The organism is Phytopseudomonas daroniae (assembly GCF_004327275.1).
GTDB classification, from domain to species: Bacteria; Pseudomonadota; Gammaproteobacteria; order Pseudomonadales; family Pseudomonadaceae; genus Aquipseudomonas; species Aquipseudomonas daroniae.
Genome location: NZ_QJUJ01000011.1, coordinates 1 through 115,343 on the forward strand (window position 1 = coordinate 1; position 115,343 = coordinate 115,343).

General features: G+C 62.2%; 74 protein-coding genes and 2 pseudogenes (1 of these 76 running past the window's edge). 36 read left to right on the forward strand and 40 right to left on the reverse strand.

Features of this window, described 5'->3' with window-relative positions; translation table 11 throughout:
* Positions 1–181: 181 nt before the first annotated feature.
* Positions 182–1,117 carry a DMT family transporter gene (locus DNK10_RS21500; RefSeq protein ID WP_131192952.1) on the reverse strand — a complete coding sequence of 312 codons (936 nt, stop codon included), beginning with the start codon at positions 1,115–1,117 and terminating at the stop codon, positions 182–184.
* 101 nt (positions 1,118–1,218) lie between these two features.
* Between DNK10_RS21500 and DNK10_RS21505 the strand changes: the two genes are divergently transcribed.
* The 3 genes from DNK10_RS21505 to DNK10_RS21515 all read left to right on the forward strand — a co-directional run bounded on the left by DNK10_RS21505 (position 1,219) and on the right by DNK10_RS21515 (position 3,909).
* Positions 1,219–2,019 (forward strand): AraC family transcriptional regulator, encoded by an 801-nt coding sequence (locus DNK10_RS21505; protein ID WP_131192953.1) that lies wholly within the window; start codon positions 1,219–1,221, stop codon positions 2,017–2,019.
* Positions 2,020–2,127: 108 nt separating this feature from the next.
* Complete coding sequence (locus DNK10_RS21510) at positions 2,128–2,556, forward strand: 3-isopropylmalate dehydratase (RefSeq protein ID WP_131192954.1); 429 nt, start codon at positions 2,128–2,130, stop codon at positions 2,554–2,556.
* A gap of 75 nt (positions 2,557–2,631) precedes the next feature.
* Positions 2,632–3,909, forward strand: a complete 1,278-nt coding sequence (locus tag DNK10_RS21515; RefSeq protein ID WP_131192955.1) for an FAD-dependent oxidoreductase — start codon at positions 2,632–2,634, stop codon at positions 3,907–3,909.
* Here the strand turns inward: DNK10_RS21515 and DNK10_RS21520 are convergent.
* The gene (locus tag DNK10_RS21520; RefSeq protein ID WP_131192956.1) at positions 3,906–5,135 is read right to left on the reverse strand and encodes an MFS transporter; all 1,230 of its coding nucleotides are present in this window, start codon (positions 5,133–5,135) and stop codon (positions 3,906–3,908) included. The genes DNK10_RS21515 and DNK10_RS21520 overlap by 4 nt on opposite strands.
* A gap of 364 nt (positions 5,136–5,499) precedes the next feature.
* Here DNK10_RS21520 and ahpC point away from each other — a divergent pair, with 364 nt between their 5' ends.
* Both ahpC and ahpF read left to right on the forward strand, forming a co-directional pair.
* Entirely contained in the window at positions 5,500–6,063 is a 564-nt protein-coding gene (gene ahpC, locus DNK10_RS21525) for an alkyl hydroperoxide reductase subunit C (RefSeq protein WP_131181292.1), read from the forward strand.
* A gap of 128 nt (positions 6,064–6,191) precedes the next feature.
* A complete protein-coding gene (ahpF, locus tag DNK10_RS21530; protein ID WP_131192957.1) occupies positions 6,192–7,745 on the forward strand; it encodes an alkyl hydroperoxide reductase subunit F in 1,554 nt (517 codons plus the stop codon).
* A gap of 269 nt (positions 7,746–8,014) precedes the next feature.
* Here ahpF and DNK10_RS21535 read toward each other — a convergent pair whose 3' ends face one another.
* A complete protein-coding gene (locus tag DNK10_RS21535; RefSeq protein ID WP_244216298.1) occupies positions 8,015–8,413 on the reverse strand; it encodes a hypothetical protein in 399 nt (132 codons plus the stop codon).
* 140 nt (positions 8,414–8,553) lie between these two features.
* On the opposite strand from DNK10_RS21535, the gene DNK10_RS21540 reads away from it, so the two are divergent.
* A complete protein-coding gene (locus DNK10_RS21540) occupies positions 8,554–9,684 on the forward strand; it encodes a M14 family metallopeptidase (RefSeq protein WP_131192958.1) in 1,131 nt (376 codons plus the stop codon).
* Here DNK10_RS21540 and DNK10_RS21545 read toward each other — a convergent pair whose 3' ends face one another.
* The 3 genes from DNK10_RS21545 to DNK10_RS21555 form a co-directional block, all read right to left on the reverse strand.
* Entirely contained in the window at positions 9,685–10,218 is a 534-nt protein-coding gene (locus DNK10_RS21545) for a hypothetical protein (protein WP_131192959.1), read from the reverse strand.
* A gap of 153 nt (positions 10,219–10,371) precedes the next feature.
* The gene (locus tag DNK10_RS21550; RefSeq protein WP_131192960.1) at positions 10,372–12,741 is read right to left on the reverse strand and encodes an ATP-dependent DNA helicase; all 2,370 of its coding nucleotides are present in this window, start codon (positions 12,739–12,741) and stop codon (positions 10,372–10,374) included.
* Entirely contained in the window at positions 12,738–14,378 is a 1,641-nt protein-coding gene (locus DNK10_RS21555) for a VRR-NUC domain-containing protein (RefSeq protein ID WP_131192961.1), read from the reverse strand. Before DNK10_RS21555 ends, DNK10_RS21550 begins: the two co-directional genes overlap by 4 nt.
* Positions 14,379–14,528: 150 nt before the next feature.
* Between DNK10_RS21555 and DNK10_RS21560 the strand changes: the two genes are divergently transcribed.
* The 6 genes from DNK10_RS21560 to DNK10_RS21585 all read left to right on the forward strand — a co-directional run bounded on the left by DNK10_RS21560 (position 14,529) and on the right by DNK10_RS21585 (position 22,147).
* Positions 14,529–15,689 carry a two-component system sensor histidine kinase NtrB gene (locus DNK10_RS21560; protein WP_131181286.1) on the forward strand — a complete coding sequence of 387 codons (1,161 nt, stop codon included), beginning with the start codon at positions 14,529–14,531 and terminating at the stop codon, positions 15,687–15,689.
* A 159-nt stretch (positions 15,690–15,848) separates the two neighbouring features.
* Positions 15,849–17,291: an ATPase domain-containing protein gene (locus DNK10_RS21565; protein WP_131192962.1), complete on the forward strand. Its 1,443-nt coding sequence runs from the start codon at positions 15,849–15,851 to the stop codon at positions 17,289–17,291.
* Positions 17,292–17,321: 30 nt separating this feature from the next.
* Entirely contained in the window at positions 17,322–17,684 is a 363-nt protein-coding gene (locus DNK10_RS21570; protein ID WP_131181284.1) for a response regulator, read from the forward strand.
* Between the two features lie 848 nt (positions 17,685–18,532).
* Positions 18,533–19,639 carry a nitroreductase family protein gene (locus DNK10_RS21575; protein ID WP_131192963.1) on the forward strand — a complete coding sequence of 369 codons (1,107 nt, stop codon included), beginning with the start codon at positions 18,533–18,535 and terminating at the stop codon, positions 19,637–19,639.
* A 23-nt stretch (positions 19,640–19,662) separates the two neighbouring features.
* Positions 19,663–20,952: a flippase gene (locus DNK10_RS21580; RefSeq protein ID WP_165496022.1), complete on the forward strand. Its 1,290-nt coding sequence runs from the start codon at positions 19,663–19,665 to the stop codon at positions 20,950–20,952.
* Between the two features lies 1 nt (position 20,953).
* Positions 20,954–22,147 carry a polysaccharide pyruvyl transferase family protein gene (locus DNK10_RS21585; protein WP_131192965.1) on the forward strand — a complete coding sequence of 398 codons (1,194 nt, stop codon included), beginning with the start codon at positions 20,954–20,956 and terminating at the stop codon, positions 22,145–22,147.
* A gap of 89 nt (positions 22,148–22,236) precedes the next feature.
* Here DNK10_RS21585 and DNK10_RS21590 read toward each other — a convergent pair whose 3' ends face one another.
* The 17 genes from DNK10_RS21590 to rfaH all read right to left on the reverse strand — a co-directional run bounded on the left by DNK10_RS21590 (position 22,237) and on the right by rfaH (position 42,195).
* The gene (locus DNK10_RS21590) at positions 22,237–23,028 is read right to left on the reverse strand and encodes a WecB/TagA/CpsF family glycosyltransferase (protein ID WP_244216299.1); all 792 of its coding nucleotides are present in this window, start codon (positions 23,026–23,028) and stop codon (positions 22,237–22,239) included.
* An 831-nt stretch (positions 23,029–23,859) separates the two neighbouring features.
* Positions 23,860–25,290, reverse strand: a complete 1,431-nt coding sequence (locus DNK10_RS21595; RefSeq protein ID WP_131181279.1) for a mannose-1-phosphate guanylyltransferase/mannose-6-phosphate isomerase — start codon at positions 25,288–25,290, stop codon at positions 23,860–23,862.
* Positions 25,287–26,039, reverse strand: a complete 753-nt coding sequence (locus DNK10_RS21600; RefSeq protein WP_244216300.1) for a WecB/TagA/CpsF family glycosyltransferase — start codon at positions 26,037–26,039, stop codon at positions 25,287–25,289. The genes DNK10_RS21595 and DNK10_RS21600 overlap by 4 nt, the downstream gene beginning before the upstream one ends.
* Before the next feature lie 62 nt (positions 26,040–26,101).
* Complete coding sequence (locus DNK10_RS21605; protein WP_131192967.1) at positions 26,102–26,866, reverse strand: glycosyltransferase; 765 nt, start codon at positions 26,864–26,866, stop codon at positions 26,102–26,104.
* Complete coding sequence (locus tag DNK10_RS21610) at positions 26,829–28,112, reverse strand: hypothetical protein (protein WP_131192968.1); 1,284 nt, start codon at positions 28,110–28,112, stop codon at positions 26,829–26,831. Before DNK10_RS21610 ends, DNK10_RS21605 begins: the two co-directional genes overlap by 38 nt.
* A gap of 69 nt (positions 28,113–28,181) precedes the next feature.
* Positions 28,182–28,643, reverse strand: coding sequence for a GDP-mannose mannosyl hydrolase (locus DNK10_RS21615; RefSeq protein WP_131192969.1), 462 nt, complete (start codon positions 28,641–28,643; stop codon positions 28,182–28,184).
* Position 28,644: 1 nt separating this feature from the next.
* Positions 28,645–29,622, reverse strand: a complete 978-nt coding sequence (fcl, locus tag DNK10_RS21620; protein WP_131181274.1) for a GDP-L-fucose synthase — start codon at positions 29,620–29,622, stop codon at positions 28,645–28,647.
* A 2-nt stretch (positions 29,623–29,624) separates the two neighbouring features.
* Positions 29,625–30,749, reverse strand: coding sequence for a GDP-mannose 4,6-dehydratase (gene gmd / locus DNK10_RS21625; protein WP_131192970.1), 1,125 nt, complete (start codon positions 30,747–30,749; stop codon positions 29,625–29,627).
* 65 nt (positions 30,750–30,814) lie between these two features.
* Positions 30,815–31,966, reverse strand: coding sequence for a glycosyl transferase family 2 (locus tag DNK10_RS21630; protein WP_131192971.1), 1,152 nt, complete (start codon positions 31,964–31,966; stop codon positions 30,815–30,817).
* Between the two features lie 30 nt (positions 31,967–31,996).
* Positions 31,997–33,346: a lipopolysaccharide biosynthesis protein gene (locus DNK10_RS21635; RefSeq protein WP_244216301.1), complete on the reverse strand. Its 1,350-nt coding sequence runs from the start codon at positions 33,344–33,346 to the stop codon at positions 31,997–31,999.
* Positions 33,347–33,383: 37 nt separating this feature from the next.
* Entirely contained in the window at positions 33,384–34,730 is a 1,347-nt protein-coding gene (locus tag DNK10_RS21640) for a UDP-glucose dehydrogenase family protein (RefSeq protein ID WP_131181270.1), read from the reverse strand.
* Positions 34,731–34,785: 55 nt separating this feature from the next.
* Positions 34,786–36,177 carry an undecaprenyl-phosphate glucose phosphotransferase gene (locus DNK10_RS21645; RefSeq protein WP_131181269.1) on the reverse strand — a complete coding sequence of 464 codons (1,392 nt, stop codon included), beginning with the start codon at positions 36,175–36,177 and terminating at the stop codon, positions 34,786–34,788.
* Between the two features lie 246 nt (positions 36,178–36,423).
* The gene (locus DNK10_RS21650) at positions 36,424–37,149 is read right to left on the reverse strand and encodes a tyrosine-protein phosphatase (RefSeq protein ID WP_131181268.1); all 726 of its coding nucleotides are present in this window, start codon (positions 37,147–37,149) and stop codon (positions 36,424–36,426) included.
* Between the two features lie 46 nt (positions 37,150–37,195).
* Positions 37,196–39,427, reverse strand: a complete 2,232-nt coding sequence (locus DNK10_RS21655; protein ID WP_131192973.1) for a GumC family protein — start codon at positions 39,425–39,427, stop codon at positions 37,196–37,198.
* Positions 39,428–39,429: 2 nt separating this feature from the next.
* Entirely contained in the window at positions 39,430–39,969 is a 540-nt protein-coding gene (locus DNK10_RS21660) for a polysaccharide biosynthesis/export family protein (protein ID WP_131181266.1), read from the reverse strand.
* Between the two features lie 130 nt (positions 39,970–40,099).
* Positions 40,100–41,260, reverse strand: a complete 1,161-nt coding sequence (locus DNK10_RS21665) for an outer membrane beta-barrel protein (RefSeq protein ID WP_131181265.1) — start codon at positions 41,258–41,260, stop codon at positions 40,100–40,102.
* Positions 41,261–41,682: 422 nt separating this feature from the next.
* Positions 41,683–42,195 carry a transcription/translation regulatory transformer protein RfaH gene (gene rfaH / locus DNK10_RS21670; protein ID WP_131192974.1) on the reverse strand — a complete coding sequence of 171 codons (513 nt, stop codon included), beginning with the start codon at positions 42,193–42,195 and terminating at the stop codon, positions 41,683–41,685.
* 404 nt (positions 42,196–42,599) lie between these two features.
* Between rfaH and DNK10_RS21675 the strand changes: the two genes are divergently transcribed.
* Positions 42,600–43,640, forward strand: a complete 1,041-nt coding sequence (locus DNK10_RS21675) for a glycosyltransferase family 2 protein (protein WP_131192975.1) — start codon at positions 42,600–42,602, stop codon at positions 43,638–43,640.
* Here DNK10_RS21675 and rfbC read toward each other — a convergent pair.
* The 5 genes from rfbC to DNK10_RS21700 form a co-directional block, all read right to left on the reverse strand.
* Complete coding sequence (gene rfbC, locus DNK10_RS21680; RefSeq protein WP_131181262.1) at positions 43,634–44,182, reverse strand: dTDP-4-dehydrorhamnose 3,5-epimerase; 549 nt, start codon at positions 44,180–44,182, stop codon at positions 43,634–43,636. The two genes, DNK10_RS21675 and rfbC, sit on opposite strands and share 7 nt — an antisense overlap.
* Complete coding sequence (locus tag DNK10_RS21685; RefSeq protein WP_131192976.1) at positions 44,179–45,540, reverse strand: NAD(P)H-dependent oxidoreductase; 1,362 nt, start codon at positions 45,538–45,540, stop codon at positions 44,179–44,181. Before DNK10_RS21685 ends, rfbC begins: the two co-directional genes overlap by 4 nt.
* 13 nt (positions 45,541–45,553) lie before the next feature.
* Positions 45,554–46,330 carry a glucose-1-phosphate cytidylyltransferase gene (rfbF, locus tag DNK10_RS21690; RefSeq protein ID WP_131181260.1) on the reverse strand — a complete coding sequence of 259 codons (777 nt, stop codon included), beginning with the start codon at positions 46,328–46,330 and terminating at the stop codon, positions 45,554–45,556.
* Positions 46,331–46,401: 71 nt separating this feature from the next.
* Positions 46,402–47,448: an NAD-dependent epimerase/dehydratase family protein gene (locus DNK10_RS21695; RefSeq protein ID WP_131192977.1), complete on the reverse strand. Its 1,047-nt coding sequence runs from the start codon at positions 47,446–47,448 to the stop codon at positions 46,402–46,404.
* 287 nt (positions 47,449–47,735) lie between these two features.
* Complete coding sequence (locus tag DNK10_RS21700; RefSeq protein WP_131192978.1) at positions 47,736–48,710, reverse strand: D-2-hydroxyacid dehydrogenase family protein; 975 nt, start codon at positions 48,708–48,710, stop codon at positions 47,736–47,738.
* A 283-nt stretch (positions 48,711–48,993) separates the two neighbouring features.
* On the opposite strand from DNK10_RS21700, the gene DNK10_RS21705 reads away from it, so the two are divergent.
* From DNK10_RS21705 to bamJ, 11 genes are all read left to right on the forward strand, one after another.
* On the forward strand, positions 48,994–50,157 hold the full coding sequence (locus DNK10_RS21705) for an acetyltransferase domain-containing protein (RefSeq protein WP_131192979.1): 1,164 nt from the start codon (positions 48,994–48,996) through the stop codon (positions 50,155–50,157).
* Positions 50,158–50,270: 113 nt separating this feature from the next.
* Positions 50,271–50,582, forward strand: coding sequence for a YgaP family membrane protein (locus DNK10_RS21710; protein ID WP_131192980.1), 312 nt, complete (start codon positions 50,271–50,273; stop codon positions 50,580–50,582).
* 121 nt (positions 50,583–50,703) lie between these two features.
* Positions 50,704–50,979, forward strand: a complete 276-nt coding sequence (locus DNK10_RS21715) for a thioredoxin family protein (RefSeq protein WP_423228065.1) — start codon at positions 50,704–50,706, stop codon at positions 50,977–50,979.
* 93 nt (positions 50,980–51,072) lie between these two features.
* Positions 51,073–51,510 carry a phosphotransferase system, HPr-related protein gene (locus tag DNK10_RS21720; protein ID WP_131192981.1) on the forward strand — a complete coding sequence of 146 codons (438 nt, stop codon included), beginning with the start codon at positions 51,073–51,075 and terminating at the stop codon, positions 51,508–51,510.
* A gap of 134 nt (positions 51,511–51,644) precedes the next feature.
* Positions 51,645–52,031 (forward strand): MerR family transcriptional regulator, encoded by a 387-nt coding sequence (locus DNK10_RS21725; RefSeq protein ID WP_131192982.1) that lies wholly within the window; start codon positions 51,645–51,647, stop codon positions 52,029–52,031.
* 64 nt (positions 52,032–52,095) lie between these two features.
* Complete coding sequence (locus tag DNK10_RS21730) at positions 52,096–53,274, forward strand: isovaleryl-CoA dehydrogenase (protein ID WP_208738858.1); 1,179 nt, start codon at positions 52,096–52,098, stop codon at positions 53,272–53,274.
* An 82-nt stretch (positions 53,275–53,356) separates the two neighbouring features.
* Positions 53,357–54,964 carry a carboxyl transferase domain-containing protein gene (locus tag DNK10_RS21735; protein WP_131181250.1) on the forward strand — a complete coding sequence of 536 codons (1,608 nt, stop codon included), beginning with the start codon at positions 53,357–53,359 and terminating at the stop codon, positions 54,962–54,964.
* A 101-nt stretch (positions 54,965–55,065) separates the two neighbouring features.
* Positions 55,066–55,854 (forward strand): gamma-carboxygeranoyl-CoA hydratase, encoded by a 789-nt coding sequence (locus tag DNK10_RS21740; RefSeq protein WP_131192984.1) that lies wholly within the window; start codon positions 55,066–55,068, stop codon positions 55,852–55,854.
* A 5-nt stretch (positions 55,855–55,859) separates the two neighbouring features.
* Positions 55,860–57,767, forward strand: a complete 1,908-nt coding sequence (locus DNK10_RS21745) for an acetyl/propionyl/methylcrotonyl-CoA carboxylase subunit alpha (RefSeq protein ID WP_131192985.1) — start codon at positions 55,860–55,862, stop codon at positions 57,765–57,767.
* Positions 57,764–58,666: a hydroxymethylglutaryl-CoA lyase gene (locus DNK10_RS21750; protein WP_131192986.1), complete on the forward strand. Its 903-nt coding sequence runs from the start codon at positions 57,764–57,766 to the stop codon at positions 58,664–58,666. The genes DNK10_RS21745 and DNK10_RS21750 overlap by 4 nt, the downstream gene beginning before the upstream one ends.
* Positions 58,667–58,926: 260 nt before the next feature.
* A complete protein-coding gene (gene bamJ / locus DNK10_RS21755; RefSeq protein WP_131181246.1) occupies positions 58,927–59,667 on the forward strand; it encodes a BamJ family beta-barrel-assembly machinery protein in 741 nt (246 codons plus the stop codon).
* Positions 59,668–59,760: 93 nt separating this feature from the next.
* Here the strand turns inward: bamJ and DNK10_RS21760 are convergent, their stop codons facing one another.
* Entirely contained in the window at positions 59,761–60,003 is a 243-nt protein-coding gene (locus tag DNK10_RS21760) for a hypothetical protein (RefSeq protein ID WP_131192987.1), read from the reverse strand.
* Here DNK10_RS21760 and DNK10_RS21765 point away from each other — a divergent pair.
* A complete protein-coding gene (locus DNK10_RS21765; RefSeq protein ID WP_131181244.1) occupies positions 60,002–60,433 on the forward strand; it encodes a YkvA family protein in 432 nt (143 codons plus the stop codon). The two genes, DNK10_RS21760 and DNK10_RS21765, sit on opposite strands and share 2 nt — an antisense overlap.
* A 51-nt stretch (positions 60,434–60,484) precedes the next feature.
* On the opposite strand, the gene bdcA is transcribed toward DNK10_RS21765, so the two are convergent.
* A complete protein-coding gene (gene bdcA, locus DNK10_RS21770) occupies positions 60,485–61,198 on the reverse strand; it encodes an SDR family oxidoreductase (protein ID WP_131192988.1) in 714 nt (237 codons plus the stop codon).
* A 42-nt stretch (positions 61,199–61,240) separates the two neighbouring features.
* Positions 61,241–62,443: an MFS transporter gene (locus DNK10_RS21775; protein WP_131192989.1), complete on the reverse strand. Its 1,203-nt coding sequence runs from the start codon at positions 62,441–62,443 to the stop codon at positions 61,241–61,243.
* Positions 62,444–62,555: 112 nt separating this feature from the next.
* Here DNK10_RS21775 and DNK10_RS21780 point away from each other — a divergent pair, with 112 nt between their 5' ends.
* Positions 62,556–63,161, forward strand: a complete 606-nt coding sequence (locus DNK10_RS21780; RefSeq protein WP_131192990.1) for a TetR/AcrR family transcriptional regulator — start codon at positions 62,556–62,558, stop codon at positions 63,159–63,161.
* A gap of 84 nt (positions 63,162–63,245) precedes the next feature.
* Here the strand turns inward: DNK10_RS21780 and DNK10_RS21785 are convergent, their stop codons facing one another.
* The 4 genes from DNK10_RS21785 to DNK10_RS21800 form a co-directional block, all read right to left on the reverse strand.
* Positions 63,246–63,539 (reverse strand): hypothetical protein, encoded by a 294-nt coding sequence (locus DNK10_RS21785; RefSeq protein ID WP_131192991.1) that lies wholly within the window; start codon positions 63,537–63,539, stop codon positions 63,246–63,248.
* A gap of 63 nt (positions 63,540–63,602) precedes the next feature.
* Positions 63,603–64,784 (reverse strand): acetyl-CoA C-acetyltransferase, encoded by a 1,182-nt coding sequence (locus DNK10_RS21790; protein WP_131192992.1) that lies wholly within the window; start codon positions 64,782–64,784, stop codon positions 63,603–63,605.
* A 102-nt stretch (positions 64,785–64,886) separates the two neighbouring features.
* On the reverse strand, positions 64,887–65,543 hold the full coding sequence (locus DNK10_RS21795) for a CoA transferase subunit B (protein WP_131192993.1): 657 nt from the start codon (positions 65,541–65,543) through the stop codon (positions 64,887–64,889).
* Between the two features lie 98 nt (positions 65,544–65,641).
* The gene (locus tag DNK10_RS21800; RefSeq protein ID WP_131192994.1) at positions 65,642–66,340 is read right to left on the reverse strand and encodes a CoA transferase subunit A; all 699 of its coding nucleotides are present in this window, start codon (positions 66,338–66,340) and stop codon (positions 65,642–65,644) included.
* A 106-nt stretch (positions 66,341–66,446) separates the two neighbouring features.
* Here DNK10_RS21800 and DNK10_RS21805 point away from each other — a divergent pair, with 106 nt between their 5' ends.
* The 3 genes from DNK10_RS21805 to DNK10_RS21815 all read left to right on the forward strand — a co-directional run bounded on the left by DNK10_RS21805 (position 66,447) and on the right by DNK10_RS21815 (position 69,774).
* Complete coding sequence (locus DNK10_RS21805; protein WP_131192995.1) at positions 66,447–67,319, forward strand: LysR family transcriptional regulator; 873 nt, start codon at positions 66,447–66,449, stop codon at positions 67,317–67,319.
* Positions 67,320–67,626: 307 nt separating this feature from the next.
* A complete protein-coding gene (locus DNK10_RS21810; RefSeq protein WP_131192996.1) occupies positions 67,627–68,547 on the forward strand; it encodes a lipid A biosynthesis lauroyl acyltransferase in 921 nt (306 codons plus the stop codon).
* Between the two features lie 24 nt (positions 68,548–68,571).
* Positions 68,572–69,774, forward strand: a complete 1,203-nt coding sequence (locus tag DNK10_RS21815; RefSeq protein WP_131192997.1) for a patatin-like phospholipase family protein — start codon at positions 68,572–68,574, stop codon at positions 69,772–69,774.
* 307 nt (positions 69,775–70,081) lie between these two features.
* Here the strand turns inward: DNK10_RS21815 and zapE are convergent, their stop codons facing one another.
* The 4 genes and pseudogenes from zapE to DNK10_RS21835 form a co-directional block, all read right to left on the reverse strand.
* On the reverse strand, positions 70,082–71,203 hold the full coding sequence (gene zapE, locus DNK10_RS21820) for a cell division protein ZapE (protein ID WP_131192998.1): 1,122 nt from the start codon (positions 71,201–71,203) through the stop codon (positions 70,082–70,084).
* A 2-nt stretch (positions 71,204–71,205) separates the two neighbouring features.
* A complete protein-coding gene (locus DNK10_RS21825; RefSeq protein ID WP_131192999.1) occupies positions 71,206–71,403 on the reverse strand; it encodes a helix-turn-helix transcriptional regulator in 198 nt (65 codons plus the stop codon).
* Positions 71,400–71,558: pseudogene (locus DNK10_RS21830) on the reverse strand (hypothetical protein); the annotation flags it as partial. The gene DNK10_RS21825 and the pseudogene DNK10_RS21830, both read right to left, overlap by 4 nt.
* 326 nt (positions 71,559–71,884) lie before the next feature.
* Positions 71,885–72,427 carry an RNA polymerase factor sigma-70 gene (locus DNK10_RS21835; RefSeq protein WP_131193001.1) on the reverse strand — a complete coding sequence of 181 codons (543 nt, stop codon included), beginning with the start codon at positions 72,425–72,427 and terminating at the stop codon, positions 71,885–71,887.
* A gap of 415 nt (positions 72,428–72,842) precedes the next feature.
* On the opposite strand from DNK10_RS21835, the gene DNK10_RS21840 reads away from it, so the two are divergent.
* From DNK10_RS21840 to DNK10_RS21855, 4 genes are all read left to right on the forward strand, one after another.
* Positions 72,843–85,727 (forward strand): non-ribosomal peptide synthase/polyketide synthase, encoded by a 12,885-nt coding sequence (locus DNK10_RS21840; RefSeq protein WP_131193002.1) that lies wholly within the window; start codon positions 72,843–72,845, stop codon positions 85,725–85,727.
* 67 nt (positions 85,728–85,794) lie between these two features.
* Positions 85,795–87,195, forward strand: a complete 1,401-nt coding sequence (locus DNK10_RS21845; RefSeq protein WP_131193003.1) for an aspartate aminotransferase family protein — start codon at positions 85,795–85,797, stop codon at positions 87,193–87,195.
* A 221-nt stretch (positions 87,196–87,416) separates the two neighbouring features.
* A complete protein-coding gene (locus DNK10_RS21850) occupies positions 87,417–87,662 on the forward strand; it encodes an MbtH family protein (protein ID WP_131177691.1) in 246 nt (81 codons plus the stop codon).
* A complete protein-coding gene (locus DNK10_RS21855; RefSeq protein WP_131193004.1) occupies positions 87,663–88,427 on the forward strand; it encodes a thioesterase II family protein in 765 nt (254 codons plus the stop codon). It begins immediately after the preceding gene.
* A 235-nt stretch (positions 88,428–88,662) separates the two neighbouring features.
* On the opposite strand, the pseudogene DNK10_RS21860 reads toward DNK10_RS21855, so the two are convergent.
* Positions 88,663–89,475 (reverse strand): annotated as a pseudogene (locus DNK10_RS21860) (siderophore-interacting protein); the annotation flags it as partial.
* Positions 89,476–89,611: 136 nt separating this feature from the next.
* Between DNK10_RS21860 and DNK10_RS21865 the strand changes: the two are divergent.
* From DNK10_RS21865 to DNK10_RS21875, 3 genes are all read left to right on the forward strand, one after another.
* Complete coding sequence (locus tag DNK10_RS21865) at positions 89,612–90,598, forward strand: TauD/TfdA family dioxygenase (RefSeq protein WP_131193006.1); 987 nt, start codon at positions 89,612–89,614, stop codon at positions 90,596–90,598.
* A gap of 151 nt (positions 90,599–90,749) precedes the next feature.
* Positions 90,750–111,053: a non-ribosomal peptide synthase/polyketide synthase gene (locus tag DNK10_RS21870; RefSeq protein ID WP_131193007.1), complete on the forward strand. Its 20,304-nt coding sequence runs from the start codon at positions 90,750–90,752 to the stop codon at positions 111,051–111,053.
* A 16-nt stretch (positions 111,054–111,069) separates the two neighbouring features.
* Positions 111,070–115,343: the 5' portion of a non-ribosomal peptide synthetase gene (locus DNK10_RS21875; protein ID WP_131193008.1), read on the forward strand. It continues 3,553 nt past the right edge of the window; 4,274 of the gene's 7,827 nt are visible here — the first part of the coding sequence; it begins with the start codon at positions 111,070–111,072; its stop codon lies off the right edge, out of view.

Consider the following 115,343-nt stretch of genomic DNA (forward strand, 5'->3'; position numbering starts at 1 on the left):
GGGCGCAGCGCAATCTACGTTGCAAGCTCAAGGCTTAAGGGTGGACACGGCTTGCAGCTCCTCCCCCGATGATCAGTCGGGAACCATAACCTCACTGAAAGGCTGTAGTCGAGATACAAGGGTGGACAACGCTCTTCTTGTCCACCATTGCACTCGACGCCATCCTAAAAAAGCGGCCACTTCACGGCTTCAGCCGCCGTCGTTTCAGCCACTGGCTCAACCATTCGTAGCCGCTGACCATCAGGATACCGCTGAGCACCAGCAGGGCGCCGGCGATGAAGTTGACTTCCAGTGGTTCGTCGAGCAGCCACACGCCGAAGACGATGCCGAACATGGGCGTCATGAACGACAGCACGCCGAGCCGCGAGGCCAGGTAGTTGCGCAACAACCAGAACCAGGCCAGGAAGCTCGCAAAGGATACCAACAGCGCCTGGAATGCCAGACCACCCAGCGCCACCGGCGTGGGGTTGAAGTGCAGTTGATCGGTCAGGGTGCAGACCAGCATCAGCAGCAGAAAACCGCCAAGCAACTGGTACAGCAGCGTTTGCGTGACCGGCGCGGTGGACAGCCGCGAGCAGCGCACCACCACCGTAGTGGCGCCCCAGGCCATGGCGCCGAGCAGGCCGAGGATGTCGCCGAACATCTGCTGGCTGGTGTCTCGCGTCTCGAGGTCGGGTGCGCGCCCGGCGAAGGACACCACTATGCCGACAAAGGCCACGGTGATACCTAGCCACTGCAAGGGTTTCAGGCGCTCGGCAGGCAGTCGCCAATGCAACCCGAGCGCGGCGAAGATCGGCGCTGTGTAGAGGAAGATCACCATATGCGAAGCGCTGGTATGGCGCAGGCCTTCGCCGACCAGCATGAACTCCAGGGCGAACAGAAAACCGACCATCAGGCCTGGGCGCCAGTTGCCTTCGCGCAGTGACAGGCCGTCGCGCCGCCACAACATCAGCAGCGCCACCAGTACGGCGGCAACGCCCGAGCGCAGGGCGAGCATCAGCGTCGGTGAAACGTCATCGGCTGCCGCCTTGAGCACCACCTGCTGCATGCCCCAGATCATGCACAGGATGACCATCATTGCACCGGCCAGTCCGTCGATGTTCTTGCGCGTGTCCATGGTGAAGCCTGGCAGTGGAATGGGTCACCATTATGGTGCTGGCGATTTCTACTGATATAGTTCGAAACCGACAGTGCATAGCGGTTATCCGCCAGTAAGCGATGAAGACCGACTCTCCTCTGCTGCAGATCCCTCCGTTCAACGATGCGCTACCGACGCCGCTGTTCTTTCGCACGGCCAGTGTGCCGGCACACGCCACCTACCCGCGCCATCGCCACGCCTGGGGAGAGTTCGTCTATGCCTTCAGTGGCGTCATGGAAATCGAGGTCGCTGGGCGTCACTACCTGGCGCCGCCACAATACGGCATCTGGTTGCCACCGGATCTTGAACACATCGGTTTCAATCGGCACGAGGCCTGCCATTGCTCCGTATACGTCGCCCCCGAGCACTGCGTCGAATTGCCTGCTGAGCCCTGTGCCCTGAGTTTGAGCCCGCTGGTGCGTGCCTTGCTCGACGACCTGCGCGAGTCGCCGCCCGATGCCACGCGCCAGGCCGAGAACGAGCGACAGTTGCAACTGCTGCTCGACAAGCTGGCGCGGGCGCCCAAGGTCGGCAGCTACCTGCCCAGCTCCAGCGACCCGCTGCTGGAACCGGTGCTGCGACAGTTGACCGCTAACCCCGCCGACCCCCGTTCGCTGGCGCAACTGGCCAGCCTGTCCAATACCACCGAGCGCACCCTGATGCGTCGATGCCAGCGCGACCTGGGCATGTCCTTCGCGCAATGGCGTCAGCGCCTCAGGGTCGTGGCAGCGCTGGCGCAACTGGAGCGCGGGCGTACGGTGGAGGCCATCGCCCTGGATCTGGGCTACAGCAGCGCGTCGGCATTCATCGGCATGTTCCGCCGCCTGATGGGGGTGTCGCCCGATGAATACCGCAAGGGCAACCTGCCGCGGCAGCAGTAGCAGGCCGTCAGCAAATATCCCGGTGAGCGTCGCCAGGATTTATGGCACTGTCATGGCATTGTGCTGGTCATACCCGACACTTCACTGTGATTCCCATGGAGGGAACCCATGCGTTCGATCTTCACCGTGTTGCCCTTGCTGGCTTTGGCCGGCTGCTCTTCGTATCAGGCCGATCCCGATAAGGTCACGGCTGTACCTGCCGAGCGTCTGCTGGCCTATCAGGCACCGGTCAGTGGTGGCGGTGAGGTGGTGGTCAACCGTGATCTGGGCTTGATGGGCGGCGGCTGCTACGTTGCCGTGCTGGTCGATCGCAAGATCGCGGCGCGCATCGCGGTGGGCGAGGAGGCACGCTTTCAGGTGCCCGCCGGTAACCGCATTCTCGGTATCACCGCCGATACCCAGGACGACACCCTGTGTGGCAAGGGGCGCCTGAATCGTGAGGTGGCGGTGAAGGTCGAGGCCGGTGGCAGTACGGATCTGCGTATCGTCAGCCAGAATCGAGGTGGTTTCGATATCAGGCCTGTCCAGCCCAAATAAGCACTGTTCGTCAGTCCGTCCGAGGTCTGAATAGGTAGAATCCGGGGCTTGATTTGTCAGGTAAGGGACAGCCGAGTGAAGGATTCACCCATTGCAATCGTTGGGGCGGGTACTGCCGGGTTGGCGACTGCCACCTTGCTGGCGCGCCAGGGTTGGTCGGTCGAGGTGCTCGAGCGTGTGCCGCAGCTACAGCCGGTGGGTGCCGGTATCTTGTTGCAGCCCTCCGGCCTGGCGGTGCTGCGCGAGCTCGAACTGCTCGATGAGTGCACCGGGTTGGGCGCCCCCGTCGCTCGCCTGTTCGGCACCTCGGCCTGTGCCGAGCGGGTAATTCTCGATACCCGTTATCAACACTGGCAACCCGGTAGCCATGGTTTGGGTATCCACCGTGGCGTGCTGATGACGGCCTTGCTCGAGGCCGCCAGAGGGGCGGGCGTGACGATCCGTACCGGTGTTTCCATTCGGCGTTTCCAGCAATCGCCACAAGGCGTTGCCCTGATCGGCGAAGATGCTCAGGGCGGCGAACAGCCGTACGGCGATTACGCAGCGCTGATCCTGGCCGATGGCACTCGTTCGCAATTGCGCGGGCAGATGCAGGTACGCCAATGGATCAAACCCTACCCCTGGGGAGCGCTGTGGAGCATCGTGCCCACCCCCGAAGCAGCTGACTCCACCGATCTGCGCCAGTGGTACCGCGGGTGCTCGCAGATGTTCGGCATCATGCCGACCGGGCGCACTCATCAGGCACGACAATCCTTGTTGAGCAGCCTGTTCTGGAGCCTGCCGACAGCGGCTTATCCGGCCTGGCGCGATGCCGGATTGCCCGCCTGGAAGGCCAGTGTCGAGCGACTTGCCGGGCCTCAGGTCGAAGCTTTCCTGGCGCCTATCGAAGCCCCCGAACAACTGGCCCTGGCCACTTATGCCGATGTACGCATGCAGAGCTGGCATGATGGCCGGGTATTGGCCATTGGCGATTGCGCCCATGCCATGAGCCCGCAACTGGGGCAGGGCGCGAATATGGCCCTGGTGGATGCGGCAGCCCTGGCCACGGCGCTGAAACCGACTCTGGCCAGCGATGCACCGCCTGACTGGTCGGCGGTGTTCGCCGGCTACGCCGCTACTCGCCACCAGCACCTGCGTTACTACCGCCAGGCCAGTCGCCTGCTGACGCCGCTGTTCCAGTCCGACAGTACCGCCCTGGCTGTGCTGCGTGACAGCGCACTGTTCCTCGCCCGGCATCTGCCCATGGGCCGCAGTCATGCCGTCACTACCCTGGTTGGCGGGCGTACCGGCTGGCTGTTCGGGCGAAGCAGCGATTCCTCGCTGCATGCCTGGCGGCGCGATGACGAGTCTTAGTGACGGGTTTCGCGATGGGCGGGTGACGCGGTGTTTATGTTTACCGTTGGCTGGATCTTCCAGGCCCAGAAGAAGATCAGCAGGCCGATAATTGCGGTTACCGCGCCGATATAACCCGTCGATGTCCAGCCGAATCCGGCGCTGATCGCCAGGCCGCCGAGCCATGGGCCCAGGGCGTTGGCGATATTGAATGCGGCGTGGTTGGAGGCTGCCGCCAGGGTCTGGGCGCCGGTGGCCACGTCCATCAGGTGTGTCTGCAGGGCAGGAGACAGCGCCGCGATGGTACCCAGGGCGAGGATCGCTGGCAGCATCGTCCAGATCGAATGCGTGGCGGCGGGCAGTGCCAGCAGCACCAGTGCGCTCCACAGCAGAATCCAGGCGACCGACTTGAATTGCAGGCGGTCGAACAGCCAGCCGCCTGCCATGTTGCCGAGAATGCAGCCGACGCCGAATACGGCCATGGTGACCGGGATCATGCCCGGACTGACCTGGGTAACTTCCAGCAGGGTCGGCGCCATGTAGCTGAACACACAGAACATCCCCGCGAAACCGATGGAGCCGATACCGAGTGCCAGCCAGATGGGGGCGCGGTTGAAGGCGCGCAGCTCGTTGATCGGGCTGCTGCGTACTTCATTACGATCAATCGGCAGGAAGATGGCGACCATCGCCACGGTCAGCAGGGCGATCACGCTGACCAGAGCGAATGCATAACGCCAGCTGACACTCTGGCCCAGCCAGGTGGCCAGCGGGTTGCCGATCAGAATGGCCACGCTCAGCCCCATCAGCACGCGGCTTACCGCCTTGGCGCGCTTGTGGGGCGGCGCCATGGAGGCGGCGACCAGCATGGCGACACCGAAGTAGGCGCCATGCGGCAGACCGGCGAAGAAGCGGAACACCAGCAGCGAGGAGTAATCGGGTGCCAGGGCGCTGGCGAGGTTGCCAACGGCGAAGACACCCATCAGCAACAGCAGCAGGTTCTTGCGCAACAGGCGTGAGCCGAGCAGGGCCAGAATGGGCGCGCCCACCACCACGCCAAGGGCGTAGCTGCTGATCACATGGCCGACCTGCGGCTCGCTGACGCCCAGATCCTGAGCCACGTTGGGCATCAACCCCATGATCGAAAATTCACTGGTGCCAATGGCGAAACCGCCAAGCGCCAGAGCCAGTTCGATCAGCAGGATCGCCCCGGCGCTCAGACGCGGGGTGTCGTGGGCTGGGCCACTCATGTGTCTACCTCGATAACGTGCGGTGAATCAGGCGGGGCATTATTCACGCAATGTCGGGCTGAGAGAATCGCTTTATGTCGCGGCTTCGCTCAGCCATGCCGGATTTACATGGTGCGAACCAGGCAGGATTGGGTGTGTCCGAAAGAGTAGGTTGTCTGGAGTCGATTCACCGCTGCTGCGGGCGATAAATACCCTCTCAGCGGGTTGCGGGGCGCGAAAATTTCAGATTATTGTTTTAAAAGGCTTTTTATATGGGTCGATTGAATCAGCTTATTGGATTGATGGTTTCAATCAATGGGCTCTTTGATCCATATCGGGCTACTATCCCTTCTGTAAATTTTTCAACCCTCCAAGGAGTTCACTGATGTCTTTGATTAACACTCAAGTTCAGCCTTTCAAAGCCAACGCATTCCACAACGGCGAGTTCATCGAAGTCACCGAAGAAAGCCTGAAGGGCAAGTGGTCGGTACTGATCTTCATGCCGGCTGCCTTTACCTTCAACTGCCCGACCGAAATCGAAGACGCCGCCAACAACTACGAAGCCTTCCAGAAGGCCGGTACCGAGGTGTACATCGTCACCACCGATACCCACTTCTCGCACAAGGTATGGCACGAGACCTCCCCGGCAGTCGGCAAGGCCCAGTTCCCGCTGGTCGGCGACCCGACTCACCAACTGACCAACGCTTTCGGCGTACACATCGCTGAAGAAGGCCTGGCCCTGCGCGGCACCTTCCTGATCAACCCGGAAGGCGTGATCAAGACCGTCGAGATCCACTCCAACGAGATCGCTCGCGACGTTTCCGAGACCCTGCGCAAGCTGAAAGCTGCCCAGTACACCGCCGCTCACCCGGGCGAAGTCTGCCCGGCCAAGTGGAAAGAAGGTGAGAAGACCCTGGCTCCTTCCCTGGATCTGGTCGGCAAGATCTAAATCCGACCCGGAAGCCTCGCTTCCTGAAGGTCAGCAGCGGGGGTGTAACCCATCTCCACTGCTTCGACGCCCGGGCGTAACCCGTCCGGGCGTTTTATTGCCCGAATTTCGTCATTGAGGACATATATATGTTGGACGCCAATCTTAAAACCCAGTTGAAGGCTTACCTGGAAAAGGTCAGCCAGCCGTTCGAGATCGTCGCGTCCCTCGATGACAGCGACAAATCCCAGGAGCTCAAAGGCCTGCTCGACGACATCGTCAGCCTGACCGACAAGATCACCCTGAAGACCGATGGCACCGACGCCCGTGTGCCGTCGTTCGCCCTGAACCGCCCGAACGGCAACATCAGCCTGCGTTTCGCCGGCTTGCCGATGGGCCACGAGTTCACCTCGCTGGTGCTGGCCCTGCTGCAAGTGGGTGGCCACCCGTCGAAGCTGGCTGCCGAAGTGATCGAGCAGATCAGCAGCCTCGAAGGCGAATTCAACTTCGAGACCTACTTCTCGCTGTCCTGCCAGAACTGCCCGGACGTGGTGCAGGCGCTGAACCTGATGGCCGTGCTCAACCCGAACATCCGTCACGTCGCCATCGACGGCGCGCTGTTCCAGGATGAAGTCGAGTCCCGTCAGATCATGTCGGTGCCGAGCATCTACCTGAACGGCGAACTGTTCGGCCAGGGCCGTATGGACGCCGAGCAGATCCTCGCCAAGATCGACACCGGTGCCGCTGCTCGCGATGCTGCCAAGCTGAACGACAAGGATGCCTTCGACGTGCTGGTCATCGGTGGTGGCCCGGCCGGTGCTGCGGCAGCCATCTACGCCGCCCGTAAAGGCATCCGCACCGGTGTCGCGGCCGAGCGCTTCGGTGGTCAGGTGCTGGACACCATGGCCATCGAGAACTTCATCTCGGTACAGGAAACCGAAGGCCCGAAACTGGCCCGCGCCCTGGAAGAGCACGTCAGGCAGTACGACGTCGACATCATGAACCTGCAGCGTGCCAGCGCCCTGGTTCCGGCCAGCAGCGAAGGCGGCCTGCATGAAGTGAAGTTCGAGAGCGGCGCCAGCCTCAAGGCCAAGACCGTGATCCTGTCCACCGGCGCACGCTGGAGAGAGATGAACGTGCCGGGCGAGAAGGAATACCGCAACAAGGGCGTGGCTTACTGCCCGCACTGCGACGGCCCGCTGTTCAAGGGCAAGCGCGTGGCGGTAGTCGGCGGCGGCAACTCCGGTGTGGAAGCGGCCATCGACCTGGCCGGTATCGTCGCCCAGGTCACCCTGCTGGAGTTCGACAGCAAGCTGCGTGCTGACGCAGTGCTGCAGAAGAAACTCTACAGCCTGCCCAACGTCAAGGTAATCACCAGCGCCCTGACCAGCGAAGTGAAGGGCGATGGCCAGAAGGTCACCGGCCTGGTCTACAAGGATCGCAACTCCGACGAGTTCGTCCCGGTAGAGCTGGAAGGCATCTTCGTGCAGATCGGCCTGCTGCCGAACTCCGAATGGCTGAAAGGCTCGGTCGAACTGTCGGATCGCGGCGAAATCATCGTCGACGCCCGTGGCGAAACCTCGCTGCCCGGCATCTTCGCGGCTGGCGATGTGACTACCGTGCCGTACAAGCAGATCGTCATCGCCATGGGCGAGGGCTCGAAAGCGTCACTGAGTGCCTTCGATCACCTGATCCGCAGCTGATGCGCTGAGCCAGAAGCACAAAAGGCGGGCCCTTGTGGCCCGCCTTTTTCATAATTGCCAAGCGCTGCATTTGTAGGAGCCCGCTTGCGGGCGATTGGTGGTTTCGCTGCCGATCACGATGGAGAACCACTATCGCATCGCCGGCAAGCCGGCTCCTACGGGGTGGCAGCCGCACAACGATGGCAGACGCTACATGTGTAGCCGCGGGGGCGCCTAGCCTTGCGGGCGATTCGGCAGGGCGACATTCCCCTGCCGCGGGGTTGAATCACTCAGTCGGTTTGTTCATCGCGGATCAGTACGAAGCTTGAACCCTGTTCATCGTCCAGACGCTCGCAGACGAAGTACATCTCCACCTTGCCATCCCTGGACATGATCGCCAGGTAATCGCCGGCCTGTGGCTTGAAGAAGGCCTTGGAGCCCGGCTTGGCTTCGCAGGCAATCAGCGCGGTGACGAACAGTGCCGGATCGCTGCCATCGAAATAGTCGTCGCGCTCGGCAGCGTCCCATTCCTGGGGCGGCTCGAAGGCGCCGGTGAACAGCACCCTGGCGTCGCCCATATCCTGCTCTTCGGCGTCGGCATCGTCTTCATCCGGGCGGTAGACCGTGCAGTCCTGCGACTCGGCGGCATCCAGCACGCGCTGGCGTTGTTGATCATCGGCTAGGGACACGTTGGCTCCGGGCATCAGCAAAGTAGAGGTCGGCAGTTTGAGCTGCGCCACGATGACCTGCAATCACCTTGCGCATGCATTTCCCCCTGGCGTGGAAACTGCGATGCTGGTGCGACCGTGAAGCAGCGTTGGGAACAATCATGAAGATCAGCTCGGATTTCGATAGCGGTAATATCCTCGTGCAGGATGCCAGCGACCCGCACAAGGTACTGCTGGCCATGCGCAAGGATCTCAACAGTCACCATTTCCAGTGGTTTCATTTCCACGTCGAGGGCCTGACGCCTGGAGCGCGCCACGACTTCAGCATCACCAACGCCGGGCAGTCGGCCTATAGCCACGCCTGGACGGGCTACAACGCCGTTGCCTCGTACGATCAGCGCAACTGGTTTCGAGTGCCGAGCCGTTTCGAGGATGGCGCCCTGCATTTCGGCCTGGAGCCGCGGCAGGCGCAAATCTGGTTCGCCTACTTCGAGCCCTACAGCCGCGAGCGACACAGTGCGTTGATCGCCCAGGCGCTGGCATTGCCGGGTGTCGAGCTGCATGGATGTGGGCGCAGCATCGAGGGGCGAGACATCGAGCTGCTGCGTGTGCATCGCCACGCGCAGGCGAACCGCAAGGTGTGGATCATCGCCCAGCAGCATCCGGGCGAGCATATGGCCGAATGGTTCATGGAAGGCGTGATCCGCCGCTTGCAGGATAGCGGCGACGCCGAGCTGGATGCGCTGCTGCAACAAGCCGACCTCTATCTGGTGCCGAACATGAATCCGGACGGCGCCTTCCGCGGCCACCTGCGTACCAATGCGGCGGGGCAGGATCTCAATCGCGCCTGGCAGTCGGCCAGCATCGAGCGCAGCCCGGAAGTGTTCTTCGTGCAGCAGGCGATGCGCGAGGTGGGCGTGGATCTGTTTCTCGACATCCACGGCGATGAGGAGATTCCCCATGTGTTCACCGCCGGGTGCGAGGGCAATCCCGGATTCTCCGCACGGCTGGAGGCACTTGAAAATGAGTTCCGTACCCGCCTGGTCGAGCGCGGCGCCGAGTTTCAGACTCGCTTCGGCTACCCGCGCAGCGCGCCGGGGCAGGCCAATACGGCGCTGGCCTGCAATTCAGTGGGGCTGGAGTTCGATTGCCTGTCGTTCACCCTGGAAATGCCCTTCAAGGATCACGACGACGCTCCGAATCCGCAAACCGGCTGGAGCGGCGAGCGCTCGATGAAGCTGGCCGGCGATATGCTCGGCGTGGTGGCGGAGATGGTCGACCGGCTGCGCTGATCAGGCATGCTCGTGCAGGGTGCCTTGCTCATCCTGCGCGGCCTGCAATTGCTGCAGGGTCTGCATCTTTTCGGCGATTTCCTTCTCGACCGCAGCGCGCTGCTCAGGTGGCAGACTCTCGAGCTCTTCCTCGGTCATGCCTACTTCCTTGAGAATCTTGTCGCGGATCTTCTCGGCGGGCGTCATCTCCATGTAGGCCATGAACTGCGCAAGGGCGCTATCGGCGGCCGGCTTTTGCTCGGAACTGCCGTCGAGGGCGCTGTCTGACGCCTGCAGCGAATCCTGAACGGGCTGACTGCCAATGCTGTTGAGATTGACCAGCATCCGGGCGAAGGCTTCGTCGTGGGCCTGCTGACTGGAGTAGTCCGCCTGTTCGCTTTTGAAGCCTGTCGACACGCTGCTCGTGTCCCGTGTCTTCTCTTGCTCGGCGAGCAGCGCAGCCTCGCTGCTTTGTCTGAGATCCAGCGCTTCGGCGCGGGTGCGCTGCAGGGGACTGGGCATTCCGTAGTGGGCAAGCGAACCGATGATGTTCATGGTGGGCCTCCTTGACGTGAGAGCCTCCACTGCAGCAAAGCCTGTGCCAGTTCTTTCTATGTTTTCAGCGGATTGATTTAAAAGGATTTTATTGTCTCGTTCAGGCGACGAAGGCAACTCCTTGCCGCCCCATGGCAAGGGCTGGCCGCCTGATCAGGCAGGCGGATCGAACAAGCCTTGCTGGGGTGTTGGTGCTGCAGGACGCATCGGCATGACAGTCGCGGGTAGCGGTTGGCGGGGAGGACGCGATGCTTGCACGTAGGGCACGCGGCTACGTTGTACCTGCCACCAGCCTGGCAACAGGGCACGCACTTCGGGCAGGGTGAAGCGATCATCCATCAGGTGCACCACGCCGCTGTCCTGCGGCGTACGGATCACCCTGCCAGCGGCCTGTACCACCTTCTGCAGCCCAGGGAACAGGTAGGTGTAGTCGTAACCGCTGCCGAACATCTCACTCATGCGCTGCTTGATCTGCTCGTTGACCGGATTGATCTGCGGTAGGCCGAGGGTGGCGATGAACGCGCCGATCAGACGATCGCCAGGTAAGTCGATGCCTTCGCCGAAGGCGCCGCCGAGCACGGCGAAACCAATGCCGCGTCCGTCGGGCTGGAAGCGCTCCAGGAACTGCAGGCGCTCACCTTCATCCATCTGGCGCGCCTGAACCCAGTGTTCAATGCCGGGATGCTCATGCTCGAACAGCTCCAGCACCTGTTGCAGGTAGGCATAGCTGCTGAAGAAAGCCAGGTAATTGCCTGGGCGCTCGGCGAACTGCCGCGCCATCAGGGCAACGATGGGCAGCAGCGAACGCTCGCGGTGCTGATAGCGGGTCGACAGGTTGCTCACGGCATGCACCTGCAACTGCGCGGCCTGGAAGGGCGATTCGACGTTCAGCCAGGGCGTTGCCTCCGGCAGGCCGAGCAGGTCGGCATAGTAATCGGCCGGGCTCAGAGTGGCGGAAAACAGCGTGGTGCTGTGGCTGTTCTCGAAGCGCGGGGCGAGGAAGGGCGCGGGTACGATATTGCGCAGGCACAGGGTCGAATGGCTGCGTCCACGCAGTGGTGGCTGGCGACTGATGTCGAACAGCGAGTGCGGGCCGAAGGCTTCCGCCAGGCGGCAGAACGCCATGGCGTCGAGATAGAACTGCAACAGTTCGCCATCATTGCCGGTGGGCTGATCGGTCAGGTGATCGGTGATAGCGCTGACCGCTTTCTGCAGGGACAGGAGCAGCAAGTCCGGCGGTTGCGGACAGGTCTGGTAGTCCTCGCGTTGTTCCTTGTGCAGTTGCTTCCAGTGTCGGCTGATGCGTGTCAACACGCTGTTCAAGCCTTTGGGCGCATTGCTGCGCATGGCCTCGAAGCGCGCCTGGTCGAGTTCGGCGCTGTACATGCGCCGGGCGCGTTCGATCAGGTTGTGGGCTTCGTCCACCAGCAGGGTCACCCGCCACTCGTTGATCAGCGTCAGGCTGTAGAGCAGGGCGCTGAGATCGAAGTAATAGTTGTAGTCACACACCACCACGTCAGCCCAGCGGGTGAGTTCCTGGCTCAGGTAATAAGGGCAGACGTGGTGCTGGCGGGCGATTTCACGTACCGCGGCCTGATCCAGCCAGATGCACTCGACCGCGGCCTGGCGGGCGGCGGGCAGGCGGTCGTAGAAACCGCGGGCCAGTGGGCAGGATTCGCCATGGCAGGATTTGTCCGGGTGTTCGCAGGCCTTGTCTCGGGCGACGTGCTCCAGCACACGCAGCGGCAGGCCTTCGCCACGCAGCGTTTGCAGGGCGTGCAGGGCCAACTGGCGTCCCGGCGTCTTGGCGGTGAGGAAGAACAGCCGATCCAGACCTTGCTCGGGAAATGCCTTCAATTGCGGAAACAGGGTGCCGAGGGTTTTGCCTATACCGGTAGTGGCCTGCGCCATCAGGCAGTGGCCGTCGCGGGCGGCGCGGTATACGGCCTCGGCCAGTTGTCGCTGGCCAAGACGAAACTCGGCGTGGGGAAAGCGCAGTTCACTCAGGGCTGTGTCACGAAGCTGACGGTGCGCCTGCTCCTGTTCCGCCCAGGTGATGAAGCGGCTGCATAGTGCCTCGAAGAAGTCTTGCAGTTCGGCAGCCGTGCGGGTTTCGCGAAACACGCTTTCCTTCTGGGTCAGTACGTTGAAGTACACCACCGCCAGGTCGAGTTCTGCCAGGTCGCGGCTCTGGCATAGCAGCCATCCATAAACCCGCGCCTGGGCCCAGTGCAGTTGTTGATGGTTGTCGGGAATGCGGCTGATGTCGCCCCGATGGGTCTTTATTTCTTCGAGCAGATTGCTGTGCGGGTCGAAGCCGTCCGCACGGCCGCGTACTTGCAGCGAGCGGAACTCACCCGCCAGTGATACTTCCGCCTCGTAATGCTCGCCGCGGCGGCTGACGACCGTGGCGTGCCCGGCCATGCCTTCCTGGGCGGTGGGCGAAGGCGTGAAACGCAGGTCGAGGTCGCCACATTTGGCGGTGAACTCGCAGAGCGCGCGCACCGCCACGCGGTAACTCACGCCTCGCTCCACTGCACGTAGCAGACGTCCACGGGCATGCCGTGTTCGGCGCAAAACGCCAGCCAGCGGCGCTGGTTGTCCTGCAGTCGGTCGCCTGGGCCTTTTACCTCGATCATGCGGTAGCGTTTTTCCTCAGGCCAGAACTGGATCAGGTCGGGCATGCCGGCGCGATTGGCCTGGATATCGCCGAGCAGACGGCGAAACCAGGCGAGCAGGTGTGCCGCCGGCAGGCAGTCGAGCGCCTGTTCCAGCAGCGCTTCGCTGAGCACGCCCCAGTGCACGAACGGTGACTGGATGCCGAACTTGTCGTGGTAGGTCTGGCGGATGCTGTGGCGATAGCTGTCGTCGTCCAGTTGCGCCAGGCAGGCCGAGAACAGCGCCCGGCGACGCGGGTGGAAGTCCGCAGTCAGCAAGTCTGCCGGGCCATGCTGGAATGGATGGAAGAACGCGCCAGGCACCGCAGCGAAGATCGCCGGCCAGCAGAGCAGGCCGAACAGGCTGCAGATCAGTGTGTTCTCGACGTAATGCACCGGCGCCTCGGTACTGTGCAGGTGCAATTGCACCCGTTGCTCCACCGCCAGCCACGGCAGCTTCGGCAATTGCAGATCGAGGCGTGCAGGTGTGGGTGCCTTGGTGCGTTTCGCTGTGGGCAGGCCCAGCTGCCGACTCAGGCGCGTCAGCGCCCGTTCTGCCAACTGCAGTTCGCCATCGCTGCCCGGCGTCGCGATGGCCTGGCTGGCCAGCTCGAACGCTTCCTGGTACCGGGTGGTGCGCTCCAGAACGCGGATCTGTCGTTGCCGCGCTGCGCCATAGCCGCTGCTGGCATAGACCTGTAGAGCCCGCTCGAACTCCAGGCAGCGTTCCAGATGCTGACCGATACGAAACAGCAGCTTGGCGCGGCGCTCGGCGATATAGGGATTGTCGTAGCGACGCGTATCGATCCGTTCGAGCAGTTCGGCAGTGGCATCTCCGGCTTCGAACGCCTCGCGGCAGCGCTGCAGGTGCAGGTAGTCGTCGACATCCTCGCGGCAGCGCAGTGCCCGGGAGTCAGGCGGGAAGTCGACGCTTTCGTAACGGAAGATACCCAGGTCGGCGAGCACGAATTCCGACCACTCCTGGTGCAGGTTGCCGAAGAACATCAGGCGCAGGCGTTCGCTCAGGTCGTCGATGGTCAGGCTGTAGAGCGTATCGTCGAGCGTCGGGCACCAGGTAGCGAATGCATTCGAGTCACCGAAGTGCGGCGTGAGTTGCTCCAGGAGTTCGCCTTTGCGGGCGCGCCGGTCGCTGAGCCGTTCGGCGAAGCAGTCGATGATCTCGTCCTTGCGCAGCAGCGCCAGCAGTTCATCCAGGCGCAGGCTGGCATCGTCGAGTACCCAGCCGTTGGCGATCAGCGTCACCGCGGCCTGGCGACAGCAGCCAATCTCTTCGTAATTCAGCTTGCTGGCGCGAAAATGCACGCCCTTGCGCATGATCATGCGTACCAGCAGGGCCTGTGCCGTGCCTTCGAGCGCACTGAATGTCTGCAGAAACTCATGCTCACGGGTGCTCAGCAGATCGGCGTGGCGCTCGCCAATCCACGCCAGAGCCTTGTGGAAGTTATGCAGGTAGTAGAAGCGCGGATCGCTGGAAAATGACATGAAATAATGCTGAGTACTGTTTTTATATACAGATATCAGGCCGCCCGTCATCTGGCAACGAGCAGGAGATGGACGGTCCGTACGTCGCGCTGTTGCTTGGCGACGATAGCGGACTACACTGCACCTCCATCGCCGTTTGAATGGGCCATCATGAACAGCCATTTACCCCCACTCTCTCCGGGTACGTTGACCGAGCGTCATTACGAGATGCTGGTTCAGGCTGTGGTCGATTACGCGATCTTCATGCTCAATCCGGATGGCTGCATCGTTTCCTGGAATGCCGGTGCTGCACGCATCAAGGGTTATGACGCGGCAGAGGTGATCGGTCAGCACCTGTCGCTTTTCTACACCGATGATGATCGGCGTAATGGCAAGCCCTGGCAGCTCATCGAGCGGGCGCTGCGCGATGGGCGATCCCAGGACGAAGGCTGGCGCGTGCGCAAGGATGGCACGCGTTTCTGGGCGCTGGTGGCCATCGAGGTGATTCGCGACGAGCAGGGCACGATCATCGGCCTAGCCAAGATCACTCGCGACATCACTGACCGCCACGAGGCGGATTTGCGTTATGACGCCTTGCGCGCCCAACTGTTCCAGGCGCAGAAACTCGAAGCCCTGGGCCAGTTGAGCGGTGGCATGGCCCACGATTTCAACAACCTGCTGACCATCATCCTCAGCGCCACCAAGCTGGCCAGCCGCACCAGCAACCCGGAGCGCCTGGCGAGCCTGCTCGCGAGCATCCAGGATGCCGGCGAGCGCGGCGCGCAGATGACTCGCAACCTGCTGACCTTCGCCCGTCGCGAGCAGATGCCGAGCCGTCTCGTCGACCTCAACGAGTTGCTCGACGCCGCGCATGCCTTCATTGGCCAGGCGTTGCCCAAGACGATGAGCCTGGAAGCGCAGCTCGCCCCTGGGTTGCATCGCGTCGAGCTCGACCCGAGCCAGCTGGAAATGGCGCTGCTCAACCTGATCCTCAATGCACGGGATGCCATGCACGGAGTTGGCGTGGTAAGGCTGCGCGCGGAGAACCGCGTACTTTCAGGGGAGTTGGAGGATCTGCACGGAGAGTTCGTGCTGATCTCGGTCATCGACCAGGGCGTCGGTATCGATCCGGCAATCCACTCGCGGCTGTTCGAGCCTTTTTTCACCACCAAAGACGTAGGCAAGGGAACTGGACTGGGGCTCAGCCAGGTCTATGGTTTTACCCGTCAGGCGGGAGGTGGCCTGCATGTCGAGAGCGTGGCCGGGCAGGGTGCAACCATGATCCTTTGTTTGCCGGCATCCATCGGGAAATCAGCAGATGTTCACGCATGAGCATGTCAGGGTCTGTTGACACGGCAACGCGGCTTGCGCTGCAACAGCAACAGACCCTAGTATCACCAATCGCCTTTTCTATCAGTGGGTTAATGCCTGGGAAAAGGACATTCGAGCCCCGGCTATTTTTGCGTAATTTCGATTGAGGCAGGCCAGAACTTGGAACAGCTACAACGCCTTCAAAGTGGGATCGATGGACTGGACGCGCTGCTCAAGGGCGGTCTGGTAGCTGGCGCATCCTATATCGTTCAAGGGCGCCCCGGCTCGGGCAAGACCATTCTCGCCAATCAGATCGCGTTCAATCATGTGCGCGATGGCGGTCGTGTGTTGGTGGCCACCTTGCTGGCCGAATCCCATGAAAGGCTATTTCAATTCCTCTCCACGATGACCTTCTTCGACCCGGTGAAAGTCGGTGCGGAGATCCAGTTCGTCAGTGCTTTCGATACGCTGGAGAGCGAAGGCCTGGACGAGGTCGTCAAGTTGTTGCGTCGCGAGATCAGCCGCCAGAAAGCCACGCTGCTCATCGTCGACGGCCTGCTGAATGCCCGCTCCAAAGCGGAAAATCAGCTCGATACCAAGAAATTCATTTCCGAGCTGCAGGGGCACGCCGCTTTCGCCGGTTGTACAGTGCTGTTCCTGACCAGCTCCCGCCTGGACGATGGCAGCCCCGAGCACACCATGGTCGATGGCGTGATCGAACTCGGTGAGGAGCTGTTTGGTGCGCGCTCGGTACGCCGTATTCATCTGCGCAAGACCCGTGGCAGCGGTGCGCTGTCCGGGTTGCACGAGTGCGAAATCACCGACGATGGCTTGGTGATCCACCCACGCCTGGAAAGCCTGTACAGCAAGCCGACCCAGGACGATAGCGCCACGCTGGCGCGTATCGCCAGCGGCATCCCAAGCCTGGATAGCCTGATCGGCGGTGGTCTTTCGGAGTCGTCGGTCACCTTGATCATGGGGCCAGCCGGGGTCGGCAAGACTACGCTGGGGCTGAGTTTCCTCGCCCAGTCCACCGCGGAGGCGCCAGGTCTGCACTTTGGCTTCTACGAGACGCCGCAGCGCCTGCGCCTCAAAGCCGAAGCCCTTGGCTTCGACCTGCGTTCGATGGAAGAGGCTGGTGCGCTGCACATCATGTGGCAACCCACCACCGAGGGATTGCTCGACGGCCTCGGCGCACGGGTGATAAAGGCCGTCAGAGAGAAAGGCGTCAAGCGCCTGCATATCGACAGCCTGGGCGGCATGGCGCGTGTGGCCAGCAGCGGCGCGCGGCTGGTCGAGTTCTTCAGCGCCTTGATGAGCCAACTGCGATCCATGGGCGTTACGGTGTTCGCCACCTGGGAGATGCGTGATCTGTTTGCATCGGAGATCAATGCACCAGCTCCGGAGCTATCGAGCATCGTCGACAACCTGGTTCTCATGCGTTTCGTGGAAAAGGAGGGTGAACTAACGCGCCTGCTGTCCATCCTTAAGATGAGGGACAGCTATTACGATTCCTCCCTCCTGGAAGTGGTCATCAGCGATCATGGTATTGAACTCAGCAAGGCATTCAAAACCGCAGCAGGAGCCTTGTCAGGGAATGCCGTGCAGGCGCAAGACGCCTGAGCCATGCGTGCCTGACCGAGCCTACTGACTATGACAACCATTCTGATAGTCGATGATGAATACCTGATTGCGGATATTCTCGGCTATGCCATGGAAGACGAAGGCTACATGGTGGTGAAGGCGAGCAACGGTCGCAAAGGGTTGGAAGTGCTCGACCGCGAACGTCCCGAGCTCGTCATCACGGATTTCATGATGCCGGTCATGGATGGTCTCGAGTTCGCCCGAGCCATTCGGGCGAGACCGGCGTCTGGCGATCTACCGATCATTCTGATGAGCGGTGCGCAGGGTAGTGTCGGCCGCGCCAGTCCCGAACTGTTCGCTGCGGTGTTCGACAAGCCCTTCAATATCAACCAGGTCATCGACAAGGTGAAAGAGCTGATCGGCCCGAGCTGATCATCTTCACTGTGGCTTCAGCGTCCACTGCGCTTCGCTGGTTTGCTTCTTTCCTTTCTATTCCTGAAACACGCTCTCCAGCGTGAATGCCGGACGCTGTCGAAGGCTGTAGTGCGGGCAGCTGTTTATGGCCGATGGGTGGGCGCCACTGATGCGTCCCATCAGCTTGTCGGGCATTACAGGCTCGAAGCGGGCCGAGGTCGCCACGAGCACAGGCCCCGCCTTGCCAGTGCTGCTGATAGTCGCTGAGGCCGGTACCGCGTCGCTTGCCTCGGCACAGAGTCTCAAGATCCTCGGCAAATCCTTCTCCATCCGCGAGCTGAACGAAACCCTCGGCAATCTGCCTCCCGTGAGGTTTCGAAGGCGTCTCCCGGCACCTCACCTGGCGTCGTGTTCAGGTTAACCAAGCTGCTGGCGCGAGCATGTTCTCGGCTGCCAAGGCCGTCGTAGCCGCACTGGCGCTGGGGTTGGCGACCTCTCGGCAACTTTTTCCCTGGAAAGTATCCCGGTGCGGAATCAAAGCGTTGCTCCGTAGTCCTAAACCCTGACAACGAAAAAGCGGTAGCCCATACCGCCACCTCCAGCCTCTCGAAGTGCTGGGTTGGATGTCGATCCGTTTGCAGTATCAATGCCGCTTTCCCCTGAGTGCTCGCGTTGAGCAGGCAGACGGGATCTGGTGATTGCGGTAGGGAAGGGATGCTGCTGTATGCACCAGCCATGACGGCTTCTGGCGGCGTACAGGCGCTTGCGGTTCGGCTGTTGACTGCCTGCGTCCATCAATTCGATGTCGCCGTACCGCTACGGCGATTGTGGGGGAGATATTAACCATTGAACGGTAAGCACAGCCTATGAAAATGTTGAAGGAATCCCTCAAGAAGGTATTGCCCCGGGACAGTATCGATAACCTGAAAGGGTTGCAGAAAAAACTCGCCATGGGCTGGATCCGGGCGCTGTCGCGGTCGGCCACATTGCGCCGCTTCCACTATTCGTTCTTCTCTTCGGCGTTCGATCGTGAAGCCTATGCCGTGGTGGTCGGTCACCTGCAGCACGAGGAGAACCTGTCCGGTGCCGAGCCGGTGAACTACTTCCTGCGCCGTGCCGTGCACCGCATCGAGAAGGGCCTGATCATGCAGCCCAGACGCGAGGTGTTCGCCCTGGACTATATCGGCGATACGGTCGACAGCTACATCGCCTCGCTCAACGGCAATGTGGATCGAGACGAAGTCAGCTGGGCCCACGATGTACTCGCCGAGTATTTCGCCGTGACTGGCGAGCACCCGGTGATCAATCGAGCCCGCGAGAAATTCGCCCGTTTCGAACGCCCGGCCAGTTCGCCCGGCAGCCTGCGTAATCCTGACACCGAGCGCGTGCCTTTCGCCGCTGACGTGAGCACGCCGAGCGTGGATTACACCGCCATGCGCCAGCTGTCGATGAAGCGCCGCTCGGTACGCTGGTACCAGGATCGTCCCGTGCCGCGCGAGGTGATCGACAAGGCCGTGGAAGTCGCCGTGCAGTCGCCGAGTGCCTGTAACCGCCAGCCTTATCGCTTCCTGATCTTCGATGATGCTGCGTCGGTGGCCCAGGCTTCGCGCCTGCCCATGGGCGTTGCCGGTTTCGATCACAACTTCCCGGCGATCGTCGCCGTGGTCGGCCGCCTGCGTGCCTACCCCCATGTGCGTGACCGCCACGTGATCTACATCGACGGTGCGTTGTCCGCCATGTCCTTCATGTTCGCGCTGGAGACCCAGGGCGTGTCGTCCTGCTCGATCAACTGGCCGGACATTCCCGAGCGCGAACAGGCGGCTGCCAAGCTGCTCAAGCTCGACCCGGACGAGCGCATCGTCATGTTCATCTCCCTGGGCTACGCCGCGGACACCGGCCTGGTGCCGTATTCGCAGAAGCTGTCGCTGGATGAAGCCCGCAGCTACGGGCACCTGGAGACGTCCAGTCGATGAGTGCCACGCGTGTCCAGGAGGGCATGAAATACCTCCTTAACTCGGGCTGGATGCTGGCCGAGAAGTTTCTGATGCTGGCCATCGGCCTGGCGACCACCGTGGTACTGGCCCGCTACCTGGGCCCCGAGGACTTCGGTTACCTCAACTACGCGCTGGCGCTGCTGGGCCTGCTCAGCATCGTGGTGCACCTGGGGCTGACCGGCCTGGTGGTCAAGGAGCTGCGCAGCAACCCGGAAAACGAAGACCAGATTCTCTCGACGGTATTCATGATCAAGGTGGGCTGCTCGGTGATCGCCTTCGCGATCATGATGGGCACCTACCTGATCGGCAACGACCAGAATTTCCTGGTGTTGCTGTTTACTGCCCTGGCGTTGTTCTTCACGCCATTCGAAATGCTCATCGACTGGTTCCAGGCGCGGGTACAGGCCAAGTACGCCGCCGTGGCCGGGTTCGTCGGGCAGCTCGGGGGCAACGGCCTGAAGATGATCCTGGCCATCGCCGGCGCAGGGCTGGTGTATATCGCCCTGGCCCACGTGGTGGTGGTGATGGTCACCTCGGCGATCCTGGTCTGCTATGCGGTGATGCTCAAGCGCGAGTTCCGCTTCGACTTTTCCTGGACGCTGGGCAAGAGCCTGCTCAAGAAAAGCCTGCTGATCTTCCTCGGTTCGCTGTCGGCGGTGATCTACCTGAAGGTCGATCAGATCATGCTGCAGTACATGCTCGGCGAATATTCCGTGGGTGTGTATTCGGCGGCCTCGCGTCTGTCGGAAGCCTGGTACCTGATCCCGACCATTCTCATGGCCTCGGTCTTCCCGAAGATGATCGACCTGAGCAAGACCGATACGGCGGGCTACAACCGCTTCATGCAGGTGGCGCTGGATGTGCTGTTCTTCATGGCCTTCGGCCTGGCGGTGGTGGTGTTCTTCCTCTCCGACTGGATCGTGCGGGTGCTGTACGGCGCTCAGTACGCGGACGCCGGGCCGGTACTGGCAATCCATATCTTCGCGGCGACCTTCGTATTCATGCGCGCGCTGTTCAGCAAGTGGATCATCATCGAAGAGGCCTTCATCTTTTCCCTGGTCACCCAGGGCCTCGGCGCCCTGAGCAACATCGTGCTCAATTACTTCCTCATCCGCAGCCACGGCGTCGTCGGTTCCGCCTGGGCGACGCTGATTTCCTATTCCATCGCCGGTTACGTGAGCCTGCTGCTGTCACGCAGGACACGGCCGCTGTTCGTCATGATGACCAAGAGCATTTTTCTGCATGCTTTCATCAGCGTGCCCCAGTTGATTCGTGAATTCAGGAGAGCTTGATATGTACGTCGAGATTCGCAAGGCCGGTTTCGTCAACAAGGGCGCTGCGCTGATGCTGCATGCCGCCCTGCAGCAGGTGCAGCAGAACCTTCCTGCCGCCAAGGTGGTGATGGAGCCTGGTCGGGCCAAGAGTCCCTATCCCTATGTCAACCGCGCGTCCCTGGGGTTGTATCAGAAAGCCTGGTTGTGGCGCGCCGGCATCCCGTTCGGCGACCTGGCAGCCGTGGTGCCGGCTGGTATTCGCGAGCAATACGGTGTGGTGCTGGACAAGGAAGTGGACGTGGTGCTGGATGCTGCCGGCTTCGCCTACAGCGATCAGTGGGGCCCGGATCTGTCCGAAGAGCTGGCGCGCTCCAGCAAGCGCTGGAAGAAGAACGGCAGCAAGGTGATTCTGCTGCCCCAGGCATTCGGCCCGTTCCGCGATCAGAAGAGCAAGGACGCGGTAAAGGCCTTCGTCGACAACTGCGACCTGATTTTCGCCCGTGAGCAGGTGTCCTACGACTATCTCACCGAGATCGTCGGCGAGCGCGATAACATCAAACTGGCACCCGATTTCACCAACCTGATCACCGGCACCTTGCCGGCCTATTTCGATCCTGAAATTCATCAGGTCTGTGTGGTTCCCAACTGCCGCATGCTGGACAAGACCGGTGACAGCGTCGCCAAGGACTATGTGCCGTTCCTGCAGCGCGCCACCAAGATGCTGGTAGAGCGTGGCGCCAAACCGTTCCTGTTGATCCACGAAGGCGAGGGCGATGCACGGGTGGCCGAGCAGGTATCGCAAGCGGTGGGTGGCCTGCCGATTCTGCGCGAGACCGATCCGCTGGCGATCAAGGGCATTCTCGGCGCCTGCCGTGGCACCCTGGGTAGCCGCTTCCATGGCCTGGTCAGTGCGCTGTCGCAAGGTGTGCCGTCGTTGGCTACGGGCTGGAGCCACAAATACCAGATGTTGTTCGCCGACTACGGTTTTTCCGAAGGTGTGCTGGACATCAACCTGACTGACGAGGAATTGGCCCGCTTGCTCGATTACCTCACCGAGCCGGCGCAGATGCAGGAATTAACGAGCCGTTTGCAGGCCCATTCCAGCGAGCTCAAGGAGCGTTCTCGGCTGATGTGGGGCGAGGTATTCGAGCTGATCCACCAGCACCGCAGTTCACACGCGCAAAAGGGCCTGGCGCTGGCTGCAGGGCGCTGAGTTCAAGGCCGCTTGGTGAGCCGGGCGGCGATATGAAAATGCCCCGGTTGAGTGATCAATCGGGGCATTTTTCATGGCTGTGCAAGGGCTCAGGATTTGCGGTTGTAGGCGCCTTGTTCACCGACCCGAACCGCATCGCTGGCACGGCCATTACGCAGAACGAAGTAGAAGAACTGCGGGATGCCAATGATGTACCGCTTGAACAGGCGACGCGGCTCTATCAGCAGTCGGTACGCCCACTCCAGACCGATCTTGCGTAGCGGTAGCGGGGCGCGGCTGAAGCGTTGCGCCGAAAAGTCGATGATGGCGCCGCCGCAGATCATCAGAGCAGGGCCAACCAGCATGCGCTGGAGCCTGGCAGCTACGTCTTCCTGCTTGGGCATACCCATGGCCAGCACGATGACCGGGATCTTTCCGGGTTCCAGGTGCTCGGCTACGAAGTCCGGGTAGAAGCTGACCTCACGGAAGCCGTCGGCGGCGGTGAAGGGTTGACCTTTGAACAGGCGCTCGGCGCCTTCGCTGAGCCAGGGTTCCTGGGTACCGAGGGCAAAGAACTGGAAACGTCCGGTGTCGTAGGAAAGGTGTTCGATGAGCTCGGGAATGAAGTCCGTGCCATTGAGATTGGCTTGCGGATCCCTGCCATTGAATTTGCACGCCATCTTCACGCCAATGCCATCGCGCAAAAGATAGTTCATGCGCATGAAGTTGCGCCGTACGGTTGGATCGTTGTGGGCGATGTTGTAACCATGCTGGTTGAGGAAACCCAGCGTCGTGGGTGATTGAACCTCGCGCAGTTCTGCCAGCAGGGCATCCTGCATATCTTCTTCCACCAGCTTGAGTTTCGATATCAGCGGATCATAGAGCTTGGGGATAAATTTCACGGCAAGAACCTCGATCGTAGCGTTGCAATTAGGTTATTGGGACATCATCACGTTGGTAAGTTCACCGGCACATGATGAAGTTTCAAATAACCCACCTGACAGAGAAAAACGATTTAATGGCAGTTCAGGCAGCGTCCTTGCGTTATACCGCGGTGTAAGTAGGAAAGTCCTTTTACATTGATGGCTTTTTGCAATTGCCGATTATCCGACGGATGGGTGATAGCAATTGGCCTTATTGAGTGCCTCGGTGTAGAGCTGCGATCTAGAGCCTCTACCGTCCAGTTCGATGGCTGAAACCCTAATGCACTGGCGGTGTCAACGGGTCGTCAAAACGCATTAATAAACGAAATAGCGCTGCTGAGCGCAGAGTCGGGGAACTGTGCGGCTATTGCACCACTGTTATTTACAGCGCTTGCCCGCTGTCAGCTGTAAACATACATGGGGTTGTTTTCGATTCAGTGAAGCTGCTGATTGAACGGCCTCATTGTTTACAGCGACTGATGTTGCTGCTCTCCACCAACAGCATAGAAGCGTGTATGGCCTTGTAAACATGCGCCTCATTTACCTGATTGCGGCACGCCTGGTCTTGCTCTTGGAGGTCTGCTGCGACAAGCAGTTTTTGGGCTTTGGCGTGCCTGACGAGCAGACACGCTGAAGCGCCCAGGCGGTGATAACCGCTGGTTACAGAGTGTTTCGATTAGCTATCGATTAGGAGCCTGTTACCCGAACGGGAAGGGCATCCTTGAAGGCGGGGACATGGCAGGGAGGGCGCATGAGTGCCTTGGGGAGACAATCTGCAGCGCCTGTTCAGCTAGGCGCTGCAGAGGGTGGTCAGGCAGCGGAGACCTTGAGTTCCTTTACCCGGCCGTAGTTGTCGGAGAAACGGATGATGTCGTCCTCGCCGAGGTAGGTACCGGACTGCACCTCGATCAACTCCAGCGGAATCATGCCCGGGTTTTCCAGGGCGTGGATCTGGCCGATGGGGATGTAGGTCGACTGGTTCTCGGTGACCATGTAGGTCTCGTCACCATTGGTCACCTGAGCGGTGCCGCTGACCACGATCCAGTGCTCGGCGCGATGGTGGTGCATCTGCACGGAAAGCTTGGCGCCCGGCTTCACGGTGATGCGTTTGACCTGGTAGCGCGAACCATGATCGATCGAGTCGTACATGCCCCACGGGCGATACACCTCGCGGTTGTTGAGGTACTCGCAGCGCTCTTCATGCTTGAGCTGCTCGACGATGCGTTTGACTTCCTGGGCCTTGTCCTTGTGGGCGACCATGATCGTGTCTTTGGTCTCGACGATGATCAGGTTTTCGACGCCCACTGTGGTGACCAGACGGTAGTCGGCATGCACGTAGTTGTTGTGGCTGTCGTGGCTGAGCACATCGCCCTTGTGCACGTTGCCCTGTTCGTCCTTGTCGCTGACATCCCACAGTGCGGACCAGGAGCCGATATCGCTCCAGCCGGCATCCAGAGGTACCATCACCGCGTCTTCGGTCTTTTCCATCACTGCATAGTCGATGGAATCTTCCGGACAAGCGGCGAACGCCTCCTTGCCGATGCGCACGAAGTGCATGTCCTGCTCGCTCTGGGCAGCGGCGCGACGGCAGGCATCGAGGATCTCCGGCTGCCAGCGTTGCAGTTCTTCCAGATAGCGGCTGGCGCGGAACATGAACATGCCGCTGTTCCAGAAGTGCTCGCCAGACGCGAGGTAGCGCTCGGCGGTTTCGCTGTCCGGCTTCTCCACGAACTGTTGTACGGAGAAGCCACCGTCGCCGGCCGATGCACCTTTGTGCACATAACCGTAACCGGTTTCTGCGTGAGTCGGCACGATGCCGAAGGTCACCAGTTTGCCGGCCTGGGCGAAGGGCAGGGCGGTTTCCACCGCGCGGTGGAAGGCGTCCACATCCTTGATCAGGTGGTCGGCAGCCAGTACCAGCAGCACCGGGTCGTGCTCCTTCTCCAGGGCCTTGATGGCCGCCAGGGCCACTGCCGGAGCGGTGTTGCGTCCGACCGGCTCGAGCAGGATGCTGGCGTTTTCGATGCCCAGCGTGCGCAACTGTTCAGCGGCGAGGAAACGGTGCTCCTCGTTGCAGATCAGGCATGGCTGGCTGACTTGCAGGCCGTCGAGACGGCGGATGGTGGCCTGCAGCATGGACAGCGAATCGTCGGCGATGGGCAGGAACTGCTTGGGGTTGAGTTGGCGCGAAAGCGGCCAGAGACGCGAACCGTTACCGCCGGAAAGAATGACAGGAATCATCGTGGAGCTCCTCCCATGAAGAGTGATTGCCGTAGTTTGAATTCCCTGAGCAGGATCGGCAGGATCAGGAACGCATCACGCGCGTAACGTCCTACCAGTCGGCGAGGCTCGGTGAAGGCGCGGTGCAGCCATTCCAGGGAATAACGCTGCATCCACAGCGGGGCGCGCTGGATCTTCCCGGACAGGAAGTTGATCGAGGCACCCACGCACAGGCCGATGCCGACGGCCTGATCGGTTTCGAGGATCTTCCGAGCCAGGATTTCCTGACGCGGGCAACCCACCGACAGCACGACCAGATTGGACGGATGATCGATGACGAAGAGCAGGCACGCCTGGATCGCTTCTTCGCTGTCGATGAAGCCCATCGGCGGGTTGTGATGGTGAAAGGTGATGTGCGGGTAGCGCGCGCGCAGATGCTGGATGTCTTCATCCTCGCAGCCGATCACGGTGACGTTCCAGGCGCGCTGTTCGGCGATGTCGATCAGCTCTTCGGTGAGCGTGCTACCGGGAATGGCGTCTTCCACGGGCACCTTGAGCATGCGCAGCAGGGGCAACAGCACGCGGCTGTCACAGATGCGATGGCGAGCCACTGCGTAGGCGCGCTTGAGGTCGTGGTCGGTTTCCAGCTGCACCACGTGATTCACGTTGGGTGTCACGACATAGCTGTATCTGTCGGTGCTGTGCTCGACCAAGTCCTCGACCAGGCGATCCTTGGAGCCAGCGTAGAACTCGATGTCAAAGGCTTTCATCAACACCTCTTTGCGCCATTGGCGCGGGTTACGGATGGGCAACGGCTGCTGTTGCTGGTGATTCATTTGCCCAGTGCCGCTTTCAATAATTTGCTATGGGTATGCACGTAGTGCAGGACATACAAAGAGATGCTGTGCAGCGGCGATAGTTTCATGACCTCCCGACGGATGCGCATATCTTCCTTCAGCGCATCGAAGCGCCGGCTGGTGGAAACACCCGTGGTGTCGAAAATGCACAGCGGCGAGGCGATCTTCAGCACGTCGCGCTTGTGATCCTGGCCCTGGAGAAACTCGACGATCATGCAGTAGTCCGCCGAGAGCTTGTAATCGTCGCGAAAGCGCACGTTGCGCAGCCTTTCGTTCTCGAAATACATCGCCTGGTGGCTGGACGGCATGCCCAGCACCAGATGCCCGATCTTCTTGGCGCTGGCCGGCGTCAGGCGCCCGGCAGCGTTCTGCAGGTAGTAGTCGCCATAGACGTAACGCGGCTTGCTCGGCGCCTGCTCGATCGCATCGGCAACCTTCTGCAACACGTTTTCGTCGTAGAACGAGTCGCCGCTGTTGAGGAACAGGGTGTAGCCCTCGGTCGCCGAGCCCTTGATCAGGCCCTTGTTCATGGCGTCATAAAGGCCCTTGTCGCGCTCCGAGGTGATCTCGGCGTTGGGGTCGTCGATGGTTGCCAGCCACTCGGCCCCACCATCGTTGGAGGCACCGTCGACGACGATCCAGCGGAAGTTGCGGTAGGTCTGGGCAGCCACACTCTGGTAGGTCTGCTTGAGGCCTTCCAGATTATTCCAGTTGATGGTCACGATACTGAAGGTTGTCATGGCGTGTGCCTCTGATCTCTCGAGTCGGGGATTTTTCCGTTGCGTAGGCGCGGGAGAAGTAAAGGAAGCAGGCGGCGCCGATGCCGAGCACATCGCCGCCGTACATCAGCGAGTTGGACAGGAACATGTTGAGCATCTGGAACCAGAACACCAGCTGGAAGGCATTGAGCAGCGGGCCCTTCTGCGGGCAGCGTTTCATGATGCGCAGGTAGCCGGCGTAGAAGATGAAAGCGATCAGCGGAGTGAGGAATCCGTAGCGGTAATAGACGCCGAAGATGCCCACGTCCGACAGATAGAAGTGCGGGTTGTAGAGCGTCGAGAAACCACCTTTCCATTGCAGCGACAGCGAGCCCATGCCGATGTACCAGTTGTCGGCAACGGCGCCGATGATGATCGCCGTGGTGGTGTCACGCACGCCGGGACCGGTGGTGGCTTCGTCGAGGAGCGCTTCGAACTTGGCGAACTGTTCGTAGTAGAACTCCGGGAAGATGAAGTAGGAAGCGACCAGGATGGTGGTGGCGAGCAGGCCGAGCTTGATCAGCGAGTCGATACGGTCACGGAAGATCCACAGGCCCGCCAGGCACCAGATGATCATGGTCTGGCGGGTCTGCAGCACCAGCCACAGGTAAGAGGCGAAGAACAGCAGGGTGACCACTTTGAACAGCGAGATGCGTTCTTTCATGCTGTACATGAGCATGAAGGCGCAGATGGTCACGTAGCTGGAGCCGATACGGAAACGGTTCGGACGCAGCAGCACTTCGCCGGCGTCCTTGGCATCCACGGTGAACGACACGCCGGAGTTTTCCGGGATGATGCCGAAGTAGTAGCAGTAGCCGACGAAGGTGCAGGCCAGGCCCGAGTAGAGAAAGAAGGTTTCCAGGTGCTTTTGCGTGGGGGCGGTCTTGATCAGCAGGAACAGTGTCGGGAAGAACACCAGATAGGCAAAACTGCGGCGCTCTTCGAGCAGGCCATAGATGAACGGCTGGTCGAAATTGAGTTCCGCCATGATCGCTGAGGTGATCGGCAGCACCAGGCCCATGAAGATGATCCACAGGCTGGTCTTGGACTGGTACACGCGCTTCCAGACCAGGAACAGGGCCGCAGCGCTGCCTACCACGCCGAGCAGATACAGCTCGCGCAGATAGGGGATGCCGGCTTTCTTGTCGTCGGTCAGGAAGAAACAGGCCGAGTTCAGAACGAACAAGATCAGCAGCAGGTTGCGGTATGCCAGGAGTTGCTTGAACAAGCTCGCGTTCCCATATCGAAATTGTCGTGGCTCGCAAGCCGGCGCCGCGTTGAGTGGCTTGCGAGGGCTCTAGTACAGTGCCTGCAGATAGTCCCGCGTATTGCGGTGTATGCACGGTTCATCGCGCATCTGCTCGATCGGCCACCAGCGGTAGCGACCGTGCTGCACGCTTGGCGGTTGCAGGCTTTGCGCAGTGCCAGGCTCCAGCGCGTAGGCGATCACCACGTAGTGGGTGTCCGGTGCTTCGCCAAACACGCTGTCGTCATAAAAGTGCTCGTAGACGCCGAGTAGCCGGCCCTGGTCGCGGCGGAATACCTGGCCCAGTTCTTCCCGGGTCAGGCGTTCGAAAGCGGCATCCAGGGTTTCATTCTTGAGGATGCGCCCGCCTGGAGCGAACCAGCTGCCCTGGGCGGGGCGATTGAGACGCTCACCCAGCAGCAGCTCGCCTTCTGCGTTGCGAACCAGCAGATCGATGGACACCAGCGGTGTGCTGGCGACCACGCTCTTGAAGGTCTCGGTCGGCAGAAACATGTCAGCCCCGCACATCGTCGATGTTATCGACGAACCAGCGATAGGCATCGCGCAGCCCGGTTTCCAGGTCGATGCTCGCCGTCCAGCCAAGCTTGGCCAGGCGCGATACATCCATCAGCTTGCGCGGCGTACCGTCGGGCTTGCTGCTGTCGAACGTCAGGCGACCCTGGAATTCGGTGACCTTGGCGATGGTCTGCGCCAGTTCGGCGATGGTGCAGTCCTGCCCGGTGCCGACGTTGATGTGCGAGAGCATCGGCTGGGTGTGTGCCTGGTAGGTGGCGTCATCCAGGTTCATCACATGCACGCTGGCGGCCGCCATATCGTCGACGTGGAGAAACTCGCGCATCGGCGTGCCGCTGCCCCAGATCACCACCTCGTCGTCGCCCCGCAGGGTCGCCTCATGGAAGCGACGCAGCAGGGCGGGGATGACGTGGCTGTTTTCCGGGTGGTAGTTGTCGTGCGGGCCGTACAGGTTGGTCGGCATCACGCTGCGGTAGTCGCGGCCAAACTGGCGGTTGTAGCTTTCGCACAGCTTGATCCCGGCGATCTTGGCGATCGCGTAGGGCTCGTTGGTCGGCTCCAGCACACCGGTCAGCAGCGCCTCTTCACGCATCGGCTGCTCGGCATGCTTGGGATAGATGCACGAGCTGCCCAGCGACAGCAGCTTGTTCACGCCGGCATTGTGCGCAGCGTTGATGACGTTGGCTTCGATCATCAGGTTCTGATAGATGAAGTCGGCCGGGTACTGGTTGTTGGCGTGGATACCGCCGACCTTGGCAGCGGCCAGGTAAACCTGGTCGATGCGCTGTTCGGCGAAGAAGCGCTGCACGCTGGCGGCGTCGACCAGATCCACGCTTTCACGGGGCGCCGTGACGATGCTTTGGTACCCCAGGCTCTGCAGGTGACGCACGATCGCCGAGCCGACCATACCGCGATGGCCGGCGACGAAGATGCGCTGATCGAGGGAGTTGGCCGTCATGCTCAGTTCTCCACGGATACCGGAAGCTCGTGACCGTGCTCACGGAGCAGGGCATGGCGACGGGCGACCTTGAGGTCTTCGCGAACCATCTCGGCGCACATTTGCTGCACGGTGATTTCCGGTGTCCAGCCGAGGATATTCTTGGCCTTGCTCGGATCGCCCAACAGGGTTTCCACTTCGGCAGGGCGGAAGTAGCGCGGGTCGATACGTACCACCACGTCACCGACTTTCAGGGCCGGAGCCTTGTCGCCTTCGATGCGCTCGACGATGCCCTGCTCGCTCACGCCAGTGCCTTCGAAGCGCAGGTGCACGCCCAGTTCCGCAGCGGACCAGGTGATGAATTCGCGTACCGAATACTGTACGCCGGTGGCGATCACGAAGTCGTCCGGCTTGTCCTGTTGCAGCATCATCCACTGCATCCGTACGTAGTCCTTGGCATGGCCCCAGTCACGCAGCGAATCGATGTTGCCCATGTACAGGCAAGGCTCCAGGCCCTGGGCGATGTTGGCCATGCCGCGGGTGATCTTGCGGGTCACGAAGGTTTCGCCACGACGCGGTGATTCATGGTTGAAGAGGATGCCGTTGCACGCGTACATGCCATAGGCTTCGCGGTAATTGACGGTGATCCAGTAGGCGTACAGCTTGGCGACCGCGTACGGCGAGCGTGGGTAGAAGGGCGTGGTTTCCTTCTGCGGGGTTTCCTGCACCAGGCCGTAGAGTTCGGAAGTGGAGGCCTGGTAGAAACGGGTTTTCTTTTCCAGGCCCAGCAGGCGGATGGCTTCGAGGATGCGCAGGGTGCCCATGGCATCGACGTCGGCGGTGTATTCCGGGGCTTCGAAGCTCACCGCCACGTGGGATTGAGCACCGAGGTTGTAGACCTCGTCAGGTTGCACTTCCTGGATGATGCGCGTCAGGTTGGACGAGTCGTTCAGATCACCGTAGTGCAGGATGAAGTTCTGGTTGTCGACGTGTGGATCCTGGTAGATGTGATCCACGCGCTGGGTGTTGAAGGACGACGCGCGGCGTTTGATGCCATGCACCTGGTAACCTTTCTCCAGCAGGAATTCGGCGAGATAGGAACCGTCCTGGCCTGTGATACCGGTGATGAGCGCTTTTTTCTGTTCCATTGCAATACCTGCGATGTCCAATTGATAGAGGGGCTGTATCTAATCGCTGCGCGCGGTCAGTGGGGTCATGCGCGCTTGAGCAGCAATTGCAGGCGTTCCATGACGCCGAAAAGAATGATCCGTACCGACGGAAACTTGTAAAAGAAACGGTAGATGTCGTATTCCGTTCTGGGCCGCGACAGGCTGGCGCCGTCTATGTCGGCCGAGTCGATCAGGGCTAGGCCCTCACCTTCGATGTTGTGCAGGATGCTCAGTTCCATGGGCTTCATGGAAAGGCTGAAATTGTGCAGCCCGTGGGCGTCCGTGCGGGTCAGCTGCAGCCCGCTGCGGCAGGTCTTGCAGCCATACAGGTTGACCGTGAAATCGTAGGGTTCGAGCAGCGGGTTCTGGCGTTTGACGCAGGCTGGCAGCAGCTCGCAGAAGGCGTCGTAGACCGACACGCTGTCTTCTCGTTTGGCGAACTGGTAGTCGATTGGCTGCTGCTGGATCGGCACCTGGAAGCGTGACGAGGCGATGTTGAAATGCTGACCCGGATCGCCGAAATTGGTGCTCAGCGAGCGGAACGGGTACACGAAGTACAGATCCCGGGAAATGATGTAGGCAGTGAACAGCTTGAGCCACGAGGACTCCGGCCAGCCGCGGATATCCGCCGGGATGCCGTCGATATGGCTGATGTCGGTGCCATGGTTTTCCAGCCACTGGCGGAAGCCCTGCCAGTGGCGACGCGACCAGGCCTGGCCCCAGGAGGCGGCCATCTGGATGAAGTGCACGTCCGAATCGCCATCGTCGATCGGCGTGAAGGGCAGGTTGGCGGTCTGGTTGAACTGCACGCTGTAGAGGCTGATACCGGCCACGCCGGCATCGTCGGCATAGGCCTGCAGCGCCCGTGATGTGTACTCGTAGAAGAACGGTGAGACGAACAGATCGTCTTCGAGGATGATCACATCGCCGTATTGCTCGGTCAGATCACCGCAGCTCAGCACGTGCTGGCGCAGCCCCAGGCGTTCGGGGTGGGCGATGATGCGCTTCTCGCCGTGTGGCCAGTCGAAGGCTTCGGCGACCTGGCGTGGCTGCGGGTTGCCGGAGTTGTCCAGGCTGATCACCAGGCGAACATCGCCTTCGGGATAGCGAGCCTTGATCAGCGAGCCGAGCAGGCGACTGAGGCTCTTCGGCCGGTTGTAGCCGATGACGACGATAGTGGGCAATTGTGCGGTCATAGGATCGAAGCCAGTCTCTGATGAAAGTGTTTAGGGGCGATCACGGCGCGTCTGCCGATCGGCCTTGCCGTGCCAGTTGCGTGCGGCGAGCAGCACGCTGGCGATCAGGCTCAGGTAGATCAGGATGCTGGCCGTGGTGAAGGCCATGACGGTCTGCTCGGCCTGTTCCAGGAACAGGGCGCCGGCCATCAGGGCGGCGATGCGCAGTACGGTGCTGAGCACCTCGAAAACCAGGAAACGACCCTGTAGCGCGAGGGCCGGAACGGCGACCGTGCAGGGGCGGCTGACGAAGATCATGTATTCGGCCAGGGCCAGCCAGCGCGCGTATTCACCGGCCACCGCCCATTGCTCGCCGAACACCAGGGCGAACAGCTGCGGGCCGAAGCAGAACACCAGCGCGAAAGGCAGCAGGCCGACCAATGCCAGCGCTGCAGTGGCCTTGGCCAGCATGGCGGTGATCGGTTCGTGGTTGTGTACCGCGGCGCTGATACGCGGGTAATAGACATCGGCCACGGATTTACCGATCAATTGGGTCGGCACGTTCAGCGCCTGTCTGCACAGCGCGAAGAAACCCGCCGCCACGGGGCCGAAGAATACCGCCAGCACCAGCGTAGGCAGGTTTTGCGACACGGCGTTGATGAGCATCTGCGGCGCGCGGTACAGCGGAAAGTCGTTGTATTGCAAGGCGAGTTCGCGGGTGCTCAACGGCTGCGGCTCGATGGCTGGCTCCTGAGCCTGCGCACTTGCGCTGCGGCGCAGGCCCCAGTTGAGCATCAGGGTATGCAGCAGCGGCCCGACGATGGTGCTCAGCAGCAGGGTAGCGGGGCTCGCGTGCAGCAGCCCGACGGCGATGCGCAGGCCGTTATGGGCGATGGCTTGTTGCACGGCCACACCAGCGGTGAGGCGATAACGCTGTTTGCGAATCAGCCATTGCTGGGTGACTTCGAGCGCTGCACCGGCCAGCAGCACCAGGGGCAGCAGCATCAGAAAGGGGCCGATCTGGGGGACGCCTGCCTGGCTGGCCAATGTTTCGCCGAACAGGGCGATGAACACGGCGGCGAGCAGCGCGAAGCCGCTGGCGATAAGCAGGGAGAGACGAATCAGACCGCGGGCATCGCCATCGTGCTTGGGTAGCACGATGGCGATTGGATAGGTGAGGGCGGCAATCGGGATGAGCATGAACGCCAGGCTCATGAATACCCCGAGCACCCCATAGGCCTCTGGCCCGTAGAGGCGGGTTATGACCGGCATCAAGGCCAGGGTGATGACCTGCGCGCCGGCGGTGCCGCACGCGACGGTGGCGATATTGCGCAGTACGGGGCTGCGCAATGCGGCCCTGCCGGACGCGCCGAGACGCGTCCAGAGGGTGGCGGGGGCCATGACTTTGGGTTCCATGACGTCCATTGTCGGAAGGGTCTCAGCCGTTCACTTGTTTACGGCCGATGCCGTAGTAGTCGAAGCCCTCGCGATCCACCTGGGCGAGGTCGTACTGGTTGCGGCCGTCGATGATCAGCGGCTGCTTGAGCAGCTTTTTCAGCGCCTTGAAGTCCGGACGACGGAATGGCTTCCACTCGGTGACCAGCACCAGTGCGTCGGCATCGATGGCGGCTTCGTACTGACCGTCGACGATCTGCAGGCGACCTTCGCTGAACCAGTGCTCAGGGAATTCGGGGATTGCGGTTTCCCTGGCGATCGGGTCGAAGGCTTTTACCTTGGCGCCGGCGTTGATCAGGCTGTTGATCAATACCACGCTGGGCGCTTCACGCATGTCGTCGGTACCCGGCTTGAACGCCAGGCCCCAGACGGCGAAGGTACGGCCCTTGAGGTCGCCCTCGAAGTGCGCGGCAAGCTTGTTGAACAGCGATTGTTTCTGCTGCTCGTTACGCGCCTCGACGGCTTGCAGCACTTTGGGCTCGAAGTCGTTCTGGTGGGCGATGCTGATCAGTGCCTTGACGTCTTTCGGGAAGCACGAGCCGCCATAGCCGCAGCCGGCGTAGATGAAGTGATAGCCGATGCGCTGGTCGGAGCCGATGCCCAGGCGCACGTTCTCGATGTCCACGTCGAGGCGGTCGCAGAGGCCGGCGATCTCGTTCATGAAGGAGATCTTGGTCGCCAGCATGGCGTTGGCCGCGTACTTGGTCATTTCCGCATCACGTACGCCCATGAACTTGATGCGTGGGTTGTTGCGGATGAAGGGCGCGTACAGCTCGCTCATGGCCTGGCGGGCGCGCTCGCTGTCGGTGCCGATGATGATCCGATCCGGGTGCATGAAGTCATCGACCGCCGCGCCTTCCTTGAGGAATTCCGGGTTGGAGACCACATCGAAACCGATGTCCTTACCACGCAGTTCCAGTTGCTCGAGAATCTCGGCGCGAACCAGATCGGCGGTGCCCACCGGTACCGTGGATTTGTTGATCACGGTGGTGTGGCGGGTCATCAGGCTGCCGATCTGGCGGGCCACTTCCAGTACGTAGCGCAGGTCGGCGGAGCCGTCTTCACCGGGTGGCGTGCCAACGGCGATGAACAGAATGTCCGACTGCTCCATGGCTTCGGACAGGGAGGTGGTGAACAGCAGACGGCCCGCTTCGAAGTTCTCTTCCACCACGGTTTCCAGACCCGGTTCGTAGATCGGCAGGACACCGCGTTTGAGGTTTTCGATCTTCTTCGGATCGACATCCACGCAGACGACCGTGTTGCCCATCTCGGCGATGCAGGCGCCGGTGACGAGGCCGACGTAGCCGGTTCCAACGACAGTGATATTCATGGATAAAAAATTCCTTGAGTGAGCGTTAATCGTTACGTGGCGCCAAGGGCGTCGTTCAATAAATGTCGCGCGAGAACAGGGTGAAGGGCGTCTTCACCAGGATCTTGATGTCCAGCCACAACGACCAGTTGTTGATGTAGGCCAGATCCTGTGCCACGCGCTGCTGCATTTTTTCCAGGGTTTCGGTTTCACCGCGATGACCGGTCACCTGAGCCAGGCCAGTGATGCCCGGCTTGAGGCGATGGCGGGCCATGTAGGCGAGGATCTTGTCGCTGTAATAGTTGTTGTGCGCCACGGCGTGCGGGCGCGGGCCGACCAGGGACATTTCGCCGCGCAGCACGTTGAGCAGTTGTGGCAATTCGTCGATCGAGGTGCGGCGCAGGAAGCGGCCGACCGGCGTGATTCGCGGATCTTCGCGGGTCGCCTGCTTGACCTTCTGGTCGTCGTGCATGCGCATGGAGCGGAATTTCCACACCAGAATCACGCCACCGTTCCAGCCATGGCGCGGTTGCAGGAAGAACACCGGGCCAGGCGAGGACAACTTCACGGCGATGGCCGCGGCGATGAACAGCGGGCTCAGGGCCACCAGGGCGAGGAAGGCCAGGGTGCGATCCATCAGCTCCTTGCTGAATACCGCGGCAGGGTGCGAGCTGATCGGGCTTTCGTTGAGGTAGATGGCCGGCAACTGTTCGATCTGCGAGATCGACTGGTTGAGCAGCGGCATGCTGCCGAAGTCCGGTACCCAGACCACGTCGACGCTCATGTCGAGCAGGTCGATGTAGAGTTTCTCGATATGCGAGATCTCGTCCAGGGTCAGGGCGATGTACACACGGCGTACGCCATGCTGCTCGGTCACTTCACGCAGTTGGTGCAGGGCGCCGAGGATCGGGAAGCGGCCATCCTGGGTGTGCTCGTCGGCGTTCGACGCCAGCAGGCCGATCAGCGGCACGCGGTTGGAGGCCGTCAGGCGTTCGGCCAGTTCGTGAGCCTTCTGTCCGGAGCCGATGATCAGCGAGGCGCGCTCGTTGCGCAGTTTTTCCGAGTGAAGGCTGGCGAAGTAGCGCAGCGGGATGAAGGTGATTGCCTGTGCCAGGAAGCCGAGTAGCGCCCATTCGCGCATGATCTCGAACGAAAACCGCTCCAGACTCTGGCTGAAATAGGCGATGAACAGCAGGCCGGCGAGCAGGGTGAGCCAGCCCGCCAGCAAGTGCAACAGACCGGTCAGGTAGCTGAAGCGCTTGTGGTACACGCGCAGCAGCCCGTAAGCCGGCACCGAGCCGAGTACCGTGAGCACGATCAACAGACGGTACTCGGTGGGCACGTCGCCGTAGCGCTGAATGACCAGGTAGCAGAGCAGCATGCTGACCAGAGTAATGGCACAGGTCCATTGACCCCAGAACGTCAGCCCCCTGCGATTCTCGGCAGGATTGATCCGTTTGGAAATCATTTGCGGCGATCCTCATGCAAATCTTCGATGAAGTGAGATGCCCTCGGAAAACACACGAGAGGCGACCTGTCCCTATGCGATACGTATGGCGATACGCTGGGCGAGCCCGACGCTGCACCGCGCTTTCGCGCCAGTCGGTAGCTGTAGTGCGTCCTGTTGCCGAGCGCTTGACGCATGGTTTTCCAACCTCCAACAAATACGAATCCTGCGGCCTGAACCGACAGGCACGTGTTATCAGGCAGTCAACTAAGCGAAATGCTGGTGTGCGATACGCCAGGGCGTGTCGATGACCAGACGTTCGGCCTCTCTCTCGCCCAGGATCCGGGCGGCTTGCAGGAGGCCTTCTTGTAATTGGGGAGGGCGGTGCTCCAGGTTGTGAGCATCAGTCGCCATAATGCTGACCACGCGATGCTTCAGCAGTTCGTGAGCCAGGTGCATTGCACGTTCACCAAAACGACCAGCGGCAGAAGCGGCCGTCACCTGCAGCAGGCAGCCCTGCTCGATGAAGGGCTTGAGCTTGCTCGGCGTATGCATCAACGCCTTGTTGCGCTCCGGGTGCGCGATGATGGGCACCACACCGTTCTCCAGCAGCCACTGAGTCATGCGTTCGGCGCCGAACGGCATCTCCCCATGGGGAAATTCGAGCAGCAGCGCCTTCTTGCCTTCCCACTGGCCGAGGAAGGGAATGCTGCCGTCCAATACGCGGGTCATCAGTTCGCCTGAGAAACGAACCTCTGCGGCCGCGCCGACCTTCAGGTCGATGCCGGCTTCCTGCAGCGCCTTGTTGAAATTGCTGCAGGCGCTGCGAATGCTGTCGCTGTCGTTCTCGTAGCGGCCAGCATGGATATGCGGCGTGCAGACGCTATGGCTGATGCCGTTGGCCACGGCCATACGGGCCATTTCCAGCGCGGTCGGCAGGTCTGCCGGGCCGTCATCGATGCCCGGCAGCAGGTGGTTATGCAGATCGATCATCAGATACCTCCCGCTGTCATGCGCTGGTTGATCAGAACCCTGTGCATCAGGCCTTGCTGTCGCTGTAGCCGTAGTGGTCGTAGTAGCCGCTGTAATCGCCGGAGCGGGCGGCCTTTTCCACGTCCACCTGGTTGAGCACCACGCCCATCATCGATGCACCGCTCTGCAGCAGGTGGCCCACGCCACGCTGCGCCAGCGGGATAGAAGTGCTCTCGGACTTGATCACATAGATGACCGAGTCGGCGAAGGTCGACAGGAGCGAGGCGTCGCTGACCGCCTGGCTGGGCGGCGAATCGATGATGATGTGGTCGTAGTGCTCCTTGATCATCTCCAGGAACTTGGCGAAACGTGGCGACGCCAGCAGTTCCAGCGGGTTCGGTGGCACCGCGCCGGCCGGCAGCATGTCCAGGTTGTTGCCCATGGTGTGGATGCAGTCCTCGATCTTGGCGCTGCCGGTGATCAGGTTGGCCAGGCCAGGCGTACCGACCGGGAAATCGAAGCTCTTGGCCAGGGTCGGGCGGCGCAGGTCGGCATCGATCAGCAGCACACGCTGCAGCTGGCTGAGGGCGAACGCCATGTTGGCCACCAGGGTGCTCTTGCCTTCGCCAGGCGAGGAGGAAGTGACCACCAGTACCTTCTTCGAGCGGTTGGTATCGGCCAGCATCAGGCTGGTACGAATGGTGCGAATCGCTTCGCAGAAGCGCGCATCCTCGCCATGCTCGAAGAGGTGCGCGGCGGTGTACTTGGTGTTGTTGGAAATCAGCGGCACGATGCCGAGAACCGGCAGGTTCAGCTTGCTCTCGACGTCATCGGCGCGCTTGAAGGTGTTGTTGAGGATGTCGCGAACCACTGCCAGGGCGATGCCGAACACCAGCGCCAGGCCGGCGGCGAGCACGATCAGCAGCTTCTTGTTCGGCGCACTGGCCTGAACCGGAGCGATGGCCTGATCGATGATCCGCGCGTTGCTCGAATTGACGTCCTGGGTGGCTGCGGTTTCGCGCAGGCGAGTCATGAAGGTTTCGTAGAGCGAGCGATTGCTTTCCACGTCGCGGGTCAGCTCGCGAACCTTGAATTCCTTGCGCGAGATGTCCTGGATCTGCTCCTTGTTCTTGTTGAACGAGGCATTCAGGGAGTTCTCGTTGGCGACTGCCAACTGGTAGTTGCGCTCGATGCTCGCCACCACCTGTTCGACCTGAGCACGCAGGCTCGCGGAGGCGGCGCTGAGATCCGACTTGGCTGCTGCCATGGCCGGGTGGCGCTCACCGTAACGGCGTGACAGCTCTTCGACCTTGGCACGGGTACGCGCTTCTTCAGCCTTGAATTGCTGGATCAGCGGGTTGCCCAGTACCGCAGGGACGCTGGACAGGCGGCGCCAGTCGGTCGACCCCATGGACTGGACTTGCCGGTACTGGCTTTCCGCTTCGGCACGCTGGCGGCGGGCGTCGATCATGCGGTCGCCGGTCAACGACAGTTCGTTGTTGCTGATGGTGGCGACGCCGTTTACGTCCACCAGGCCTTCGGCTTCGCGATAGGCCTGCAGACGATTCTCGGCTTCCTGCAGCGAGCTGCGCAGCTCGGTCAGGCGAGTGTTCATCCAGGTGGTAGCGGACAGCGACATTTCCATCTGCGCTTCGAGCTGGCTGTCGATGTAGTTGCTGGCCAGGGAGTTGGCGATCTGCGCTGCGGTCAGGCGATCCGGCAGTTCGACGGAAATGCTGACCAGCTGGCTCTTGCCTTCGACCCAGATACTGGTGCGATCCATCAGCATCTTGGTGACGGCATCCAGCAGCTCGGCTTCGGTCATCGGCGTGGCCGGCTCGGGGGCATCGACCAGCCCGGTGATCGACAGCATGCCTTGCAGGCTGTGCACGAATCCGCCGATGTTGATCAGCGGCTTGGGCTGCTGGCGTGGGTCGAAATCGGGGTGTTCGGTGAGGTTGAGCTCGCGTACCACCTTCTCGGCGACGCCGCGGCTCTTGATCAGGCCAAGCTGGGTCTGCAGGTATTCGTTCACCGCGCCGGTGGTGTCGTAGACCTGCTGGAAGGACACCAGCTGGGTGCCTTTGGTCTCGATCATCACCGTCGATACGGCTCTGTAGACCGGTGTCATGCGGGACACGGCGAAAGCGGTGACCAGGGTGATCACCACCACGAACAGGGCGATGGCCCACTTGCGCATCCAGATGGCGTTCCAGATACGCCGCAGGTCGATGTAATCGCTATCTGCTTCCGACGGCGATGGCTGCCACTGTCGGATCGTGCGTGCAGGACTGTTCATAGTCAGAAGAACCCTTGATCGATGGTGATGGTGTCACCCGGCTTGACCAGGGTGTCGAGCGTGGCCTTTTCCGAAGCTCGGGCTTCGCCTGAACCGCGCGCGATGGTGATGCGTTTGGTCGACGCACGTTCGGTCAGACCACCAGCCAGTGCGATGGCGCGATCCAGGGTCAGGCCGGGTTGATAGGGATAGCCGCCGGGCGACTTCACTTCGCCGCTGATATAGAACTCGCGGTAGGTGGTGACGCTGACGGAGACGCGGGGATCGACCAGGTAGCCATCGGCCTTGAGCTTGTCGGTCAGAATGCGTTCGATGTCGCCGGCGGTCTTGTCGCTGGCTTCGATCGAACCCAGGAAGGGATAGGAGAAGGTGCCTGCGTCGTTGAGGCGGATTTCCTCGAACGACAGATCCGGCTCGCCGAAGACACTGATCTTGATCACGTCGCCAGAGCTCAGCCGATACTGTGGATTGGCCTGGGCAGCTGCTGCGAATGCGAGCATCAGCAGTAGCGAAAAGGCTTTGAACAGATGGTGGACTGACATCCGCTTACTCCTTGTGGTTGATTCGTCTCAGGCGCAGGAAAAAGGGCGCCACCGCTCGACAGTGAAGGCGAACGGGAAAGGTTGATTGGGGTGGTGACGTTGGTCGTCACCCTGTTGAGAAGCCCCGGTGCTAGAGGCTCAAGCTCAACGACAGCTGATAGATGTTCCGGTCATAGGATTTCTCCCGCACGCTCGAATCGTTTTCGGTGTGGCGGTAACCCAGCGATACATCGACCCAGCGATCCGGGGAGTAGGTCACCCCCAGGCCGTAACTGGTGCGCTCATCCTTGCGCTCGATCGCCTTGTAATCGCGATCAGAGAAGCGATAGTCGAGATCCGTACGGATAAAGGCCGACCATTCATGTTCCCAGCTCAGGCGGGTGGTGGTGTCCTGAACCGTGCTCGCACCGTCGTCGCCTTCGTCGAAAGCTCGCCGGGTGTTGAGTTTGACGACAGAGTAGGTTCGCGGTTCCCAGGCCACACCCACTTCCCACATCGGGCTGGTGTAATCCTCACGCGTGCTGCTGTCGAAGTTCTTGCGTTCGGCACCGAGACGCAGGGTGCCGGAGGTCTTGGCGGTAGCGTCCCAGGTTGCACCGAACAGCAGGGCATCGTTGGTGCTGTCGCGGTTGCTGCCGCTACGAACGTAGTCGTGGTCGGTATGGCGCAGTTCGACCAGGGAGCGGGTGCTGCCACCGAGGCGGTGATACCACACGCCGTTGAGGGTCGTGCTGTCACGCTCTTCGTCGGCATTGAGGTCGCCGCTGTTGTGGTAGCGGATCGACTCGACGTTGGCGCCGAAATCCAGTTGGTTGAGACCGCTCAGCGTACCGAAGCTGTACGTCGCGCCTGCGACGGCGCGGCTGTACTTGTCGTTTTCTTCGTTGTCCGGATCGGCCAGGTCGGTGGTTTCCTCGATGCGGTGGTAACCCAGATTCCAGCGCAGGCGATTGCGCGAGTTGAACTCCAGGATGCTGCGAAACCTGAGGTGGTGATTGGTATGGCTGGCGCGATCGTCGGAATGGTAGGTCTGGTCATCGAACTCGTATTCGAGCTGATAACCGCTGTTGCGGGTCTCGGCACTCAGCAGAAAGCTGGGATTGATACTGGTAACCCAGGATGAGCCAGCGCCGTCACGCAGGCCACGGTAGTTGTCGTCATAGCTCTCGGTGACGTCGAGGGTCGGCGTGAACTCGAAACCAGCCAGGTCGATGCTCGCCGGGTCGGTTGCCCAGCTGGCCGTAGACAGCGTACCTGCTAGCGAAGCCGTCAGTATCTTGGTGAGTTTCATGATGCCAAATCCCTTCCCGGGGTTGATCGCTTGATTGGGGTGGCCGAGTGACAAGGCTGTGGGGGAGATCCCGCCAGCCTGATATCCAGTCATCTCTCGCGTTGACTTGCGGCCATTTTTCATGAGTCATTGGTTGTCGGCTCAGAGCAGAAGTTCCCCGAAGGCAGTGAAACTCGTCACAGGCGGTTTGATAAAAAAACAGGGAACTTTATCAATGCGCTCTAATGGTTCATGCCCATTGTCGGTGCTGCAATCAGGGGCAGCATGCTCAGGTGTCAGAAAGCACGCTACCGCCCCAAGGCCATCGTTCTTCAGGGCATTGAAACTATATAAGTGAGGCGTTCGGACGGCGGCGGCTATAAGTTCCGTTCGGATGCTAGCGGCGATGCATTACAGGGATGTTAATAGCGGTTGAGCAATATTCATGCCTGTAAAGCCGAGAGGTGAGAGAGCGGCACTTTTATCTGCTGTTCCCGATTGAGCAAGCGAAGCAGCAGCATCACTCTTTGCTCGCCATCCATGGTCAGAAATATCGCATTCATGTCAGCAAGCGGGCCGGCCTTTATATGTACGTTGTCCCCAGGGCTCAGCATGGGCGCTGGCTCGGTCTGGAGGCTGCGTTTTTTCAATTGCTCAATAATGGCGTCATTTATACGGCAGGGAACTCCGCAAAATCCTACGACCCTGCTAACGCCTCGGGTCGAACGCAGTTTTGCCCAATTATCCTGCGCTTTCATATGCAGGAAGAGGTAGCCGGGAAATAGCGGCTGATAGCTGTATTTGATTTTCCCCGCCCTGATCGTCTGCGTCCGTGTGCGTGGGCAGAAACACTCGAAGCCCTGTCTGCTCAGGTTCTCCCAGGCCTTGTCGTCGTGTCGAGGCTTGCACTGGATCAGGTACCAGGCGATTTCCGAAAGCTTCATGTCGATATTCATAAAGCCCTGCTTTCCATGCTTGCGAAATGCCATCAATGAGTGTTGTGGCAGGCCGTTGATAATAGTGCTTCCTGGGTTCTGTCAGTGCATTTCGACGACGAGCGGCGGGTTAATTTTCAATCCGAAAAATCCGACAGATGGCTATCGGAATTGCGCGGTAATTCGGGTTCTTATTGGCTGGAAACATGCATAGTACGACGCTTGTTCCGGTATTCGGAAAAGTTCAAAACTGTATTGTAAGCATTTTTATGGCGCCTGTTTTTTGTTGTTTTGTCTTGCCTGTTACGCGCCGTTGTATCCCTCGCGTCGAGCGAGTGGTGACGCGTCTGTATAGCGGGTAATTCGAGTGGGGATTGGAGCTGTGGTGGCCAAGAGATATCAACTCTGATTAAGGATGATGAATCATGTCGCACATATACGCAGTGGTTCTTACTTATAACCGTAAGGATTTGCTCAAGCGTTGCCTGGAGGCGGTATACGCGCAAACAAGACCCTGTGACGGCATTATCGTGATCGATAACGCCAGTACCGATGGCACCGAGCAAATGGTGCTGGATCTGGTGTTGCCCAATCTTGAACTGTATGTGCTGTCGGGTAATGTCGGAGCATCTGGTGGTTTCAATGCCGGGTTCCGCATGGCTTACCAGCGCGGCGCCGACTTCATCTGGATGATGGACGACGACGTGATACCCAGCGCTGACGCCCTGCAACGGCTGGTCGAAGCGGACGAGTTGCTCGCGGCGCGGGATATCAAGCGCACCTTTCTGTTGTCGACTGCCTATACGCAGGATGGTCTGGTCAACAATGCGCCGTCGCTGGATCAGCGGCGCAACCGTATCGATTACGAATGCTGGCCGGCCACCGTGGAGCTTGGCGTGGTGCCGGTTTCCCGTGCCACCTTCGTATCCATTCTGGTGCCGCGAGCCACACTGACCGAACACGGTGTGCCGATTTCCTCGATGTTCATCTGGGGTGAGGACACCGAGTTCACCTTGCGCGTCACCCGTAATACACCGGGTTATCTGGTGGGCGCGAGCAAGGTGTTGCATCTGCGTCAGGAGGGCGGTGGGGCGATCAATATCCGCACTGAGAAGAGCCCGGCGCGGATTCGCTATCACCGTCACTTCGTGCGCAACGAGCTGTTCATTACCCGCAAGTACGCCAACCGTCGTCGGCTGTTGACGACCCTGAGTCATCGGCTTTGGGGAATGCTCAGGCTGCTGCGTGGCGGCGAGTTCTACAAGGCCCGCATCGTGTTGCAAGGGTTGCTGGAGGCGCTGGCGTTCTCGCCGCGGGTCGAACCTGCCGATGCACCGCTGGAAAGCCTCCGGGTGCAGGTTCGTCGGGCCGTTCTACCGGCTTTCGAATTGTCAGCGCCAGCGATGTCGGTGGATATCGAACCCGCTGCCTGTTTCCTGCAGCCGGAAATGATGGCGGCTCAGTAGAGGCGCTCGGTGCGGTCGGCGATCAGAGGCCAGGCCGCATCCTTTTCTGAAAGGGTGGTCACGGTCAGTGGCCAGTCGATACTCAAACGCTCATCGTTGTAACGCAGACCGCGCTCGGCACTCGGCGTGTAGGCCGTCGACACCAGGTAGCTGACCTCCACATCATCGCTCAGGGTCTGGAACGAGTGTGCAAAGCCTGGCGGCACGTACAGCTGGCGATGGTTGTCGGCAGTCAGCTCGAAGGCCTCGTGCTGCAGGTAGGTCGAGGACTCCTCGCGCAGATCGACGATCACGTCGATGATCGCGCCACGGGTGCAGCGCACCAGCTTGGCCTCGCCGTAGGGCTGCATCTGGTAGTGCAGGCCGCGCAGGGTGCCGCGGCGTGCCGAGCGCGAGGCGTTCTGCTGCACGAAGTGGCTGATCAATCCATGGCGTTCGAATTCTTCGGCACAGAAGGTTCGCGCGAAATAACCGCGTTCATCACCACGCAGTTCCAGGTCGATCAGCCAGGCATCGTTGAGTGTGGTGGTGTGAAAGATCATGCTGACTCCTGGCTGAGAAAATCACCAAAGCGTTGTGTGCCGGCCGCGTGCGGTGCGAACAGGCATTCCTGTTCGGCGTACAGGCGATCGACGATTCGGCCTCTGGGAAATTGCACGTCGTCGAAGGTCAGCGGGGTGTCCTTGGCCACTGCACGTTTGAGCGTGCAGCCGAGCGCCAGGCCTATCGGCAGCAGGTTTTCATCGCGAATGGCGGCGATGTTCTCGGCCACGCCATAGGTCTCGTACCCGCCGAAATCATCGATGCTATCGCCGGGCCTCAAGTCCTTCTTGGCCACGGCAATCACGCCCACACTGGGGCCGCCGCTCGGGGTCAGCACCGGGTCGCCGAACAACACGGCGCGGGCGACCGAGTTGGGTACTTCGAAGTGGCACAGGTGGTAGGGCGTGTAGAAGCTGTAGTAGGGGCCCTTGCCGAGCTTGTAGAGTTCCAGGTAATGGCGCTGGCGTGGGTTTTCCAGGGTACCGATAACGAATACGCCAGGGCCTGGGCGGGCACCGACCACGTAATCGACCAGGCCTGGTTCGTCTGCGCTCAGGTGTGCTTCGAAGGCGCAAAGGGTGTCCTCGATGGGCACCAGCGGCGCGCCGGGGTTGCCGCCGGAAAAGTCCGGGCCGAGCATGCCGCGGCGCGCGACGCGCATGCCGGTGGCATTGGCGACGATGGCCTGCTCGAAGGATATCTTGGTGCCGTCGGCGAAGGAGGCGACCATCGCCGCTTTCTGCCCCCAGCGACGTGCGAACTCCTGCTGGGTGGTCGGATTGCGATACGGATCGTGCAGGCCTTTGATATTGCCGCACAGTACGGGCTTGATACCGAGGCCGGCGACGAAGCGGTAGAGGTTCATCTGCACACCCGGCTGGTCGCCATCGGAGAAGGTGTAGATGACTCCAGCCTGATCGGCCTTGTGCTTGAGGATCGGGCCGATGGTGCCATCCAGCTCTGCGTTCATCTGCACCACGTGCTTGCCGGCTTCCAGCGCAGCGAGTACGGCACCGGCGGCGTATTCGATGGAACCGGTGACTTCGATGATGGCGTCCAGCCCCTCGGCGCGAGCCAGTGCCAGGGCGTCCTCGGTGACCGCTGGCGTGCCAGCCGCGATGGCGCGTTCCAGCTCGGCCTGGGTATCGCAGCGCAGCGGCTCGATGCCGGCCTGGTCATACACGCCAACGGCGCTGCCGATAGTGCGGTTGGCGACGGCGCACAGGCGCATGCCGGTGGTCGCGGTGAGAATCTGCAGGCCGATGCCGCTGCCCTGGAAACCCGCGCCGATCATGCCCACGCGAATGGGACGGCCTTCGGCTTCGCGTTTGGCCAGTGCGGTGTCAACGATGATCATCGATGCTGCTCCTTCAGTCGTTCCACTGTTTCCAGGGCGCGCCACTGGCCCAGGCGGTTTCCAGGGTGATCTTGTCACGTAGGGAGTCCATGCTTTGCCAGTAGCCTTTGTGGTGGTAGCTGCCGAGCATGTCGCGCTCGACCAGACGATCCATGGGCTCGTTTTCCCAGGTGGTCTGGTCGTCGTCGATCAGCTCGAAGACTTCCGGCTGGCAGACGAAGAAGCCGCCGTTGATCAAGCCACCATCGGCGGCGCCTTTCTCGCGGAAGGCCTCCACGCGGTTGAGATCCTCGTTCAAGCGCAGCGCGCCATAGCGCCCGGGTTGGGTGACGGCAGTGAGGGTGCACCAGCGTCTCGAGGCTTTATGCACCGTGACCAGTTCACGAATGTTCACATCGCTGACACCGTCGCCGTAGGTCAGGCAAAAGGGTTCGTCAGACAGCAGGTGCATGGCACGCTTCAGGCGACCCCCCGTCATCGAATCGGCGCCGGTGTCGAGCACGGTGACGCGCCAGTCTTCGCTGACGCTCTCCAGCCAGTCGATGTTGCCGGTCTTCAGATCGATGGTGTAGTCGGTGCGCTGGGCGCGGTAGTTGAGAAAGTAGTCGCGGATGTAGTCGACCTTGTAGCCGCCGAGCACCACGAAATCGTTGAAACCGTGGTGCGCGTACATCTTCATGATGTGCCAGATGATCGGCCGGCCACCGATCTCGACCATCGGCTTGGGACGAATCGCCGTCTCTTCGCTCAGGCGGGTGCCGAAGCCACCCGCAAAGATTGCAACCTTCATGATGATGCTCCCCCATGGTGAATGGACGCTGTATCAATGGGCCTGATAGCCCGGCAATGCGGCCGCAATCCCTAGCGGGATTGCCAGCGCAGGTCTTCGTCCAGGCGGCCACTGTCGATGTGGCCTTGCAGCACTCGCAGGCGCACGAGCGGCGAGATACGGAACTGGCTGTCGCTGAAGTTCATCCCCTGGAGGCCCTCGATCAATTGGCTGATCGACCTCGATAGCGTCATCTGCGGCTGGTGCCGGGGGGCGAGTCTGGCGAACAGGCTGAAGTCGACCTGGTAGGAGCGGCTGTCGACGGGAGCCTCGGTGTTGATGCTGACCTCGGTGCCGGGCAGGGCATCGGCCACCGCGGCAGCGAGGTCGCGAACCTGGTGATTGCGCGCGTTGCTGCCGGTGTTCACCCGCAGGATGCGACCGCCGTTGTCGGCGCTGCGCTGGATCGCCCAGTCGATGGCCCGGGCCATGTCGGCGACATCGATCAGCGGGCGCCATGGCGAGCCGTCGCTGAGTACGGTGATACGGCCTTCGCTGAGTGCGCCGGCGACGAAATCATTGAGCACCAGATCCAGGCGCAAACGATCGGACATGCCGCAGGCCGTGGCGAAGCGCAGGCTGGTGATCACCATGTCGCCATCGATATCGTCGAGCGCATCTTCGCTGCCGATCTTGGAGCGGGCATAAGCCGTCATGGGGGAGACGGGGTCGCTTTCCGTGCGCGGGCCACCCTGGGCCACGCCGTACACACTGCAGCTGGAAGCGAAGACGAAGTTGCGTACACCCGCACGGGCGGCGGCTTTGGCGATGGCAACGGTGGCATTCTGGTTGATCGCCTCGGTCACGCCGGCGAAGCGGTCACCCATGGGATCGTTGGACACGGCCGCCAATTGCACGACGGCATCGTAGCCTTCCAGCATTTGCGCTGAAAGCTCGCGCACGTCGCCAAAGAACTGCTGAGCCAGCCTCTGCTCGGGCAGGGTGTGAGCGTGGGTAAGGCAGTGGGCGAAATAGGCGTTGTCATAGCCATGCACGATGGCTGAGGGGTGACGGGTCGTCAGTTCGCGAATCACTGCGGGGCCAACGTAGCCCATGTTTCCCAGAACGAGAATTCTCATCATGCCTTCCTTTGCCATGACCGCCCAGGGTTGGGTGGCATCCATCGTTCGGCAGATAGTATTCCTGCGTCAGAAAAATACTTGTTTATCTGATGAGTGGTTTTTGTTGTTATAAGTCATTGTTATTAAATGATTTGTTTATATTGTTATCATGGTTTTTGAGAGGGATTGCTATTTGTGAGACTTCGCGCAGAGTAATCCGGTGCCCCGAAAGGCCCGGAATGTCTCGGGTAAACCGCTCTGGAACAGGGTTTGTGGGGTGCTTCACAAAGTTGGAATTTCCCCCCTCATTGCGTTACCGGACGAACGTCGGGATTGGCCAACGTACAGCTTTCACCGCTGAAAAATGCCTGTACGTTGGCGAAGGCGTCACCGAAATACAGCTCATAACCCTCTCGTTCCACGTAACCGAGGTGCGGTGTACAGAGCACGGCGCGATGGCGAAGCAGCGGATGGTTCGGGTCGAGAATGGGTTCCTGCTCGAACACGTCGAGCGCTGCAGAGCCCGGTCTGCCGAGATTCAGTGCTTCGAGCAGGGCGCCCGGCGCGATCAGTTCGGCACGGCTGGTATTGACCAGTAAGGCGCTCGGCTTCATGACTGCCAAATCTTTGGCGGTTACCAGGTGGCGTGTGCTCTCCGCCAGGCGCAGGTGCAGGCTGAGTACGTCGGATTCGGCGAAGAACGCCAGGCGCGATTCGGCTGCGCGGTGCCCGTCGGCGATGGCCGCCTGGCGGGACGTTTCGCTGCCCCAGACCAGCACGGGCATCTCGAAGGCCTGGGCATAACGCGCCAGACGCTGACCAATCTTGCCGTATCCCCAGATGCCCAGCGTCTGCCCGGCGAGGCGTTGGCCGAGGTTGACCTGCCACTGACCGGCATACAGTCCCTGCATGGCGGGGAACAGTTGGCGCCTGGCATTGATGATCAGCGCCCAGGTCAGCTCCGCTGGCGCGATGGGCGAGCCACGGCCTTCCATGACGGCGACGCCATGACGAGTGCAGGCAGCGACATCGAGGTGGTTGGATACCTTGCCGGTCTGGCTGATCAGTTTGAGTTTCGGCAGGCGCGCGAGCAGTGCTTCGTCGATGCGTGTGCGTTCACGGGTCAGCACCAGTGCGTCGGCATCGGCGAAACGCTCGGCCAGCAGTTCAACGTCATCCACTGCATCGTGATAGAGGCTGACCTGGTGGTCGCCCAGGGTGGCGAAACAATCGAGGGTGCGGATGACGTTCTGGTAGTCATCGGGAATGACGATATGCATGGCAGGCTCCAAGGCGGTTCAGGCTCCGCGCGGAGCCTGATTCGGTGAGGGATCGGCCGACGCTCTGGGCCGCTGCCCTGCGCCGAGCCCGCCAGATACGCCAGATGGGCAAGGCTATCATCAAAGCCACCAGCGCCCATACGCTCAGGGTGATCGAGCTGCCCAGAGAGGTGTCTCCGTCATCGACGCTGAAGGTGGGCTGTTATTGCGAGTTGTTATATCATAACTATTCGTTGTGCCGGGTAGACCCTCTGTCTGTCCGGCTTTCTGTCCTGGATATGCTATGACCACTGCCGCCATCACCAATCCCGCTACCTCACGCTTGACCTCCATCGACGCCCTGCGTGGCCTCGTCATCCTGTTCATGCTGCTCGACCACGTGCGCGAGACCTTTTTCCTGCATCGCCAGGTGCTCGATCCCATGGACGTGAGCAGCACCGAGCCGGCGCTGTTCTTCAGTCGCACCCTGGCTCATCTGTGTGCGCCGGTGTTCATCTTCCTTACCGGCCTGTCGGCATTTCTGTATGGCGAGAAGGCCAGCGGCCGGGCTGCGGTCAGTGCCTTTCTGTTCAAGCGCGGGCTGTTTCTGGTCGTGCTGGAATTCACCCTGGTGAACTTCGCCTGGACGTTCCAGGTGCCGCCGACGGTGATCTACCTGCAGGTGATCTGGGCCATCGGCCTGAGCATGCTGGCGCTGTCGCTGCTGGTGTGGCTGCCGCGTGGGCTGCTGATCGCACTCGGCCTGGTGCTGGTATGCGGTCATAACCTGCTGGATAACCTGCACTTCGCCGCCGATTCGGCGATGCACGTGCCGTGGGCCATCCTGCATGATCGCGGCTGGCTGCAGGTGTCCGAAGATCTGCGTCTGCGCACCTCGTATCCGTTGTTGCCGTGGATTGGCGTGATCGCTCTGGGTTACGCCGCCGGTTCCTGGTTCGCCCGCAGTGCAGACGCCGCAGGGCGGCAGCGGATGCTGCTCGGCTGGGGCCTCGGCTCGCTGCTGGTGTTCGTCGTGGTGCGTGCAGGCAACGGTTATGGCGAGAAGAGCTGGGCCGTGGGCAGCACCTGGCTGGAAACCCTGATGGGTATCCTCAATATCACCAAGTATCCACCGTCGCTGGCCTTCCTGGCGTTGACCCTGGGGCTCGGCCTGCTTCTGCTGCTGGCTTTCGAACGTGGCCAGGACAACCGCTGGCTCAAGGCGCTGACCGTGTATGGCGGCGCGCCGATGTTCTTCTACCTGCTGCACCTGTATGTGCTCAAGCTGATGTACCTGGCGGCGGTGGCCATCTGGGGCACCAATCAGGGTGATTACTTCGGTTTCGACTCGATCGTTTCGGTGTGGCTGTGCTCGATTCTGCTCGCCGTGGCGCTGTTCCCGCCGGTGCGCTGGTTCGCGGCACTCAAGGTTCGTCGTCGCGATCTGACCTGGCTGCGCTATCTCTGAGCCATCGGCAAAGTTTGGATAACCTTTTCCCTTCATCCGCCTGTCGGAGCGGTCGAACATCGGCCGCTTCTGCCCAGTCCGTTGTGAATCACAGACAGACTGGAGCTAGCGATATGTCCACATTCGATAAGCAAGGCGGCAGCAACGTACAGGGCTGGGAGCGTGCGCTTTCCATCGGCAGCGGTATCGCCATGGCCCGCGGCGGTCTGAAGCGCGGTGGTGTACTCGGGCTGGTTCGCGCTGCGTTCGGTGGCATGCTGCTGGCCCGTGGCTTGAGCGGAAAGTGCCGGCTCAAAGGCATCATGGAAGACGCTCGTTCCATGCGCCCGGAGGTGGATCGCATTGCGGAAACCGTCACCCGTCTCGAAGGCGAAATCGCCGAGCGGGTAAAGCCCGTCGCCAGGTATGTTCGCGACAGCGTCTGATACGCTGAGAATCCAGGTCGCCCTGCGCTAGCAGGGTGGTCGCGTTTCGCTGGCAAGCAGAGGAGACAGCATGAGCAACGAGTACAGCAGTACGGCGCCGACGCCCGCCGAGGTGCAGGCGATGCCCGGTATGACCATCATCGAGTTCGGTACGGATTGGTGCGGCTATTGCCAGGCAGCACAGCCTTTGCTGGCCAAGGTGTTGCCGGATTATCCGGAAGTCACGCACCTGAAGATCGAGGACGGCAGCGGCCGACCACTGGGGCGTTCCTTCAAGGTCAAACTGTGGCCGACGCTGGTGTTTCTGCGCGACGGTGTCGAAGTTACCCGCCTGGTTCGCCCAACCAGCGTCAGCCCGCTGGAGGAAGCCTTGGAGCAATTGGTAGGGGAAGGTTGATTGGCGGCACCACCGCTTCATTGCATCCGTCGTTTTCCCTGAATTTCCCGGCATGGGTCGAGTCCACCGAACAGACCCATACTGGAGAACATCATGAGCACACCCAAGCAGCCAGCCACGCCTCAGGAAATCGACGATATCGAGGATCGCATGGGCTCGATCGAGCAACTGGATTTCAGCGAACGCAAGGACGACCGCGAAGGGCGCGTCGGTGATCGCCGGCCGTTGGACGAAGTGCAACAGGAGTATCCGGATGAGCGCGTTCGCGAGGCCGGGCAGAGCGGCGGCGAAACCCTGAAAGAAGGCCAGCACGAAGATGGCGTTAGCCTCGATGACTTGAGCCCGGAAACCCTGATCGACGATACCGGCGCACGCTCGCCTCAAGAGCGCGGGGACGACGAGCCCGCTGACCGCGACCTGAGCATCGTCGGTGAAGAGGAAATCGGTGGCGGTTCCGGGCTGGACGAAGCCGAGCTCGCCAGAAAGCGCCCGCTCGATGGCGAGCCCTGGGACGGTAAACCGCAGTCCTGATGATATTCGCGCAAGGCATGGCCGTTGCGGCCATGCTTTCTGTTCCTTCCAGCCCGAAATTCTTGCCGATTTGACAGCGCTGCGATTGCAGGTTTACGTTTACGTAAAGGTCATCCAGGCGAGCAGCCCGTACCATGAGCCACTCCTACAGCATTTCCGATCTGGCCCACGAACTAGGTGTCACCACCCGCACCATTCGTTTTTACGAAGAGCAGGGCATGCTCGCGCCCGAGCGTAGGGGGCAGGAGCGCATCTACAGCGGTCGCGACCGGGTGACGCTGATGTTGATCCTGCGTGGCAAACGCATCGGTTTTTCCCTGGCCGAGTGCAAACAGCTGATCGATCTGTACGACCCCTTTGGCGGTAACCGCAAACAGCTCGACCACTTCCTGGACAAGATCGCCGAGCGCCGCGAGCACCTTGCCCGGCAGATGCTCGACATTCAGCAGATGCAACGCGAACTGGATACCGCCGAGCAGCGCTGTCTGAGCGCCATGCAGGAGATATCCGCCGCCTCCTGAGACCCGTCTTACCGATCGTTTAACGCATCCGACAACTACAACAATGGAGAGCCGTTACATGAGCATCACCCTGCCAGGTTTGAATTTCTTCCTCGGCGAGGAAATCGACATGCTGCGCGACGCCGTCGCCGGTTTCGCCGCCAAGGAAATCGCCCCGCGTGCTGCGCAGGCCGACCGCAGCGACCAGTTCCCCATGGATTTGTGGCGCAAGTTCGGCGACATGGGCCTGCTTGGCCTGACTGTCAGCGAAGAATACGGTGGCGCTGGCATGGGCTATCTGGCGCATATGGTCGCCATGGAGGAAATATCCCGTGCTGCCGGCGGCATCGGCCTGTCCTACGGCGCCCATTCCAATCTCTGTGTGAACCAGATCAACCGCAACGGCAGCGAGGCGCAGAAGCGCCGTTTCCTGCCGAAGCTGATCAGCGGTGAACACATCGGTGCGCTGGCCATGAGCGAGCCCAACGCCGGCTCCGACGTGGTCTCGATGAGGCTGCGGGCGGACAGGAAGGGTGATCGCTATGTGCTCAACGGCAGCAAGATGTGGATCACCAACGGCCCGGATTGCGATGTGCTGGTGGTCTACGCGAAGACCGACCTGACCGCCGGCGCCAAGGGCATGACGGCATTCATCGTGGAAAAGGGTGCAAAAGGCTTCAGCGTGGCGCAGAAGCTCGACAAGCTCGGCATGCGTGGCTCACACACCGGCGAGTTGGTGTTCCAGGACGTCGAGGTGCCAGAGGAAAACGTACTGGGTGGCGTCGGCGAAGGCGCCAGGGTGCTGATGAGCGGCCTGGACTACGAACGTGCCGTGCTCTCCGGCGGGCCGCTCGGGCTGATGCAGGCGGCGATGGATGTGGTGGTGCCGTACATCCACGACCGCAAGCAGTTCGGCCAGAGCATCGGCGAGTTCCAGCTGATCCAGGGCAAGCTCGCCGACATGTACACCACCCAGCAGGCTTGCCGCGCGTACCTGTACGCCGTGGGCAAGCAGCTCGACTCTCTGGGTAGCGGCCATGTGCGCCAGGTGCGCAAGGACTGCGCCGGGGTCATCCTCTACGCTGCGGAAAAAGCCACCTGGCTGGCCGGCGAGGCGATCCAGATCCTTGGCGGTAACGGCTACATCAACGAGTTTCCGGTCGGGCGCCTGTGGCGCGACGCCAAACTCTACGAGATCGGCGCCGGTACCAGCGAAATTCGCCGCATGCTGATCGGCCGAGAGCTGTTCAACGAAACGAGATAGAGCCGCAAGCCGCAAGCTTCAAGCGGCAAGTGAAGAGCCCTGGGTGCGGGTGCTTGCAGCTCGCGCCTCCCAAGGAGTACGAATGGCCATTGTCCTCACGCAACTGAACACCCGTTCCTCTGAGTACGCCGCCAACCGCGAGGCGATGCTGGCCCAGGTCGATGAGCTGCGCAGCTTGCTTGCCCGCACCCGCGAAGGCGGCGGTGCCAAGGCGCAGGAGCGGCACACATCGCGCGGCAAACTGCTGCCTCGCGAGCGCATCGACCGGCTGCTCGATCCGGGGTCGCCGTTTCTGGAAATAGGCCAGTTGGCCGCCTACCAGGTGTATGACGAAGACGTCGCGGCCGCTGGGGTGATCGCCGGGATTGGCCGCGTCGAAGGCGTCGAATGCATGGTCATCGCCAACGACGCCACGGTGAAGGGCGGCAGCTACTACCCCTTGACCGTGAAGAAGCATCTGCGCGCCCAGGCCATCGCCAGTCAGAACCGGCTGCCGTGCATCTATCTGGTGGACTCCGGCGGTGCCAACCTGCCGCGTCAGGACGAGGTGTTCCCGGATCGCGAGCACTTCGGTCGCATCTTCTTCAACCAGGCCAACATGAGCGCCCAGGGCATCGCGCAGATCGCCGTGGTGATGGGCTCGTGCACCGCCGGCGGCGCCTATGTGCCGGCAATGAGCGACGAGACCATCATGGTGCGCGAGCAGGCGACCATCTTTCTCGCTGGCCCGCCGCTGGTGAAAGCCGCCACCGGCGAAGTAGTCAGCGCCGAGGAGCTCGGTGGTGCCGATGTGCACTGCAAGACCAGTGGCGTGGCCGATCACTACGCGGAGAACGACGAACATGCCCTGGCCCTGGCGCGCCGCTGCATTGCCAACCTCAACTGGCGCAAGCTTGGCGAGTTGCAGACGCGGCAGCCCATCGCGCCGCGTTACGCCGCGGATGAGCTGTACGGCGTCATTCCCGCCGACCCCAAGCAACCTTTCGATGTACGGGAAGTGATCGCACGGATCGTCGATGACTCGCAGCTCGATGAATTCAAGGCGCTGTTCGGCACCACCCTGGTCTGTGGCTTCGCGCACATCAGCGGCTACCCGGTCGCCATTCTGGCCAACAACGGCATCCTCTTCGCCGAGGCTGCGCAGAAAGGTGCGCACTTCATCGAGCTGGCCTGTCAGCGCGGCATCCCGTTGCTGTTCCTGCAGAACATCACCGGCTTTATGGTCGGCAAGAAATACGAAGAGGGCGGTATCGCCAAACATGGCGCCAAGCTGGTCACGGCGGTGGCCTGCGCCCGCGTGCCCAAGTTCACGGTGATCATCGGCGGCAGCTTCGGCGCCGGTAACTACGGCATGTGTGGCCGTGCCTATGATCCGCGTTTTCTGTGGATGTGGCCCAACGCGCGAATCGGCGTGATGGGCGCGCAGCAGGCCGCCGGGGTGCTGGTGCAGGTCAAGCACGAACAGGCGCAACGCGCCGGCCAGGTGTTTTCCGCCGAGGACGAGCAGCGCCTCAAGCAGCCGATCGTCGAGCAGTACGAGCGCCAGGCCCATGCGTATTACTCCAGTGCCCGGCTATGGGATGATGGCGTGATCGACCCTGCGCAGACCCGCGAAGTACTGGCCCTGGCGATTTCCGCCAGCCTGAATGCGCCTGTCGAGCCGACCCGGTTCGGCGTGTTTCGTATGTAAAGCTGCAAGCCTCAAGCCTCAAGCCTCAAGCTGCAAGCGGCAAGCGGCAAGAAAACGCAGAACCGCTTGCGGCTTGTAGCTTGTAGCTCAAGGGAGTTCCTATGACCGATTTCAGCACCATCGAATTGCACACGGATCCACGCGGCGTCGCCACCTTGTGGCTGAACCGTCCGGACAAGCACAACGCCTTCAACGCCGAAATGATCGCCGAGCTGATCCAGGCACTGCGCCAGGTGGCGGCTGACGACAGCCTGCGGTTTCTCGTCCTGCGCGGGCAGGGCAGGCACTTTTGCGCCGGCGCCGATCTGGGCTGGATGCAGGCTTCGGCGCAGCTCGACTACGCCGCCAACCTGCGCGACGCCCACGAGCTCGGCGAGTTGATGAGCCTGCTCTACCATTTGCCATGCCCGACGCTGGCGGTGGTGCAAGGTGCCGCGTTCGGCGGTGCGGTCGGGCTGACGGCCTGCTGCGACATCGCCATCGGTGTCCTTGATGCGTCGTTCAGCCTTTCCGAGGTGCGCATCGGCCTGGTTCCCGCCGTGATCAGCCCCTACGTGGTGCAGGCCATCGGTGAGCGTGCCGCTCGGCGCTATGCGCTCAGTGCCGAACGCTTCAGCGGCGAGCGCGCTCGGGAGCTGGGGCTGCTCGCCGAATGCTATCCCGCTGGCGAGCTGGAGGCGGAGGTCGAGCAGTGGGTCGCCAATCTGTTGCAGAACAGCCCGCAGGCCATGCGTGCCGCCAAGGCGCTGCTCCAGGATGTCGGCAGTGGCGTGCTCGGAGACGCGTTGCGCCAGCGCACCGAGAGCGTGATCGCCGGCATCCGCGTCAGTGAAGAAGGGCAGGAGGGCCTCAACGCCTTCCTGCAGAAACGCAAACCGGCCTGGCAGTGACGACCATGAAAACCACCACGATCACCACGCTTCTGATCGCCAATCGCGGCGAAATCGCCTGTCGGGTGATGCGTACCGCCAAAGCCCTGGGGCTGACCACGGTTGCGGTGCACAGCGATATCGACCGCACCGCCCGACACGTGCGCGAAGCGGATATGGCCATCGGCCTGGGCGGCGCCAAGCCCAGCGAAAGCTACCTGCTGATGGACAGGATCATCGAAGCCGCCCTGGCCAGCGGCGCGCAAGCCATCCACCCCGGCTATGGCTTCCTCTCCGAGAATGCCACCTTCGCGCGCAAGCTCGAGGCGGCCGGGCTGATCTTCCTCGGCCCACCGGCCAGTGCCATCGACGCCATGGGCAGCAAGTCCGCTGCCAAGGCATTGATGGAGGAGGCCGGCGTACCGCTGGTGCCGGGTTACCACGGCGAGGCGCAGGATCTGCAAACGTTCCGCACGGCAGCCGCGCGCATCGGCTACCCCGTGTTGCTCAAGGCGACTGCCGGTGGCGGTGGCAAAGGTATGAAAGTGGTCGAGCGCGAGAGCGATCTGGCCGACGCCCTGGCCTCGGCGCAGCGTGAAGCACAGTCGGCGTTCGGTGATGGGCGCATGCTGGTGGAAAAATACCTGCTCAAACCGCGTCACGTGGAGATTCAGGTATTCGCCGACCAGCAGGGCAACTGCCTGTACCTCTTTGAGCGCGACTGCTCGATTCAGCGACGCCATCAGAAGGTGGTCGAAGAGGCGCCCGCGCCAGGCCTGTCGCCTGAACTGCGTCGGGCCATGGGCGAATCCGCCGTGCGCGCCGCGCAGGCCATCGGCTATGTGGGCGCCGGCACCGTGGAGTTTCTCCTCGATGCGCGCGGCGAGTTCTTCTTCATGGAGATGAACACACGCCTGCAGGTCGAACATCCGGTGACCGAGGCGATCACCGGTCTCGACCTGGTGGCCTGGCAGATTCGTGTGGCGCGCGGTGAACCGCTGCCGATCAGCCAGGAGCAGGTGCCGCTCGACGGCCACGCCATCGAGGTGCGCCTGTATGCCGAAGACCCGGAGGGCGGCTTCCTGCCCGCCAGCGGCCATCTCGACCTGTACCGTGAGCCTGCGGCCGGGCCGGGGCGGCGGGTCGACAGCGGCGTGGAGCAGGGCGACGAGGTGTCGCCGTTCTACGATCCGATGCTGGCCAAGCTGATCGCCTGGGGGGAGAACCGCGAAGAAGCCCGTCAGCGGCTCCTGGCCATGCTGGGTGAAACCGTGATCGGCGGCTTCAAGACCAATCTGGCGTTCCTGCAGCGCATCCTTGCCAATCCTGCGTTCGCTGCAGCGGAGCTGGATACCGGCTTCATCGAACGTCACCAGGCGCAGTTGCTACCGCCGACCAGCGAACTCCCGGAGGCTTTCTGGCAACAGGCTGCTGCGGCGTTTTTGGCCACCGATGCCGAGCGGCAGCGGGCAGACGATCCACACTCGCCCTGGGCGGCCCGCAATACCTGGCGCAGCGGTTTGCCGGCACAGGCGCACATGACCCTGGTGTGCGGCGATGTCAGCCAGCGCGTGGTGTTTCAGTCAGGCGGCGCGGTACGCAAGGCAGATGTAGTGCGTCAGGGCGACACGCTTTATCTGCGCCGGGGCGTCGAGTGGCTGGTCGTGCGCCGTTTCGACCCCATCGCCGCTGTCGAGGCAGGCAATGCTCATCAGGGCGGGCTCACCGCGCCCATGAACGGTAGCATCGTTCGTGTCCTGGTCGAGCCTGGTCAGAGCGTCGAGGCCGGAGCTGCGCTGGTGGTGCTGGAAGCCATGAAGATGGAGCACAGCATTCGTGCGCCGCAGGCGGGGACGATCAAGGCGATCCATTGCACCGAGGGCGAGCTGATCGGCGAAGGAAGGGTACTGGTCGAGCTGGAGGCGCAGCCATGAGCCTGCCCAGCCACGTACGCCTGGTGGAAGTCGGCCCGCGGGACGGTCTGCAGAACGAGAAACAGCCAATCAGCGTGGCTGACAAGGTGCGCCTGGTGGACGACCTGAGCGCAGCGGGGCTCGGCTATATAGAAGTCGGCAGTTTCGTCTCGCCCAAATGGGTGCCGCAAATGGCCGGCAGTGGCGAGGTGTTTGCCACCATCGGTCAGCGACCCGGTGTCACCTACGCGGCGTTGACGCCCAACCTGAAAGGGCTGGAGGCTGCCCTCGACGCCGGCGTGAAGGAAGTCGCCGTATTCGCGGCGGCGTCCGAGTCCTTCTCGCAGCGCAACATCAATTGCTCGATCGCCGAGAGCCTGTTGCGCTTTCAGCCGGTCATGGACATGGCGCAGCAGCACGGCATCCGCGTGCGCGGCTACGTGTCGTGCGTGTTGGGCTGTCCCTACGACGGCGCCATCTCGACCCATCAGGTCGCCGCTGTCGCCTGCGAGTTGCAGGCCATGGGCTGTTATGAAATCTCCCTGGGCGACACCATCGGCGTTGGCACGCCAGGTGGCGTGCGGCATTTGCTCGAGGTGGTAGGGCGTGATGTCCCACGCGAACGATTGGCCGGGCACTTTCACGATACCTACGGCCAGGCGCTGGCCAATATCTACGCCAGCCTGCTGGAAGGCGTCATGGTTTTCGACAGTTCGGTCGCCGGGCTGGGCGGCTGCCCCTACGCCAAGGGCGCTACCGGCAACGTGGCGAGCGAAGACGTGCTCTACCTGTTGCAGGGGCTCGGCATCGAAACCGGCGTCGATCTGTCGCGGTTGATCGACGCGGGGCAGCACATCAGTCATGTGCTGGGGCGGGAGTCCGCTTCACGGGTAGCGAGGGCGCGAGCGAACACCCAGTGATGCCAATTTGCCTTGCCTGCCAGTGAACTTCTCTCGGCAAAAAAACTCATACCGGCTAGTCAGTTACGCCGCTGCTTTGGCAACCGGCACGACGAACTGAACGATCCGGTCAGCTTCCTGCTTCATCTCGCCACTTCCCGCAAGGCATGCGTGATCTGCCTGGACAATTCACAGCAACGCGGCTTGCGTTGAGACACCCACACCCCCTAAGCTCGCGCCTTCACTCGATTGCCCTAGGGCGCAGCGAACAAGGAATCAGCATGAAACAGCATCGTTTGGCAGCAGCGATCGCCCTGGTGGGCCTGGTCCTCGCCGGTTGTGATTCGCAAACCAGCGAAGTGAAACTGGAAAGCCCGGCTCAGAAGGCTTCCTACGGTATTGGCCTGAACATGGGCAAAAGCCTGGCTCAGGAAGGCATGGACGATCTGGATCCGAATGCTGTCGCCCAAGGTATCGAGGATGCCATCGGCAAGAAAGAGCAGCGCCTGAAAGACGAAGAGCTGATCGAAGCCTTCGCTTTCCTGCAAAAGCGTGCCGAAGAACGCATGACCGCCATGAACGAGGAAGCGGCTCAGGCCGGCAAGAAGTTCCTGGAAGAGAACGGCAAGCGTGACGGCGTCACCACCACCGAATCCGGTCTGCAGTACGAAGTGGTCAAGAAGGCCGATGGCCCTCAGCCCAGTGCTGATGACGTGGTTACCGTTCACTACGAAGGCAAGCTCACCGATGGCACCGTGTTCGACAGCTCCGTCGAGCGTGGCACCCCGATCGACCTGCCGGTTGGCGGCGTGATCCCGGGTTGGGTCGAAGGCCTGCAACTGATGCACGTTGGCGAGAAGTACAAACTGTACATCCCTAGCGAACTGGCCTACGGCGCCCAGAGCCCGAGCCCGGCGATTCCGGCCAACTCGGTACTGGTATTCGACCTGGAACTGATCGCCATCAAGGATCAGGCTGCTCAGGAACAAGAAGAGGCTCCTGAGGCCGCTCCAGCTCAGTAAGTTCAGTTGGTTCGAAACAACGCCCCGTTCTACGGGGCGTTGTCGTTTCTGGGGGCTTTTGCCTGTGTGGCGAATGTAATCCCGGCGTTACGGTTATGCACATTGCAACAAGGCTTCTTTTACTCGGTCAGATTTTTTACGAAATCTTTTGATTTTTTCAACTAATTGATTTAACAGGAATTTATTCGCTGGATAAAAAATGTCCGATCTGTGGCAAGGCCGCATGGCAAGGGCGTTTGGTAAGCTAATCTCATAACTGTTCACAAGGTTATCCACAGCTATGGTGGATAACCACAGACAGCCCAGCAGCGATGCGGGCTGACGAGGAGTGGTCATGAAAGCACCGTGGAATTTCGCCCGTTACCTGCCGTTGGCGCAGCGTTTCCTGAAGCGCGGTCGCTTGCCGGCATTACTGTTGGCGGTGACCCGCAAAAGCAGTGGAGGCGGCCGCAGCCTGTCCTCGCTGAGAGGCGAACTGAGCTTGCTGCAGGAGCTCTGCGTGGCCTGGTGGCGGGGCAGCTATCGGGCGATCAATCCGCAGGCGCTGATCGCCGTGGTTGCCGGGCTGCTGTATTTCGTGTCGCCGCTGGATGCCATTCCCGACTTCATTCCCGGCCTTGGCCTGGTGGACGACCTGGCCGTGCTCGCCTGGGTAATGCGTACCTGGGGCAGCGAGCTGGATGCATTCCGTACCTGGCGCGACGCCCAGGATCGCGAAACCCGCGAAGCCATCGCCAAGCTGCCGGTGGCCGAGCGGGTGAGTTGAGCGACCTCGGGCCGCCAGGTCTGGCATAACGTTGCTGCCAGGCCTTGTCGATCAGGCGGCGAAACCGCCGTCGATGGTCAGTGCCGCACCGGTGACCAGCCCGGCTTCGGCACCCGCCAACCAGGCCACCATGCCGGCGATTTCATCGCTGCGGGCATGTCGCTTGATCGCCATGAAACTGTGCATCAGTTCGTTCAGAGGGCCGTCGGCAGGGTTCATGTCGGTGTCGGTCGGGCCAGGCTGCACGACGTTGACGGTGATGCCACGTGCGCCGAAATCCCGCGCCAGCCCCTTGACCATGCCACTCAGTGCGGCCTTGCTGGCACTGTATGCGGCAAGGCCTTGCATCGGCACGCGGTCGGCATTGGTCGAGCCGATGAAGATGATGCGGCCGCCTTCCGGCATCTGCCGCGCCGCGGCGATGGCGGCGTGGTAGGGCGCGTGGATGTTGATGTTGAACAACTGGTCGATGGCGTCGGCATCCAGCCCCAGCGGATCGCCCGCGACCAGTACGCCCGCGTTGACCACCAGTACGTCGATGGGCCCGAGGCTGTCGATCTGGGCGATCAGCGCAGTGCGATCGGCACTGTCCAGTTGCACGGCGCTGCTACCGGTTTCGTCTGCCAGTCGCGTCGCTGGCGCTGCCGAGCTGGCGTAGGTGAAGGTCACGTGAGCGCCATCGCTGGCGAAGCGTCGCACGATGGCGGCACCGATACCGCGACTGCCGCCGAGTACCAGAATCGATTTACCGTTCGAATTGGACATGGTCGTTATCTCCTGCATGGATGGTGAGGGAAGGGAAGCGATTCAATGCCCGGCGACCACGACATCGCTACGTCGTTGCCCGGACGGGAACCCATGGCGGCTGGCGGCTGAGGCGATCCACAGGCCGATGAGCAGCAAGGCCAGCATCACCCAGGGAAACGAGGCGACGCCGAACTGGCCGAGCAGTACGCCGCCGAGCAGACCTGCGCCGGCGATGGCACTGTTCCAGATGACCACGTTCATCGACATCGCCACGTCCGCGCCTGGGCCGGCAGCATCGGCCAGCGCCGTTTGCAGCAATGTGGCGGCGCCACCGAAGGTCAGCCCCCAGACGAAGACACCGATGTACAGCACGGCAACCGACTCGGCGTACAGGCCGAACAACAGGGCGACCAGGGCAAAGGTGGCAAGGCTGGTGAGCACTGCCTGGCGGAGATGACGATCGACCAGGCGGCCGGTTATCCAGATGCCTGCCAGTGCGGCGATACCGAATGCCAGCAAGACCATATCGACCTCGCCGGTCAGGCCTGCGGGTGCGATAAAGGGCGCGATGTAGGTATAGAGGATGTTGTGGGCGAGCATCCAGGTCAGCACCACGGCGAGAACGGGGCGCACGCCCGGCGTCAGGAATACCGAACGCAGGGGAAGACGCTGGGTGTGGGCCTGCCCGGGATAATCCGGCACCTTGGCCAGTACCCAGACGATCAGTGCAATGCTGAGCAGGGACATCAGGCCGAACGCGGTACGCCAGCCCAGCATGCCGCCGAGCCAGGTGCCCAGTGGCACGCCCAGAGACAGGGCGATAGGTGTGCCCACCATGGCCAGCGCCAGGGCTCGACCCTGCTGGTGCGGGGCGACCATGCGCCGGGCGTAACCGGCGATCAGACTCCAGGCCAGTCCCGCCGCCATACCGGCGAAGAAGCGCGCAACCAGGGTCAGCACATAGTTCGACGACCAGGCGGTGATCGAGTTGAACAGCAGAAAGCCGACGATCGACAGCAGCAGTACATTGCGTCGCCGCCAGCCCTGGGTGGCGATGGTCAGCGGAATGGCGGCCAGCAGCGAACCGAGCGCGTAGAGGGTGACCAGCTGACCGGCCAGTGCGGGCGAAACGTCGAGACCCGCGCTGATTTCAGGTAGCAGGCCTGCCGGCAGGGTCTCGGTAAGGATGCAGATGAAGCCCGTCATCGCCAGGGCCAGTAGCGCTGAAACGGGAAGTGAATCGTTTGGTCGGGAGTCGGTCATGGTCTGTTTCTCAATATATGTATCGATCGGTATAAATTTAAATCGCTGACTAGACCGTGGTCAATGACTTTTGTATCGACTAGTATTTATATCGTCAGGCAGGAGGATGGATATGGCACAGATGGGGCGCCCACGCACATTCGATCGGGATGCGGCAATCGTTCAGGCGATGCACCTGTTCTGGGAACACGGCTACGAATCCACATCCCTGAGCCAACTGAAGGCCGGGATCGCTGGCGGTATCTCCGCGCCCAGTTTCTATGCGGCCTTCGGTTCCAAGGAGGCGCTGTTCGGAGAAGTGCTGGAGTGCTACCTGAACACCCATGGGCGGGTTACCGAGAGCCTGTTCGACAGCACGTTGCCGGCACGTGATGCCATCGAGCTGGCGCTGCGCCGCTCGGCCAGGATGCAATGCGAGGCGGGGCATCCACGCGGCTGCATGGTGGCGCTCGGGGTCATTGGCGTGTGCACGCCGGAGCAGGGGCCCACGGCGCTGAGCGAGGTCCGCGACCGCACGCGAAACGGAATACAGACCTGCATCGCGCGGGCAGTCGCTGACGGCGAGCTGGCGAGCGACACAGACGTGCGGGCCCTGACCTCGGCGTTCGACAGCTTCCTGTTGGGGCTTTCTACCCTGGCCCGTGACGGCATCGAGCATGCGATGCTGGATGCCGCAGTCGGGCAGGTCATGAAACTGTGGGACGGCTGCCGCGGATAGAGAGGCCGCTGCGATCTGCCTCTGGGAGAGGCGCCAGCGGCGTCTATGATCCGTACCAGCAAGAAGCCAGAACCTGTATTGGTCTTATTCGATAGTGCGGTCTATACGGGCGATCTCCCGCGCCGACAGCGCTCGCCAGTCATCCTCGGCAATGCCGTGATCCTCCAAAGCGGAGTGCATTGCCTCCTCCAGCGACAGCCAGAGGTGATCACCTTCGAACTGGCCGTTGGCATAGTCGGTGTATCTGATTTCCAGATACACCACGTCGTCATCCTCGCAGAGCAGCGCGAAGAGCACGATGGCCGTGACTTCCGGGCGCTGCGGGCAGGTTTTGCGGCATTCGGCGAACAGGTAGTTGAGGGTTGGGAGATCGTTCATTGCTGTGCTCGATGGGGGGAGCCTGATCGTATCGCAAACGGCCCCTGAAGTGCCTTGCTGCTTTCAATCCCGCTCGAGCAACAGCGCAACTCCCTGGCCGCCGCCGATGCACAGGGTGGCCAGGCCCTTCCTGGCGTCACGCTTGAGCATTTCGTGCAGCAAGGTGACCAGCACCCGGCAACCGGACGCGCCGATGGGGTGGCCGAGGGCGATGGCGCCGCCGTTGACATTCACCCTGGAGGCATCCCAACCCAGCTCCTGGCCGACCGACAGCGCCTGGGCGGCGAAGGCTTCGTTGGCTTCGATCAGGTCGAGTTGATCGAGCGACCAGCCGGCCTTTTCCAGGCTGCGGCGGGTGGCCGATACCGGGCCGATGCCCATGATCGCCGGGTCGACACCGGCGTTGGCGTACGCCTTGATCCTGGCCAGCACCGGCAGGCCCAGCGCTTCGGCCTTGCTGGCGCTCATCAGCAGCACCGCGGCGGCGCCGTCGTTGAGGCTCGAGGCGTTGCCGGCGGTGACGCTGCCGTCTTTCCTGAAGGCGGGTTTGAGCTTGGCCAGCGTGTCGGCGGTGGTGCCGGCGCGGGGTTGTTCGTCGGTGGCGAAGGCGATGGGATCGCCCTTGCGCTGGGGAATCAGGATCGGGGTGATCTCGTCAGCGAAGCGCCCGGACTCGATGGCGGCCACGGCTTTCTGCTGGGAGGCTGCCGCGAAGGCATCCTGGGCTTCACGGCTGATGGCGTACTTATCCACCAGGTTCTCGGCGGTGATACCCATGTGGTAGTCGTTGAAGGCATCCCACAGACCGTCGCTGATCATGCTGTCGATCAGTTGCCCGTGGCCCATGCGCAGCCCGGTGCGCGCCTTGGGCAGCACGTAGGGTGCCAGGCTCATGTTTTCCATGCCGCCGGCGATGATCACTTCGGCGTCGCCACAGCGAATCGCCTGGGCACCGAGGTGCAGGGCCTTGAGCCCGGAGCCGCAGACCTTGTTGAGGGTCAGCGCTGGCACGGCATGGGGCAGACCGGCGCCGATAGCTGCCTGGCGGGCGGTGTTCTGGCCGGCGCCGGCGGTGAGCACATGGCCGAGAATCACCTCGTCGACCTGATTGCCATCCAGGCCGGTCTGCTCGAGCAGGCGACGGATCACTGCCGCGCCCAGTTCGGTGGCCGGAACATCCGCCAGCGATCCCTGGAAACTGCCGATAGCGGTACGGGTGGCGGCGACGATGACGACATCTTGCATGAGGCTTCTCCTGGCCGTGATGGTGTCGGCCCTGTTGTTCTTGTCATGTTCGCGCAGCGCAGGCGGGCCATGCGTGGTGGCCCGATCTGCACTGCACGGAACTCAGAAAGTCATTTCCCTAACGTCGGGTGAGATCACCAGCTTGCCGGCGGTCTTCTCGACGATTTCCTCGATGCTGACGCCGGGCGCGTACTCATGCAAGACAAAGCTGCCGTTCTCGATGGTCAGGTAGCCCAGGTCGGTAAGCACCTTGCGGATACAACCGCAGCCGGTGAGCGGCAGGCTGCAGTGCTCGAGCAGCTTGGACTCGCCATCCTTGGACGCATGGGTCATGGTGACGATGATGTTGTTGGCGCCGGCTACCAGATCCATGGCGCCGCCCATGCCCTTGACCAGCTTGCCGGGGATCATCCACGAGGCGATATTGCCACGCACATCGACTTCGAAGGCACCGAGTACGGTGAGGTCAACGTGGCCGCCACGAATCATGGCGAAGGACTCCGACGAGGAAAAGATCGACGCGCCGCGGCGGGCGGTGACGGTCTGCTTGCCGGCGTTGATCATGTCGGCGTCCAGCTCCTCCTCGGTGGGGAATGCGCCCATGCCGAGCAGGCCGTTCTCGGACTGCAGCATGACGTCGATGCCCTCAGGCACGTAATTGGCCACCAGGGTCGGGATGCCGATGCCCAGGTTGACGTAATAACCATCTTTCAATTCGCGGGCTACGCGCTGGGCCATCTGTTCGCGGGTGAGTGCCATGGCGGGTTCTCTTTTTTATATTCGATTGGTTGCGAGGACTGAGCGAGCTGGGAGCCGGCAAGGCGAAAGCGATTGCAATACCGCCGGATCGCCAGGTCTCATGCGCGCAGGGTGCGTTTTTCGATGCGTTTCTCGAAACTGCCCTGGATGATGCGATCCACGTAGATGCCGGGCGTGTGGATATGCGCCGGATCGAGTTCGCCGGGCTCGACGATTTCCTCGACTTCGACCACGGTGATGCGCCCGGCGGTGGCCACCACCGGATTGAAGTTCTGCGCGGTATGGCGGTACACCACATTGCCGAAGTGATCGGCTTTCCAGCCCTTGACGATGGCGAAGTCGCCGGTGATCGCGGGTTCGAGGATGTAGTGGCGACCGTTGATCTCGCGCGCTTCCTTGCCCTCGGCGACCGGTGTGCCGTAGCCCGTGGCGGTGAAGAAGGCGGGAATGCCGGCGCCGCCCGCGCGGATCTTCTCCGCCAGGCTGCCCTGGGGCGTCAGTTCAACCTCCAGCTCGCCATTGAGTAACTGTTGTTCGAACAGAGCGTTCTCACCGACGTAGGAGGCGACCATCTTGCGAATCTGTCGATCCTCCAGCAGCACGCCGAGGCCGAAACCATCGATGCCACAGTTGTTCGATACCACGGTCAGGTCACGTACGCCGCGGCGGCGGATCTCGGCGATCAGGTTCTCGGGAATACCGCAGAGGCCGAAGCCTCCGGCCAGTACGGTCATACCATCGGTCAAACCGGCGAGGGCGGCCTCGTAGCTGTCTACACGTTTGTCCAATCCGCGCATGGTCAATGCACCTGTCGTTTTGTTATGGGAACAGCCCAGAGCTTCTAGTGGTTGGTCTTATTTGTTAAGTTTGTTTTTTATTGGTTTTGATTTGGAAAACAAATAAATGACTGTGCGCCAGCTTCGTGCCTTTCTTGCTGTGGCTCACAGTCTGAGCTTCGCTCAGGCCTGCGAGCGCCTGCATCTGTCGCAGCCGGCCCTGAGCCTGGCGATCAAGAGCCTGGAGGAAAGCCTTGGCGGCCGCCTGCTGGCACGCACCACGCGCAGCGTAGCGTTGACGCCCGAGGGCGAAACGCTGCTGCCCATCGCCCGGCGGCTACTTGCCGAATGGGACGACGCCGAGGAGATCCTCCGCCAGCACTTCAGTCTGCAACGCGGGCGGGTTTCCGTGGCGGCCATGCCATCGTTCGCCGGCAACCTGCTGCCTGGCCTGCTCAAGGTGTTCAAGGCGCACTATCCGGGAGTGGATGTGGCCGTGCATGACGTGATCAACGAACAGGTCTGGGACATGGTTCGAACCCGCCGGGTCGAACTCGGCATCGGCTTCGAGCCACCGCAGTCCCTGGGGCTGGAGTTCACGCCGCTGTACGTCGACCGTTTCGTCGCCGTGGTGCCGACCGACTCGCCACTCGCCAAGGAAGCATCGCTGACCTGGGCGCAGTTGCTGCAATCGCCCTTCATCACCTTGCAGCGACCGTCCACGGTGCGCCTGATGCTGGAGGAGGCCTGCCATTTTTCCGTGGCCTTCGAGTGCCATCAACTGGTCACCGTTGGCCGCATGGTCGCCGAGGGCCTGGGCGTGAGTGTGGTGCCGGCTTTGTGCGTCACCCAGATGCAGGCATCCGGCGCACGCTGCCTGCCGATCAGTGCACCTACCGTGGAAAAGCCCGTGGGGCTGCTGTCTGTGTCGCAGCATGAGTTGTCGGTGGCGGCCAAGGGGCTGGCGGAGAGCATTCTGCGCGCCGGGGTTGGTGTTTAGGGGCTGTTCACGACCTTTCCTGCAGTCGCAAAGTATTGGCTGAAAGCGCCATGAACAGGCTGGTAAAAGGCGGAAGCGGCCTGTCGGTGACCCGCGTTGAACCATGGATCACGGCCTTCGGCCCCGGATTACGCCTGCGGCTAATCCAGGCTACGTTCTACAGCCCGTAGGATGGGTGAAACCCATCAATTTCCGATGGGTTTCACCCATCCTACGACAGGCCGCTTCCGCCGCATTCCAGCCATTACCTATGAAAGGGTGGCCGCTGCTAGAATGCGGCGCTTTGATCGTTTGTCCGGGATCGTCAATGGATCGTCCAGTCTTTCGTCGCTATTTTCTTCACCCGCGTTTCTGGCCATTGTGGCTGGGGCTGGGCTTGCTGTGGCTGATCGTGCAATTGCCCTACGGCGCCTTGTTGGGCCTCGGTCGCGCGTTGGGCTGGTTGATGTATCGGGTGGCGGGTTCGCGCCGCAAGATCGCCACACGCAATCTGGAACTGTGCTTCCCGCAGATGCCCGCTGCCGAGCGCGAGCAGTTGCTGAAGGAAAACTTCGCCTCTACCGGCATCGCCTTTTTCGAGATGGCCATGAGCTGGTGGTGGCCACGGGAAAAGCTCGCGCGCCTGGCGCATATCGAAGGCATCGAGCACCTGCAGCAGGCCCAGGCCCAAGGGCAGGGCGTGATTCTCATGGCGATACATTTCACCACCCTGGAGATCGGTGCTGCATTGCTCGGCCAGGTGCATACCATCGACGGCATGTACCGCGAGCACCGTAACCCGGTGTTCGATTTCGTCCAGCGGCGCGGGCGTGAGCGCCACAACCTGGATGCTACCGCCATCGAGCGTGAAGACGTGCGCGCCATGATCAAGGTGCTGCGTGGTGGCCGGGCGATCTGGTACGCGCCGGATCAGGACTACGGCCCCAAACAGAGCCTGTTCGCACCGTTGTTCGGCGTGCAGGCGGCCACGGTCACGGCGACCACCAAGTTCGCCCGCCTGGGCCGCGCCATCGTCCTGCCGTTTACCCAGCAGCGCCTGTCGGACGGCCAGGGCTATCGCCTGACCATTCACCCGCCGCTTGCGGATTTCCCGGGGGAGACCGAGGAAGCCGACTGCTTGCGCATCAACGGCTGGGTCGAGCAGGCCATCGCCACCTGCCCAACGCAATACCTGTGGGCCCACCGCCGCTTCAAGACCCGCCCACCTGGCGAGCCCAAGCTCTACTGACAACCTCGAACTGGAATCGACGCGATGACGCAGGATGCCGTTAGCAACCCGGCCACCACCGGACTCATCCTCTCCGGTGGTGGTGCACGAGCGGCCTACCAGGTGGGTGTGCTGTCGGCGATTGCCGATCTGCTGCCCGATTCATCACGCAATCCATTTCCGGTGATCGTCGGTACCTCGGCCGGGGCGATCAATGCCGTCAGCCTCGCGTGCGGTGCCCTGCATTTCTGCGAGGCGGTGCGCCGGCTGAGTGCCGTATGGCGCAGTTTTCACACGGATCAGGTGTACCGCAGCGACTGGCCGGGTGTGCTGCGCCAGGCCAGTCGTTTCGTCGGCCACAACATGCTCGGTCTCGGCAAGCAGGTGCCGGTGGCGTTGCTCGATAGTTCTCCGCTGGCCGGGCTGCTCGAACGTGAGCTGGACTTCTCCGGTATCGCCGCGGCGATACGTCACCGCCAATTGCGCGCGGTAGCCGTGACGGCGTTCGGTTATGAGTCGGCCCAGGCGGTGACTTTCTACCAGGGGCGGGCCGTCATCGATCCCTGGTTCCGCCATCGCCGCGTCGGTGTGCCGACCCGTCTGGCGCTGCCGCACCTGCTGGCCAGTTCCGCCATCCCATTGATCTTCGAACCGGTGAAAATCAACCGCGAGTATTTCGGTGACGGTGCGGTACGGCAGATGGCGCCGATCAGCCCGGCGCTGCATCTTGGCGCCACGCGTGTGTTGGTGGTGGGCGTAAGCGACAATCCGGTGGGCGATCAGAGCAACTCCGGTGCATCGACCCCACGGCCTGCCGGAGGCATGCCGAGCCTGGCGCAGATCGCCGGGCATATGCTCAATAGCACCTTCATCGATAACGTCGAGAGCGATATCGAACTGTTGGCACGCCTCAATCAACTGGGGCGACTGGTACCCGCCGAGAAACGCAGCCGCAGCTACGGATTGACGCCGGTCGAGGTGCTGGTGATCTCGCCCAGCCAACCACTGGACGTGATCGCCGCCCGTCACCGACGGGAAATGCCCGCAGCGCTGCGCCTGTTCCTGCGTGGCCCCGGCGCAACCCGCGACAGCGGTGGCGGGGTGTTGAGTTATCTGCTGTTCGAGCCTGGCTACTGCAGCGAGCTGATCGAACTGGGCTACCAGGACGCCATGGCCAAGAAGGCCGAACTATGTGCTTTTCTCGGTATTGAGCTGGCGGCCGCGCAGGCGCAGACCGGTTTGCTCTAAGCAACCTGCTCATGATCTTTCAAGACAGGTTTCTGGTATTCAGGCAGCAAAGCAGCGCAAGCGGACGGTCGTAGGATGGGTGAAACCCATCGGAAATTGATGGGTTTCACCCATCCTACGGGCTGTAGAACGTAGCCTGGATTAGCCGCAGGCGTAATCCGGGGCCGAAGGCCGTGATCCATGGTTCAACGCGAGTCACCGACCGGCTGCTTTTGCCTTGTAGCCGCCCACACATGTCGTTCACTCCGAAGTTCACGAACACACAAGAGATCTAAGCGCCGGGTCAGTTGTATGGGCAGGCTCTCTGTTACCCGAAGCGTTGCATCTGCATTTCCTGCAGCCTGCTCAGGGTGCGGCGGAAGGCGAAGGACAGGTAGCCTTCGGTGTACAGCGCCTCCAGGGGCACCTCTGCCTCCAGATACAGCGGCACGCGACGGTCGTAGCACTCGTCCACCAGGGCGATAAAGCGGCGCACGGCGTTGTCGTGGATCGACAATGCTGGCAAATGACGGTCACCGGCCACCACTCGCTCGGCGGCATCTTCGGTGCCGCGAGCGATCTTGGCGGGTCGTTGCCGCGCGCTCAGGGCCGGCACCTCGCCAAGCAGGATAGCCTTGAAGCGATCGCACAGCAGGATGAAGTCCTGGGCAGAGAGCGGTTGCACGCAGAGCTGATCGAAGCTGCAGTGCAACACGCTGTCGCTGTGCCGTTGTACGCCAATCTGTCGGTGGTTGAGGGTCAATGCTTCGTGGCTGATGGTTTCGCCGGCATTCAGCGAGTCGAATAGTGCGGGCAGGGCGCTCGGCTGGCCCGGCTCGCGAACCCAGTAGCGCTGGCACTGCTGGCCGGGATGCTGACGATGATCCTGGCTGCCGTCCACGGCGACCACCTGCATGTGCTGCTGCAACGCTGCTATCGCCGGCAGAAAGCGCTCGCGATTGTGGCCACCGGCGTACAGCTGATCCGGCGGCTGGTTGGAAGTCGCCACCAACACCACACCTTCATCGAACAGTGAGCGGAACAGTCGGCCAAGGAGGATCGCATCGCCGATATCGCTGACGAACAGCTCGTCGAAACACAGCACACGGATCTCTCTGCCAAGCTCACGGGCCAACACGGTCAAGGGCTCGGCGGTGCCGCTCAGCTCGAACAGGCGACGGTGCACCCAGCGCATGAAATGGTGGAAATGTTGGCGCCGTGCCGGCACCTGCAGCGATCTGTAAAAGCTGTCCATCAACCAGGTTTTGCCGCGCCCGACCGGGCCCCACAGATAAACCCCTTGCGGCGTTTGCGCCGGTGATGCGTGCAGTGCGTCGTGGCAGGTCTGTAGCAAGTGCGCAGCGCGTAGCTGTGCATCATCGGCGACGAAGCCCTGATGCTCGATGGCGTGCTGGTACTGCTGCAGAGGCGAGCCGTCGCGTGTCGGCATGCTCACTCCTCGGGGGCCTGGAACAGGGCTTCGATACTCGACTCGAACAGCCGGGCGATCTTGAAGGCCAGCGGCAGACTGGGGTCGTAGCGGCCGGTCTCGATGGCATTGATGGTCTGCCGCGACACGCCCAGCTTTGCTGCCAGGTCGGCCTGCGACCAGCTGCGTTCATTGCGCCGCTCGCGCACCTGGTTGATCACCGGTAGCGCCTCCAGGCGGCAAAGGTGCCCAGTGCCCACAGGGAAGCCAGTACGGGCCAGACGAAGAACATCGACAGGCGAGGGAAACCGGCGACTTCCAGGAAGCCGTAGCTGAAAGTGAGCAGCGCCGTGCCCACGAAGGTGATGGCCAGGGCGAAGTGAATGATGAAACGGCGCGTATCGGGCATGGTGGAACACATGAATGGAAAGCGTACTTTACATTAGGCGCCGAGGGATGCTTGGTCAAGCGTGCTTTACATGGCGTGATGATCATGCCCATGCGTCATCTGGAGCGTCGCCTGTGCTGCTCTATGTGATGTGCATGAGGAGAGTGCCGACGCGCCGGGTATGGCGGCCACTGGTCATCCCGGGGGCACCCATACGCGCGGGCCCATAGCCTGGGTATCGCTTCGCTCATAGGGGCTACCGGGAATCAGTGTTGCTGATCGGCACGCCCCGGCGATAGCCGGGGGAGGGCAGGTCAGGCCGCCGTGCGCGCGAGGGTTTTGCGGCAGTGCGCCAGGGCATCGCGAACCATGAAGTTGACCAGGGTTGGAGAGACCCCCAGCTCTTCGGCGATGTCCTTTTGCTGCATGCCGTGCAGCCGGTACATCTCGAATGCATAGCGGGTGCGGGCGGGCAATTCTCCGAGGGCGGCATCGATAAGACCGAGGGTTTCCTGGTGCAGGCTGGCGCTTTCCGGAGTGTCCGAGTGGAAGGCCGCGTTGAGGCCTTCCTCTTCCGATCCCGTGTACTTCTGCTCCATCGCCTGTTTGCGGTAATGATCGATCGCCAGGTTGCGCACGATCCTGAAGACGTAGCTCATCTGGGCCTTCAGCGGGAGGCTGATGCGACTCGTTCCCGCCAGCCTCAGGTAGGCATCCTGCACCACATCCTCGGCCCGACTATGACAACCGGTGATTCGGGCTGCCGTCTTGACCAGGGTTGAACGGTTGTCCATCAACGCTTGCATCAATGAAAGCGATCCATTGGCGGGACGCTCCGTGATTCCATATTCCTGCATGGCTGTACCTGCGCGACGAGGGTTGCTAGGCCGGTTGATCCTTCACGACGCGGAGTAAGTTAGGCTTTGTGAGAATATGTGTCAAATACGAATGATTATATTTATTATAGTTAAAAAGCATATGCCGGCATGAGCGGGCTGCCGGTGCCGGATGGCATGGCGCGCGTTGTAGTTGATGACGAGCCGACTCCAGGAGAATTTAACGGGCTTTCGTGATACCCGGATTGCCGAGGTCTCGCCCTGCTGTCGCGGATAATCCGTCACGGTCATGGCTGTCGTTCCAGCCATTGCATTGCGGTGGCTCGACTGCGGTTAATTTTCGCCAGTGCCTATCCGTCATCGAGTCATGACTCCCCGGCTTGCAAGCACGTTCAGTGGTTCGCCTGCGCCGGTCACTCCGCGATTAGGTGCAGACATGACGGATACTTTCGAACGCCCGACTTCCATCGCTCAGGCCCTGATGCGGGCGGCGGCCAGCCGACCTCAGCACCTGGCTCTGCGTTTCCTGGGGCAGGAGGGCGAGCGGACGCTCAGCTATGGCCAGTTGGATCGGCAGGTACGGGCAATCGCCGCCGCCCTGGCGCAGCGCGGCGCAGCCGGCGAGCGCGCCGTGCTGCTGTTCCCGAGTGGGCCGGACTACGTCGCGGCATTCTTCGCCTGCCTGTATGCCGGGGTGATCGCGGTACCGGCCTATCCTCCGGAAAGCAGCCAGGAGCACCATCTGCGCCGCTTGCTGTCGATCCTCGTCGATGCCGAGCCGACGCTGATCCTGACCACCGCCGAGCTGGTCGACACCCTGCACGGACAATTGGCCGGCAGCGCCGATCTGCTGCCGCAGGTGCTGGCGGTGGATGCGCTGCCGACCGACAGCGGCGACACCTGGCAGCCGCCCAGGGTGGCCGCGCAGGCCATCGCCTTCCTGCAGTACACCTCGGGTTCAACCGCCATGCCCAAGGGCGTGCAGGTCAGCCATGCCAACCTGGAGGCCAACGAGTGGCTGATCCGCCAGGGCTATGGCATCGACGACGAGGACGTGATCGTCAGTTGGTTGCCGCTGTACCACGACATGGGACTGATCGGCGGGCTGCTGCAGGGTATCTACAGCGGCGTGCCGGTGGTGCTGATGTCGCCGCAGTACTTCCTCGAGCGGCCCGTGCGCTGGCTGGAGGCCATCAGTCGCTACCGTGGCACGGTCAGCGGCGGGCCGGATTTCGCCTACCGCCTGTGCGTCGAGCGCATCGCCGAGAGCAAGCTGGCCGGTCTCGACCTGGGGCACTGGCGGGTGGCCTTTTCCGGTTCCGAGCCGATCCGCCAGGACAGCCTGGAGGCTTTCGCCAGCCGTTTCGCCGCCTGTGCGTTCCGACCCCAGGCCTACCTGGCCAGCTATGGCCTTGCCGAGGCGACCCTGTTCGTCACCGGGGGGCGTCCGGGGCAGGGCATCGCCGCCTGGCCGGTGGACGGCGCAGCCCTGGCGGCCAACCGTGCCGAGGCGGGCGAGGGCGCCACGCTGATGAGCTGTGGCTGGGAGCAGCCCGATCATCCCTTGCGCGTCGTCGATCCGCAGAGCGGTGCGCCGTTGCCCGACGGCCAGGTCGGCGAGATCTGGTCGAGTGGGCCGAGCGTCGCCCAGGGCTACTGGCGCAATCCGCAGGCCAGCGCCGCTACCTTCGTCGAGCGCGACGGGCGTACCTGGCTGCGTACCGGTGACCTGGGCGTACGTCGACAGGGCGAGCTGTTCGTCACCGGGCGGCTGAAGGATCTGTTGATCCTGCGCGGGCAGAACCTCTACCCGCAGGACATCGAACTGACCGTCGAAGAGCGGGTGACCGAGGCCCGGCGCGGGCGGGTGGCGGCCTTCGCGGTGAACCACGATGGGCAGGAAGCGCTGGGCGTGGCCGCGGAGATCAGTCGCCGTACGGCGCGCCAGGTGCCTGCCGACGAGCTGATCGGGCGCATCCGCCAGGCCGTGGCCGAAGCCCATCACGAGGCGCCGGCGCTGGTGCTGCTGCTCGAGCCGGGCACACTGCCCAAGACCTCTAGCGGCAAGCTGCAGCGCAGTGCCTGTCGCCAGCGCTTCGAGGCTGGTGAACTGGCAGTGGTCGCGCAGTTCCGCGCCGGGCAGGGCACCGCCGCCGTGCAGGAAGCGCCGCCGGCCTCCCTCGACGAGCGGGTGACAACGCTCTGGTGCGACGCTCTCAAGTGCCAGCGGATCGACCCCGAGGCGCATTTCTTCGCTCTGGGCGGCAACTCGATCCAGGCCGTGCAACTGATCGCCGAGTTGCGCGACGAGCTGGGCCTGGACGTGCAACTGCGCACCCTCTACGAAGCGCCGACCCTGGCGCGGTTCATCGCCGCCGTGACGGATCGCGCCGAGCACCGCAGCAGCATCCCGCGGCTGCCGCGCGATGGCGCGCTGCCGCAGTCGGCGGCGCAGAGCCGTCTGTGGTTCCTCTGGCAACTGCAACCCGAGAGCGTTGCCTACAACATCCCGGGCGGCCTGCGCTTGCACGGCGAACTGGACGTGGCGGCATTGCAGCGCGCCTTCGACACCCTGGTGCAGCGCCACGAAGCGCTGCGTACCCGCTTCCTGCAGGAGGGCCAGCAGCGCATCCTCGCCACGGGCGATTGGACGCTGCTGCGCGAAGACCTGAGCGGCTATCCGGCCGCCGAGCGCGAGACCCGCGCCAGGGAGATCCAGGAACACGAGGCGCGCAGCCGCTTCGACCTGGAGCAGGGGCCGCTGCTGCGTATCAAGCTGGTCAGCCTCGACGAGGAGGATCACCTGCTGCTGGTGACCCTGCAGCACATCATCGCTGATGGCTGGTCGCTGGGCATCCTGCTCGACGAGTTCGCCCGCCTGTACGCCGCCTATGCGCAGGGCCAGGACCTGGCGCTGCCGCCGCTGGCGATCCAGTACGCCGACCATGCCGCCTGGCAGCGCGACAATCTGGACAGCGCCGAACAGCAGCGCCAGCTGGACTACTGGCGTGGCGCCCTGGAGGGCGAGCGCGAACCGCTGGCGCTGCCGCTGGATCGTCCGCGCGGCGCCAGCGTATCCGCCGCCGAGCGCCTCGGCCTGCGCCTGGACAAGGCGCTGTGCGAACGCCTGCACGGCCTGGCACGCAGCCGCCAGGTGAGCAGCTTCAGCCTGCTGCTGGCGGCCTTCCAGGCGCTGCTGCAGCGCTACACCGGGCAGGACGATATCCGCGTCGGCGTGCCCAATGCCAACCGGCCACTGCTGGAAACCCAGGGCCTGATCGGTTTCTTCATCAACACCCAGGTGCTGCGTAGCCGCATCGATTCGCGCCAGGACTTCCACAGCCTGCTGGCCGCCGTCAGCGTCAGCGTGCAGGCGGCCCAGCTCAACCAGGCCATCGACTACGAGCAGATCAGCGCCGCCCTGGGCGACGCTGCGGCCTTCGAGGTGATGTTCAACCACCAGCAACGCAACAGCGATGCCCTCAAGCGCCTGCCCGGTCTGCTCGCCGAGGAACTGCCCTGGCACAGCCGCGAAGCCAAGTGCGACCTGCAGTTGCACAGCGAGGAAGACCCGCAGGGGCGTATCCGCCTGTCGTTCGACTATGCCGTCGAGCTGTTCGACGCCGTCACCATCGAGCGCCTGGCCGGGCATTTCGTCGCCCTGCTGGAGCAGCTCTGCGCGCACCCCGGGAAGGCACTGGGCGATCTGCCGCTGCTCGGCGAACCGGAGCGTCGCCAGTTGCACGACTGGGGCCGCGATCCGCAGCCGCAACCGGACTGGGCGCTGGCCCAGCGGCTGACCCAGCAGGCCGCCGGTAGCCCCGTACAGACCGCGCTGGTGGCCGGTGAGCGGGCCCTGAGCTATGCCGAGCTGGAGCGCAAGGCCAACGCGCTGGCACTGCGCCTGCGAGCATTGGGTATCGGCCCCGAGGTGCGCGTCGGCGTGCTGGCCGAGCGTTCGCTGGAACTGATGATCGCCCTGGTGGCCATCGTCAAGGCCGGTGGCGCCTACGTGCCGCTGGATCCGGACTACCCCCGCAAACGCCTGCAGTACATGATCGAGGACAGCGATGTGGCCCTGCTGCTGGGCCAGGCGCGGGTGCTGGAGATGTTCGAACTGCCCGGGCGACTGGCGACCCTGGCGCTGGACGAGGTGGCCGAGGGGCCGGGTGTCGATGTCGGCCCGGCGAGCGCGGTGCACGGGCACAATCTCGCCTATGTGATCTACACCTCCGGCTCCACCGGCCTGCCCAAGGCCGTGGGGGTGAGCTACGGGGCGCTGATCGAGCGCCTGCACTGGATGCACCAGCAGTACGCCGTCGGCCCCCGGGACGTGCTGCTGCAGAAGGCGCCGCTGAGTTTCGACGTGTCGCTGTGGGAATGTCTGCTGCCGCTGATCGCCGGTGCCCGGCTGGTACTGGCCGGCAATGGCGAGCACCGCGATCCGCGGCGGCTGGTGGAGCTGGTGCGCGAGCATGGCGTGACCCTGCTGCACTTCGTGCCGCCGCTGTTGCAACTGTTCGCCGACGAACCCGAGGTCGGCGCATGCACCAGCCTGCGCCACCTGTTCTCCGGCGGCGAGGCGCTGCCGGCCGAGCTGTGCCGGCGCCTCCACGAGCGCCTGCCATCGGTGACCCTGCACAACCGCTACGGACCGACCGAGAGCGCGATCAACGTTACCCACTGGCGCTGCACTGGCGAAGGCGAGGTACGGGTGCCGATCGGCCGGCCGTTGAGCAACGTGGTCAGCGAGATTCGCGAGGCCGACTGGCAACTGGCACCGACCGGCGCCCGCGGCGAACTGTTGCTCGGCGGCAGCGCCCTGGCCCGTGGCTACCTCGGCCAGCCGGCGCTGACCGCCAGCCGCTTCCTGCCCGCCGAAGGCGGTGGGCGCCTGTACCGCAGTGGCGACCTGGCGCGCTGGCGCGGCGACGGGGCGCTGGACTACCTGGGTCGCCTCGACGAGCAGGTCAAGCTGCGTGGCGTGCGCATCGAACTGGACGAGATCCGCAACGCCATCCTCGCCCAGCCCGGCGTGCGCCAGGCCCTGGTGGTTCTCGGCGAAGGCCCGGGTGGCGGCCAGTTGCTGGCCTACCTGGTGGCGGCCGGCGAGGAGTCCCCGGCAGCCCTGGCCGAGCGCATCCGCGAGGCGTTGCGCAGTGCCTTGCCCGAGCCGATGCTGCCGGCGCATATCCTGCGCCTGGAGCAGTTCCCCCTGACCCCGAGCGGCAAGCTCGACCGCCGCGCACTGCCGCAGCGGGACGCCTTGCAGCGGGCCTACCGCGCGCCGGGCAACGACCTGGAGCGTGGCCTGGCGGCGATCTGGAGCGAGATGCTCGGTGTGCAGCGGGTCGGTCTGGACGACGATTTCTTCGAACTGGGCGGCCATTCGCTGCTGGCCACCCGCATCGTCTCCCGGGCGCGCCAGGCGTTCGCCGTCGAGTTGCCGCTGCGCAGCCTGTTCGAGTCGCGCCGGCTGGGCGATTTCGCCGCCTGGGTGGCCCGGGCCCAGGCCGAGGGGCTGGCCGACAGCCAGGGGCCGATTGCGTTGGTCGACCGCGGCCAACGCCTGGCCTTGTCCTATTCCCAGCAGCGCATGTGGTTCCTCTGGCAGCTCGATCCGCAGAGCCCGGCGTACAACGTCGGCGGCATGGCACGTCTGCGCGGGCCGCTGGACGTGGAGGCCTTCGAGCGTGCCCTGCAGGCGCTGATCCAGCGCCATGAAAGCCTGCGCACCACCTTTCCCAGCGACGACGGCAAACCCTGGCAGCGGGTCAGCGAACAGTCCGACGTGCGCCTGGAATGGCTGGATCTGTCGACCGAGAGCGAGGCCGAGCGTGAGGCCGGCATCCAGCGCCTGGCCGAGCAGCAGGCCCACGCGCCCTTCGATCTGGAGCGCGGCCCGTTGCTGCGAGCCTGCCTGGTCAAGAGCGGCGAGCGCGAGCATCACCTGCTGCTGACCCTGCACCATATCGTCACCGAAGGCTGGGCCATGGACATCTTCGCCCGCGAGCTGGCGGCGCTCTACGCGGCCTTCGTCGACGAGCGCGAATCGCCGCTGCCGGCGCTGCCGGTGCAGTACCTCGATTACAGCGCCTGGCACCGGCAGTGGCTGGAGGGCGGCGAGATGCAGCGCCAGCTCGATTACTGGAAAAGCCAGCTCGGCGGCGAGCAGCCGCTGCTGAACCTGCCCAGCGACCGACCGCGGCCAGCGGTGCAGAGCCATCGCGGCGAGTTGCACCGCTTCGACCTGGACGAGGGGCTGGCGCGGCGGGTGAACCGCTTCAACAGCGAACGCGGGCTGACCCTGTTCATGACCGTGAGCGCTGCCCTGGCCGCCTTGCTGTACCGCTACGGTGGCCAGGATGACCTGCGCATCGGCGTGCCCCTGGCCAACCGCATCCGCCCGGAGAGCGAAGGGCTGATCGGCGCCTTCCTCAACACCCAGGTGCTGCGCATCCAGCCTCATGGGCAGATGCGCGTCAGCGAACTGCTGGAGCAGGTACGCCAGGTGGCGATCGATGGCCAGTCGCACCAGGACGTGCCTTTCGACCATCTGGTCGAAGCCCTGCAGCCGCCACGCAGCGCCGCCTGGAACCCGCTGTTCCAGGTGATGTGCAACGTACAGCGCTGGGAATTCCAGCAGCAGCGCGAGCTGGCCGGCGGCGTGCAGGTCGATTACCTGGTCAACGACGCCCGGGCGACCAAGTTCGACCTCAATCTGGAGGTCACCGACTTCGACGCGCAACTGCGCTGCTGCCTGACCTACAGCAGCGACCTGTTCGACGCCGCGCGCATCGCCGCCATGGCCGAGCACTGGCAGCAGTTGCTGCGGGCCATGCTCGATGCCCCGGACAGCCGCCTCAGCGAACTGCCGCTGCTCGACGTCAGGGAGCGTCAGGCGCTGCTGGACAATGGCCATGGCGCCGCGGCCAGCGAGCCGCCAGCCAGCGTGCAGGCTCTGTTCCAGCGCCAGGCCCTGGTGACGCCGAACGGTCGCGCGGTGACCTGCGCCGGCCAGTCGCTGAGCTACGCCGAACTCAACGCCCGCGCCAATCGCCTGGCCCATCGCCTGATCGAACTGGGCGTCGGCCCGGATGCGCGCGTCGGCCTGACCCTGCGCCGTTCGCTGGACATGGTGGTCGGCCTGCTGGCCATCCTCAAGGCCGGGGGCGCCTACGTGCCGCTGGATCCGGAATACCCAGCGCAGCGCTTGCGCTACATGATCGAGGACAGCGGCATTGGCGTGCTGCTCGGTCATGACGCGCTGTTCGAACAACTGGCGCCGCTGCCCGAGTCGCTGCAGGCCTGGAGCCTGGAGCAGGACGGCCCGGCGCTGGCGGACTACCCGAGCGAGAATCCGCCCGAGCGCAGCCTGCCCGAGCACCTGGCCTACCTGATCTACACCTCCGGTTCCACCGGCCTGCCCAAGGGCGTGGCGGTGGAGCAGGGGCCGCTGGCCATGCACCTGCAGGCGGTGGGCGAGCTGTTCGGCACCACCCCGGCCGACTGCGAGCTGCATTTCTATTCGATCAACTTCGACGCCGCCAGCGAGCGCCTGCTGGTGCCGCTGCTGTTCGGCGCCGAGGTGGTGCTGCGCGAGCAGGGGCAGTGGGACGCCGAGTCGATCTGCGGCCTGATCCGCACCCATGGCATCAACGTGCTGGGCTTCACCCCCAGCTACGGCGGGCAACTGGCCCATTGGCTGCGCAGCCGCGATGAAACCTTGCCGATGCGGCTGATCATCACTGGTGGCGAGGCGCTGACCCCGGAACACTTGCACGGCCTGCGCGAACGCTTCGTCCCGCAGGCGGTGATCAACGCCTATGGGCCGACCGAGACCGTGGTGATGCCGACCGCCTGCGTCGCGCCGGACGAACTGCCGGAAGGCCTCGGCAGCGTGCCGATCGGCCGCGTGGTCGGCGGCCGCAACCTGTACGTGCTGGATGCCGACCTGGCCCTGGTGCCGGCCGGTGCCAGCGGCGAGCTGTATGTCGGCGGCTACGGCCTGGCCCGGGGTTACCTCGGGCGTGCCGGGCTCAGCGCCGAGCGCTTCGTCGCCGACCCGTTCGCTGGCGGGCGCATGTACCGCACCGGCGACCTGGTACGCCAGGGCCGCGACGGGCAACTGGAATACCTTGGCCGAATCGACCAGCAGGTCAAGATGCGTGGCTTCCGCATCGAGCTGGGCGAGATCGAGGCCAGCCTGCTGGCCCACGAGCAGGTGCGCGAGGCCGCCGTGCTGGCGCTGGACGGCCCGTCCGGCAAGCAACTGGTCGGCTACCTGCTGGCCGAGACGGACGTCGCGCCCGCCGAGCTGGTCGACCAGCTCAAGACCCGGCTGCACAGTGCCTTGCCGGAGCATATGGTGCCCGCCCACCTGCTGGTGCTGGAGCGCTTCCCGCTGACCGCCAACGGCAAGCTGGATCGCCGTGCCCTGCCACAGTCGGATTTCAGCGCCGCGCAGAACGACTACCAGGCACCGCGCAATGCCGTGGAGCAGAGCCTGGCGCAGGTCTGGCAAGCGGTACTGGGAGTGGCGCGCATCGGTATCGACGACAACTTCTTCGCCCTGGGTGGCGATTCCATCCTGTCGATCCAGGTGGTCAGCCGGGCGCGCCAGGCCGGCGTGCACTTCAGCGCCAAGGATCTGTTCCTGCACCAGACCGTGCGCACCCTTGCCGCGGCGGCGCGGCAGAGCGAGCGCCTGAGCATCGACCAGGGGCCGGTACTGGGCGAGACCGCCCTGACGCCGATCCAGCACTGGTTCTTCGACCAGGGCCACGGTGACCCGCAGCACTGGAACCAGTCGCTGTTGCTGCAGGCTGCCAGGCCCCTGCAAGCCACGCTGTTGGAGCAGGCGCTGCAAACTCTGGTCAGCCACCACGACGCCCTGCGCCTGCGCTTCACTGCGGCAGGGGCCGCCGAATTCGTCGCCCATGACCCGAGCCAGGCACTGCTCTGGGTGCGTCAGGCCGACGACGCCGAACAGCGCCTGGCGCTCTTCGAACAGGCGCAGCGAAGCCTCGACCTGCAACGAGGCCCGCTGCTGCGTGCGTTGCTGATCCCGGGCGAGCAGGAGCGCTTGCTGATCGCCGTGCACCACCTGGCGGTGGACGGGGTGTCCTGGCGGGTGCTGCTGGAAGACTTGCACACCCTCTATGCCCAGTTGGAACGCGGCGAGCCCCAGCGCCTGCCGGCCAAGACCAGCTCGCTGCGCGACTGGGCCGGCCGCCTGCAGGCCTATGCCGGCAGCGAATCGCTGCGCGAGGAACTGGGCTGGTGGCAGGCCCAGCTGCAGGGCGTCGATGGCAACCTGCCGCTGGACGGCACCGACCAGCCGAACCTGGAGCGCGATGCGCGCCGGGTCAGCCTGACCCTGGACGCCGAGACCACGCGGCAACTGCTGCAGCAGGCCCCGCAAGCCTACCGCGCGCGGGTCGACGACCTGCTGCTGACCGCCCTGGCGCGCACCCTGTGCGCCTGGAGCGGACAGTCGGCGGCGCTGGTGCAGCTGGAGGGCCATGGTCGCGAAGAACTGTTCGACGACATCGACCTGAGCCGTACCCTGGGCTGGTTCACCAGTGCCTATCCAGTACGCCTGGCACCCGCCGGCGACCTCGGCGCCAGCCTCAAGGCGATCAAGGAACAGCTGCGCGGCGTGCCGCACAAGGGCCTCGGTTACGGCGTGCTGCGCTACCTGGCCGATGACGCCTGCCGCAGCGCCGTGGCGGACTTGCCCGAAGCGCGCATCACCTTCAACTACCTGGGGCAGTTCGACCAGGACTTCGCCGAAGACGCGCTGCTGCGTCCGTTGGGCGAGCCGGGTGGCGCCCAGCATGCCGCGCAGGCGCCGCTGCCCAACTGGCTCAGCGTCGATGGCCAGGTGTATGGCGGCGAGCTGACCCTGCGCTGGACGTTCAGCGACAAGCTGTTCCGCGTCGAGGCCATCGAACGCCTGGCCGCCGCCTACCAGGCTGAACTGCAGGCGCTGATCGCCCACTGCCTGGCTCCCGAGGCCGGTGGCGTGACGCCGTCGGATTTTCCCCTGGCGCGTCTCGACCAGGCCCAGCTCGATGCGTTGCCACTGCCGTTCCAGGCCATCGACGACGTCTATCCGCTGACGCCGATGCAGGAGGGCCTGCTGTTGCACACCCTGCTGGAGCCCGGCACCGGCATCTACTTCATGCAGGATCGCTACCGTATCGACAGCGCCCTCGACGTCGAGCGTTTCGAGCGTGCCTGGCGCGCGGTGGTGGCGCGGCACGAGGCGCTGCGCGCGTCGTTCTGCTGGAACAACGGCGAGCAGATGCTGCAGATCATCCACCGCGGCGATGGCGACGGCGTGCAGTTCCTCGACTGGAGCGCGGTGCCGGCCGATCAGCATGAGGCGCGCCTGCAGCAGTTGCTGGAAGATGAGCGCCTGGCCGGTTTCGACCTGCTGCAAAGACCGCCGCTGCGCCTGCGCCTGATCCGCCTGGCCAGCGATCGGCACTGGTTCATCATGAGCAACCACCACATCCTCATCGATGCCTGGTGCCGCTCGATCCTGATGGGCGATTTCCTCGCCATCTACCAGGCCCTCGAGCAGGGGCGCGAGGCCGAGCTGGCCACGCCGCCGCGCTACCGCGAGTTCATCGCCTGGCTGCAGCGCCAGGGCCTCGAACAGTCGCAACATTACTGGCGCCAGGCCCTGGCCGGCTTCGAGCGGCCGACCGCGATCCCCAGCGACCGGCCGATCCTGCACGACAACGGCGGCATGCAGGTCGGCGATCTGCACAGCCGCCTGCTGCCGGAGCAGGGCGCGCGCCTGCGCGAACTGGCCCAGCGTCACCAGCTCACCGTCAACACCTTCGCCCAGGCGGCCTGGGCCCTGGTGCTGCGCCGCTACAGCGGCGAGCGTGACGTGCTGTTCGGCGTCACCGTGGCCGGCCGCCCGGCCGGGTTGCCGCAGATGCAGCAGTGCGTCGGCCTGTTCATCAACAGCATCCCGCTGCGCGTGTCGCTGCCGGCCGCCGGCGAGCGGCAGAGCGTACGGCAGTGGTTGCAACAGTTGTTCGAGCGCAACCTGGAACTGCGCGAACACGAGCACCTGCCGCTGGTGAGTATCCAGGCATGCAGCGAACTGCCCAAGGGCCAGCCGCTGTTCGACAGCCTGTTCGTGTTCGAGAACGCGCCGGTGGACGCCACGGTACTGGCCGGCGCCCAGGGCCTCAACGCCCGCTCCGAATCCGGGCGCACCCACACCAACTACCCGCTGACCGTGGTCTGCTACCCGGGTGACGACCTCGGCCTGCACCTGTCCTATGACCGGCGCTTCTTCGACAAGGCGAGCGTGCAACGCCTGCTTGGCGACTTCCAGCGCCTGCTGCTGGCCCTGGTCGAGGGCTTCGAGGGCGACTTCGCCGACCTGCCGCTGCTGGCCGAGGACGAACGGCATTTCCTGCTCGAGGAATGCAACCGCAGTGCCCGAGAGTACCCGCTGGAACAGGGCTACGCGCCGCTGTTCGAAGCGCAGGTGGCGGCCCATCCGCAGCGCATCGCCGCGGCCTGCCAGGGTGAGCAGTGGAGCTACGCCGAGCTCGATCGGCGCGCCAATCGCCTGGCCCATGGGTTGCTGGCGGCCGGGGTGCAGCCCGACCAGCCGGTGGTCTTGCTGGCCGAACGCTCCCTGGCTCTGCTGGGCATGATCCACGGCACCCTCAAGGCCGCGGCCGGCTACCTGCCGCTGGATCCGGCACACCCGCAGCAGCGCCTGGCGCAGATGGTCGAGACCAGTGGCGCGCCCGTGCTGGTGTGCAGCGCGGCCTGCCGGCAGCAGGCCGAGCACGTGCTCGAGGAACTGGGCTGTGCCGGTGGCCGGCCGCGGCTGTTGGTGTGGGAGGCGATCCAGCAAGGCGCGGCCGACGAGCAGGCGCCAGGCATTGCGGTCAGCGGCCAGCACCTGGCCTATGTGATCTACACCTCTGGCTCCACCGGGGTGCCCAAGGGCGTGGCGGTGCATCAGGCGGGGATGCTCAACAACCAGTTGAGCAAGCTGCCCTACCTGGCGCTGGACGAGCACGACGTGATCGCCCAGACCGCTTCGCAGAGCTTCGATATCTCGGTCTGGCAATTCCTTACTGCGGCCTTGTGCGGGGCGCGGGTGGAGATCGTGCCGGATGCGATCGCCCATGACCCGGCGGCCCTGCTGCGCCACATGCGTGACAGCGGCATCACCGTGCTGGAAAGCGTGCCGTCGCTGATCCAGGGCCTGCTCGCCGAACCCCCGGCCGAGCTGGGTCGCCTGCGCTGGCTGCTGCCCACCGGCGAAGCGCTGCCCCCGGCGCTGGCGCGCCAGTGGCTGCAGCGTTACCCCGGCGTCGGCCTGGTCAACGCCTATGGCCCGGCGGAGTGCGCCGACGACGTGGCGCTGTTCCGCGTCGACCTGGCCGCGACCGACGCCAGCTACCTGCCCATCGGCAGCGCGACCGACAACAACCGCCTGTACCTGCTCGACGACGACTTGCAGCCCGTGGCCGTGCGCGCCCACGGCGAGCTCTTCATCGCCGGCACCGGGGTTGGCCGTGGCTACCTCGGCGACCCCGCGCGCACCGCGGCCAGCTTCCTGCCCGACCCGTTCGGCGCCGGCGGCGAGCGCCTGTACCGCAGCGGCGATCTCGCCGCACGTCGCGACGACGGGGTTCTGGCGTACGTCGGCCGGGTCGATCACCAGGTGAAGATCCGCGGCTACCGCATCGAGCTGGGCGAGATCGAAGCGCGCCTGCGCCAATGGCCCCAGGTGCGCGACGCCGCCGTGGCGGCCCAGCAGACAGCGGGTGGCCAGTACCTGGTGGGCTATGTGGTGAGCGACGATGCCGCGCCGGACTGGGAGGCGCTCAAGCGCCACCTCGGCCAGGGGCTGCCCGAGTACATGGTGCCGCGCCACTGGCAACGGCTCGAACGGCTGCCCCTCAATGCCAACGGCAAGCTCGATCGCAAGGCCTTGCCGGCCCTGGAGTTCGCCGCGGCGCAGCAGTACAAGGCGCCGCGTAACGAACTGGAAAGCACCCTGGCGCGGATCTGGAGCGAAGTGCTCGGCGTGGAACGGGTCGGGGTCGGCGACAACTTCTTCGAACTCGGCGGCCACTCCCTGCTCGCCACCCAGATCGCCTCGCGGGTGCAGCAGGCGCTGCAGCGCAGCGTGCCGCTGCGGGCGATGTTCGAGTGCAGCACGGTGGAGCAGCTGGCGCGGCATATCGAAGGGCTGGACGGCGGCGCCCTCACCGAGCAGAAGGTCGGCCGCATCGACGACCTGATGGCGCGGCTGGAGGCGCTGTGATGACGATTCTTTCCATGAACCTCTACAGCCACCGCCGCTTTTCATCTTCCCACGCAGGAGTGCAAGCATGAGCACAGTGTTAGCCGAAAGCCCGGCCGTCGCCCAGGACGACGACAAGGATTACCTGTTCGAGGACAACCCCATCCTGGCCCGACAGAAGCAGCAGGAGTCCAATGCGCGCAGCTACCCGCGGCGCATCCCGCTGGTCCTCAAGCGCGGCCGCGGCATCCACGTCGAGGATGTCGAGGGGCGAGTGTTCATCGACTGCCTGGCCGGCGCCGGCACCCTGGCCCTGGGGCATAACCATCCGGCGGTGATCGCGGCGATCCGTCAGGTGCTCGATGACGAGCTGCCGCTGCACACCTTGGATCTGAGTACGCCGGTCAAGGATCGCTTCGTCCAGGATCTGTTCGCCGTGCTGCCGCCGGCCTTCGCCAGCCAGGCGAAGATCCAGTTCACCGGGCCGACCGGCACCGACGCCGTGGAGGCGGCGCTGAAGCTGGTGCGCATCGCCACCGGGCGCAGCACGGTACTGGCGTTCCACGGTGGCTATCACGGCATGAGCCAGGGCGCCTTGAGCCTGATGGGCAACCTCAAGGCCAAGACCCCCCTCGGTTCGCTGCTCAGCCATGGCGTGCAGTTCCTGCCGTTCCCCTACGATTACCGCTGCCCGTTCGGCCTCGGCGGCGAACGCGCCGTGGAGGTCAACCTGCGTTACCTGGACAACCTGCTCAGCGATCCGGAAAGCGGTGTGCAACTGCCGGCCGGGGTGATCCTCGAAGTGGTGCAGGGCGAGGGCGGGGTGATCCCCGCGGCGGATACCTGGCTGCGCGGCGTACGCGAGATCACCGCCAGGGCCGGAGTGCCGCTGATCGTCGACGAGATCCAGACCGGTTTCGGCCGCACCGGCAAGCTGTTCGCCTTCGAGCACGCCAGCATCGTCCCGGACGTGGTGGTGCTGTCCAAGGCCATCGGCGGCAGCCTGCCACTGTCGGTGATGGTCTATCGCGACTGGCTCGACACCTGGCAACCCGGCGCCCACGCCGGCACCTTCCGCGGCAACCAGATGGCCATGGCCGCCGGCTCCGCGGTGATCCGCCACATCGAGGCGGAAAACCTGGTGGCGCACGCCGCGACGATGGGCCAGCGCCTGCGCGAACACCTGCTCGAGCTGCGCGTACGGCTGCCACAACTGGGCGACGTGCGCGGGCGTGGCCTGATGCTCGGGGTCGAAGTGGTCGACCCGGCCGGCCTGGCGGACAGCCTCGGTCATCCGCCGGCCGATGGTGCTCTGGCCAGCCGCATCCAGCGCGAATGCCTCAAGCGCGGCCTGATCCTCGAACTGGGCGGCCGGCATGGCAGCGTGGTGCGTTTCCTGCCGCCGCTGATCATCACGGCCGAGCAGGTCGACCAGGTGGCGCGGATCTTCGCCAAGGCGGTGCAGGCAGCCATCGTGACGCAGCGATGACGCGAGACAACGTAGCCTGGATTAGCCGCGCAGCGGCGTAATCCGGGTTTCGCTTCGTCCAGCCTTCGCCCTTTTCGTTCTTGCGCTTTCCTCGGATTACGCCTTCGGCTAATCCAGGCTACGACACGGTGAGTGGGGCATGTCGGCATTAATTTTCGTCATCGGCGGCTCGTCTTGTCAGGTGATGGCCCATGGGGGCTTGGTATCCAAGGAGAAACAGCATGACCTCAGTATTCGATCGCGAAGATATCCTGTTCCAGGTAGTCGTCAACCATGAAGAGCAATACTCGATCTGGCCGGATTACAAGGAAGTTCCCAAGGGCTGGCGCACCGTCGGCAAAAGCGGCTTCAAGAAGGAGTGCCTGGCCTACATCGAGGAAGTCTGGACCGACATGCGCCCGCTGAGCCTGCGCAAGCACATGGAAGAACAGGCGCGCAAGAAACAGGAAGCCGAGGCGGTTCACTGAGTGGCGAGCGTGCAACTGTTCTGCCTGCCTTATTCCGGTGCCAGTGCCATGGTCTACAGCCGCTGGCGGCGCAAGCTGCCCGAGTGGCTGAGCGTGCAGCCGGTGGAACTGCCGGGGCGCGGCTCGCGCCTAGGCGAGCCGCTGCAGACCGACATGCAGGCGCTGGCCCGGCAGCTGGCCCGGGAAATCATGCCGCGGCTGGACGGCCCCTATGGGCTGTTCGGGCATAGCCTGGGGGCCTTGCTCGCTTTCGAACTCGTCCACGCCCTGCGCGAGGCCGGCATGCCCGAGCCGGTGGCGCTGATCGCCTCCGGCACCGCCGCGCCCACCCGGCGCGAGGACTATGACCGCGGCTTCGCCGAGCCCAAGAGCGATGATCAGCTCAAGGACGAACTGCGCGACCTCAACGGCACGCCGCCGGAGGTGCTGGACAACCGGGAACTGATGGAGCTGACCCTGCCGATCCTGCGCACCGATTTCCTGATGTGCGGCCGCTATCAGTACCGCGCGCGTGGCCCGCTGGGGTGCCCCATCCATGTGCTGGGCGGCAAGCAGGACAAGGCCACCCAAGAGCAACTGATCGCCTGGCAGTTGGAAGGTGGCGCCAGTTTTTCCCTGGATATGCTGCCGGGTGGGCATTTCTTCATCCACGAGCACGAAGCGAAGGTGCTGCGCATCCTCAAGTCCAGCCTGGAAGTGGACATGCGCCGGCAGCAGCGCGCGACCCAGGTGCAGGCGGCGTTACCCTGGATGGCCAGCGTCTGAGCCGGCAAGATTGTCTGCCTGGTCTGTCGCGGGGGATCGTGTGGAAGCCGTCTGCGCGCAGACGGAGTAGGATGGGTCGGGCCGCGCAGGTGCAACCCATCAATGGTCGATGGGTTGCCACCCATCCTACGATAAATCAATAGGTTACGTGATTTTTGATGCAAGCCGTAGGATAGGTATCAACCCATCAATGGCTTTGGTTCGGGCTGGCCGGGCCAAAGCCGACGCCTTCCTGTCACTCCAGCGCCCGTCCCAGGCGCCAGTAGCCCATAAAGGTCAGGGCCCGGCGATCCAGCCCCAGTTCGCCGGCCCAGTGCCGCCGGATCGCCATCACCGCGGCCGACTCGCCGGCGACCCAGGCATAGAATTCATTGTCCGCCGGTTTGGCCAGCTCCCAGAGTATCTGGCTCTCGATATCCACCTCCTCGATCGGCTGCGGCGAGGCTGACCGGGCCGTTGAGGTCGGCAGGGTGGCCAGTTCGCGGGCGGCCTTGAGCATGCCTTCGCCGTGCCCGAACTGGTGCACATCGCGCACCAGCCAGTTGATCTGGGCGTCGACGGCATGGCGCAGCGCCAGGCGATCCGCCTCGTGCGGCACCTCTATGAACGCCTGCACGACCGGGGTTTGCGGCCAGTCCGCGAGCGCTTCGAGGATGCCGGCGATGGCCGGCAGCGCGGTTTCATCGCCGATCAGCAGAACGTGACGGATACCCGCCGGCGGCCGCCATTCGTAACCGCCCGGGTCGCCCAGGAAATCGCTGCTCGGCGCCACCATCTGCAGGCGATCGCCCGGGCGTGCGTGGGTGGCCCAGCGCGAGGCCGGGCCGTTCTCGCCGTGCAGCACGAAATCCACATCCACTTCCCAGGCCTCGCGGCGCAGGTCGCGGATGGTGTAGGTGCGCATGGGCGGTTTGCGTTGCGGGTCGAGCGCGCGCAGCGTCTGATGCCAGTTGCCGGCATGGGGCAGTTGCGGCGGCAGGCCATCGGCGCCGGGGAACAGCAGCTTGATGCGCTGATCCGGCGCCAGGGGTGCTGCTGTCGCTAATTTTCATCCCGGTGTACTCGTTTCAGTCTGAAACAAGCACACGTTCAATGTCAGTGTGTGCAGATGAATCCGACTTCCACCATTGCCTGAGCATTTGACCCGTATCTGCCGCGGCATCAGGCCTTTAAGGGGCTATCCCATGAGTGAACTGCTGAGTTTCGATATTCATCCGCTACAAGCGCAGAACGGCAGTTTGCCGCTTGTGGTGCAGGCTCCCGAATCTGGAGTGGATTTACTGGAGGCCTTCGCTGAACTCAAGCCGCTTGTTGAGCGCCATCTGCTTAGTAGTGGCGGCATCCTGTTTCGTGGCTTCGAGGTCGCGGGCACCGAAGCGTTCCGCGAGTTCGCTTCTTCGTTCGGCCATCCGCTGTTGAACTACGAGTTCGGTTCGACGCCGCGCAGCAACGTCGCCAAGGGGGTCTACACTTCCACCGAATACCCGGCGCACCAGAGTATTCCGCTGCACAACGAGCAGGCCTACACCCTGGAATGGCCGATGAAAATCTGGTTCTACAGCGTGATCCCGGCCGAAACCGGTGGCGAGACACCGATTGCCGACAGCCGCGAAGTCTACCGGCGCATCTCGGTCGCGATTCGCGAGCGATTTATCGAAAAGCGCCTGATGTACGTGCGAAATTACGGTAACGGGCTGGACGTGGACTGGGATCAGGTGTTCAACACCGAGGATCCGGCGGTCGTTGAGGCCTACTGCCGAGCGCACCATATCCAGTGCGAATGGAAAGACGACGGCGAGCTGCGTACCCGGCAGATTTGCCAATCCGTGGCACAGCATCCGGCCACCAAGGAGTGGGTGTGGTTCAATCAGGCACACCTGTTCCACATCTCCAACCTGCAAGCGGAAGTGCGAGAGAGCCTGCTGGACATCGTCGACGAGGAAGACCTGCCACGTAACGTCTACTACGGCGACGGCAGCCCTATCGAAGACAGCCTGCTGGACGAGATTCGCGGAGTGCTGGACGAGTGCACTGTTAGCTTCCCGTGGCTGAAAAACGACGTGCTGATGCTCGACAACATGCTCGCTGCCCATGCGCGCTCACCGTTTACCGGCAGCCGCAAGGTGGTAGTAGCGATGGCGCAGGGGTATTCGGAAACGATTCGTGGCTGACCTTTATACGCTTGGCAAAACCTTCCCGACCGACCCTTGATGGGTCGGTTTGCATTTGCGAACACGGGCTAAATCAACCTTTTGCTATTTCGTTCTAGTGGAATCGACCGGGCCATCTGGCCCCGCTTCCTATTCGACAAGGACGCATTGCATGAATGCCCAAGACGCTCTGAAACTCGCCCGTCGCTTTATTGAGCTGCCCCTGGAAAAACGCCACCTGTTCCTCGTTGGCTTGCAGCAGGAGGGTGTGGATTTTTCCCTGTTCCCGATCCCCGCCGACGTGGCCAGCGACGAGCGCGATGGGCTGTCCTATGCGCAGCAGCGGATGTGGTTTCTCTGGCAGCTTGATCCGCAAGGCGCGGCCTACAATCTGCCCATGGCGGTGCGCCTGAATGGCGAGTTGGACTCTTCGGCTTTGCAAAGCGCTTTCGATGGACTGGTCGCGCGTCACGAGACCTTACGCAGCGTGTTCAGCGAACAGGATGGCCAGGTCAGCCAGCGGATTGTCGAGCCCTTTGCGGTAGCCATCGTCAGCCATGATCTGACAGGGCTGAATACCGATAAGCGCGAAGAACAGGTTCGCATATTGGCCGACGCCGAAGCCCTGGCACCCTTCGATCTGGCCCAAGGGCCGCTGCTTCGCGTGCAGTTGCTGAAACTGGCCGAGCAGGAGCATGTGCTGCTGCTGACCTTGCACCATATCGTTGCCGATGGCTGGTCCTACAACGTCCTGATCGATGAATTCATCCGCCTCTACGATGCCGCCTGCAGTGGCACCGAGGCCGACCTGCAAGCGCTGCCGATCCAGTACCGCGACTACGCCCTGTGGCAACGCAGCTGGCTGGAGGCAGGCGAGCAGGAGCGCCAGCTGGACTACTGGCGCGGCAAGCTCGGCGAGGATCATGCGCCGCTGGAGCTGCCCACCGACCATCCACGGCCGCTGTCCCCCAGCTATCGCGGCGCCCGCCACCAGTTCCAGGTCGACCCGGCCCAGGCCGAGCGCCTGCGCGGCCTGGCCCGCGAGCAGGGTGTAACCCTGTTCATGGTGCTGCTGGCCGCCTTCAAGGTGCTGCTGCACCGCTACAGCGGCCAGCAGGCGATCCGCGTCGGCGTGCCGGTGGCCAACCGCAGCCGCACGGAAGTCGAAGGGCTGATCGGCTGCTTCATCAACACCCAGGTGCTGCATACCGATATCGATCCGCTGATCGATGTGCGCGAGTTGCTGCAACGGGTCAAGGAGACAGCGCTGGGCGCGCAGGGGCATCAGGAGTTGCCGTTCGAGCGCTTGGTCGAGGCGTTGGGGCTGGATCGTAGCCTGAGCGTCAACCCGCTGTTCCAAGTGATGTTCAACCACCAGTCGCAAGTGGCCGATGCCGGTGCGATCAAAGGCCAATCCGGCTTGAGCCTGGCGGCGCTGGAGCGCGAAACCCGTATTGCCCAGTTTGACCTGTCGCTGGACACGTATGAGAAGGGCGGCCGTCTGTTTGCGGCATTTGGGTATGCCGTGGACGTGTTCGAGCCATCCACTATCGAGCGGCTGGCCGGGCACTGGTGCAACGTGCTGGAGGCTCTGCTCGCCAGGCCCGGTCAGCGTATCGCCGATCTACAACTGTTGGCCGCGTCCGAATTCCATCAGCTGGTTCATGACTGGAACCGCACAGAGCAGGACTTCCCTCGTCACAGCTGCATTCACCAGTTGTTCGAGGCCCAGGTCGAGAAAACACCCGACGCGCTGGCTGTCGTTTCGGGCGAACAGGAGCTGACCTATCGAGAACTCAATCGGCGTTCCAACCAATTGGCCTGGAAGCTTAAGGCCCTCGGCGTCGGGCCGGATGTCATGGTCGGTATCGCAGTCGATCGCTCGATTGAACTGCCAGTCGGGTTACTGGCGATCCTCAAGGCCGGTGGTGCATATGTACCACTGGATCCTGAGTACCCTCAAGAGCGCCTGGCCTACATGCTGGAAGATAGCCGGGCGCAGGTGTTGCTGACCCAGGCATGCCTGCTGGAGCGTTTGCCTGCGCAGTGGCACGAGAATGCCCTGCTGCTTGAGCAACTGGAGCTGGCATCTTTTTCCAGTGAAAACCCGGTCAGCACGGTCACCCCGGCCAATCTCGCGTACAGCATTTATACCTCCGGTTCCACGGGCAAACCCAAGGGTGTATTGATCGAACATCGCAATGCGACGGCCTTGATCGGATGGGCCAGGACGATCTATAGCCAGGATGACCTGCAAGGGGTATTGGCATCGACGTCGATCTGCTTCGACCTGTCAGTGTGGGAGTTCTTTGTCACTTTGTCGTCGGGTGGCTATGTCGTACTGGCCCAAAATGCTCTGGAGCTGCCGTATCTGAAGTCCAGGGAGCGTGTGCGGCTGGTCAACACCGTACCGTCGGCCATCAAGGCCTTGTACGACGCTGGTCAGTTGCCGGCATCGGTTCGCACCATCAACCTGGCCGGCGAAGCACTCAAGCAGCCCCTGGTGAACCAGCTCTATGCGTCGGGTGCTGTCGAACGCGTGTATGACCTGTACGGGCCTTCTGAGGACACCACTTACTCGACATTTACACGCCGCGAACCAAACGGGCAGGCCAACATTGGTCGTCCACTTTCCAATAGTGCGGCTTACCTGCTCGATGGTTCAGGCCAACCTGTGCCGACGGGCCTGCTGGGTGAGCTGTATCTGGCAGGCGCGGGTATATCCCGGGGGTATTTGGGGCGACCGGCACTGACCGCCGAAAAATTCCTGCCCAATCCTTTCGATGACAATGCAGCCAGCGGCGGGCGACTTTACCGAACGGGAGATCTGGCACGTTATCGCCAGACGGGCGAAATCGAATACATCGGGCGTATCGATCATCAGGTCAAAGTGCGTGGTTTCCGGATCGAACTGGGTGAGATCGAGACCCGGTTGCAGGCCCATGGTTTCATCCGTGAAGCAGTGGTCATTGATATCGAAGAGCCGGGCGGCAGCAAGCAACTGGTGGCTTATTTCACCCTCGATTCAGGCGTGGACGAGCCGTTGCCGGCACTTTATTTCAAGCTGAAGTCACACCTCAAGTCCCAACTGCCGGACTACATGGTTCCGGCGCACTTCGTGCATCTGGAACGTTTGCCATTGACTGCCAGTGGCAAGCTGGATCGCAAAGCCCTGCCCAAGCCCGATGCGCAGTTGCAGTCGCACGTCCATATCGCCCCGCAAGGAGGGCTGGAAGAGCAGGTTGCGGCTATCTGGGCGGGCGTGCTGGGCATCGAAGTGGTCGGCCGTAACGACAACTTCTTCGAGTTGGGCGGGCACTCGTTGCTGGCCACTCAGGTCGTATCGCGGATACGTCAGCAGTGCGGAATCGAGCTGCCCTTGCGCGCTCTGTTCGAGTCGCAGGACCTGACGGGGTTCTGCTTGCAGATCGCCAAAAGCGAATCTGCCGATGCTCTGCCGCTCAGCCGTATCGGTCGTGACCAGCCCCTGGTCTTGTCTTACGCACAGCAACGTCAATGGTTCATCTGGAAGCTGGAACCCGAGAGTGCTGCTTACCACGTTCCGGCAGCGCTGCGCTTGCGCGGTGGGATGGATATCGTGGCACTTGGGCATGCTTTCGACACCCTGATACAGCGTCATGAAACGCTGCGTACGGTCTTTCTGCAAGACGCCGGGCAGCCTGTGCAGATCATTCAGCCCGACAGTCGCTTCGCGCTGATGCTGGATGAGTGGGTGGATGCCGAACAAGAGAGCGATGCAAGGATTCAGGCATTCATCGAAGCCGAAGTGCGCACGCCTTTCGACCTGGAGCAGGGCCCGCTGCTGCGTGCCCGGTTACTCAAAGTGACTGAGCAGGATCACGTGCTGATCCTGACCTTGCACCATATCGTCACCGATGGCTGGTCCAGCACCATCATTGTTGATGAACTGATCCGGCTTTATGACGCCTATCGGCAAGGCTTGCCGGCCGACCTCCCGATCCTGGCGGTTCAGTACGCTGATTACGCTGCCTGGCAACGGGCCTGGCTGAAAGCGGGCGAGCAGGATCGGCAATTGCAATATTGGCAGGCAGAGTTGAGTGGCGAGCAGCCCGTACTGGAGTTGCCTTTCGATCATCCACGACCGCTGATCAGGACCTATGCAGGTTCACAGGTCACGGTCGATCTTGCCCCAGAGCTGATGGTGCGTCTCAAAGGTATGGCGCAGGCGCAGGGAGCAACCTTGTTCACGGCCCTGCTGGCAAGCTTCCAGGCCTTGCTGCATCGCTACAGCGGGCAGAGTGATATCCGTGTGGGTGTACCGGTTGCCAACCGCACCCGGGCTGAAACCGAGGGACTGATCGGCTTCTTCGTCAACACCCAGGTGCTGCGGGCCGACCTCGATCCGGACACCAACTTTGAGGCATTGCTGCAGCAAGTCAGACAGCGGGTAATGGGTGCGCAGATGCATCAGGACTTGCCGTTCGAACAGTTGGTCGAAGCGTTGCAGCCAGAGCGCAATCTGAGCCACAGCCCGCTGTTTCAGGTCATGTACAACCACAGGAGCGAAACCGGAGCGATTGCCCGTCAGTTCGACAGCCTGGGTATCGAACGCCTGGATTGGGAGGTGAAAACCACCCAGTTCGATCTGACCCTGGATACATATGAGACCGAGAAAGGGCTCAAGGCCGCCTTGACCTACATGACCGACCTGTTCGAAAAGAGCACGGTAGAGCGTCTGCTCGGGCATTGGATGAACATGCTGGAGGCGATGCTCGATCAGCCGCAGCGCCGTCTGGGCGAATTGCCGGTGGCGAGCGAAGTACAGCAACTGGCGGTGCTTCAAGACTGGAACCCGGCTGAAGCCAGCTACCCCAGTGAGCAATGCCTGCACCATCTGATCGCCGAGCAGGCATTGCAGTCGCCGGACGCGATTGCCGTGACCCTGACCGATCAGCAACTGACCTACTGCGAGCTGGACGGCCAGGCCAATCGTCTGGCGCACAAGCTGGTCGAGCTGGGTGTCGGGCCGGATGTGCTGGTGGGGCTTGCGGTGGAACGCAGCCTGGAAATGGTGGTGGGCCTGCTGGCGATCCTCAAGGCTGGTGGTGCCTATGTGCCGCTGGATCCTGAGTACCCCGCAGATCGCCTAGCCTACATGATTGAGGACAGCGCAATCAGCCTGCTGTTGACCCAGGCGCACCTGCTGGAGTATTTACCGGTGCCGGACGGGGTGCAGGTACTGTTCCTGGAGTCGCTGGATCACGTGCTGACCGGCTACGCCGAAACGGCTCCGCATGTCGCGGTGCAGCCCGACAACCTGGCCTATGTGATCTACACCTCCGGCTCTACCGGCAAGCCCAAGGGCACGCTGTTGCCGCACCGCAACGTGCTGCGCCTGTTCAAGGCCACACAGGACTGGTTCCACTTCGATGGCTCGGACGTCTGGACGCTGTTCCACTCCTATGCATTCGACTTCTCGGTGTGGGAGCTGTTCGGGGCCTTGCTGCATGGCGCGCGCCTGGTGGTGGTGCCACGCGATGTCAGCCGCTCGCCGGAAGACTTCCATACCCTGCTGCAACGTGAGCGGGTCACGGTGCTGAATCAGACGCCGTCGGCGTTCAGGCAACTGATGCGCGTGGCGTGTGAGTCGGATGCCTCGCTATCGCTGCGCACGGTGATTTTTGGCGGTGAGGCACTGGAGGTGCAGAGCCTGAGACCCTGGTTCGATCGTTTCGGCGATCAAGCTCCACAACTGGTGAACATGTACGGCATCACCGAAACCACGGTGCATGTGACGTACCGTCCGCTGAGCCTGAACGACCTGAGCAGCGACGTGGGCAGCCCGATTGGCGAAGCCATCCCGGATCTGTCCTGGTACGTGCTGAACGCGCAGTTGACGCCGGTGCTGCCGGGCACTACCGGGGAACTGCATGTCGGTCGTGCGGGCCTGTGCCGGGGTTACCTGAACCGTCCGGGGCTGACGGCCGAGCGTTTCGTGCCCGATCCGTTCGACCGCAGCGAGCAGGGAGGTGGTCGGTTGTATCGCACCGGCGACCTGGTGCAATACCGCGCCGACGGTGTGATCGAATACGTGGGCCGTATCGACCATCAGGTGAAGATCCGCGGCTTCCGCATCGAACTGGGCGAGATCGAAGCGCGGCTGAACGAGCAAGCGGCAGTGCGCGAAGCGGTGGTGCTGGCTCAGGAAGGCGTCAGCGGGCCGCAACTGGTGGGTTATGTGGTGCTGCATGAGGCGATAGATGCCCAAGACCAGGCCGGCCAGCGCGATGTGCTAAAGGCCGCGCTCAAGGAGCACCTGCCGGACTACATGGTGCCGGCGCATTGGCTGTTCCTCGATCAACTGCCGCTGACGGCCAACGGCAAGCTGGATCGCAAGGCGCTGCCGAAACCGGATGCCAGCCTGTTGCAACAGGGCTACGTGGCGCCACAAAGCGAACTGCAACAACGCATTGCTGCGATCTGGGCCGATGTGCTGAAACTGGAGCAGGTCGGCCTGACCGACAACTTTTTCGAGCTGGGCGGCGACTCGATCATTTCGATTCAGGTGGTCAGCCGTGCGCGACAGGCCGGGATTCGTTTTACGCCCAAGGAGCTGTTCCAGCACCAGACTGTGCAGGGCCTGGCCTCGGTAGCCCGTGAGGGGGAGGACGGCGCGGTAGCGATCTGCCAGGGGCCTGCCGTGGGCCGGTCGCTGTTGCTGCCGATCCACCAGTCTTTCTTCGACGCGGCGATTCCTGATCGTCACCACTGGAACCAGTCGCTGCTGCTCAAGCCGGGCCAGCCCTTGAACGGCAAGTGGCTCGAACAGGCTTTGCAGGCGCTGGTTCAGCACCACGATGCGCTGCGCCTGGGCTTTGCCGAGCAGGCTGACGGGCAGTGGAGCGCGCAGTACCGTTCGATCGGTGAGACCCGGACACTGCTGTGGCAGGCCACCGTGCAAGGCAGTGAAGAACTTGAGCCGCTGTGTAACGAAGCGCAGCGCAGCTTGAGCCTGCAGGACGGGCCGTTGCTGCGTGCGGTGCTGGTCAGCCTGGCGGATGGTAGCCAGCGCTTGCTGCTGGTGATCCATCATCTGGTGGTGGACGGGGTATCGTGGCGGATTCTGCTGGAAGACCTGCAAGCGGCTTATTGCCAACTAAAGAATGGCCTGCCGGTCAGGCTTGCGGCCAAGACCAGCTCGACCCAGGCCTGGGCCGGGCAGTTGCAGGCTTACGCGGCGAGCGATGCCTTGCAACAGGAGCTGGGCTACTGGACAACCCGATTGCAGGGGGGCTCGTCAGAGCTGCCCCGTGACAACCCGGCCGGCAGTCTGCACGGGAAGTCCGCTGCCAATGCCACTACCCGTCTGGATCAGGACTGGACCCATAAACTGCTGCAAGCGGCGCCAGCGGCCTACCGTACCCAGATCAACGACTTGTTGTTGACGGCTCTGGCGCGAGTCATCGCACGGTGGATCGAACAGCCGGATGTTCTGGTGCAACTGGAAGGCCATGGTCGCGAGGATCTGTTCGACAGCATCGACCTGACCCGCACCGTAGGCTGGTTCACCAGTATGTTCCCGGTAAAGCTGACACCGCAGGCTCACCTTGCCGGCTCGATCAAGCAGATCAAGGAGCAACTGCGCGCGGTACCGAACAAGGGCATCGGCTTTGGTGCACTGCGTTATCTGGGTGACGAGCAGGCACGGCAGGTATTGGCGCAGTTGCCACAGCCGCGGATTACCTTCAATTACCTGGGGCAGTTCGATGGCAGTTTTGTCGACGCTCGAAAGGGTGAGCAGGCCGATGGCGCATTTTTTACACCTGCTCCGGAATCTGCCGGTCTTGAGCGTGCCATCGAAGCGCCTCTGGACAACTGGCTGTCGATCAACGGTCAGGTGTATGGCGGTGAGTTGAGCCTGGGCTGGACCTTCAGCCGCGAGATGTTCGACGAGGCGACGATCCAGCGCCTGGCGGACGAGTACGCCCAGGAACTCAAGCATCTGATCGAACATTGCAGCGCCGAGGAGACGGCCGGGGTTACACCTTCGGATTTCCCGCTGGTGCAACTGACCCAGGCGCAGCTGGACGCATTGCCAGTCCCGGCCCTGGAAATCGAGGACATCTACCCGCTGTCGCCGATGCAGCAGGGGATGTTGTTCCACACCCTCTATCAGCAGGAAGCGGGCGACTACATCAATCAGATGCGTGTCGATATTCAGAGGCTGGATATCGCACGATTCAAAAGTGCCTGGCAATCGGCATTGCAGCAGCATGACATCCTGCGCAGCGCGTTTGTCTTCAAGAACCTGGACGTACCCCTTCAGGTGGTTCGCAAGACTGTAAGCCTGCCATTCAAGGTGTGCGACTGGCGTGGCCAGGTCGAGCTTCAGGCGGCGCTGGACAGTCTGGCCGAAGGAGAGTTGAAGGACGGTCATGTGCTCAGTGAAGCACCCCTGCTGAAACTGGCTGTAGTCAGGACAGGTGATAGCACCTGCCACCTGATTTATACCCATCACCATATCCTGATGGATGGCTGGAGCAATTCGCAGTTACTGGGTGAAGTACTGCAGCACTATGCGGGCGAATGCCCTGAAAAGGCCCCCGGACGCTATCGCGATTACATCGCCTGGCTGGGGCAGCAGGATGACCAGGAGAGTCAGTTATTCTGGAAACAGCAGCTCAAGGCCTTTGAGTCTCCTACCTATCTGGCACAGGCCGCCAACGCCATTGAGCGCCAGCCATCAGAGTCCCTTGCCAGCCATGGTGAGTTGCTGTTGGCAATGGACACGCTTGAGACCCGGGCGCTGAGTGACCTGGCGCGTGAGTTGAAGGTAACGGTGAATACGCTGGTGCAGGCCGCATGGATGCTGTTGCTGCAGCGTTACACCGGCCAGGATAGCGTGACCTTCGGGGTCACGGTCGCAGGCCGCCCGACAGAGCTGCGGGGGATCGAGCAGCAGGTGGGGCTGTTCATCAACACCTTGCCGATGATGGGTGGATCTGGATCGCAAGACAACCTGGTCGACTGGCTGCCGCGATTGCAACACCAGAATCTCATGATGAGGGAGTACGGGCACACCCCGTTATTTGATATCCAGCGCTGGGCGCAGTCATCCGCAGAGGCGCTGTTCGACACGCTGCTGGTGTTCGAGAACTACCCTGTTTCGCAAGCGCTGGAAAAAGGCGCACCGCAAGGTCTGAAATTTGGTGAGGTACGAAATCATCAACAGACCAACTACCCACTGACATTGCTGGTCGCTATGGAGGAGCGGTTAATCCTTCATTTCCTTTATGCCAATGAGGCGTTCGATCAACAGGCCATAGAGCGTATAGCGCATCATCTCAAGGACGTGTTGCTGCGCTTGGTCAAGCATCGACATACCGCCCTCGGCACGTTGTTGTCCGATTGGCATCCACTGCAATCGGATGCCTGGCGTCGCGGCGCCTCGGTGTATGCAGGCGATCAGTGTGTGCATCAACGGGTGGAGGCCCAGGTAGAAAAAAGCCCGCACGGCGTCGCTCTGGTTTTTGCCGATCAGCAATTGACTTATGAACAGCTCAACCATCGGGCCAACCAGTTGGCACATGCACTGATCGAGCGCGGTGTCGGGCCCGATACCCTGGTCGGTCTCATGGTCGACCGAGGCCAGGAGATGGTGGTGGGGCTGCTGGCCATCTTGAAGGCAGGGGGGGCGTATGTGCCCTTTGATCCTGAGTATCCGCAGGAGCGACTTGCCTATATGGTCAACGACAGCAAGGTCGCGCTGTTACTGACGCAGGCACGTTTGCGCGATACGTTGCCCTTCGATAACGAAGCGCTCGTGCTATGCCTCGACCAAGTTGAAGTGCAGCAGCAACTGGCGACCTACCCCGAGAGCAATCCGGTCAACCGGACGTCTCCGGATAACCTTGCGTACATGCTCTATACCTCCGGTTCTACCGGGCGGCCGAAGGGCATTGCGATGCCTCATCGAGTCATTTCGCAACTCAATGCTTGGCAGCACGAACGTTTGCCGGGTGCCTTGCGCACCTTGTTGTTTGCTTCACCTTGTTTCGATGTCGCCTTCCAGGAAGTCACCAGTGGCTTGTGTACGGGCGGTACCCTGGTGCAAACCGATGACAACCAGCGCCGCGATTTTTCACTGCTGCTAGACGTGATCAGCACGTCCTGCATCGAGCGAATCTACCTGCCATTTGCCGTGCTTCAACTGTTTGCCGAGGCGGCACTCTCTTCAGGCAGGAAATTGCCAGACCTGAAACAAATCATCACCGCAGGTGAGCAGCTGAAACTGACCTCGACATTGACCACCTGGCTGGAGGCGGAATCGCAATGTTCGCTGATCAACCAGTACGGCCCTACCGAGTCGCATGTGGTCAGTGATTTTCTCGTGAGTGATTTGTACGCGTCGCAATTACCCCCCATTGGCAGTCCGGCGTCCAATGCACACCTGTACATCCTCGATACTCAGGGGCGAACCGTCCCGCAGGGTATGGCCGGTGAGTTGTATATCGGCGCGAACGTATTGGCACGTGGCTATTTCAATCGTCCGGCGCTTACGGCTGAGCGCTTCATTCCCGATCCCTTTGACGAGACGGGAGGCAATCGTCTCTATCGGACAAGTGATCTTTGCCGGCACCGTGCAGACGGAGTGATCGATTACATCGGGCGTATCGATCATCAGGTCAAGATTCGGGGTTACCGGATCGAGCTTGGGGAGATCGAAGCGCGCCTGCTGGCTCACGAGTGGGTCAGTGAGGCGGCGGTGATCGATATTGACGCAGAGGCGGGAAAACAGCTCGTTGCCTATGTCGTACCGCGTGAAGCGAGCGTGCAGGAGAACCGTGACGCACAACATCAATGGCGTCGTGTTCTCAAGGAGCATCTCAATGCCACCCTGCCTGAATACATGGTGCCTGCTCACTGGCTGTTTCTTGAGGCGTTGCCATTGACGTCCAATGGCAAGCTGAACCGCAAGGCGCTGCCCAGACCGGATGCCAGTCTTGTACAGCAAGACTTTGTTGCACCTAAGGGCGACCTTGAGGAAAAAATCGCCGATATCTGGGCGGATGTCCTGAAGCTCGAACGTGTCGGTCGGCATGACAACTTCTTTGACATCGGAGGTCATTCGTTGCTGGCCACCCAGGTTGTTTCACGGGTGCGCCAGGCGCTTCATCTCGAACTGCCGTTGCGTCTTCTCTTCGAAGAACCGGAACTGGCAGGCTTCGCTGGGCAATTGATCGAAGAGTCCCACCCCAACGCTGCGGGCATTACACGCATCGATCGCAACCAGCCTCTGGCATTGTCTTATGCACAGCAGCGCCAGTGGTTCCTCTGGAAGCTGGAGCCCGGCAGTTGCGCTTATCACATTCCTGCTGCGCTGCGTTTCAGGGGTGCGCTCGATGTCGCTGCGTTGACCCACAGTTTTCAGCGGTTGATCAATCGGCATGAAACGCTGCGCACGATTTTTTCTCAGGATGACAACCAGGCTGTTCAGCACATTTTGCCAGCGTATGCTTTCACCCTTGAACGAGACACATGGCGAGCCTCGGGCACGGGGCGTAGCGCCGACATCCAGGCCTATGTCGAGACTGAGGTCAACCGGCCGTTCGATCTGGAAAAGGGATCTCTGCTGCGGGCAAGGTTGCTTCAGCTGGATGAGCAAGACCATGTACTGATTGTCACCCTGCATCACATCGTCACGGACGGTTGGTCGATCGCAATCATGATTGATGAGCTGGTCGCGCTGTATGAAGGTTATCGCCAGAACGTGCCGGTCGAGCCTGCGCCGTTGCCTGTCCAGTATGTCGACTATGCCGCGTGGCAACGTGGCTGGATGGATGCTGGAGAGCGGGACAGGCAACTGGCGTACTGGCAGGCGCAGTTGGGAGGGGAGCAGCCGATCCTGGCGTTAGCCACCGACTATCCGCGCCCGCTCATGCAAAGCCATGCCGGTGCGCGGCTGGACATTGTTTTGCCACGCGAGCTGGCCGGGCAATTGAGGGCATTGGCGCAACGGCAGGGCGTTACGTTGTTCATGACCCTGTTGGCCAGCTTCCAGACGTTGTTGCATCGCTATACAGGGCAGCCCGACATCCGTGTCGGTGTGCCGATCGCTAACCGCACACGGGGCGAGACGGAAAAGCTCATCGGTTTTTTTGTCAACACTCAGGTACTCAAGGCCGAATTCGATCTGGAGACGACGTTCGGTACGCTGCTGCAGCAGGTAAAGCGGCGAGCCCTTGGCGCTCAGGCTCATCAGGATCTGCCTTTCGAGCAACTGGTAGAAGTGTTGCAGCCGCAGCGCAGCCTGAGCCACAGCCCGCTGTTTCAGGTCATGTATAACCATCAGAGCGCCTTGCGTGCCCCCCTCAAGGCGGTCGCCGGCATCAGTATCGAAACCCTGCCGTGGAATAACCCGACGGCTCAATTCGATCTGACGCTGGATACCTACGAACACGCTGACGACATCCATGCCTCTCTGAGCTATGTGACAGCGCTATTCAAGGAACAGACGATCCGGCGCATGAGCCAGCGCTGGGTGCAGATACTGCGCGATATCGTTGCGCAACCGGACGCCCGGCTGGGTGAGTTGCCGGTCTTGGACAGCACCGAGCAAAACCTGCTGCTGCATGAATGGAATCGTGCGGCGGTGGCGCCTCCTGCGCCGCGCTGCATTCACCATTTGATCGAGGAACAGGTTGCACAGGCACCTGACGCCGTGGCCATCGTCTGTCAGGGCCAGCAACTGACATACAGGCAGCTTGATCGCCGGGCCAATGACCTCGCTGATGAATTGATTAAAAGACGTCTGCGTCCTGGCGCGCTGGTCGGTATTGCGCTGGAGCGAAGTGTCGACATGGTGGTCGGGATCCTCGCGATCCTGAAGGCAGGCGCAGCGTATGTGCCCTTGGATCCGGATTATCCAGGTGATCGCCTGGCCTACATGATCGAGGACAGTGGTATCGACCTGCTGCTGACTCATACCCGGTGGCGCGATCAGCTGTGTGCGCCGGCATCACTCGATACGTTGTTGCTGGACGATTGGGCAGTCACTGCCGAGGAGGAAACCGATCAGCGGATCGAAGGCCGGCCTGACAGCCTTGCCTATGTGATTTATACGTCAGGCTCCACCGGCAAGCCCAAAGGCGTGAGGGTGGCGCAGGGTACGTTTGCCATGCATTGCCATGCCGTAGGGCTACGTTATGGCATTGACCGTGGGGATCGGGTATTGCAATCGGCCTCTCTGAACTTTGATGCCGCCGCCGAACAGTTATTCATGCCACTGGTGTTTGGCGCCAGCCTGTTGCTGGAGGACATCAAGCACCTGTCGGGCCATGAACTCATCGATGTCATCGAGCAGAACGGTGTCACGGTGGTCGATCTGCCACCGGCCTATATAGCAACGATCGTGCAGGATATCGGGCATGCCCGGCTACGTACGCGCGTGTGCATCCTGGGGGGTGAAGGCTGGACATTGAATATGCTCGGCGATGTTATTGACGCTGAGCAGGTGTTCAATGCTTATGGCCCTACTGAAGCGGTTGCCACCCCGCTGGTATGGTCCGTCGACCTGACGGAGCCCTTCGAGGGATATGCCCCGATAGGGACGTGTGTGGGGCAGCGTCGCAGTTATATCCTCGATGATGCGTTGCAGCTTATACAGCCTGGCCGGGCGGCGGAGTTGTACCTGGGCGGGCAGGGACTTGCGCAGGGTTATCACCGGCGCCCTGCGATGACAGCGGAAAGATTCATTCCCGACCCTTTCGATGAAAGTGAGCCGGGCGGTGGACGTCTTTACCGTACTGGCGACCTGGCAAGGCATCGCAGCGATGGCGTGATCGAATACCTGGGGCGCACTGACCATCAGGTCAAAATCCGTGGCCTGCGCATCGAGCTGGGTGAAATCGAAGCGCAGTTGATGGCGCTGGATCAGGTTCGCGAGGCGGTTGCCGTTGCCCAGCCAGGGCTGACAGGACAGCAGTTGGTGGGCTATGTCGTTCTGCACGATACGGTTGAAGCCAGTGACTGGGCCCGTCACCGTGAGCAGATCAGGAAGGCACTGCTGCAACGCCTACCGGAGTATATGGTTCCGGCGCATTGGGTCTTGCTCGATGCGTTGCCGTTGACCCCGAACGGGAAACTGGATCGCCAGGCTTTGCCACAGGCCGATTACCGTGAGGTCCGGCAGGCGTATGTCGCGCCACACAGTCAGCTGGAACAGCGTATTGCGGCTATATGGGCTGATGTACTCAAGCTGGACAGCGTGGGCGTGACCGATAACTTCTTTGAGCTGGGCGGTGACTCGATCATCTCTATCCAGTTGGTCAGCCGGGCACGCCAGGCCGGGATTCGTTTCACACCCAAGGATCTTTTTCAGCACCAGACCGTGCAGGCACTGGCATTGGCAAGTTCCGAGGGCGAGGACGGGGGGCTGCAAATCGAGCAAGGAGCTGCGGTGGGCGAGCTTGCGCTTATGCCTGTCCAGCAGAGCTTTTTTGAACTGGAAATGACCGAGCGCCATCACTGGAACCAGTCTTTCCTTCTCATACCCGGACATCATTTTGAGGGTGGCCTGCTTGAACAGGCTCTCCAGTCTCTGGTAGTGCATCACGATGCACTGCGCCTGAGCTTTGTGCAGCAACGCAATGGCGAGTGGAAGGCCTGCTACGGATCGGTCGATGAACTGCAAGGCGTCTGGCAGCGCGAGCCGCTGTTATGGCAGGCCACGCTCGATACCCACGATGAGCTGCAGGCCTTGTGCAACGAGGCCCAGCGCAGCCTCAAGCTGCAGGATGGCTCGTTGATGCGCGCCGTGTTGGCGACGTTGCCTGATGGCAGCCAGCGGCTGCTGTTGGCCATTCACCATCTGGTTGTCGATGGCGTGTCATGGCGGATCCTGTTTGAAGATCTGCAAACCGCTTATACCCAGCTTCAGGACAATCAGCGTGTCAGGCTGCCGGCCAAAACCAGTGGCTTGAACATCTGGGTAGAGCGCCTGCAACACCTGGCCTCTCAAGCGGCCTTGCAGCTTGAATTCGAATACTGGAAGAGCGTGCTGGGCGATGTGAGTGTCGACTTGCCGGGGCGGCCTTTATCGAGCCCTCCGTGCGGGGCCGACGCCTTCAATATCAATACGCAGTTGAGCCCGGCGTATACACACAAACTGTTGCATCACGCTCCGGCGGCCTACCGTACCCAGATCAACGACTTGCTGCTGACGGCATTGGCACGTGTCGTCGTGCACTGGACAAAGACCGAGTCAGTGCTCATCCAGCTGGAAGGGCACGGGCGCGAGGATTTGTTCAGTGATGTCGACCTGACCCGTACGGTAGGCTGGTTCACGAGTCTGTTCCCGGTCAAGCTGACACCTGCCCAGGCATGGGCCGATTCGATCAAGCAAATCAAGGAGCAGCTCAGGTCGGTGCCTGACAAGGGGCTTGGATTCGGCATCCTGCGTTACCTGGGCGATGCGCACATGCGTGAACACCTGGCGGCGCTTCCTGAGCCGAAGATAACGTTCAACTACCTTGGCCAGTTTGGCGATGTGACGTCGGATCGATCCTCTGAAGGTGACGTCGTCGAGTTCCTGAGGCCAGCCAGTGAACACCCCGGGGATGCACTCAGCCCCCAGGCACCGCTGGACAACTGGCTCTCGATCAATGGCGAGATTTATGCCGGGACGTTGAACCTGGGCTGGACGTTCAGTCGCGAAATGTTCGACATCGACACCATTCAGGCGCTGGCGGATGCGTACGCTCAGGAACTGATGACGTTGATCGAGCATTGCACCGATGAACGCACGGCGGGTGTGACACCTTCTGACTTCCCCCTCGTGCGCATGACCCAGGCTGAGCTGGATGAACTGCCCATTCCAGCAGCGTTGATCGAGGATATTTATCCTCTTTCGCCCATGCAGCAAGGCATGCTGTTCCACTCTTTGTACGAGCAGGAGGCCGGTGAATACATCAACCAGATGCGCATGGATGTCACCGGGCTTGAGGTCGAGAGATTCAAAAAAGCATGGCTGGAAACACTCGCTGCTCATGACATTCTGCGCACAGGCTTCGTTTGGCAAGGGTTGGAGCAAGCGGTTCAGGTCGTCTATAGAGAGGCACAACTGCCGTTTACCATTTACGACTTCAGTGCCTCGACCGATCAGCCGCAGGCGCTGGATACGCTGGCCAGTGAGACGCTCACAAAAGGCTTCGTGTTAAGCCAGGCTCCGTTGCAGCGCCTGGATGTCGTCATGACCGGGCAGCAGACCCATCATCTGATTTACACCAGCCACCACATTCTGATGGACGGCTGGAGTAATTCGCAGTTGTTGGGCGAGGTATTGCAGCGTTACGCCGGTCACGGTGTTGCCCCTGCTTCAGGACGATACAGAGACTACATTGCCTGGTTGCAGCAGCAGGACAAGCAGGCCAGTGAAATGTTCTGGGGCGACCAGCTAAAGGCTCTGCAAGAGCCGACACGTCTGTCTCAGGCACTTGCGCGCTCCGGCCACGTCCAGCAGGTGAACAGCCATGAGGGGCATGATGACCTGTATCAGGTGCTGGATCGTGATCAGACGCGGCATCTTGCCGAGTTCGCACGCCAACAGAAAGTCACGCTCAATACCGTGATTCAGGCTGCCTGGCTGCTGCTTTTGCAGCGTTATACCGGGCTGGATACCGTGACGTTCGGTGCGACGGTTTCAGGGCGTCCGGCTGACCTGCGCGGTGTCGAGCAACAGATCGGTCTTTTCATCAATACATTGCCGGTCGTCTCTACCCCACGCGCCGAACAGACTTTTTCTGACTGGCTGCAAGCGCTACAAAAACAGAGTCTGCTGCTCAGAGAACAAGAGCACACACCATTGTTTGAAATTCAACGCTGGGCAGGCCGTAGTGGCGAGGCGCTTTTCGATACCTTGCTGGTATTCGAAAACTATCCCGTTGCCGAGGCACTGGAACAAGGCGCTCCGCGCGATTTGCAATTCACCGGAGTGCAACATTACGAGCGAACCAATTATCCGATGACCGTGGCCATGGGGTTAGGGGACGAACTGACGCTGCACTACAGTTATATCCGTACGCATTTCAGCCCCTCACAGGTTGCCGAAATATCCACCCATTTTGCCGCGCTGCTGACCGGCTGCATCCACATGGCTGGCCAGGCCATTGGTGCATTTTCCTTGCTGGATGAGGTCGAGCAACGCCAGCTTCAGGCATGGAGCCATGCTGGACGCTCCTGCGAAAGTGGTTCATGCATTCATGAGTTGTTCGAGCAGCAGGTGAAGAGCAGCCCGGAGGCTGTCGCTGTTGTTTGCGGTCATCGCCAGATGACCTACCAACAACTGAACAAACAGGCGAACCGATTGGCCCACAAACTGCGTGATTTGGGAGTCGGACCTGATGCGCTGGTGGGACTGGCCGTCGAGCGCAGCATTGAAATGGTCGTGGGGTTGCTGGCGATCCTCAAAGCGGGTGCCGCGTACGTACCTCTGGATCCGCAGTACCCTGAAGACCGTCTGACGTACATGATCAAAGACAGCGGCGTGAGTTTGCTGCTGACCCAGGCCGACGTGTCGAAACACGTGTCCTTGCCCACTGACGTGCAGGTACTGCATCTGGACACCGGTGCGCAATGGCTGGAAGGCTACAGTGAGTCTGATCCGGGTATCGAGGTGCTGCCGGGTCAGCTTGCCTATGTGATTTATACATCCGGGTCGACAGGTCAACCCAAAGGCGCAGCGGTCAGGCGCGCAAGCTTTGTCAATTTGTTGCACTGGTTCAAGGAAGCCTGCCGGTTCACGGTTCACGACAAGCTTCTGCTGGTCAGCTCGTACAGCTTTGACCTGACGCAAAAGAACATCTACGGCATTTTGTGTGGCGGGGGGCAATTGCACCTGGCTGCACCTGGCTATGATCCCGACGCGTACCGACAACAGATAGCGGAGCATTCCATCACCGTCCTGAACTGCGCACCGAGCGCGTTTTATCCTCTGCTGAAAGAGGACTGTTCGGCGCTCGCATCCCTCAAGCACGTATTACTTGGTGGCGAGGCCATCCAGCCAGGCGAGCTGGCGGGCTGGATGCAGAGCGTATCGGGAATGCAGGTCACGATTCACAACACCTACGGGCCCACTGAGTGTACCGACGTGGTGATTGCCCACGCGACCAGACACGTTTCAGCGCATGAGTCACTGCCTGTCGGCCGCCCATTGCCTGGTACGCGGATCTACCTGCTGGGCAGTGGGGGAGATCCGGTGCCGATCGGGCAAGAGGGTGAAATTCATATCGGTGGAAACTGTGTGGGTGAGGGCTACTGGCGTCGCCCGGCACTGACAGCCGAGCGGTTTATTCCAGACCCTTATGACGAGAGCGAAGAGGGTGGCGGGCGTTTGTATCGAACCGGCGATCTGGCGCGCTTCCAGCCTGAAGGGCTCATCGATTATGTCGGGCGTATTGACCATCAGGTAAAGATCAGGGGCGTGCGGATCGAACTGGGTGAAATCCAGTCGACGTTGCAGAAACATTCAGCCGTTCGCGATGCCGTCGTGATTGATATCGAGGTGCAGACGGGCAAGCAATTGGCCGCTTACGTGGTCACCGCCGAACCTCTGCCTGTCGAGCAGGAACATGTGTCGATACTGCGTACTACGTTGCGCGACCACCTGAAGGCTTCCCTGCCGGACTATATGGTTCCCGCTCATCTGGTATTTCTGCAGGCGTTGCCGCTGACGCCCAATGGCAAGCTTGATCGCAAGGCATTACCTGCCCTTGAGGTCAGTCACAACCAGCAAGTGTATGTGGCACCTCAGAGTGAGTGGGAGCAGCAACTGGCCGATCTGTGGGCTGAAGTACTGGGGGTCGAGCAAGTCGGCATGGCGGATAGCTTCTTTGAGCTGGGTGGCGACTCGATTATTTCAATCCAGTTGGTCAGCCGCTGCCGCCAGGCGGGTATTCACTTCACGCCCAAGGAGCTTTTCCAGTATCAGACGGTACCGTTGCTGGCGTCGGTTGCCAGACGTGGCGAGCTGATCGACAGGCCGGTCGATCAGGGGCCGCTCACTGGTGAAGGCTTGCTATTGCCCATTCATCAGTACTTTTTTGACAAGGGTATTCCCGAACCGCACCACTGGAACCAGGCATTGCTCCTCACACCGGGCGCGTTGCTCGATGCCCGGGTATTGGAGCAGGCGCTTGAGGCCCTGGTACTTCACCATGATGCCCTGCGCCTGAGTTTTGTACCGTCGAGCGATGGGCAGTGGCAGGTACGCTACACCGAGCGGCCGCTACGCAAAGAGGCCGAAAAGGCCAGTGCTTTGTTGTGGCAGGTGGATGTGCAGGATCAGGCAGAGCTGGAGCGCGTGTGTACTGACACTCAACGCAGCCTGGATTTGCAGCACGGGCCTTTATTGCGAGCGTTGCTGGTCAGACTGCCCGATGCGAGCCAGCGTTTGTTGATTGCGATCCATCACTTGGCGGTGGATGGTGTCTCCTGGCGCATTCTGCTCGAGGATCTGCAAAGCGCCTGCGAGCAAGTGGCTGCCGGCCAAAAGGTCAGCCTGTCGGCCAAGACCACCTCCACGCGTGATTGGGCCGAGCACTTGCAGGTTTATGCCCGCAGTGATGCTGCGCATCATGAGTTGGCCTACTGGCGCGCCCAGAGCGTTGGGGTAGGTGCCGATCTTCCTTGCGATGACCCCCAGGGTTCCTTGCTGGCCAGCCAGGTGGGAAGTGTAGAGACCCGGCTGGATCAGGCCTGCACCCGACAGTTGTTGCAAGACGCGCCTGCGGCCTATCGAACCCAGGTCAATGACCTGTTGCTCAGTGCCCTGGTTCGCGTCCTGGCCCGCTGGACCGGGCACAACGAGGTTCTGGTTCAACTGGAAGGCCATGGCCGTGAGGATATTTTCGAACCTGTCGATCTGACCCGAACGGTCGGCTGGTTCACCAGCATGTACCCCGTGAAGCTGACGGCCGAATCGACACTTGAGGCTTCGATCAAGCGGGTCAAGGAGCAACTGCGCGCGATCCCGAACAAAGGGATCGGTTTTGGTGCCTTGCGTTATCTGGGCGATGAGTCTGCCCGCACGTGTCTGGCCGGTCTTCCCACCCCGCGCATCACATTCAACTATCTGGGCCAGTTCGATAGCAGTTTTGACGTACAGCCTCAACCGGCCGGAACCCACCCGGGTCAGGCGTTCCTGACCCCCGCTTCGGAAAGCGCGGGTGACAGTCAGAGCGCGCAGGCGCCTCTGGGTAACTGGCTTTCTATCAATGGTCAGGTCTACGGCGGTGAGTTGAGCCTGGATTGGAGTTTCAGTCGGGACATGTTCAAGACCGACACCATCGCATGGCTCGCGGATGAGTACGCCAGGGAACTGAAACAAGTGATCGAGCATTGCACACACAGCGGGACCGGCGGGATGACGCCGTCTGATCTTGTCGGGGTCGAGATGGATCAGCAGGCGTTGGATTGTTTGCTGGACGAAATTCTTTAAATTCAGGAGATAGCGCGTGAACAAACAGCCGCCCGTTCGGAACAAAGCCGACATTGAAATCATTTCCGGATTGTCCTCCCTGCAGCAAGGGATTCTCTTTCATTCGCTGCAGGCAGAGGGGCAGGATCCGTACTTCTATCAGTTTGGATTCGATATCGAAGGCCCCTTTGATCAGGCTCTGTTCTGCCAGGCGTGGGAGCAGGTCGCCGGCCATTATCAGGTCATGCGCTCCAACTATCGATGGGAAGAAGTCGATAAGCCCTTGCAGATTGTCTTCAAGACGCCCTGGCTGGATATCGACGTGACGCACGTCGATCATCTTTCCAGTGACGCGACGGAGCAGGTGATAAAAGAACGCCTTTCAAACAGTAAGGCCCGTGGTTTTGACTTTCGCCAAGGTACTCCGGTTTCAATTGATGTGTTCGTCTCCGGGGAAAACCGCTGGTGCTTTTACTGGTCGCTGCATCACATTTCCCTGGATGGGTGGAGTGTGAGCAAGGTGCTCGGCGATCTGCTGATGAGCTACCAGGCCCTGCTGCGGGGTGAGGTGTATCGATTATCGGCCAGCCTGCCTTATACCCGGTACATTCAATGGGGTCATGAGCAGGATAAGACGGCACTGGACGCTTATTGGCAACGCGTGCTTTGCGGGTTCGATGAAAAGACGCCTTTGCCGCTGCGGGCGACGCGCCAGGACACGCGTTACGCTGAGCAAACCGTGGTTTTCTCTTATGAAGACAGCCAGCGCATTCGAAGTTTTGCACGCCAGGCGGGGGTGACGGTCAATACCCTCGTGCAGGCGGCCTGGGGATTGCTACTGGCAGGGTACGCGGATCGCGACGAAGCGCTCTTTGGTGTGACGACATCGGGTCGATCCGCGAGCCTTGCCGGGATTCAGACGGTCGTGGGCGTGTGCATCAATACGCTGCCATCGCGCATTCCGATCGACAACCAACAGAATGTCGTTCACTGGCTACAGCGTCTTCAGCAACAAAGTGCCGAGAGCCGGGAGTTTGAATTCACCCCGTTGTCCGGCCTCCCCAGATATACCGATCTCTCAGAGGGTGAGGCCCTTTTCGACAGTATTCTGGTGTTTGAAAACTATCCGATCGACGAAGCGCTGAAGCAAGCACCGGGCGCACTTCGTGTTCGTCAACTGGACGATAAGTCGAACGTTCTGGAAGACGGCAAGGTGCTATACCGTGGGGGGCGTAACAATTATCCGCTCAGTGTCATTGCCAGCCTGGGCGACCAGCTTGAGCTGACGCTGGCCTATCACTGCAAAGACTATTCAAACGCGAGCGTTGCTGAACTGGCCTTGCAGCTTGAACACCGGATGATGAACCTGGTGGCGTCGGGAGATTTGCCGGTAGGGCGACTGACTGCCCGCGCTGCCGCTGTCCGGCTGGAGGGAGAGCGCCAGTCGTTTGCGGCTCACGATTTTCTCGCACTCTGGCGGCACAGCGTCGAGCGGCAAGGCAATCGTGATGCAGTGGTAGCGTCAGGGGATCGTGTGAGCTATGAGACGCTTGAGCAACGCTCGAACCAGTTGGCTCGCTATCTTCAGGCGCAAGGTATCCAGGCTGGCCATATCGTCGCTCTTTGTCAGGAACGCTCGGTAGATTGGGTCACCAGCCTTCTGGCGGTCTTGAAAGTCGGTGCGGTTTATTTGCCGATCGATAACCGGCAACCTGTAGAGCGTTTGCAACAGATTGTACGGGACAGCGCCGCCAGGCTGGTCATTCAGTCAGGCCGGTTCCCGTTCGCGGCGCTTGAAGGCTGTCCGGTACTGGTCTACGAGCCTGAACGGTGGTCAACCTGCAGCAGTGAGCCGCCGGCTGTAGAGATTGATCCATCACAAGCGGCCTACACGATCTACACCTCAGGCTCGACCGGCCAGCCTAAAGGTGTTGTGATCAGTCATCGGGCCCTGGCGAACTATCTTCAAGCCGTGCGGGTGCGCCTGGATCTGCCTGAGAACGCCAATATGGCAATGGTGTCGACCATTGCTGCGGATCTTGGGCATACCATGCTGTTCGGGGCTTTGGCATCCGGGAATACGTTGCATCTGCTCTCGCAGGAACATGCCTTTGATCCTGACCACTTTGCCCGTTATATGGCAGAGGCCCGGATTTCGGTACTGAAGATTGTCCCCAGCCACTTGCAAGGGCTGCTGCAGGCTGCCAGACCTGCTGATGTACTGCCTGAGCAGGTATTGATCCTCGGTGGCGAGGCGATGTCCTGGCAGTTGGTCGAGCACATTCGTGAGCTTAAGCCGCAGTGCCGGATCATCAACCATTATGGCCCGACCGAAACCACCGTCGGCACGCTGACGTACGAGGTGGATCAGGCCGCACAATCGACCCACAGCGTCCCGGTGGGTCGCCCGTTGAGCAATACCTGTGCATTGATTCTGGATGCCCGGCTCAATCCTGTGGCGCCCAATGCTTCAGGAGAGTTGTATCTGGGGGGGCGGGGGCTGGCTCAGGGGTATCTGGGGCGTGCCGCACAAACGGCTGAGCGCTTCATTCCTACCGATGGCGGTGAAAGGCTTTACCGTTCGGGTGACCGGGCTGGCCTGACCGATGAGGGGCAGGTGCAGTACATCGGTCGAACGGATGATCAGGTAAAAATCCGGGGTTACCGCGTTGAACCCGGTGAAGTGGGACGGGTGCTGCAAAGTCTGCCCGGTGTGCGTGAGTCGGCCGTGCTTGCTCTGCCGATGGAAAACGATGTCGCCAGGCTTCAGTTGGTGGGTTACTGCGCTGTAGAACCGGATGTCACGAGTGCGCATATACAGCAAGCGCTGAAGGCACGCATGCCGGATTATATGGTGCCGGCGCAGGTGATCCTTGTGGATCGGTTACCCTTGACCGCCAATGGCAAGCTGGATAAACAGGCTCTCCCTGAATCGGGTGCCCCCAGAGAGCACTATCGGGCCCCCACCAATGAAGTTGAAAGTCTTCTGGCGTCCGTCTGGGCCGAGGTGCTCAAGCTGGAGCGGGTCGGTACAAATGACAACTTCTTCGAGCTGGGCGGAGACTCCATTCTCAGCTTGCAGATTATTGCCCGCGCCAAGCGCAAGGGCCTGAAACTGACCCCCAAGCAAGTGTTTGAAAAGCAGACCATAGGCCAACTGGCACTGGTTGCGCGCCGTATTGAAACCAGGCCAACGCCGGATCCGCACGCTAAAGGTACTGTCACCGGCAAGCTGGCATTGTTGCCGGCTCAGTCGCGCTTCTTCGAACAAGCCATCGAGCAGCGTCACCACTGGAACCAGTCGATTCTTCTACAGCCTCGTCAAGCCTTGCGCAGCGAGTCACTTCAAGCCGCGCTGCTGGCTTTGCTCGAGCAGCATGACGCTTTGCGCGTGCGCTTCAGTCAGTCCGCCGAGGGGCAATGGCAGGCCGCGTTCAAGGCCAATGATGTACCGGATATCCTGTGGAACCATAAGCCATGCAGCCTTGATGAGCTCAATACCTTGGCAGACGTGGCCCAGCGCAGTCTTCATCTGGAACGCGGATCCTTGTTCAGGGCCGTTCTGTTCGATCTGCCCGGGAATGAGCAGCGCCTGTTGCTGATCGCACACCATTTGATCGTCGATGGCGTGTCCTGGCGGATTCTGCTGGAGGATCTGCAAACGGCCTATCAGCAGCTTGAGGCCGGCAAGCCTGTGCGGATTGCGCCGAAAACGAGTTCGTTACAGCAGTGGTCCGAGAAGCTGCATCTGTATGCCCGGGATGATGCATTGCAAGCCGAGGTGCCTTACTGGCTTGCCAGCCCGGACGATACGCCACGGGATCTGCCGCGTGACAATGACGAAGGAACACTGGTCAGCGCACAGGCGGCTTGCGTGCAGAGCTGCCTGAGTGCAGAACTTACCGACAAGTTGCTCAAGCAGGCGCCGGCTGCCTATCGAACCCAAATCAACGACCTGTTACTGACCGCGCTGGCCAAGGTACTTTGCTCATGGGCGCAGGCTGAGTCGGTGCTCATTCAACTTGAAGGGCATGGCCGTGAGGATTTGTTCGACGACATCGATATCAGTCGGACGGTGGGCTGGTTTACCAGTCTCTATCCGGTGAAATTGACGCCTCAAGCCGGCATCGAAGCATCCATCAAGACGATCAAGGAGCAATTGCGGAGCCTACCTGCCAAAGGCATCGGGTATGGCATTGCCCGCTATCTGGGCAATGAAACCCTGCGCGAGAAACTGGCAGCCTTGCCCGAGCCAAGGGTCACGTTCAATTACCTGGGGCAATTCGATGGCAGCTTCAGCTCCGATGAAGG

What these genes read in the sequence shown, in the direction of transcription:
- DNK10_RS21500 (WP_131192952.1), bottom strand. Translation starts at nt 1,117, where the DNA reads ATGGACACGCGCAAGAACATCGACGGACTGGCCGGTGCAATGATGGTC.
- DNK10_RS21505 (WP_131192953.1), top strand. Translation starts at nt 1,219, where the DNA reads ATGAAGACCGACTCTCCTCTGCTGCAGATCCCTCCGTTCAACGATGCG.
- DNK10_RS21510 (WP_131192954.1), top strand. Translation starts at nt 2,128, where the DNA reads ATGCGTTCGATCTTCACCGTGTTGCCCTTGCTGGCTTTGGCCGGCTGC.
- DNK10_RS21520 (WP_131192956.1), bottom strand. Translation starts at nt 5,135, where the DNA reads ATGAGTGGCCCAGCCCACGACACCCCGCGTCTGAGCGCCGGGGCGATC.
- ahpC (WP_131181292.1), top strand. Translation starts at nt 5,500, where the DNA reads ATGTCTTTGATTAACACTCAAGTTCAGCCTTTCAAAGCCAACGCATTC.
- ahpF (WP_131192957.1), top strand. Translation starts at nt 6,192, where the DNA reads ATGTTGGACGCCAATCTTAAAACCCAGTTGAAGGCTTACCTGGAAAAG.
- DNK10_RS21540 (WP_131192958.1), top strand. Translation starts at nt 8,554, where the DNA reads ATGAAGATCAGCTCGGATTTCGATAGCGGTAATATCCTCGTGCAGGAT.
- DNK10_RS21545 (WP_131192959.1), bottom strand. Translation starts at nt 10,218, where the DNA reads ATGAACATCATCGGTTCGCTTGCCCACTACGGAATGCCCAGTCCCCTG.
- DNK10_RS21555 (WP_131192961.1), bottom strand. Translation starts at nt 14,378, where the DNA reads ATGTCATTTTCCAGCGATCCGCGCTTCTACTACCTGCATAACTTCCAC.
- DNK10_RS21560 (WP_131181286.1), top strand. Translation starts at nt 14,529, where the DNA reads ATGAACAGCCATTTACCCCCACTCTCTCCGGGTACGTTGACCGAGCGT.
- DNK10_RS21570 (WP_131181284.1), top strand. Translation starts at nt 17,322, where the DNA reads ATGACAACCATTCTGATAGTCGATGATGAATACCTGATTGCGGATATT.
- DNK10_RS21575 (WP_131192963.1), top strand. Translation starts at nt 18,533, where the DNA reads ATGAAAATGTTGAAGGAATCCCTCAAGAAGGTATTGCCCCGGGACAGT.
- DNK10_RS21580 (WP_165496022.1), top strand. Translation starts at nt 19,663, where the DNA reads ATGAAATACCTCCTTAACTCGGGCTGGATGCTGGCCGAGAAGTTTCTG.
- DNK10_RS21585 (WP_131192965.1), top strand. Translation starts at nt 20,954, where the DNA reads ATGTACGTCGAGATTCGCAAGGCCGGTTTCGTCAACAAGGGCGCTGCG.
- DNK10_RS21595 (WP_131181279.1), bottom strand. Translation starts at nt 25,290, where the DNA reads ATGATTCCTGTCATTCTTTCCGGCGGTAACGGTTCGCGTCTCTGGCCG.
- DNK10_RS21600 (WP_244216300.1), bottom strand. Translation starts at nt 26,039, where the DNA reads ATGAAAGCCTTTGACATCGAGTTCTACGCTGGCTCCAAGGATCGCCTG.
- DNK10_RS21605 (WP_131192967.1), bottom strand. Translation starts at nt 26,866, where the DNA reads ATGACAACCTTCAGTATCGTGACCATCAACTGGAATAATCTGGAAGGC.
- DNK10_RS21615 (WP_131192969.1), bottom strand. Translation starts at nt 28,643, where the DNA reads ATGTTTCTGCCGACCGAGACCTTCAAGAGCGTGGTCGCCAGCACACCG.
- fcl (WP_131181274.1), bottom strand. Translation starts at nt 29,622, where the DNA reads ATGACGGCCAACTCCCTCGATCAGCGCATCTTCGTCGCCGGCCATCGC.
- gmd (WP_131192970.1), bottom strand. Translation starts at nt 30,749, where the DNA reads ATGGAACAGAAAAAAGCGCTCATCACCGGTATCACAGGCCAGGACGGT.
- DNK10_RS21630 (WP_131192971.1), bottom strand. Translation starts at nt 31,966, where the DNA reads ATGACCGCACAATTGCCCACTATCGTCGTCATCGGCTACAACCGGCCG.
- DNK10_RS21635 (WP_244216301.1), bottom strand. Translation starts at nt 33,346, where the DNA reads ATGGCCCCCGCCACCCTCTGGACGCGTCTCGGCGCGTCCGGCAGGGCC.
- DNK10_RS21640 (WP_131181270.1), bottom strand. Translation starts at nt 34,730, where the DNA reads ATGAATATCACTGTCGTTGGAACCGGCTACGTCGGCCTCGTCACCGGC.
- DNK10_RS21645 (WP_131181269.1), bottom strand. Translation starts at nt 36,177, where the DNA reads ATGATTTCCAAACGGATCAATCCTGCCGAGAATCGCAGGGGGCTGACG.
- DNK10_RS21650 (WP_131181268.1), bottom strand. Translation starts at nt 37,149, where the DNA reads ATGATCGATCTGCATAACCACCTGCTGCCGGGCATCGATGACGGCCCG.
- DNK10_RS21655 (WP_131192973.1), bottom strand. Translation starts at nt 39,427, where the DNA reads ATGAACAGTCCTGCACGCACGATCCGACAGTGGCAGCCATCGCCGTCG.
- DNK10_RS21660 (WP_131181266.1), bottom strand. Translation starts at nt 39,969, where the DNA reads ATGTCAGTCCACCATCTGTTCAAAGCCTTTTCGCTACTGCTGATGCTC.
- DNK10_RS21665 (WP_131181265.1), bottom strand. Translation starts at nt 41,260, where the DNA reads ATGAAACTCACCAAGATACTGACGGCTTCGCTAGCAGGTACGCTGTCT.
- rfaH (WP_131192974.1), bottom strand. Translation starts at nt 42,195, where the DNA reads ATGAATATCGACATGAAGCTTTCGGAAATCGCCTGGTACCTGATCCAG.
- DNK10_RS21675 (WP_131192975.1), top strand. Translation starts at nt 42,600, where the DNA reads ATGTCGCACATATACGCAGTGGTTCTTACTTATAACCGTAAGGATTTG.
- rfbC (WP_131181262.1), bottom strand. Translation starts at nt 44,182, where the DNA reads ATGATCTTTCACACCACCACACTCAACGATGCCTGGCTGATCGACCTG.
- DNK10_RS21685 (WP_131192976.1), bottom strand. Translation starts at nt 45,540, where the DNA reads ATGATCATCGTTGACACCGCACTGGCCAAACGCGAAGCCGAAGGCCGT.
- rfbF (WP_131181260.1), bottom strand. Translation starts at nt 46,330, where the DNA reads ATGAAGGTTGCAATCTTTGCGGGTGGCTTCGGCACCCGCCTGAGCGAA.
- DNK10_RS21695 (WP_131192977.1), bottom strand. Translation starts at nt 47,448, where the DNA reads ATGAGAATTCTCGTTCTGGGAAACATGGGCTACGTTGGCCCCGCAGTG.
- DNK10_RS21700 (WP_131192978.1), bottom strand. Translation starts at nt 48,710, where the DNA reads ATGCATATCGTCATTCCCGATGACTACCAGAACGTCATCCGCACCCTC.
- DNK10_RS21705 (WP_131192979.1), top strand. Translation starts at nt 48,994, where the DNA reads ATGACCACTGCCGCCATCACCAATCCCGCTACCTCACGCTTGACCTCC.
- DNK10_RS21710 (WP_131192980.1), top strand. Translation starts at nt 50,271, where the DNA reads ATGTCCACATTCGATAAGCAAGGCGGCAGCAACGTACAGGGCTGGGAG.
- DNK10_RS21715 (WP_423228065.1), top strand. Translation starts at nt 50,704, where the DNA reads ATGCCCGGTATGACCATCATCGAGTTCGGTACGGATTGGTGCGGCTAT.
- DNK10_RS21720 (WP_131192981.1), top strand. Translation starts at nt 51,073, where the DNA reads ATGAGCACACCCAAGCAGCCAGCCACGCCTCAGGAAATCGACGATATC.
- DNK10_RS21725 (WP_131192982.1), top strand. Translation starts at nt 51,645, where the DNA reads ATGAGCCACTCCTACAGCATTTCCGATCTGGCCCACGAACTAGGTGTC.
- DNK10_RS21735 (WP_131181250.1), top strand. Translation starts at nt 53,357, where the DNA reads ATGGCCATTGTCCTCACGCAACTGAACACCCGTTCCTCTGAGTACGCC.
- DNK10_RS21740 (WP_131192984.1), top strand. Translation starts at nt 55,066, where the DNA reads ATGACCGATTTCAGCACCATCGAATTGCACACGGATCCACGCGGCGTC.
- DNK10_RS21745 (WP_131192985.1), top strand. Translation starts at nt 55,860, where the DNA reads ATGAAAACCACCACGATCACCACGCTTCTGATCGCCAATCGCGGCGAA.
- DNK10_RS21750 (WP_131192986.1), top strand. Translation starts at nt 57,764, where the DNA reads ATGAGCCTGCCCAGCCACGTACGCCTGGTGGAAGTCGGCCCGCGGGAC.
- bamJ (WP_131181246.1), top strand. Translation starts at nt 58,927, where the DNA reads ATGAAACAGCATCGTTTGGCAGCAGCGATCGCCCTGGTGGGCCTGGTC.
- DNK10_RS21765 (WP_131181244.1), top strand. Translation starts at nt 60,002, where the DNA reads ATGAAAGCACCGTGGAATTTCGCCCGTTACCTGCCGTTGGCGCAGCGT.
- DNK10_RS21760 (WP_131192987.1), bottom strand. Translation starts at nt 60,003, where the DNA reads ATGACCACTCCTCGTCAGCCCGCATCGCTGCTGGGCTGTCTGTGGTTA.
- bdcA (WP_131192988.1), bottom strand. Translation starts at nt 61,198, where the DNA reads ATGTCCAATTCGAACGGTAAATCGATTCTGGTACTCGGCGGCAGTCGC.
- DNK10_RS21775 (WP_131192989.1), bottom strand. Translation starts at nt 62,443, where the DNA reads ATGACCGACTCCCGACCAAACGATTCACTTCCCGTTTCAGCGCTACTG.
- DNK10_RS21780 (WP_131192990.1), top strand. Translation starts at nt 62,556, where the DNA reads ATGGCACAGATGGGGCGCCCACGCACATTCGATCGGGATGCGGCAATC.
- DNK10_RS21785 (WP_131192991.1), bottom strand. Translation starts at nt 63,539, where the DNA reads ATGAACGATCTCCCAACCCTCAACTACCTGTTCGCCGAATGCCGCAAA.
- DNK10_RS21790 (WP_131192992.1), bottom strand. Translation starts at nt 64,784, where the DNA reads ATGCAAGATGTCGTCATCGTCGCCGCCACCCGTACCGCTATCGGCAGT.
- DNK10_RS21795 (WP_131192993.1), bottom strand. Translation starts at nt 65,543, where the DNA reads ATGGCACTCACCCGCGAACAGATGGCCCAGCGCGTAGCCCGCGAATTG.
- DNK10_RS21800 (WP_131192994.1), bottom strand. Translation starts at nt 66,340, where the DNA reads ATGCGCGGATTGGACAAACGTGTAGACAGCTACGAGGCCGCCCTCGCC.
- DNK10_RS21805 (WP_131192995.1), top strand. Translation starts at nt 66,447, where the DNA reads ATGACTGTGCGCCAGCTTCGTGCCTTTCTTGCTGTGGCTCACAGTCTG.
- DNK10_RS21810 (WP_131192996.1), top strand. Translation starts at nt 67,627, where the DNA reads ATGGATCGTCCAGTCTTTCGTCGCTATTTTCTTCACCCGCGTTTCTGG.
- DNK10_RS21815 (WP_131192997.1), top strand. Translation starts at nt 68,572, where the DNA reads ATGACGCAGGATGCCGTTAGCAACCCGGCCACCACCGGACTCATCCTC.
- zapE (WP_131192998.1), bottom strand. Translation starts at nt 71,203, where the DNA reads ATGCCGACACGCGACGGCTCGCCTCTGCAGCAGTACCAGCACGCCATC.
- DNK10_RS21835 (WP_131193001.1), bottom strand. Translation starts at nt 72,427, where the DNA reads ATGCAGGAATATGGAATCACGGAGCGTCCCGCCAATGGATCGCTTTCA.
- DNK10_RS21840 (WP_131193002.1), top strand. Translation starts at nt 72,843, where the DNA reads ATGACGGATACTTTCGAACGCCCGACTTCCATCGCTCAGGCCCTGATG.
- DNK10_RS21845 (WP_131193003.1), top strand. Translation starts at nt 85,795, where the DNA reads ATGAGCACAGTGTTAGCCGAAAGCCCGGCCGTCGCCCAGGACGACGAC.
- DNK10_RS21850 (WP_131177691.1), top strand. Translation starts at nt 87,417, where the DNA reads ATGACCTCAGTATTCGATCGCGAAGATATCCTGTTCCAGGTAGTCGTC.
- DNK10_RS21865 (WP_131193006.1), top strand. Translation starts at nt 89,612, where the DNA reads ATGAGTGAACTGCTGAGTTTCGATATTCATCCGCTACAAGCGCAGAAC.
- DNK10_RS21870 (WP_131193007.1), top strand. Translation starts at nt 90,750, where the DNA reads ATGAATGCCCAAGACGCTCTGAAACTCGCCCGTCGCTTTATTGAGCTG.